The sequence below is a fragment of the Allokutzneria sp. A3M-2-11 16 genome (assembly GCF_024213555.1).
Taxonomy (GTDB): domain Bacteria; phylum Actinomycetota; class Actinomycetes; order Mycobacteriales; family Pseudonocardiaceae; genus Allokutzneria.
The window spans coordinates 2,207,411-2,321,799 of record NZ_JANAVO010000001.1 but is presented as its reverse complement, the minus strand read 5'-3'; the positions used below and the strand labels follow the sequence as shown (position 1 = coordinate 2,321,799).

General features: G+C 70.6%; 107 protein-coding genes, 4 tRNA genes and 1 other RNA gene (1 of these 112 cut by a window edge). 50 read left to right on the top strand and 62 right to left on the bottom strand.

All coding sequences use genetic code 11. From position 1 onward, the window contains the following. Positions 1-28: 28 nt before the first annotated feature. Positions 29-102: transfer RNA gene (locus NLX83_RS11590), tRNA-Thr, on the bottom strand. Positions 103-277: 175 nt separating this feature from the next. Between NLX83_RS11590 and NLX83_RS11585 the strand changes: the two genes are divergently transcribed. After that, on the top strand, positions 278-1,717 hold the full coding sequence (locus NLX83_RS11585; protein ID WP_254234832.1) for a hypothetical protein: 1,440 nt from the start codon (positions 278-280) through the stop codon (positions 1,715-1,717). On the opposite strand, the gene NLX83_RS11580 is transcribed toward NLX83_RS11585, so the two are convergent. Further along, complete coding sequence (locus tag NLX83_RS11580; RefSeq protein WP_254234831.1) at positions 1,714-2,916, bottom strand: glycoside hydrolase family 88 protein; 1,203 nt, start codon at positions 2,914-2,916, stop codon at positions 1,714-1,716. The two genes, NLX83_RS11585 and NLX83_RS11580, sit on opposite strands and share 4 nt — an antisense overlap. A 286-nt stretch (positions 2,917-3,202) precedes the next feature. Between NLX83_RS11580 and NLX83_RS11575 the strand changes: the two genes are divergently transcribed. Then, on the top strand, positions 3,203-3,964 hold the full coding sequence (locus NLX83_RS11575; protein WP_254234830.1) for an SDR family oxidoreductase: 762 nt from the start codon (positions 3,203-3,205) through the stop codon (positions 3,962-3,964). A 1-nt stretch (position 3,965) separates the two neighbouring features. Here NLX83_RS11575 and NLX83_RS11570 read toward each other — a convergent pair whose 3' ends face one another. The 7 genes from NLX83_RS11570 to NLX83_RS11540 form a co-directional block, all read right to left on the bottom strand. Next, on the bottom strand, positions 3,966-5,174 hold the full coding sequence (locus tag NLX83_RS11570; RefSeq protein ID WP_254234829.1) for a DNA polymerase III subunit delta': 1,209 nt from the start codon (positions 5,172-5,174) through the stop codon (positions 3,966-3,968). A gap of 3 nt (positions 5,175-5,177) precedes the next feature. Next, complete coding sequence (locus tag NLX83_RS11565) at positions 5,178-7,142, bottom strand: bifunctional MFS transporter/dTMP kinase (protein WP_254234828.1); 1,965 nt, start codon at positions 7,140-7,142, stop codon at positions 5,178-5,180. A 206-nt stretch (positions 7,143-7,348) separates the two neighbouring features. Continuing rightward, positions 7,349-7,765 (bottom strand): hypothetical protein, encoded by a 417-nt coding sequence (locus NLX83_RS11560; RefSeq protein ID WP_254234827.1) that lies wholly within the window; start codon positions 7,763-7,765, stop codon positions 7,349-7,351. Between the two features lie 103 nt (positions 7,766-7,868). Continuing rightward, positions 7,869-10,682 carry a type I DNA topoisomerase gene (topA, locus tag NLX83_RS11555; protein WP_254234826.1) on the bottom strand — a complete coding sequence of 938 codons (2,814 nt, stop codon included), beginning with the start codon at positions 10,680-10,682 and terminating at the stop codon, positions 7,869-7,871. Between the two features lie 163 nt (positions 10,683-10,845). Beyond that, on the bottom strand, positions 10,846-11,436 hold the full coding sequence (locus tag NLX83_RS11550) for a hypothetical protein (protein WP_254234825.1): 591 nt from the start codon (positions 11,434-11,436) through the stop codon (positions 10,846-10,848). A 109-nt stretch (positions 11,437-11,545) separates the two neighbouring features. Beyond that, complete coding sequence (locus NLX83_RS11545) at positions 11,546-12,163, bottom strand: hypothetical protein (protein ID WP_254234824.1); 618 nt, start codon at positions 12,161-12,163, stop codon at positions 11,546-11,548. Positions 12,164-12,356: 193 nt separating this feature from the next. Next, positions 12,357-14,678: a sodium-translocating pyrophosphatase gene (locus NLX83_RS11540; protein ID WP_254234823.1), complete on the bottom strand. Its 2,322-nt coding sequence runs from the start codon at positions 14,676-14,678 to the stop codon at positions 12,357-12,359. A gap of 242 nt (positions 14,679-14,920) precedes the next feature. Between NLX83_RS11540 and NLX83_RS11535 the strand changes: the two genes are divergently transcribed. Then, positions 14,921-17,320: a DEAD/DEAH box helicase gene (locus NLX83_RS11535; RefSeq protein ID WP_254234822.1), complete on the top strand. Its 2,400-nt coding sequence runs from the start codon at positions 14,921-14,923 to the stop codon at positions 17,318-17,320. On the opposite strand, the gene NLX83_RS11530 is transcribed toward NLX83_RS11535, so the two are convergent. The 8 genes from NLX83_RS11530 to ssd all read right to left on the bottom strand — a co-directional run bounded on the left by NLX83_RS11530 (position 17,317) and on the right by ssd (position 22,953). After that, entirely contained in the window at positions 17,317-17,937 is a 621-nt protein-coding gene (locus NLX83_RS11530) for a bifunctional DNA primase/polymerase (RefSeq protein WP_254234821.1), read from the bottom strand. The genes NLX83_RS11535 and NLX83_RS11530 overlap by 4 nt on opposite strands. 252 nt (positions 17,938-18,189) lie before the next feature. Next, positions 18,190-18,513, bottom strand: a complete 324-nt coding sequence (locus NLX83_RS11525) for an Rv3654c family TadE-like protein (protein WP_254234820.1) — start codon at positions 18,511-18,513, stop codon at positions 18,190-18,192. A 29-nt stretch (positions 18,514-18,542) separates the two neighbouring features. Beyond that, positions 18,543-18,899, bottom strand: coding sequence for a TadE family type IV pilus minor pilin (locus NLX83_RS11520; RefSeq protein WP_254234819.1), 357 nt, complete (start codon positions 18,897-18,899; stop codon positions 18,543-18,545). Further along, positions 18,899-19,165, bottom strand: a complete 267-nt coding sequence (locus NLX83_RS11515; protein ID WP_254234818.1) for a DUF4244 domain-containing protein — start codon at positions 19,163-19,165, stop codon at positions 18,899-18,901. Before NLX83_RS11515 ends, NLX83_RS11520 begins: the two co-directional genes overlap by 1 nt. A gap of 14 nt (positions 19,166-19,179) precedes the next feature. After that, positions 19,180-19,806, bottom strand: a complete 627-nt coding sequence (locus NLX83_RS11510; protein ID WP_254234817.1) for a type II secretion system F family protein — start codon at positions 19,804-19,806, stop codon at positions 19,180-19,182. Positions 19,807-19,913: 107 nt separating this feature from the next. Further along, a complete protein-coding gene (locus tag NLX83_RS11505; RefSeq protein WP_254234816.1) occupies positions 19,914-20,684 on the bottom strand; it encodes a type II secretion system F family protein in 771 nt (256 codons plus the stop codon). Between the two features lie 5 nt (positions 20,685-20,689). Then, positions 20,690-21,883: a TadA family conjugal transfer-associated ATPase gene (locus NLX83_RS11500; protein WP_254234815.1), complete on the bottom strand. Its 1,194-nt coding sequence runs from the start codon at positions 21,881-21,883 to the stop codon at positions 20,690-20,692. Further along, positions 21,880-22,953, bottom strand: a complete 1,074-nt coding sequence (ssd, locus tag NLX83_RS11495; RefSeq protein WP_254234814.1) for a septum site-determining protein Ssd — start codon at positions 22,951-22,953, stop codon at positions 21,880-21,882. Before ssd ends, NLX83_RS11500 begins: the two co-directional genes overlap by 4 nt. Before the next feature lie 656 nt (positions 22,954-23,609). On the opposite strand from ssd, the gene NLX83_RS11490 reads away from it, so the two are divergent. The 6 genes from NLX83_RS11490 (at position 23,610) to NLX83_RS11465 (ending at position 32,289) form a co-directional block, all read left to right on the top strand. After that, positions 23,610-24,434 (top strand): HAD-IB family hydrolase, encoded by an 825-nt coding sequence (locus tag NLX83_RS11490; RefSeq protein WP_254236176.1) that lies wholly within the window; start codon positions 23,610-23,612, stop codon positions 24,432-24,434. Positions 24,435-25,193: 759 nt separating this feature from the next. Next, positions 25,194-26,888: a glycoside hydrolase family 3 protein gene (locus tag NLX83_RS11485; protein ID WP_254236175.1), complete on the top strand. Its 1,695-nt coding sequence runs from the start codon at positions 25,194-25,196 to the stop codon at positions 26,886-26,888. Positions 26,889-26,905: 17 nt separating this feature from the next. Then, a complete protein-coding gene (locus NLX83_RS11480; RefSeq protein ID WP_254234813.1) occupies positions 26,906-28,186 on the top strand; it encodes an exo-beta-N-acetylmuramidase NamZ family protein in 1,281 nt (426 codons plus the stop codon). A gap of 8 nt (positions 28,187-28,194) precedes the next feature. Further along, positions 28,195-29,934 carry a serine hydrolase gene (locus NLX83_RS11475; RefSeq protein WP_254234812.1) on the top strand — a complete coding sequence of 580 codons (1,740 nt, stop codon included), beginning with the start codon at positions 28,195-28,197 and terminating at the stop codon, positions 29,932-29,934. A 490-nt stretch (positions 29,935-30,424) separates the two neighbouring features. After that, positions 30,425-31,360: a MurR/RpiR family transcriptional regulator gene (locus NLX83_RS11470; RefSeq protein ID WP_374118727.1), complete on the top strand. Its 936-nt coding sequence runs from the start codon at positions 30,425-30,427 to the stop codon at positions 31,358-31,360. Continuing rightward, positions 31,357-32,289, top strand: a complete 933-nt coding sequence (locus NLX83_RS11465; RefSeq protein WP_254234811.1) for an N-acetylmuramic acid 6-phosphate etherase — start codon at positions 31,357-31,359, stop codon at positions 32,287-32,289. Before NLX83_RS11470 ends, NLX83_RS11465 begins: the two co-directional genes overlap by 4 nt. Before the next feature lie 51 nt (positions 32,290-32,340). On the opposite strand, the gene NLX83_RS11460 is transcribed toward NLX83_RS11465, so the two are convergent. Continuing rightward, positions 32,341-33,096 (bottom strand): oxidoreductase, encoded by a 756-nt coding sequence (locus tag NLX83_RS11460; protein WP_254234810.1) that lies wholly within the window; start codon positions 33,094-33,096, stop codon positions 32,341-32,343. A 91-nt stretch (positions 33,097-33,187) separates the two neighbouring features. Between NLX83_RS11460 and NLX83_RS11455 the strand changes: the two genes are divergently transcribed. Together NLX83_RS11455 and acs are read left to right on the top strand one after the other, a co-directional pair. Next, complete coding sequence (locus NLX83_RS11455; RefSeq protein ID WP_254234809.1) at positions 33,188-33,790, top strand: GNAT family N-acetyltransferase; 603 nt, start codon at positions 33,188-33,190, stop codon at positions 33,788-33,790. Between the two features lie 113 nt (positions 33,791-33,903). Beyond that, positions 33,904-35,892 (top strand): acetate--CoA ligase, encoded by a 1,989-nt coding sequence (gene acs / locus NLX83_RS11450; RefSeq protein ID WP_254234808.1) that lies wholly within the window; start codon positions 33,904-33,906, stop codon positions 35,890-35,892. Between the two features lie 63 nt (positions 35,893-35,955). On the opposite strand, the gene NLX83_RS11445 is transcribed toward acs, so the two are convergent. Then, complete coding sequence (locus NLX83_RS11445) at positions 35,956-36,606, bottom strand: hypothetical protein (RefSeq protein WP_254234807.1); 651 nt, start codon at positions 36,604-36,606, stop codon at positions 35,956-35,958. 70 nt (positions 36,607-36,676) lie between these two features. Next, positions 36,677-37,171: a sulfite exporter TauE/SafE family protein gene (locus tag NLX83_RS11440; protein WP_254234806.1), complete on the bottom strand. Its 495-nt coding sequence runs from the start codon at positions 37,169-37,171 to the stop codon at positions 36,677-36,679. Positions 37,172-37,232: 61 nt separating this feature from the next. Here NLX83_RS11440 and nhaA point away from each other — a divergent pair, with 61 nt between their 5' ends. The 3 genes from nhaA (at position 37,233) to NLX83_RS11425 (ending at position 40,338) form a co-directional block, all read left to right on the top strand. Continuing rightward, positions 37,233-38,423 (top strand): Na+/H+ antiporter NhaA, encoded by a 1,191-nt coding sequence (gene nhaA, locus NLX83_RS11435; protein WP_256563057.1) that lies wholly within the window; start codon positions 37,233-37,235, stop codon positions 38,421-38,423. 58 nt (positions 38,424-38,481) lie between these two features. After that, positions 38,482-38,967 (top strand): phage holin family protein, encoded by a 486-nt coding sequence (locus tag NLX83_RS11430; RefSeq protein WP_254234805.1) that lies wholly within the window; start codon positions 38,482-38,484, stop codon positions 38,965-38,967. 117 nt (positions 38,968-39,084) lie between these two features. Continuing rightward, positions 39,085-40,338 (top strand): ATP-binding protein, encoded by a 1,254-nt coding sequence (locus tag NLX83_RS11425; protein WP_254234804.1) that lies wholly within the window; start codon positions 39,085-39,087, stop codon positions 40,336-40,338. 5 nt (positions 40,339-40,343) lie between these two features. On the opposite strand, the gene NLX83_RS11420 is transcribed toward NLX83_RS11425, so the two are convergent. From NLX83_RS11420 to nth, 4 genes are read right to left on the bottom strand one after another with little or no spacing between them, the layout of a single operon-like run. Continuing rightward, positions 40,344-41,528, bottom strand: a complete 1,185-nt coding sequence (locus NLX83_RS11420) for a MarP family serine protease (RefSeq protein WP_254234803.1) — start codon at positions 41,526-41,528, stop codon at positions 40,344-40,346. Further along, the gene (locus NLX83_RS11415; RefSeq protein WP_254236172.1) at positions 41,525-42,184 is read right to left on the bottom strand and encodes an NUDIX hydrolase; all 660 of its coding nucleotides are present in this window, start codon (positions 42,182-42,184) and stop codon (positions 41,525-41,527) included. Before NLX83_RS11415 ends, NLX83_RS11420 begins: the two co-directional genes overlap by 4 nt. A 41-nt stretch (positions 42,185-42,225) precedes the next feature. Next, positions 42,226-42,846 carry a TlpA family protein disulfide reductase gene (locus NLX83_RS11410; protein WP_254234802.1) on the bottom strand — a complete coding sequence of 207 codons (621 nt, stop codon included), beginning with the start codon at positions 42,844-42,846 and terminating at the stop codon, positions 42,226-42,228. After that, the gene (gene nth, locus NLX83_RS11405; RefSeq protein ID WP_254236171.1) at positions 42,843-43,538 is read right to left on the bottom strand and encodes an endonuclease III; all 696 of its coding nucleotides are present in this window, start codon (positions 43,536-43,538) and stop codon (positions 42,843-42,845) included. Before nth ends, NLX83_RS11410 begins: the two co-directional genes overlap by 4 nt. 168 nt (positions 43,539-43,706) lie before the next feature. On the opposite strand from nth, the gene NLX83_RS11400 reads away from it, so the two are divergent. The 3 genes from NLX83_RS11400 (at position 43,707) to NLX83_RS11390 (ending at position 46,581) form a co-directional block, all read left to right on the top strand. Continuing rightward, complete coding sequence (locus NLX83_RS11400; protein WP_030428182.1) at positions 43,707-43,970, top strand: hypothetical protein; 264 nt, start codon at positions 43,707-43,709, stop codon at positions 43,968-43,970. 252 nt (positions 43,971-44,222) lie between these two features. Beyond that, positions 44,223-44,897, top strand: coding sequence for a Crp/Fnr family transcriptional regulator (locus NLX83_RS11395; protein ID WP_086823868.1), 675 nt, complete (start codon positions 44,223-44,225; stop codon positions 44,895-44,897). 388 nt (positions 44,898-45,285) lie between these two features. Further along, positions 45,286-46,581, top strand: coding sequence for an MFS transporter (locus tag NLX83_RS11390; RefSeq protein WP_254234801.1), 1,296 nt, complete (start codon positions 45,286-45,288; stop codon positions 46,579-46,581). 169 nt (positions 46,582-46,750) lie between these two features. Here NLX83_RS11390 and NLX83_RS11385 read toward each other — a convergent pair whose 3' ends face one another. Next, positions 46,751-48,142 carry a CehA/McbA family metallohydrolase gene (locus NLX83_RS11385; RefSeq protein WP_254234800.1) on the bottom strand — a complete coding sequence of 464 codons (1,392 nt, stop codon included), beginning with the start codon at positions 48,140-48,142 and terminating at the stop codon, positions 46,751-46,753. 168 nt (positions 48,143-48,310) lie between these two features. Between NLX83_RS11385 and dnaN the strand changes: the two genes are divergently transcribed. Further along, on the top strand, positions 48,311-49,420 hold the full coding sequence (gene dnaN, locus NLX83_RS11380; protein ID WP_254234799.1) for a DNA polymerase III subunit beta: 1,110 nt from the start codon (positions 48,311-48,313) through the stop codon (positions 49,418-49,420). Here the strand turns inward: dnaN and NLX83_RS11375 are convergent. Beyond that, complete coding sequence (locus NLX83_RS11375) at positions 49,384-50,574, bottom strand: hypothetical protein (protein WP_254234798.1); 1,191 nt, start codon at positions 50,572-50,574, stop codon at positions 49,384-49,386. The two genes, dnaN and NLX83_RS11375, sit on opposite strands and share 37 nt — an antisense overlap. 55 nt (positions 50,575-50,629) lie before the next feature. On the opposite strand from NLX83_RS11375, the gene NLX83_RS11370 reads away from it, so the two are divergent. After that, positions 50,630-51,163: a CGNR zinc finger domain-containing protein gene (locus tag NLX83_RS11370; RefSeq protein ID WP_254234797.1), complete on the top strand. Its 534-nt coding sequence runs from the start codon at positions 50,630-50,632 to the stop codon at positions 51,161-51,163. Here NLX83_RS11370 and NLX83_RS11365 read toward each other — a convergent pair. Next, a complete protein-coding gene (locus NLX83_RS11365) occupies positions 51,145-51,921 on the bottom strand; it encodes an MBL fold metallo-hydrolase (protein WP_254234796.1) in 777 nt (258 codons plus the stop codon). The two genes, NLX83_RS11370 and NLX83_RS11365, sit on opposite strands and share 19 nt — an antisense overlap. 46 nt (positions 51,922-51,967) lie before the next feature. Continuing rightward, the gene (locus tag NLX83_RS11360) at positions 51,968-52,837 is read right to left on the bottom strand and encodes an NUDIX hydrolase (protein ID WP_254234795.1); all 870 of its coding nucleotides are present in this window, start codon (positions 52,835-52,837) and stop codon (positions 51,968-51,970) included. Positions 52,838-52,860: 23 nt separating this feature from the next. Here NLX83_RS11360 and NLX83_RS11355 point away from each other — a divergent pair, with 23 nt between their 5' ends. The 3 genes from NLX83_RS11355 (at position 52,861) to NLX83_RS11345 (ending at position 55,507) form a co-directional block, all read left to right on the top strand. Continuing rightward, positions 52,861-53,313 (top strand): hypothetical protein, encoded by a 453-nt coding sequence (locus tag NLX83_RS11355; protein WP_254234794.1) that lies wholly within the window; start codon positions 52,861-52,863, stop codon positions 53,311-53,313. An 18-nt stretch (positions 53,314-53,331) separates the two neighbouring features. Continuing rightward, positions 53,332-54,222 carry a Gfo/Idh/MocA family protein gene (locus NLX83_RS11350; RefSeq protein WP_254234793.1) on the top strand — a complete coding sequence of 297 codons (891 nt, stop codon included), beginning with the start codon at positions 53,332-53,334 and terminating at the stop codon, positions 54,220-54,222. A 73-nt stretch (positions 54,223-54,295) separates the two neighbouring features. Further along, positions 54,296-55,507, top strand: coding sequence for a tetratricopeptide repeat protein (locus tag NLX83_RS11345; RefSeq protein WP_254234792.1), 1,212 nt, complete (start codon positions 54,296-54,298; stop codon positions 55,505-55,507). A 202-nt stretch (positions 55,508-55,709) separates the two neighbouring features. Here NLX83_RS11345 and NLX83_RS11340 read toward each other — a convergent pair whose 3' ends face one another. Together NLX83_RS11340 and NLX83_RS11335 are read right to left on the bottom strand one after the other, a co-directional pair. Then, the gene (locus NLX83_RS11340; protein ID WP_254234791.1) at positions 55,710-56,168 is read right to left on the bottom strand and encodes a RidA family protein; all 459 of its coding nucleotides are present in this window, start codon (positions 56,166-56,168) and stop codon (positions 55,710-55,712) included. Between the two features lie 4 nt (positions 56,169-56,172). After that, a complete protein-coding gene (locus NLX83_RS11335) occupies positions 56,173-56,331 on the bottom strand; it encodes a hypothetical protein (protein ID WP_086823907.1) in 159 nt (52 codons plus the stop codon). Between NLX83_RS11335 and NLX83_RS11330 the strand changes: the two genes are divergently transcribed. The 3 genes from NLX83_RS11330 to NLX83_RS11320 are packed head-to-tail and all read left to right on the top strand — an operon-like array spanning position 56,332 to position 58,814. After that, positions 56,332-56,637: a hypothetical protein gene (locus NLX83_RS11330; RefSeq protein WP_254234790.1), complete on the top strand. Its 306-nt coding sequence runs from the start codon at positions 56,332-56,334 to the stop codon at positions 56,635-56,637. Positions 56,638-56,676: 39 nt separating this feature from the next. Next, on the top strand, positions 56,677-57,678 hold the full coding sequence (locus NLX83_RS11325; protein WP_254234789.1) for an ArsA-related P-loop ATPase: 1,002 nt from the start codon (positions 56,677-56,679) through the stop codon (positions 57,676-57,678). Further along, positions 57,675-58,814, top strand: a complete 1,140-nt coding sequence (locus NLX83_RS11320; RefSeq protein WP_254234788.1) for an ArsA family ATPase — start codon at positions 57,675-57,677, stop codon at positions 58,812-58,814. The genes NLX83_RS11325 and NLX83_RS11320 overlap by 4 nt, the downstream gene beginning before the upstream one ends. Before the next feature lie 3 nt (positions 58,815-58,817). Here NLX83_RS11320 and NLX83_RS11315 read toward each other — a convergent pair whose 3' ends face one another. Beyond that, positions 58,818-59,099 carry a WhiB family transcriptional regulator gene (locus NLX83_RS11315; protein WP_254236170.1) on the bottom strand — a complete coding sequence of 94 codons (282 nt, stop codon included), beginning with the start codon at positions 59,097-59,099 and terminating at the stop codon, positions 58,818-58,820. 245 nt (positions 59,100-59,344) lie between these two features. Between NLX83_RS11315 and NLX83_RS11310 the strand changes: the two genes are divergently transcribed. Then, a complete protein-coding gene (locus NLX83_RS11310) occupies positions 59,345-61,735 on the top strand; it encodes a transglycosylase domain-containing protein (protein ID WP_254234787.1) in 2,391 nt (796 codons plus the stop codon). A 151-nt stretch (positions 61,736-61,886) separates the two neighbouring features. On the opposite strand, the gene NLX83_RS11305 is transcribed toward NLX83_RS11310, so the two are convergent. Next, entirely contained in the window at positions 61,887-62,357 is a 471-nt protein-coding gene (locus NLX83_RS11305; RefSeq protein ID WP_254234786.1) for a GatB/YqeY domain-containing protein, read from the bottom strand. Positions 62,358-62,431: 74 nt separating this feature from the next. Between NLX83_RS11305 and NLX83_RS11300 the strand changes: the two genes are divergently transcribed. Together NLX83_RS11300 and NLX83_RS11295 are read left to right on the top strand one after the other, a co-directional pair. Further along, the gene (locus tag NLX83_RS11300; protein ID WP_254234785.1) at positions 62,432-63,394 is read left to right on the top strand and encodes a metallophosphoesterase; all 963 of its coding nucleotides are present in this window, start codon (positions 62,432-62,434) and stop codon (positions 63,392-63,394) included. An 18-nt stretch (positions 63,395-63,412) separates the two neighbouring features. Next, positions 63,413-63,486, top strand: a tRNA-Pro gene (locus NLX83_RS11295). Positions 63,487-63,716: 230 nt separating this feature from the next. Here NLX83_RS11295 and NLX83_RS11290 read toward each other — a convergent pair. After that, positions 63,717-64,133 carry a MauE/DoxX family redox-associated membrane protein gene (locus tag NLX83_RS11290; RefSeq protein ID WP_254234784.1) on the bottom strand — a complete coding sequence of 139 codons (417 nt, stop codon included), beginning with the start codon at positions 64,131-64,133 and terminating at the stop codon, positions 63,717-63,719. Positions 64,134-64,175: 42 nt separating this feature from the next. Here NLX83_RS11290 and NLX83_RS11285 point away from each other — a divergent pair, with 42 nt between their 5' ends. Next, positions 64,176-66,011: a S9 family peptidase gene (locus NLX83_RS11285; RefSeq protein ID WP_254234783.1), complete on the top strand. Its 1,836-nt coding sequence runs from the start codon at positions 64,176-64,178 to the stop codon at positions 66,009-66,011. Positions 66,012-66,071: 60 nt separating this feature from the next. Here NLX83_RS11285 and NLX83_RS11280 read toward each other — a convergent pair whose 3' ends face one another. From NLX83_RS11280 to NLX83_RS11270, 3 genes are read right to left on the bottom strand one after another with little or no spacing between them, the layout of a single operon-like run. Next, positions 66,072-66,542 (bottom strand): Dps family protein, encoded by a 471-nt coding sequence (locus tag NLX83_RS11280; protein ID WP_254234782.1) that lies wholly within the window; start codon positions 66,540-66,542, stop codon positions 66,072-66,074. 49 nt (positions 66,543-66,591) lie between these two features. Then, complete coding sequence (locus NLX83_RS11275) at positions 66,592-67,122, bottom strand: DUF1707 SHOCT-like domain-containing protein (RefSeq protein ID WP_254234781.1); 531 nt, start codon at positions 67,120-67,122, stop codon at positions 66,592-66,594. Then, entirely contained in the window at positions 67,119-67,700 is a 582-nt protein-coding gene (locus NLX83_RS11270) for an NADPH-dependent FMN reductase (protein WP_254234780.1), read from the bottom strand. Before NLX83_RS11270 ends, NLX83_RS11275 begins: the two co-directional genes overlap by 4 nt. Before the next feature lie 147 nt (positions 67,701-67,847). On the opposite strand from NLX83_RS11270, the gene NLX83_RS11265 reads away from it, so the two are divergent. Next, positions 67,848-69,050, top strand: a complete 1,203-nt coding sequence (locus tag NLX83_RS11265) for an MFS transporter (protein ID WP_254234779.1) — start codon at positions 67,848-67,850, stop codon at positions 69,048-69,050. On the opposite strand, the gene NLX83_RS11260 is transcribed toward NLX83_RS11265, so the two are convergent. From NLX83_RS11260 to NLX83_RS11250, 3 genes are read right to left on the bottom strand one after another with little or no spacing between them, the layout of a single operon-like run. Further along, complete coding sequence (locus NLX83_RS11260) at positions 68,987-70,474, bottom strand: gluconokinase (RefSeq protein WP_254234778.1); 1,488 nt, start codon at positions 70,472-70,474, stop codon at positions 68,987-68,989. The two genes, NLX83_RS11265 and NLX83_RS11260, sit on opposite strands and share 64 nt — an antisense overlap. Before the next feature lie 19 nt (positions 70,475-70,493). Then, positions 70,494-71,552 carry an aspartate-semialdehyde dehydrogenase gene (locus NLX83_RS11255; RefSeq protein ID WP_254234777.1) on the bottom strand — a complete coding sequence of 353 codons (1,059 nt, stop codon included), beginning with the start codon at positions 71,550-71,552 and terminating at the stop codon, positions 70,494-70,496. 5 nt (positions 71,553-71,557) lie between these two features. Beyond that, positions 71,558-72,823, bottom strand: coding sequence for an aspartate kinase (locus tag NLX83_RS11250; protein WP_254234776.1), 1,266 nt, complete (start codon positions 72,821-72,823; stop codon positions 71,558-71,560). Between the two features lie 335 nt (positions 72,824-73,158). On the opposite strand from NLX83_RS11250, the gene NLX83_RS11245 reads away from it, so the two are divergent. Then, a complete protein-coding gene (locus NLX83_RS11245; RefSeq protein ID WP_254234775.1) occupies positions 73,159-73,764 on the top strand; it encodes a nitroreductase family protein in 606 nt (201 codons plus the stop codon). Positions 73,765-73,805: 41 nt separating this feature from the next. Here the strand turns inward: NLX83_RS11245 and NLX83_RS11240 are convergent, their stop codons facing one another. Further along, the gene (locus tag NLX83_RS11240; protein ID WP_254234774.1) at positions 73,806-74,108 is read right to left on the bottom strand and encodes a hypothetical protein; all 303 of its coding nucleotides are present in this window, start codon (positions 74,106-74,108) and stop codon (positions 73,806-73,808) included. 539 nt (positions 74,109-74,647) lie between these two features. Here NLX83_RS11240 and leuA point away from each other — a divergent pair. The 3 genes from leuA to NLX83_RS11225 are packed head-to-tail and all read left to right on the top strand — an operon-like array spanning position 74,648 to position 78,199. Then, positions 74,648-76,441 (top strand): 2-isopropylmalate synthase, encoded by a 1,794-nt coding sequence (leuA, locus tag NLX83_RS11235; protein ID WP_254234773.1) that lies wholly within the window; start codon positions 74,648-74,650, stop codon positions 76,439-76,441. Between the two features lie 56 nt (positions 76,442-76,497). After that, positions 76,498-77,535 carry a DNA topoisomerase IB gene (locus NLX83_RS11230; RefSeq protein WP_254234772.1) on the top strand — a complete coding sequence of 346 codons (1,038 nt, stop codon included), beginning with the start codon at positions 76,498-76,500 and terminating at the stop codon, positions 77,533-77,535. A gap of 52 nt (positions 77,536-77,587) precedes the next feature. Then, the gene (locus NLX83_RS11225; protein WP_254234771.1) at positions 77,588-78,199 is read left to right on the top strand and encodes a DedA family protein; all 612 of its coding nucleotides are present in this window, start codon (positions 77,588-77,590) and stop codon (positions 78,197-78,199) included. Here NLX83_RS11225 and NLX83_RS11220 read toward each other — a convergent pair. The 10 genes from NLX83_RS11220 to NLX83_RS11175 all read right to left on the bottom strand — a co-directional run bounded on the left by NLX83_RS11220 (position 78,172) and on the right by NLX83_RS11175 (position 87,325). Continuing rightward, positions 78,172-78,819 carry a class II aldolase/adducin family protein gene (locus NLX83_RS11220; RefSeq protein ID WP_254234770.1) on the bottom strand — a complete coding sequence of 216 codons (648 nt, stop codon included), beginning with the start codon at positions 78,817-78,819 and terminating at the stop codon, positions 78,172-78,174. The genes NLX83_RS11225 and NLX83_RS11220 overlap by 28 nt on opposite strands. 66 nt (positions 78,820-78,885) lie before the next feature. Then, positions 78,886-79,722, bottom strand: coding sequence for a lysozyme (locus NLX83_RS11215; protein ID WP_254234769.1), 837 nt, complete (start codon positions 79,720-79,722; stop codon positions 78,886-78,888). Positions 79,723-79,886: 164 nt separating this feature from the next. After that, entirely contained in the window at positions 79,887-80,978 is a 1,092-nt protein-coding gene (locus NLX83_RS11210; RefSeq protein WP_254234768.1) for an ABC transporter ATP-binding protein, read from the bottom strand. Further along, positions 80,975-81,961: an ABC transporter ATP-binding protein gene (locus NLX83_RS11205; protein ID WP_254234767.1), complete on the bottom strand. Its 987-nt coding sequence runs from the start codon at positions 81,959-81,961 to the stop codon at positions 80,975-80,977. Before NLX83_RS11205 ends, NLX83_RS11210 begins: the two co-directional genes overlap by 4 nt. Before the next feature lie 19 nt (positions 81,962-81,980). Beyond that, on the bottom strand, positions 81,981-82,919 hold the full coding sequence (locus NLX83_RS11200; protein ID WP_374118725.1) for an ABC transporter permease: 939 nt from the start codon (positions 82,917-82,919) through the stop codon (positions 81,981-81,983). A gap of 13 nt (positions 82,920-82,932) precedes the next feature. Continuing rightward, entirely contained in the window at positions 82,933-83,943 is a 1,011-nt protein-coding gene (locus tag NLX83_RS11195) for an ABC transporter permease (RefSeq protein WP_254234766.1), read from the bottom strand. A 36-nt stretch (positions 83,944-83,979) separates the two neighbouring features. Continuing rightward, on the bottom strand, positions 83,980-85,668 hold the full coding sequence (locus NLX83_RS11190; RefSeq protein ID WP_254234765.1) for an ABC transporter substrate-binding protein: 1,689 nt from the start codon (positions 85,666-85,668) through the stop codon (positions 83,980-83,982). A 192-nt stretch (positions 85,669-85,860) separates the two neighbouring features. After that, positions 85,861-86,388, bottom strand: coding sequence for a uridine kinase family protein (locus NLX83_RS11185; protein WP_254234764.1), 528 nt, complete (start codon positions 86,386-86,388; stop codon positions 85,861-85,863). Between the two features lie 5 nt (positions 86,389-86,393). After that, complete coding sequence (recR, locus tag NLX83_RS11180; RefSeq protein ID WP_030428141.1) at positions 86,394-87,002, bottom strand: recombination mediator RecR; 609 nt, start codon at positions 87,000-87,002, stop codon at positions 86,394-86,396. An 11-nt stretch (positions 87,003-87,013) separates the two neighbouring features. After that, a complete protein-coding gene (locus tag NLX83_RS11175) occupies positions 87,014-87,325 on the bottom strand; it encodes a YbaB/EbfC family nucleoid-associated protein (RefSeq protein ID WP_254234763.1) in 312 nt (103 codons plus the stop codon). A gap of 108 nt (positions 87,326-87,433) precedes the next feature. On the opposite strand from NLX83_RS11175, the gene NLX83_RS11170 reads away from it, so the two are divergent. Then, positions 87,434-88,261 (top strand): N-acetylmuramoyl-L-alanine amidase, encoded by an 828-nt coding sequence (locus NLX83_RS11170; RefSeq protein WP_254234762.1) that lies wholly within the window; start codon positions 87,434-87,436, stop codon positions 88,259-88,261. Between the two features lie 95 nt (positions 88,262-88,356). Next, positions 88,357-89,115 (top strand): DUF3592 domain-containing protein, encoded by a 759-nt coding sequence (locus tag NLX83_RS11165; RefSeq protein ID WP_254234761.1) that lies wholly within the window; start codon positions 88,357-88,359, stop codon positions 89,113-89,115. Between the two features lie 71 nt (positions 89,116-89,186). Here the strand turns inward: NLX83_RS11165 and NLX83_RS11160 are convergent, their stop codons facing one another. The 3 genes from NLX83_RS11160 to NLX83_RS11150 form a co-directional block, all read right to left on the bottom strand. Next, positions 89,187-91,250, bottom strand: coding sequence for a DNA polymerase III subunit gamma and tau (locus tag NLX83_RS11160; RefSeq protein WP_254234760.1), 2,064 nt, complete (start codon positions 91,248-91,250; stop codon positions 89,187-89,189). Positions 91,251-91,308: 58 nt separating this feature from the next. Next, an RNA gene (gene ffs / locus NLX83_RS11155) (signal recognition particle sRNA small type) lies at positions 91,309-91,403 on the bottom strand. Positions 91,404-91,421: 18 nt separating this feature from the next. Then, positions 91,422-92,717, bottom strand: coding sequence for a hypothetical protein (locus NLX83_RS11150; protein WP_254234759.1), 1,296 nt, complete (start codon positions 92,715-92,717; stop codon positions 91,422-91,424). Positions 92,718-92,857: 140 nt separating this feature from the next. On the opposite strand from NLX83_RS11150, the gene NLX83_RS11145 reads away from it, so the two are divergent. From NLX83_RS11145 to NLX83_RS11135, 3 genes are all read left to right on the top strand, one after another. Beyond that, positions 92,858-94,096 carry an ATP-grasp domain-containing protein gene (locus NLX83_RS11145; RefSeq protein WP_254234758.1) on the top strand — a complete coding sequence of 413 codons (1,239 nt, stop codon included), beginning with the start codon at positions 92,858-92,860 and terminating at the stop codon, positions 94,094-94,096. 7 nt (positions 94,097-94,103) lie between these two features. Beyond that, on the top strand, positions 94,104-94,679 hold the full coding sequence (locus tag NLX83_RS11140) for a zeta toxin family protein (RefSeq protein ID WP_254234757.1): 576 nt from the start codon (positions 94,104-94,106) through the stop codon (positions 94,677-94,679). Between the two features lie 10 nt (positions 94,680-94,689). Then, positions 94,690-94,774: transfer RNA gene (locus NLX83_RS11135), tRNA-Ser, on the top strand. 138 nt (positions 94,775-94,912) lie between these two features. Here the strand turns inward: NLX83_RS11135 and NLX83_RS11130 are convergent. The 3 genes from NLX83_RS11130 to NLX83_RS11120 form a co-directional block, all read right to left on the bottom strand. Continuing rightward, positions 94,913-95,131, bottom strand: coding sequence for a type II toxin-antitoxin system HicB family antitoxin (locus NLX83_RS11130; protein WP_254234756.1), 219 nt, complete (start codon positions 95,129-95,131; stop codon positions 94,913-94,915). 25 nt (positions 95,132-95,156) lie between these two features. After that, positions 95,157-95,333, bottom strand: a complete 177-nt coding sequence (locus tag NLX83_RS11125; RefSeq protein WP_254234755.1) for a hypothetical protein — start codon at positions 95,331-95,333, stop codon at positions 95,157-95,159. Positions 95,334-95,447: 114 nt separating this feature from the next. After that, positions 95,448-97,910: an endonuclease/exonuclease/phosphatase family protein gene (locus tag NLX83_RS11120; protein WP_254234754.1), complete on the bottom strand. Its 2,463-nt coding sequence runs from the start codon at positions 97,908-97,910 to the stop codon at positions 95,448-95,450. Positions 97,911-98,037: 127 nt separating this feature from the next. Between NLX83_RS11120 and NLX83_RS11115 the strand changes: the two genes are divergently transcribed. Both NLX83_RS11115 and NLX83_RS41825 read left to right on the top strand, forming a co-directional pair. Further along, entirely contained in the window at positions 98,038-98,790 is a 753-nt protein-coding gene (locus NLX83_RS11115; RefSeq protein WP_254234753.1) for an APH(3') family aminoglycoside O-phosphotransferase, read from the top strand. Positions 98,791-98,937: 147 nt separating this feature from the next. Next, positions 98,938-100,209, top strand: a complete 1,272-nt coding sequence (locus tag NLX83_RS41825) for a cytochrome P450 (protein ID WP_254234752.1) — start codon at positions 98,938-98,940, stop codon at positions 100,207-100,209. Between the two features lie 58 nt (positions 100,210-100,267). On the opposite strand, the gene NLX83_RS11105 is transcribed toward NLX83_RS41825, so the two are convergent. From NLX83_RS11105 to NLX83_RS11095, 3 genes are all read right to left on the bottom strand, one after another. Further along, positions 100,268-100,354, bottom strand: a tRNA-Ser gene (locus NLX83_RS11105). Positions 100,355-100,388: 34 nt separating this feature from the next. Further along, positions 100,389-100,877, bottom strand: a complete 489-nt coding sequence (locus tag NLX83_RS11100) for a nucleoside deaminase (protein WP_254234751.1) — start codon at positions 100,875-100,877, stop codon at positions 100,389-100,391. A gap of 4 nt (positions 100,878-100,881) precedes the next feature. Then, positions 100,882-101,370 carry a tRNA adenosine deaminase-associated protein gene (locus NLX83_RS11095; protein ID WP_254234750.1) on the bottom strand — a complete coding sequence of 163 codons (489 nt, stop codon included), beginning with the start codon at positions 101,368-101,370 and terminating at the stop codon, positions 100,882-100,884. 187 nt (positions 101,371-101,557) lie between these two features. Between NLX83_RS11095 and NLX83_RS11090 the strand changes: the two genes are divergently transcribed. The 4 genes from NLX83_RS11090 (at position 101,558) to NLX83_RS11075 (ending at position 106,258) form a co-directional block, all read left to right on the top strand. Next, positions 101,558-102,541: a prephenate dehydrogenase gene (locus tag NLX83_RS11090; protein WP_254234749.1), complete on the top strand. Its 984-nt coding sequence runs from the start codon at positions 101,558-101,560 to the stop codon at positions 102,539-102,541. A 69-nt stretch (positions 102,542-102,610) separates the two neighbouring features. Then, the gene (locus NLX83_RS11085) at positions 102,611-104,572 is read left to right on the top strand and encodes a hypothetical protein (protein ID WP_254234748.1); all 1,962 of its coding nucleotides are present in this window, start codon (positions 102,611-102,613) and stop codon (positions 104,570-104,572) included. Between the two features lie 27 nt (positions 104,573-104,599). Then, positions 104,600-105,784, top strand: coding sequence for a thiolase family protein (locus NLX83_RS11080; protein WP_254234747.1), 1,185 nt, complete (start codon positions 104,600-104,602; stop codon positions 105,782-105,784). Positions 105,785-105,838: 54 nt separating this feature from the next. Next, positions 105,839-106,258, top strand: coding sequence for a nuclear transport factor 2 family protein (locus NLX83_RS11075; protein ID WP_254234746.1), 420 nt, complete (start codon positions 105,839-105,841; stop codon positions 106,256-106,258). Positions 106,259-106,403: 145 nt separating this feature from the next. Here NLX83_RS11075 and NLX83_RS11070 read toward each other — a convergent pair whose 3' ends face one another. Further along, positions 106,404-107,012 (bottom strand): putative glycolipid-binding domain-containing protein, encoded by a 609-nt coding sequence (locus tag NLX83_RS11070; RefSeq protein WP_254234745.1) that lies wholly within the window; start codon positions 107,010-107,012, stop codon positions 106,404-106,406. 262 nt (positions 107,013-107,274) lie between these two features. Here NLX83_RS11070 and NLX83_RS11065 point away from each other — a divergent pair, with 262 nt between their 5' ends. Continuing rightward, entirely contained in the window at positions 107,275-108,660 is a 1,386-nt protein-coding gene (locus NLX83_RS11065) for a BNR-4 repeat-containing protein (protein ID WP_254234744.1), read from the top strand. Positions 108,661-108,722: 62 nt separating this feature from the next. Here the strand turns inward: NLX83_RS11065 and NLX83_RS11060 are convergent, their stop codons facing one another. Continuing rightward, entirely contained in the window at positions 108,723-109,853 is a 1,131-nt protein-coding gene (locus NLX83_RS11060; RefSeq protein ID WP_254234743.1) for a thioester domain-containing protein, read from the bottom strand. Positions 109,854-110,262: 409 nt separating this feature from the next. Between NLX83_RS11060 and NLX83_RS11055 the strand changes: the two genes are divergently transcribed. Then, positions 110,263-111,033, top strand: coding sequence for a glucose 1-dehydrogenase (locus tag NLX83_RS11055; RefSeq protein WP_254234742.1), 771 nt, complete (start codon positions 110,263-110,265; stop codon positions 111,031-111,033). A gap of 45 nt (positions 111,034-111,078) precedes the next feature. Here the strand turns inward: NLX83_RS11055 and NLX83_RS11050 are convergent, their stop codons facing one another. Beyond that, positions 111,079-111,870, bottom strand: a complete 792-nt coding sequence (locus NLX83_RS11050; RefSeq protein ID WP_254234741.1) for a S1 family peptidase — start codon at positions 111,868-111,870, stop codon at positions 111,079-111,081. A gap of 166 nt (positions 111,871-112,036) precedes the next feature. On the opposite strand from NLX83_RS11050, the gene NLX83_RS11045 reads away from it, so the two are divergent. The 3 genes in view from NLX83_RS11045 to NLX83_RS11035 are tightly spaced (each overlapping or abutting the next) and all read left to right on the top strand, a layout consistent with a single transcriptional unit that may run on beyond the window. Next, positions 112,037-113,338, top strand: a complete 1,302-nt coding sequence (locus NLX83_RS11045; protein WP_254234740.1) for a sensor histidine kinase — start codon at positions 112,037-112,039, stop codon at positions 113,336-113,338. Continuing rightward, positions 113,326-113,970 carry a response regulator gene (locus tag NLX83_RS11040; RefSeq protein WP_254234739.1) on the top strand — a complete coding sequence of 215 codons (645 nt, stop codon included), beginning with the start codon at positions 113,326-113,328 and terminating at the stop codon, positions 113,968-113,970. Before NLX83_RS11045 ends, NLX83_RS11040 begins: the two co-directional genes overlap by 13 nt. Beyond that, positions 113,970-114,389, top strand: the 5' portion of a protein-coding gene (locus tag NLX83_RS11035; RefSeq protein WP_254234738.1) for an SAM-dependent methyltransferase. Its footprint extends 384 nt past the window's final position; the window shows 420 of its 804 coding nt (coding positions 1-420); it begins with the start codon at positions 113,970-113,972; the stop codon falls past the right edge of the window. The genes NLX83_RS11040 and NLX83_RS11035 overlap by 1 nt, the downstream gene beginning before the upstream one ends.

The following is a 114,389-nucleotide window of genomic DNA, read 5'->3' as shown; positions in this document are numbered from 1 at the left end:
CACTGGGGAAGCGCCCTGGTCCTCGCTGAGCCGCCTAAGGGAATCGAACCCTTGACCTACGCATTACGAGTGCGTCGCTCTGGCCGACTGAGCTAAGGCGGCGAGGCGAGATCAGTGTAGCGGGCGAGCGGGCGACCTCCGAACAGGTATCCCACATGCCGATCTAGCTGCGGCGATCAGGAACGGCGGCATGACGCGTCACCCTTCCGATACCTCGGTCGTTGAGCAGAGCGTGGTGCCCTGCGTCACACCATGTCCGCGAGGAGGACGCCCGCCGATGCCTGCCCGCCGATTACCCGTCGCCATCGCTCTGCTGCTCACCGCGCTCAGCGCCGCACCAGCGCTCGCCGTCCCGACGACGCCGGTACCCACCCCGGTCGACCCCAACCAGCCGCCGTTCACCAATCCCAACCCGACGCCGCAGCCGGGACCGATCATCGGTGACGCGGGCGCGGGGCTCGGCCTGATCAGGGTGCTGCCGGGCTCGGTGCAGACGAGCGCGCCCGGGCTGACCGACGAGCAGGAGAAGAAGCTGCCCAAGCAGGCGGCGGGCGAGTTCGGGGTGGGCCTGGCCATCGCGCAGGGCAACTCGCACGCGGTCTACGCGCACGACCGGGCCATCGCGGAGTCCTCGCCGTTCGGGTTCGCGCTCGGCGGGCGGGCGCCCAGGACGCCCGGAGCGCTGGCGCAGACGGCGAGTCCGGACAACGCGAAGCCGACGGTCGGCGGGCTGACGCCGCCCGCGAACCCGGTGCTCAACGTCGGCCTGGTTGAAGGTTCGGTGCACGCGCGGTGGGACGAGCGGCTCGGCCCCTGCGTCGAGCCGATCGCCGACGCGAAGACCTCGGTGGCGAGCCTGTCCGCGATCAACACGATCCCTTCGCTGCCAAGGGTTTTGGACCTCAGCTCGATTGCGGCGGGCAAGGCCGACTTGATCGACGCGGCCAAGCGGCTGGGCGCTCCGCTGAGCCAGCTCGGCGGGCTGCTCTCGGCCAACGGCTCGCTGGTGCGGCTGCCGGAAACGATGAGCGCGCACTCCACCGTGCGACTGGTGGACGTTCCCGGCCAAACCGGAAAAGCGGTCAGCTCGGTCTCGACGGTGCAGCTCGCGAGCATCCAGGTGCTCGCGGGGACACCGCAGGAGATCCGGGTCGACGTGGTCAGCAAACCGACGCTGACGGCGTTGTCCACCGGCGACGCCAAGACGTCCAAGGTCAGCTACACCGCGCCCGTGCTGCGGGTGTCGCAGAGCGGCAAGACGCTCGGCACCCTTGACGCGGCCAACCCCAAGCTGGATGTTCCGGTGGGGATTCCCTTGCCGGGCTTGGGTGATCTGCGCAAGCTCGACATCGGTGTGCTGCGGTTGCAGGTGGGCCAGCTCAAGGAGAAGCGCGACGGCAGCTCGGTCGGAGCGGTCGCGAGGCTGATGGACCTGCAACTGCTGCCGACCGACGCGCTGCCGTTGCCGGGGCTCCCGGCCGCGCTCGCTCAGGTCTCCTTCGGCGAACAGGTCGCCCGCGCGTCCGCGCCGCCAGGTGGAGTGGTGTGCAAGGCGATCACGCCGACCAACAGCTCGCCAGAGCCCCAAGGCTCACCGCCCGGCCCCGCGCTGGCGTACACCAACGCGGCCTACCAGACAGTGCCCCTGTTCTGGACAGGAACGTTCTTGCTGCTGATCGGCGTGATCATCGTGGCGGCCCTGCCGAACCGGACTTAGAGACCGATCGCCGCGGCGAGTTCAGTGGGACGGAACAGCCTCAGCAACGCCTCCACGTAGTAGTAGTCGCCGTAGGGCAACGAAACCTCGATGCCGCCTTCGGCTCCGCGGTGGCGGGTTCCGCGCGCGACGATCGCTTCGGCTCGTGTCGATTTCGTGGTGAGGCACGTATCCGTGATCGCGTTGAGCACCGACACCGCCGTGTCGCGGTAGCGGTTGTTGCCGGTGATCTTGGCGAGGTCCAGCAGGGCGCACGCGGTGATCGCGCCCGCCGACGAGTCCCGGATGTCGTGGGGTGAGTACGGCGAGCGGTAGTCCCAGATCGGCACCGGGTCGGTGCGCAGGTACGGCAGCACGTGGTCGGCCAGCTTCGTCGCCACGTCGAGGAACTCGCGCTGCCCCGTCCGCCGGTAGACCGTGGTGAACCCGTACATCCCCCAAGCCTGACCGCGCGACCAGCAGGAGGTCGGGCTGTAGCCCTGCACGGTGTTCGGGCCGATCGGGGCTCCGGTGGCCGGGTCGAAGTCGTAGACGTGCGGGGTCGAACCGTCCGGGCGGAGGAAGTGCTTCGCGGTCGTCCTGGCGTGCTCGACGGCGATGGCGGAGTACTTGGCGTCCCCGGTTTCCTTGCTGGCGAAGAACAACAGGTCCAGGTTCATCATCGTGTCGATGATGACGCGGCCCGCGTTGCCGGGGTCGTTGATGTGCCCCCACGCGCGGATGAACCGGCCCTTGGTGTTGTACCGCCGGATCAGCGAGTCCGACGCCTGGATCGCGCCGTCGCGCCACTCGCGCTCACCGGTGAGCCGGTAGGCGGTCACCCACGACGGGTAGAACAGGAAACCCAGGTCGTGCGTGCCCAGGTCGGTGCGGCGCGGGGCCAGGCGCCGGGCCGACTCCTCCGCGAGCCGCCGGAACAGCGGGTCCTTGCTCTCCAGGTGCGCCAGCCAGAGCAGGCCGGGCCAGAAACCGCCCACCCAGCCGCCGCTGTCGGTGTAGATCCACTTCTCGAACTTCGTCTCCTCAGGGAACCGGCTGATCCCGGGCGCCACCGCGCGCAGCTTGCGCACGGCGTAGTCGAGCCCGTCACGCAGGGCCCTCGGCCCGGCCTGGGCGGTCCCACCGGCCAGCGGTAGGCCGCCGATGGCCGCCGCCGCGGCCGCTCCGCCGAGGACCAGCCTCCTGGAAAGCGCTGTCATCACTGCCCTTTCGTCGCGGCGGCGGCTTTGGGGCGGAAATGGGGGAGTCGCGAGACGGCTTCGCAAGCCTTGTTCCGCCGGGCGGAACGTAGTTCCATGTGCTGCGGAGGACATCGTGGCACCGACCGCCGGGTGTGCGGAATAGGCCACCGGGCGGAACCCAGGCTTGACCGGAGGCAGCGCATGGCGGTACGGCACGGCCGGATCAGCTTTCCTTTCACACTGGTGAAATCCCCCGCTCCCTGCTCCACAGTGGACCAGGTCGCGGCGCCGGTGGGAGTCCACAGTGGACGTTGCTGAGCTGTTCTCGCTCCGCGGCCGCACCGCGCTGGTGACCGGGGCCCGCACCGGCATCGGCAGGGCCGTGGCCATCGGGCTCGGCGCCGCGGGGGCGGACGTGGTCCTGCTCGGCCGGACCGACGACCTGGACGAGGTGGAGACCGAGGTCAGGGCCACCGGGGCGGACACGACCCGGCTGGTGCTGGACCTGAGCGACCCCGACGCGGTCCGCCCGGCCATCACCTCGCTGCTCGCCAAGCGGCAGATCGACGTGCTGGTGAACAACGCCGGGATGATCCACCGCGAGCCCGCGGCCGAACTGGGCCTCGACCAGTGGCGGCGGGTGCTGTCGGTGAACCTGGACTCGGCGTTCGCGCTGGCCCAGGCGGTCGGCAGGCCGATGCTGGCGCGGGGTCGCGGGAAGATCATCAACATCGCGTCGCTGCTGAGCTTCCAGGGCGGCATCCTGGTCTCCGGCTACACCGCGAGCAAGCACGCGCTGGCCGGCCTGACCAAGGCGCTGTCCAACGAGTGGGCCGAGCGCGGCGTCCAGGTCAACGCCATCGCTCCCGGCTACATCCGGACGAACAACACCGCTCCGCTGCTGGTGGACCCGGTGCGCGAGCCCGCGATCCGCTCCCGCATCCCGGCGGGCCGCTGGGGCGAGCCGGGCGACGTCGTCGGCGCCGCGGTGTTCCTGGCGTCCTCGGCCTCGGACTACGTCAACGGGCACACCCTGGTCGTGGACGGCGGCTGGCTCGGCCGCTAGATCAACCCCGGTGCAGCGAGGTGAGCATCGCCTCGATCGCGATGCGGGGTTTGACGTTCTGCCCCAACGCTTCCCGGCACTGCAGGACCGCCTCGAGCCGCCGGAGCGCCGAGTCGGCGCTCCACTCCGCCGCGGCCGTCCGCACATCGGCGGCCCGGTCGGGGTGGTTCAGCGTGACCTCGGCGCGCATCGAGGCGGTCAGCACGTCGCGGTAGAACCCGATGAGGTCGATCAACGCCAGGTCCAGCGCGTCCCGCTGGGTCCGCGTCGCCCGCGACTTCTGCCGCTTCTCCAGGTCCCGCAGCGCCGCCTTGGCCCCGCGCTCCGCCGCGGCGACACCGCGCCCGGTGCCACCGAAGCCCATCGCGGTCTTCAGCGCTTCCTTCTCCGCCTCGTCCCGCGTCTCGCTGACCGCGCTCGCCTCGGCCTCCGCGGACTTCACCAGGTCGTCCGCCTTGGTGAAGACGTCGCCGAGCCTGCGCAGGCCCAACGGGATGCTCAGCACCGACTCCCGCCGCGACCGCGCCTCGGGGTCCGTCGCGAGCCGCTGCGCGCGGCCGATGTGACCGGCGCTGACCGAAGCCGCCCACGAGGCCATGTCCTCCGGCACGCCGTGGTGCTCCTGGAGGACCTGCGCGATCGCCCAGGCTGGCGGCGTGCGCAGGCTCAACGCCCGGCACCGCGAACGGATCGTCACCGAGATGTCCTCGGGGTGGTCCGACGGCGCGCACAACAGGAACACCGTGCGCTCCGGCGGCTCCTCGATCACCTTGAGCAGCGCGTTCGACGCGCCTTCGGTGAGCCGGTCCGCATCGGAGATGATCACCACCTGCCAGCGGCCCGCGGTCGGCCTGCGCGCGGAGATCTGCACCAGCGCGCGCATCTCCGCCACCGCGATGGACAGCCCTTCCGGCGCCACCACGCGCACGTCCGGGTGGGTACCGGCGAGCACCGTGCGGCACGCCTGGCACTCGCCGCAGCCCGGGACATCGCCCCACCCCGCCGACGAGCACTGGAGCGCCGCCGCGAACGCCCTGGCCGCCGTGGTCCGCCCCGAACCGGGCGGGCCGGTGAACAGCCAAGCGTGGGTCATCGCACCGGGGGTGACGGGCCGTCCGGACACCAGCTCGTCGGCCGCGCGCGCCGCCGCACCGAGCACGGCCACCGCCTCCGGCTGGCCGACCACCTCGGCCCACACTCCGGTGCTCACGTATTACCCCGCTTCGGAACTCGCCAGGGAGCCATCGGTCGGTGGCACCGTAACGCGCCGCGCCGACAGCGCGGGAAGCACCGCCTCCCGCACCCGTAGTGCCACCTCCTCCCCATCTCCGTCCGCGTCGACGACCACGTACCGCTCCGGGTCCGCCGCCGCGAGCTCGGTCAGCACGTGCCGCCAGGTGTGCTCGATCCGCCCGGCAGGCCCGGCCGGGGCGCGGTCGAGCAGCACGGTGACCTCCGGGCGCAACCGCCCGGTCGCCCAGTCCACGAGCCCTTCCGGCGCTCCCGCCGCGAACGACACCGTCGGCTCGCACACCAGGACCACGACCGAACCGGCTTCGAGCGCGGGCAGCACCTGCCGCTCCACCACGTCCGCGCGGACCGCGGCGGCCAGCAACGCGTGCGCCCGGTGACCGGTCAGGCCACCGTGTTCCGCCAGGTCGCGCAGGCGTTCGCCCTCCAGCGCCGGGTCACCCGCCAGCAGCACCTCGCGTCCACCCTCGCGAAGCCAGTCCACCAGCAGGCGTGCCTGCGCGGCCGTCTCGGCGACCGTATCCCCCTCCACCGACAACAACAGGCCGCTGCCCGTGCGCGGGGTCCTGACCAGCGCGGACAGCAGGGCACGGACGCCTCCGGAGCGCCGGTCGTCCATCTGCCGGTAGGCGATCCACCCGGCAACGGCGGCGACGAGACCCGCGGCGAACAGCACCGGCCTGGTCGGATCGACCCGCACCACCCGGCCCAGGGCCTCGAAGGTGATCGGCGGGACCACCGCGACCAGCAGCGGCACCACGGCCATCGCGCCCATCAGCACCAGCCGGACCAGCGACTGCATGAACGCCACGGTCCGTCCCCGGACTGCGTCCTCCACCTGCGCGCCGATGATCGTCATCCCGGTCAGGAAGGCGATCCCGGCCGAGGTGCCGACCAGGGCGACGGTCACCAGCGCCACCCACAGGTGCGGCGCGAGCGCGGCCGGGACCATCGCGAACCCGGCGGCGATGATCGCGGCGCCGAAGAGCCGGTTGTGCGGCATCCGCGCGGCCAGCTTCGGCGCGAACACCATGCCGACGCCGAGCCCGGAGAACACGGAGACGAACAGCAGGCCGTAGCTGCCGTCGCCGCCGGAAAGGCTCAGCGCGTAGAGCTTGGCGCAGGCGATCACCGCGCCGCCCGCGGCGAAGGCGCCGCCGATGCCGATCACCAGACCGCGCACCAGCGGCGTCCGGCCCACGAACGTCAAACCGTCCCGGACCAGCGCGAACAGGCTCTCCCCCGCCAGCTTCCCGGCGTCGTGGGCGCGGCCGGAGATCTCCGGGATGCGGATCGCGACGGTGATCGCGTTGCCCAGGTAGAGCACCGCGTTGAGCAGCAGCGCGACCGCCATCGTGCCGGTCGGGCTGAGCTGGAGGGCCAGTGTCGGGCCGATCACGGTCAGCGCGGTGAACAGGCCGGACGCGGCCACCACGGAGACGCCGTAGGTCATCACCATGTTCAGCTGGTTGGCCGTCTCCACCTGGTCCGGCCTGCGCAGCAGGTTCGGCACGGCGGCGTCCTTGGCGGGCGCCCAGAAGAGCGTGACCAGCTCGATCAGGAAGGTCGCGACGAACAGCCACCACAGCGAACCCACCAGCGGCACGCTCACCAGCAGCAGGCAGCGCAGCACGTCGCAGATGGCCATGAGCGCGCGCCGGTCGAACTTGTCCGCGAGGGCGCCCGCGACCGGGGCGAACAGCAGCGCGGGCAGCAGCTTGGTCACCACGACCCCGCCGAGCGCGAAGCTCTGCGCCTGATAACCGCTGGTCATGTTGGTGGCCAGGGCCGAGAGCGCCAGCAGCGACAGCCAGTCACCCACGCTGCTCAGCGCGTTGACGGCCCACAGCCTGCGGAACGGCTGGATGGCCAGCACGCTGCGGACCCGGTGAGCGGTCGAGACCGGCGGCGTTCCCGCGTCACCCACGTGGATATCACCCGTTCGCGTTAGGCGGAGCGGTCTTCAGCCTAGGGCCTGTTCGCGGGGCCTCGTTCGATGAGAGGTGGGATCGGGGTCGTTCCTGGCAAGACTCGGGGGAGGACGCGTACCGGTGTTGTACGTGGCCTTCGCCGAGGCGCGGCCAGGGGCGGGCTCGGCCCACCTGTCGCGAACACGGGCTCCTCGAACAGGTCCTAGGGGAACAGGTTCTCGGCGACGTTCATGATGAAGCCCAGCAGCAGAATGCCGACGAAGATCAGCACGCCGAGCCCGCAGCCGGAGTTCCTCGCGGCCTGTTGCAGGGGCTGGGCTTGCGGGGGCGGCGGCATGGGTGGCAGCGGCGGACGGACCGGCGGGTGCTGCGGGTGCTGCGGATGTCCCTGCCGTTTCTGCCTCGGCCGCTGCCTCGGCGTCGGAGCGCGTTCGGCGGCCAGCGCCTCCTCGAGGGCGCGCTGGACGGCCTCGGCGTCGGGCGGGCCCGGTGGCCGCACGGGGATCCGGGGCTGCTCGGCGAACTCGACCTCGGCGGGCGCGCTCAACGCGTCCGGGAAGTGGCGAGGCGGCGGAGGGGCCTGGGTGCCGTCCGGGCCGAACAACGCATCGGAACTCACAGGCCCTCACCTCCTCTGGCGAGTGTCCTACCCCCGTCGCCGCGCCCTCAAGCCCGCAAACCCGAGCAGAGGGGCCGCAACGGGCCCCTCCGCCTGGGTCGGGTCAGGACTTCGAGGCCGAGGCCTTCTTCGCGGCCGGTTTCTTGGCGGCGGGCTTCTTCTCAGTGCTCTTCTTCTCGGTGCTCTTCTTCGCCGCGGGCTTCTTGGCCGCCGCCTTCTTCTTCGGCGCCGGTCCCTTCGCCCGCTTCTCCGCGAGCAGTTCGGCCGCGCGCTCGTCGGTCAGCGTCTCGACGTCGTCGCCCTTGCGCAGCGACGCGTTGTACTCGCCGTCGGTCACGTACGGGCCGAAGCGGCCCTCCTTGACGATCATCGGCTTGCCGGAGACCGGGTCGTTGCCCATCTCCTTCAGCGGCGGGGCCGCCGAAGCCTGCCTGCCCCGCTTCTTCGGCTCGGCGTAGATCTTCAGCGCCTCTTCGAGGGTGACGGTGAACATCTCGTCCTCGGAGGCGAGCGACCGCGAGTCCGTGCCCTTCTTCAGGTACGGGCCGTAGCGGCCGTTCTGCGCGGTGATCTCGTCGCCGCTCTCCGGGTCCTTGCCGACCACCCTGGGCAGCGAGAGCAGCTTGAGCGCGTCCGCCAGCGTCACCGTGTCCAGCGACATGGACTTCAGCAGCGAGCCGGTGCGCGGCTTCGCCTTGCCCGCGTCCTCCGGCAGGACCTCGGTGACGTAGGGCCCGAACCGGCCCTCCTTGGCCACGATCTCGTTGCCGCTGACCGGGTCGTTGCCCAGCGTCCGGCCCTCCATCGGGGTCGCGAACAGCTTCTCCGCGATCTCCGAGGTCAGCTCGTCCGGCGGCAGGTCGTCGGGCAGGTTGGCCCGCTGCACGTCGCCCTCGGCCCCGCTGTCGCCGTCGCGCTCCAGGTACGGGCCGTAGCGCCCGACGCGGACCATCACCGTGCGGCCCTTGTCGTCGGAGAACATCGGGATCGAGTTCACCTCGCGGGCGTCGATCTGCTCCACCGACGAGCCGACCAGCTTCTTCAGCCCACCGGCGCGGCCGATCGAGCCGTCCGGGCCGATGTCACCGCCGAAGTAGAACCCGGCCAGCCAGATGGTCCGCTCCTGACGACCGGCGGCGATGCCGTCCAGCTCGTCCTCGAGCGCGGCGGTGAAGTCGTAGTCGACCAGCCGCCCGAAGTGCCGCTCCAGCAGCCCGACCACCGCGAACGCCACCCAGGAGGGCACCAGCGCGGAGCCCTTCTTCCACACGTAGCCGCGGTCCTGGACGGTGCTGATGATCGAGGCGTAGGTGGAGGGGCGGCCGATGCCCATCTCCTCCATCGTCTTGACCAGGCTCGCCTCGGTCAGACGCGGCGGCGGGTTGGTGGTGTGCCCGTCCGGGTCCAGCCGCGTGGTGGAGATCGGCTCGTCCTTGGTCAGCCGCGGCAGGCGCGTCTCGGCGTCGTCCGCCTCGCCGCCCGCCTCGGAGTCCACGGTCTCGACGTAGGCCTTGAGGAAGCCGGGGAAGGTGATCGTGCGACCGGAGGCGGAGAACGTGCACTCCTCACCGCTGTCAGCGGTTCCGGTGATGCGCACGGTCATCGTGGTGCCCTTGGCGTCGGCCATCTGCGAGGCGATGGTCCGCTGCCAGATCAGCTCGTAGAGCTTGAACTCGTCGGTCTCCAGCTCGCGCGCGACCTGGCCGGGGGTGCGGAAGACCTCACCCGCGGGGCGGATGGCCTCGTGCGCCTCCTGGGCGTTCTTGACCTTGCGCGTGTACTGCCTCGGCTTGTCCGAGACGAACTGCGCGCCGTAGAGCTCGGTGGCCTGCGAGCGGGCCGCGGCGATCGCGGTCTCCGACAGCGTGGTGCTGTCGGTACGCATGTAGGTGATGTAGCCGTTCTCGTAGAGCCGTTGCGCGGTGCGCATGGCCCGGTCGGCGGTGAACCGCAGCTTGCGCCCGGCCTCCTGCTGAAGCGTCGAGGTCATGAAGGGCGCGTACGGCTTCCGCGTGTACGGCTTCTCCTCGACACTGCTGACCGCCATTGCCGCGTTGGCAAGACCGGTGGCCAGGCGGCGCGCCTCGGCCTCGTCCAGCGTGCGCACCTCGGAGGTGGCGCGGAGGTTGCCGTCCGGCCCGAAGTCGCGTCCGGTGGCCAGGCGGGTGCCGTCGACGGAGACCAGGCGGGTGCCGAAGGAGCGCGGGTTGGCCGCGTCGCCGTCGGACTTCATGGTCTCCATGACCGCGGAGATGTCCCAGTACGAGGCGGGCACGAAGCGGATCCGCTCGCGCTCGCGCTCCACCACGATCCTGGTCGCCACCGACTGGACGCGGCCCGCCGAGAGCTTCGGCATGACCTTCTTCCACAGCACGGGGCTGACCTCGTAGCCGTAGAGCCGGTCCAGGATGCGGCGGGTCTCCTGGGCGTCAACGAGGTGCTGGTCCAGGTCGCGCGGGTTGGCGGCGGCGGCGCGGATGGCGGGCTCGGTGATCTCGTGGAAGACCATCCGCCGCACCGGGACCTTGGGCTTGAGGGTCTGCATCAGGTGCCACGCGATGGCCTCGCCCTCGCGGTCACCGTCTGTCGCGAGGTAGAGCTCGTCGACGCTCTTGAGCGCCTCCTTGAGCTCGGACACGGTGGACTTCTTGTCCGGGGTGACGACGTAGAGCGGCTCGAAGTCGTTCTCCACGTCGACGCCGAGCCGTGCCCACGCCTCGCCCTTGTACTTGGCCGGTACGTCGGCCGCACCCCTCGGCAGATCGCGGATGTGCCCTCGTGAGGACTCCACCACGAAGTTCCTGCCCAGGTAGGAGGCGATTTTGCGCGCCTTCGCCGGTGACTCGACGATCACCAGGCGACGGTTGCCCGAGCCGCCGTCACCGCCGTCCTTCTTCGCCCGTGTCGACCCTGCCACGCTTATACCGCTCTCTCGTCCCTGTAGTACGTCCCGGTTCGCAAGTGTGCACCGAGCGCAGTCACCCTCGGTGTTGCGGGTGAGCTGACAGAGTGGCACACCGGGCAACCGGCCCCGTGGTACTCACCCTGTGAACACGCTCGCCGGACGCCGGATTCCCAGGTCAGGCGCCCAGTCGAACAGGCCATTCCGCCGGGGCGGCCCCCGAGGGGACCGGCCCGACGAGCTCGGCGAGCCGCGCGAGTCGCCTCCGCCCGGTGATCCGCAGCGCAGGCTCACCGTCACCGGCGGCGATCACCGTCGCCGTCAGACCGGCCGCGGTCAAGACCCGCAGGAGTGGATCATGGGTCTCCGGCGCGGCCGGATCCAGCCCCAGCAGGTAGGCCGGGCCCTCCCAGCGCCCGGCGGCCAGCGCCCACATCCGCAGCGCCCGCCCGTCGAGGGTGAAACCGGCCGGGACCCGCTTGGTCCCGCCATGCGACCAGGCCGCGGCCAGCCCGGTGAGATCGGCCCGAAACGGACTGCCCAGCTCCGGCAGTCCGCGCTCTGACCAGCCAAGACGGGCCAGCACGCCGAGCTCGGCGCACACGGTGGCCAACGCGCCCGCCCGCCACCGGTCGGCCAGTTCCACCGAGACCCGCGCCGCGGTGCCCCGCCCGAACCCGATCACCCGGCCCCGGGCGCAGAGCAGCCCGGCCAGGTCGCCCAGGGCGGGCGGCGCGGCCTCGGCCGAGTAGAAGGACAGCTGCCCCACGCGGGCAGCGTAGAACAGGTGTTCGAATCCAGGCAGTCGTGGTCACGCACAGCGAGGAGTCGAATTCGCCCGTCCGGATGACGCCGTGCGAGCTACGCCGGTTGAGCCCCTACAGCGTGCTCTGACCGGTCAGCGCGCCCCGGAGGTCGCGGCAGGAGGCGTGCGCGGCCATCGCCTGCTTGATCTCCGGGTTGTTCTCCAGCTCGGCGAGCACCTTCGGCTCGCCCTGCGCGGCCGGGTTGCCCTCGCCGCTGAGCGCCCGCATGACCGACTCGGTGAAGTGCGCCGCCGCCGGGTCGATCGCCTCGGTGTCCTTGCGCGAGGTCTCGAACACGCCGATCTGCCCGGAGAAGTCGGTGAGCAGCAGCTGCTGGATCCGCTCGCCGTCCAGCACGTCCGGCGCGCCGCCGTCCGCCAGCTTCTTCTTGATCTCCGAAGTCCGCTTGATGGCCGCGTTGAGCAGGTCCAACGCCGCGCGCTTGGCCCGGTCGGTTGAGCCGTGGGCGGTGGGGTCGTAGTCGATGAAGGTCGCGATGGTCTTGAGCGTGTCGACGAATCCGGTGCAGGTGGAGGCGGCCCAGCTGCTCACCGGCGCCTTGTGCGCGCCGATCGTGGTGGCATCCGCGGGCCGGTCCCCCGCTGCGACGTCGGCGCCTCCGCGTGCACAGCCCACCACCGCTGCGAGCACGCCCGCCGCGACTGTCACCACCAGAAGCTTGCGATCCACCTGACTACCCCCAGCGCTTCAGTGCCTCAGACAGCATTGATCTTCAGCAACCGATCCGGAAGTTACCGGCACCCACTGACACTCTCATGGCGGGGTACCCCCGGACGAGTTACTAAATTCAGGTCCGCACCCGAGAACAACTCGGCCCACCCCGGGAGTGTTCCCAGGATGGGCCGAGTGATGCCGACGAGAATCAGGCGGTGGTGCTCGCCGCGTCCTCGGGGGCCTTGTCGTCCGCGATGGCCGTCGGACGGCGCTTGGAGACCAGCACCGCGCCGACGATCACCAGGACCGCCACGATGGCGATCGCGGCGCGCACGCCGGGCGAGGCGCTCTCGCCGACGCTCAGGGTCACGATGGCCGGTGCGATCAGCACCGACACCAGGTTCATGACCTTGATCAGCGGGTTGATCGCCGGGCCCGCGGTGTCCTTGAACGGGTCACCGACGGTGTCACCGATGACGGTGGCGGCGTGGGCGTCGGAGCCCTTGCCACCGTGGTTGCCGTCCTCGACCAGCTTCTTCGCGTTGTCCCACGCACCACCGGCGTTGGCGAGGAAGACCGCCATCAGGGTGCCGGTGGCGATGGCACCCGCCAGGTAACCCGCCAGCGGACCGACGCCGAGGCCGAAGCCGACCGCGATCGGGGCCAGCACCGCCAGCAGGCCGGGGGTGGCCAGCTCGCGCAGCGAGTCCTTGGTGCAGATGTCCACGACCTTGCCGTACTCCGGCTTGGTGGTGCCGTCCATGATCCCGGGGTTCTCCCGGAACTGGCGCCGGACCTCGAACACGATCGCGCCCGCGGCCCTGGTCACCGCGTTGACCGCGAGACCGGAGAACATGAACACCACGGCCGCGCCGATGATCAACCCGACCAGCAGGTTCGGCTGGACGATGTTGTACCCGAACGACAGGCCCAGGTCCTGTGCGACGCCACCGAGCGCCTTGGTGATCGCGTCCGTGTAGGAGCCGAACAGCGCGGTCGCCGCGAGCACGGCGGTCGCGATCGCGATGCCCTTGGTGATCGCCTTGGTGGTGTTGCCGACCGCGTCGAGCTCGGTGAGGACCTTCGCGCCCTCGCCCTCCACGTCGCCGGACATCTCCGCGATGCCCTGCGCGTTGTCGCTGACCGGGCCGAAGGTGTCCATGGCCACGATGACGCCGACCGTGGTCAGCAGGCCGCAGCCGGCGAGCGCGATGGCGAACAGCGAGATGATGACCGAACCGGAGAGCAGGAACGCCCCGTACACCGCGGCGCCGATGACCAGCGCCGTGTAGACGGCGGACTCGAAACCGACCGAGATACCGGAGAGCACGACGGTGGCCGCGCCGGTCAGCGAGGTCTTGCCGACGTCCTTGACCGGGCGGTAGTCGGTGCCGGTGAAGTAGCCGGTCAGCCACAGGATCACACCGGCGAGCACGATGCCGATGATCACCGCGACCGCCGCGATCATGGCCGGGCTGCCCTCTTCGGCCGCCACCTCAGGAGCCAGGCCGGTCAGGCCCGCGAAGGTGCTCGGCAGGTAGACGAACGCCGCGATGGTGCACAGGACCGCGGAGATGATCGCCGAGATGTAGAACGACCGGTTGATCGCGGTCAGACCGCTCTCTCCGGGCTTGGTCCTGGTGATGTAGACGCCGAGGACCGCAGTCACCACGCCGATCGCGGGCACGATCAGTGGGAACAGCAGGCCCTGGGTGCCGAACGCGGCGGTGCCGAGGATCAGGGCGGCGACCAGCGTGACGGCGTAGGACTCGAAGAGGTCGGCGGCCATGCCCGCGCAGTCACCCACGTTGTCACCGACGTTGTCGGCGATCGTCGCGGCGTTGCGGGGGTCGTCCTCCGGGATGTTCTGCTCGACCTTGCCGACCAGGTCGGCGCCGACGTCGGCGGCCTTGGTGAAGATGCCGCCGCCGACACGCATGAACATGGCGAGCAGCGCGGCACCGAAGCCGAAGCCCTCCAGCACCTTCGGCGCGGCACCGGCGTAGGCCAGCACCACGACCGCGGCACCGAACAGGCCGAGGCCGACGGTCATCATGCCGACGACGCCACCGGTGCGGAAGGCGACCCTCGCCGCCTTCTCCCGGCCGCCCTCACCCTCGTTGGCCGCGGCCGCGACCCGGACGTTCGCCCTGGTCGAGAGCCACATGCCGAGGTAGCCGATGGCCGCGGAGAACACCGCGCCCACGATGAAGAACAGGGAGCGGCCGATCCTCTCGGACCAGTCGTCCGCGGGCAGCGCGAACAGCAGCACGAACACGATCACGACGAAGATGCCGAGCGTGCGGAACTGGCGGTTCAGGTACGCGGCCGCACCCTCCTGCACCGCCTTGGCGATCTCCTGCATCTTCTGGGTGCCCTGGCCGGCCGCCAGGACCTCCCTGAGCAGGACATACCCAATGCCGAGCGCGGCAAGAGCCACCACGGCGACGATCACGACGAGGCCGCGATCACCTCCGCTGAGCTCGATGCCCTGCGCCCACATGCTTTGGGCGAGGTTGAGGCGGGACATCCGTCCTCCTGGTCTGTCGCGGTTATGCCACGCCAGGAGCCACCAGCTGCGTCAGCTCCGACGCGGAAAAGGCACGTGCATCGCCGGGACGGCGCGGTCCCGGCGATGCAACGGAGGCGGAGTCTATTGCCAACGTCACAGGCGCCTTCACCGCGTCCCTACACAGACACCCTCCGTGATCATCTCGGCCGCCCTGATCTTGGGTTTCGAGGCTGTCGGTCCCTGCTGTCAGACTCCGGGGCGTGCGTGGGCGGACGGACGGACGACAGGACATCCCCGGCGGCGCGTCGTACCGGCGCTCGCGCGGGCGCGACCTGCTGGATCAGGTGATCGCGGGCACCGGCCCGGACGAGCACCCGATCACCCACGTCGCCTCCGTCCCACCCCGGCCCGCGGAGTTCGCGGACTGGCCGGACTGGGCTCCCGGCGCGCTGGTCGAGGCGCTGGACGGGGACGGAGTGCGACGACCCTGGCGGCACCAGGTCGAGGCCGCCGAGTTGGCGCGCGCGGGGCGCGACGTGGTGGTCGCGACCGGCACGGCATCGGGCAAATCGCTCGCCTACCAGCTGCCGGTGCTCGCGGCGCTGACCGAGGACGAGCGGGCGCGGGCGCTCTACCTCGCACCGACCAAGGCGCTCGGCGCCGACCAGCTGCGCTCGGTCAACGGCTTCGGGCTGCCCGGGATCAGGGCCGCGTCCTTCGACGGCGACACCCCGAGGGTGGAACGGGACTGGGTGCGGGCGCACTCCCGGTGGATCTTCACCAACCCGGACATGCTGCACCGCGGCATCCTGCCCGCCCACGCCCGCTGGTCGGGCTTGTTCCGCAGGCTCACCCACGTGGTGATCGACGAGTGCCACGCCTACCGCGGGGTCTTCGGCTCCCACGTCGCGCTGCTGCTGCGGCGGCTGCGGCGGGTGGCCCGCAGGTACGGCTCCGACCCGGTGTTCGTGCTGGCCTCGGCCACCGCGGCGCGTCCGGCCGAGTCCGCATCGCTGCTGACCGGGACCGAGTGCCATGCGGTCACCGCGGACGGTTCGCCGAGCGGCGGGCGCACGGTCGCGCTGTGGGAACCACCGCTGCTGGAGGACCTGACCGGGGAGAACGGCGCGCCGATCCGGCGGTCCGCCGGTGCCGAGGCCGCCCGGCTCCTGGCCGACCTGGTGCTCCAGGGCGCGCGCACGCTGGCCTTCGTCCGCTCGCGGCGCGGGGTGGAGCTGGCCTCGCTGGGCGCCCGCCGCATCCTCGCCGACGTCGACCCCGAACTCGCGCGGTTTGTGGACTCCTACCGCGGCGGCTACCTGCCGGAGGAGCGGCGCGCGCTGGAGCGGGCCCTGCTCGACGGGCGGCTGCTCGGCCTCGCGTCCACCAGCGCGCTGGAGCTGGGCGTCGACATCTCCGGGCTGGACGCGGTGCTCGTGGCGGGCTGGCCGGGAACGCTGTCCTCGTTCTGGCAGCAGGCGGGCCGCGCCGGGCGGGACGGGGACGAGGCCCTGGTGGTCTTCATCGCCAGGGACGATCCGCTGGACACCTACCTGGTGCACCACCCGGCCGCGCTGCTGAGCCGCCCCGTCGAGGCGACGGTGCTGGACCCGGCCAACCCGTACGTCCTGGCGCCGCAACTGGCCTGCGCCGCGGCGGAGCTGCCGCTGACCGAGGACTGCGTCGCCGCGTTCGGTCCCGCCGCGCGACCGGTGCTGGACGGGCTGGTCGCCGACGGGGTGCTGCGGCGGCGGCCGGCGGGCTGGTTCTGGACCGACCGGGAAGGTCCGCACGGGACGGTCGACATCCGGGGCTCCGGCGGCGAGCAGATCGCGGTCGTCGAGGGCGAGTCCGGCAGGCTGCTCGGCACGGTCGACCCGGATTCCGCTTGCGCCACAGTGCATCCGGGCGCGGTGTACCTGCACCGGGGCGAGTCCTACGTGGTCGACGAGCTCGACCTGGACGCCGGTCTCGCGCTCGTGCACGCGGAGGACCCGGAGTGGACGACCGCGCCGAGGACGGTCGTGGATATCTCCGTGGTGCGCACCGTGGAGGAACGTCGCTATTCAGGTGGGGTGTCGGTCTGCCTCGGCGAGGTGGAGGTGACCTCCGAGGTGGTGGGCTTCCTGCGGAAGCTGCCCTCCGGCCGGATTCTGGACCAGGTCCCTCTCGACCTGCCCGCGCAGACCCTGACCACGCGGGCGGTCTGGTACACGCTGTCGGAGGAGTTGTTGCGCGGTAGCGCGCCGGGGGGCGCCGGTATCGAACCGGCGCGCACCCCCGGCGCGCTACACGCTGCCGAGCACGCGGCGATCGGCCTGCTACCGCTGTTTGCGACCTGCGACCGTTGGGACATCGGCGGGGTGTCCACCGCTTCGCACGCTGACACCGGGGAGGCGACGGTGTTCGTGCACGATGGGCATCCGGGGGGAGCCGGCTTTGCCGATCGCGGCCATGCCGCGATTGTCCCTTGGCTAGCAGCTACGCGGGAGGCGATCGTTTCCTGCGAGTGCCCGGCGGGGTGCCCGTCCTGCGTTCAGTCGCCAAAGTGCGGGAATGGCAACGAACCGCTGGACAAGGCGGGAGCGGTCGCCGTACTCGATGCGGTACTCGCCGTTGTGGGGTCGAGTCGCGTCGAGCAGGCGAGCCGTTCCCTCTAGCGCTCCGCGGTAACCAGCCGCGCAGCGTTGTCGAGGACGTCGGAGCGCAGAGCCAGGGACAGAGCGTCCTGGACGATCTCCGAGCTCGGCAGGTTCCAGCCGCAGATCTGCGGCTTGACCCGCCAGTGGCCGACGCCGTGCTGGAAGGGTGAAGGCGGAAGCGGGATGTAGCTGTCCTTGCCGTGCAGGACGATGCCGTCCTGTTCGGCCAGCTCCGCGCGGAGCTGGGTACCGGTGTCGGTGAGGAACAGCCAGCGCCCCGAGGGGGTGGCCGCGATGGGGACGACGACGCCGGCCGCGCGCAGCTCGATGGCGGCGCGGCGACCCAGCTCCGCGTCCACCTCGATCGCGTCGAGGACGATGCCGGTGGCCACGAGCAGCGAGTAGGGGCGGCCGCTCCACCAGGTGGCGACCTGGTCGGGCTGGGTGCCGACGCGCTCGGCCCAGTCCTGGTGCACGGGAACGGGACCGTCGGTCTGGATGCCGTCCCGGCCCGCCCAGCCGGCGGCGGTCGGGTAGGTACCCGGCAGGACCGGCCAGCCGCGCCACGCGAGGCCGATGGCCTCAGCGCGCAGCTCGATCCGGAATGCTCCGCGCCAGCTATCCGACCAATCCATTTTCTGCCTCCAACGACTGCTTCTCGCTTCTACTAAAACCAAACGGCACAACGGCCACCTTGCGTAACCCCGCGTCGACAACCGGTAGCTACGGCACGGCGAATGAGACCTAGATCGCAGACGGAACGAACTTCGCGGACCATTCGACTGCGACGACCGGCACCCCCTCTCCGGGGGTAATGCCGATCACAGTGGATCTTTCTGCCGCTCGCCGTGGCTCACCGACCGCTCATCGCAGTAGGCGCATGTCGATCACTCAGCCGGACCGGCCCTGGCCCGTGCGACGACCGGTACGACGAACGGCAGCGCACCGTTCGCCGTCATCCGAACCTCGACGAGCGCGTCCCATCCGTCGAGCCGGCAGGAGGTCACCGCGACGCCCATCCGGGCGCCGACGCGCTCCGCCGCACGGCACGACGCAGCGGTCCCGGCGGTCGCCTGCCCGGCCGCCGCGAGCGCCGCGAGGTCGGCCGCCGCCTCGGCCCGGTGCCGGTTGACCAGTGCCGAACCGAGCCCGATCAGCAGCGCCAGCACGGAGAGCAGACCGGCGACACTCATCGCCGCCGGTACGGTCACCGAACCTCGGTCGACCTCATACGAGCTGGTCAAAGGCCCGATACAGGCTCGCCAACGCCGGGCTCCAGCACCGCGAAGGCACTGCCGCGCAGCCGCAGCCCCGGCAGCAGGCGCCCGAGCGCGGCCGCCTCCACCGCGACCGAAACGCTGTCGCCGTCCCGCCGAACGGTCAGCACGGCACCGGCCGGAGCGATCTTGCCGAGCACCTCGGCCGAACCCCCGTGATCGCCGCGGGAGATCAACCGCGCGATCTCGCGGGCGGCGTCGACGCACCGGATCTGGTCGGCGACGGCCCGCAGACCGGTGAGCGCAAGGCCGAGCACGAGCAGCAGCGCGGCCACCGCGATGGCGGCCTCCACGGTCGCCGCGCCCCGGTCGTTCGCCACTAGAAGGTGACATCGAGCGCACGCCGGACCAACCCCTCCAGGGCCGCCGTCACCGACTCGCCGGTGACCACCGCGTAGAGGATGCCGGCCAATGCGGCGGCGGCAATGGTGACGATCGCGTATTCCGAGCTGGCCATCCCGGCGTCGGAGTCGACGAGTCCGACAAGGCGGGACCGCGACCTCGAAAAGACCTTCCATTGCACTTTCAACAACCCCTTCCTGGGGCTCGGGTAGTTCTCCATGTATTTCTCGTCCACTTCGGACATTCCGCACGTCGCGGTTACCAGGCGGCCATCAGTCCGTTCGCCAACCCGGCGACCACGGGGGCGACGCCGAGGCAGAGGAAGGCGGGCAGGAAGCACGCGCCCAGTGGCGCGGACATCAGCACCGCCGCACGCTGCGCGAGCGATTCGGCCTGGTCAGCGGCCGTGGCTCGCTGTGCGGTGGCGAGTTCGCGGGCGAGCTGGGCGAGCGCGGCTCCCGACCTGGCGGTCCCCCGCGCCGCCCTGGCTAATCGTGTGGTTTCCGGGAGGGCGGACGCGGCCTGCCACGCGACGGTTGGATCTGCGCCCAGCGCAAGGAGGTCAGCGGCTTCCGCCAATGCGGCGCGAGCCCGGCCCGACAGCCGGTCGGCGGCGATGCGCACGGCGGCAGGCACCGGCATCCCGGCTTTCAGGCACGCGGCGAAGATGTCCCACGCCGCGGCGAGCACCAACGGGTCGGCTTCCGGCGCGGCCACCGGCCTGTTGAGCAACCAGCGGGCTCCGTACCAGGCCAAGACCGCGAGAACAGGGCTCACCAGAGCGGAATTCGGCTCTATGGCAACGAAACAGCCACCCACGCTGAGCCCGGCGACAACGGCCAGCACCCGCCGTCGAGGACCGGCTCGGGAATCCGCGTCGTGCACTACGCGAGGCTGTCCGCCGAGCGCACGAAGTCTTGGTCGAGCGCCTGGCGGGCTGGGCGCTACGACCGATGCGACCGCCAACACGAGTGCCGCCAGGGCTTGCGCGGTCATGCGGTCACCACCCGCGTGATCAAGCGCGCGCTCCAGGCGAGGCCCGCGCACATCAACGCGGCACCGATCACCAACAGCCCTTGTCCGAACCCGGTCCGCGCGAGCACCGCGAACGGCGCCGCTCCCATCGCCTCACCCAGGAGCAGACCAACGATCGGCAAAGCCGCCAGCACCGCAGCGGTGGCACGTGGACCGGCCATCCGCGCGTCGACCTGACTCTCGAAGCGAATCCGCTGGCTGAGGTCTCGGTGCAGGGCCTCCAACAGCTCCGCCAAGGGCACGCCGTAGTTCTCCGCCGTGCTCCACGCCTCGCCGAACTGGCGCAGGACCGGACCACGCAGGCGATCCGCGGCGGCGAAGTGCTCGATTGCCGCACGCACATCTCCACCGAGCCGTGCCGTGGAAGCTATGGCCCGCAACACTTTCCCTGTCTCGGAGGCCGAATCCGCAGCCACGTTCGCGACCGCGCTCGCGGGGTGCGCTCCCGATCGCAGCTCACCGACGACGAGTTCGAGCGCTTCCGCCAGGTCACGCGCGGCGGCACGGCGGCGGAGGTCGAAGCGCCGACGTCGCGACTGCCGCCCGACGGTCCAGGCCAGAACAGCGAGCGCGATCGCGCCGCCCGCATCGGCGAAGAGGAACCCGCACGCTCCGGCGGCCACGATGAGGAACGCCGCGTTCGGCCGGAACCGCGTCCATTCGGCACGCTTCGGCGCTCCGGACAGCGCTGCGAGCCTTGACCGCGCGGAAACGTTGGGCCACAACATGATCCCTAGCGTGAGCAGGATGAGGGCGGCGACCACGGCGGCTTCACCTCCCTCGCCTTGAGCAGATCGGCGAGGAGGGACTGGCCGGGCTTCCACCCGCTGCCGTGCTGCCAGACGGGAACGAACCTGGCGCGCTCGTCGACGCGGACGAGGGTGCCGATCCCGGCCAGCCGACGCCGTCCACCGGGCTCGCGCTTCATGTGGAGCACCACCTGGACCGCCGCGCTGAGCTGGCTGTGCAGGGCGTCGCGGGACAGCCCGCCCAGCGCCGCCAACGCCTCCATGCGAGCCGGGACCTCGGCCGGGGAGTTCGCGTGCACGGTGCCCGCGCCGCCGTCGTGGCCCGTGTTCAGCGCCGCGAGCAGCTCGCACACCTCCGCACCGCGAACCTCTCCCACCACCAGGCGGTCGGGGCGCATGCGCAGGGCCTGCCGGACGAGCTGGCGCAGCGTGATCTCTCCGGCGCCCTCGACGTTGGGCGGGCGCGCCACGAGCCGGACCACGTGCGGGTGCCCGGGACGCAGTTCCGCGGCCTCCTCGACGCTGACGATCCGTTCGTCGTCCGGAACGCAGCCGAGCATCGCGGCCAACAGGGTCGTCTTGCCGGAGCCGGTGTTGCCGACGACGAGGAACGCCAGCCGCGCGGTGACCAACGACCTGAGCACCGCCGTCATCGCGCTGTCAAAGGTCCCGAGCTCGCACAACGCGTCCAGGTCATGGGTTGCGGGGCGCAGCACGCGAAGCGATACGCAGGTGCCGTCCGCGGCGATCGGCGCGAGCACCGCGTGCAGCCGGACACTGCCTCCGGCACCGGAGTCGGGCAGCCAACCGTCCACATAGGGCTGCGCGTCGTCGAGCCTTCGCCCGGCCGCGAGAGCGAGCCGCTGCGCCAAGCGCCGCACGGATTCCTCGTCCGGCAGGTCGATCCGCGCCTGACGCAGTCCGCGCCCCTGATCGACCCACACCCGGCCCGCACCGGCCACGAGCACGTCGGTGGTCGCGGGATCGCGCAGCAACGGCTCCAAGGGCCCCGCGCCGACGAATTCCTGGTGCAGCAGGCGAATCGTCTGCAGAAGGGTGGCGTCTCCGATGACTCCACCGGCTTCCGCGCGGACGGCCTCGGCGACCGCGCCCGCCGTCACGGGTGCGTTGGTCGCCGCGATCCGGTGCCGGACCCGGTCGGCGAGGTCCTCGCTCATCGCGTTCGGCCCCCGCGCAACGCGTCGAGCACGCACCCGGCGGCCTCGGCGAGCGGGCCCCTGGCCTGGGCCGGGGCGTGCCCGTTGTCGAGAGCGCGGTCGATTCCGGGCTCCGGGCGCATCGCCGCGAGCAGGGGCAGCGCGAGGGAGCGCTCCACGTCCTCGGCCTGGAGGCCGCCCGGCGCAGGCCCTCGAACCACGACGCGGAGCTGAACCCCCCGGTTCAAGGCCCGTTCCGCGACACGGGACGCCGCCGCGCAGGCGCGGACCTCCGCGGGCACGACGAGCACCGCCAGGTCGGCGAGATCGAGTGCGGTGAGCGCGGCCGCGGGCAGGTGCCGAGGCAGGTCGCACACGACGATCCCGCCGCTGCGGCGCCCTGCGGACACCACCGCTTCCACCGCGGCCGGCTCCGGTCCGCTGCCGTCGCGGTCGCAGGACAGCACGGTGAGGCCACCGCCCCGCACGTCCGCCGCGGGCAGGGCGGATCGCAGCGAGGAGGACGACATCCGGCCGCGCGTCGGCGTCAGGCCGGGCCAGCGCAGGCCCTCCGTGTGCTCGGCGCCGAGCATCAGGTCGAGGCCGCCGCCCAGCGGATCGCAGTCGACCAGCAGCACCTGTTCACCCCGGCGGAGCGCGACCACGGAGGCCGCGCAGGCCAGCACGGACGCCCCCGCCCCACCCCGGCCGCCGATCACCGCGAGCACGCGGCCCGCATCCGATCCCGGCCCTTCCGCTACGTCGGCAAGCGTGGTGGTCAGCCAGTCCTCGGCTTCGGGAAGGGCGAGGACCTTCTGCACGCCCAGCTCGACGGCCTGCCGCCACAGGGCCGGATCGGGCTCGGTCCTCGTCAGCACCACGATGTCCGCCCGGCGCGGCAGATCCGCTTCGGCGCAGTGCCGCAGGCCCGTGTCGTCGAGGAGCACCAGCGGCGCGGACGCCCAGTGCTGCCGCGCGGCGGCCGGGTCGGGCACCCGCTGAACGTCGCAGCCCGCCGCCGCGGCCAGCCGCAGTGCCTCGTCGAGCAGTTCGGTGTCCTCCATCAACACCAGAGGCCGTGCCTCGTCCACTGTCTCCCCCTGCCGTTCGCGTCACGCCGGTGTGAGTTCCGGCGGCCGTTCCACAGTCGCTCGGGATCGGGCGGGCTGCCACGGGGTCGGGGCGATCTGTGGACAACGGGGTGCGTTGTGGACAACTCGGCCGCACCTGGTGGTCGCGGCGGGGGAAATGTCGGTGTGGTGCGGGAGAATTGAAAGCGGGGGTCCCCCTCGCGCGCGCGTGAACCCGCGCGAGAACCGGCGGATGAACCGGCGCTGGCCGAATCGAGGTCGTCGAACCGCCCGGTCGGCCACTGCGACGCGGCGGTGCGTGAGTTCGGCGTGAAACCGCTTTGTGGCACAAGGCATCTGCTTCGCCACGGTGCGCGACGGCGCGCATAACGTTGGTATAGAACGTTTCAGGCGCGTGAAGGACGTTCGGAAAGGCCGGCCAAAACGGGTCCGGACATGGGACGACCCCCGCCAGGGGGGAGGGACGGGGGTCGTCATAGGTTCAGTCCCGGGGGGTCGGACTGAACCCGTCCGGCACAGCCGGACGCCACTACTGTATCCCCCCGCCGCCAGAAGTTGCCTCTCGTCCGTTCGAGCGACAGGTGACGATTCGGCAGCGGTGCCGCAACGAGACCTATGCTGAGCGCGTGATCGTTCCTGGTGAGAGCGGGCGGAAGATGCCAAATACCCGGGTGGCGGCGTTCTTCGACCTCGACAAGACCGTCATCGCCAAATCGAGCACGCTGGCCTTCAGCAGGCCGTTCTTCCAGGAGGGGCTGATCAACCGGCGGGCGGTGCTGAAGAGCGCCTACGCCCAGTTCATGTTCATGCTCGCCGGGGCGGACGCGGACCAGACGGAGCGCATGCGCGAGCACCTGACCTCGCTGTGCACCGGCTGGGACGTCGAACAGGTTCGCGCGATCGTGGACGAGACGCTGCACGACATCGTCAACCCTTTGGTCTACGCCGAAGCCGCCGAACTGATCGCCGACCACAAGACCGAGGGCCACGATGTGATCGTCGTCTCTGCCTCCGGCGCGGAGATCGTCCAGCCGATCGCCGAGATGGTCGGAGCCACCCGCAGCGTCGGCACGCGGATGGTGGCGGCGGAGGGCCGCTACACCGGCGAGGTCGACTTCTACTGCTACGGCGAGAACAAGGTCGTCGCCGCGCGGGAGCTCGCCGAGGCGGGCGGCTACGACCTGGCCGACTGCTACGCCTACTCGGACTCCATCACCGACCTGCCGCTGCTGGAGGCGGTCGGCCACCCCACCGCGGTCAACCCGGACCGGTCGCTGCGCAAGGTCGCCGCGCAGCGCGGGTGGCCGGTGCTCACCTTCTCCGACCCGGTTTCGCTGCGTTCGCGCATCCCGAGCCCCTCCGGCACGGCGGTGGCCGCGACGGCGATCGGACTCGGTGTCGTCGCGGCCGCCGGGGTCGCCTTCTACGGCATCCGCAGGCACCAGCGGCGGAGCAAAGGGCAAGAGGAACAGGGCGACTGAACCTGTTAGGGCTAGCGGTTTCCAGCCGAAGGCGCAGCCCTACTCACGGGTTGCCGCAGGGCGTGTCGACCTTGCTGAACCGGTGCACCCGGAAGTGCCCTTGCTGTGACGGCAGTCACGGACTACAAAGGGAAGTGCGGACCGGTAGAGGCCAGGAACGTTACGAAGAGAAGTACCGTTCACCCCCTATCGCTCCGTGCGAGGAGATTGGGAACCCACGCGCAGCACGCCGCGGGAGGCATGTCGTCGAAGGGCTGCGTATCAGGACGCTGGACGCCGAGCCCTCACCAGGTACGACACGAGATGCACGCTTGGTACCCCGATCCTCCTCGCTGATGGGGCGGCGCCCTCGACGAAAGTCGACGGGCGCCGTCCCCTTTTTCGTGCCGCTTTCGCTCCCTGCCACAGAGGGTGTGCACGCCTGGACCGTTCGTGAAAGCCTGCACCGACTGCGCCAGATGAACCAGTGATGGGATCGGATTGTTCGGCAAGCGGGTGACCTGGGCTCTTGAGTTCATTGCAGCCCCGTCACACGCGTTGACCCCCGCGATCCCCGTGGGTAACTTGCCGTGCTTACCGGGCATTCAGTTGAGAATTGACCGCCAGCGACGTCGGGAGGCTCCGTTGCGTCACGTCAAGTCCATCCCCCGCAGGCAGGTCGCGGTGCTGCTGTCAGCAGCCATCGCCGCCGCCACGGTGGGCGCCCCTCCGGTGGCCGCGGCCCCGGAGGCGCCCGCGCAGAACGCGGAGGCGGCCTCCATGAGCGCGGCTGCCACCACGCTCCGCGGCATGACGCTCGAACAAAAGGTCGGTCAGCTCTTCGTCGCCAACGTCTACGGCAAGACCGCCGACACCCCGCACCCGAAGAACCGCGAGGAGTTCGGCGTCGACACGGCCTCCGAGGTCGTCAAGCGCTACCACCTCGGCGGCGTCATCTACTTCGCGTGGACCGACAGCTTCCACAACGCCCGCCAGGTCGCCGAGCTCTCCAACGGCCTGCAGCGCGCGGCGCTGGGCTCCGGGAACCTGCCCCTGCTCGTCAGCACCGACCAGGAACAGGGCGTCGTGACGCGGTTCGGGCCGCCCGCCACCCAGTTCCCCGGCAGCATGGCGCTGGGCGCGGCCCGTTCCACCGAGGACGCCAAGAAGGCCGCCGAGATCACCGGCCAGGAGCTGCGCGCGGTCGGCATCAACCAGGACTTCGCGCCGGACGCGGACGTGAACGTGAACCCGGCGAACCCGGTGATCGGCGTGCGGTCGTTCTCCTCGGACCCCAAGCTCGTCTCCGACATGGTCGCCGCGCAGGTCAAGGGCTACCAGGGCGGACTGCCCACGCAGGGCGTCTCCGCCAACGTCAAGCACTTCCCCGGCCACGGCGACACCGACGTGGACAGCCACTACGGCCTCCCGGTCATCAACCACACCCCCGAGCAGTGGGCGCAGCTGGACGCACCGCCGTTCCGCGCGGCCATCGCCAAGGGCGTGGACTCGATCATGACCGCGCACATCGTGGTGCCGAAGCTGGACGACTCCGGTGAGCCGTCGACGTTGTCCCCCAAGGTGATCACCGGGATGCTGCGTGGCGAGCTCGGCTTCCGCGGGGTCGTCTACACCGACTCGCTGCGGATGGAGGGCGCGCGCAAGAAGCACCCGGACGCCCGGCTGCCGGTGCTCGCGCTGAAGGCGGGCGTGGACGTGCTGCTGATGCCGCAGTACCTGGAGCTGGCGATCAACAGCGTGATCAACGCGGTGCGCACCGGTGAGCTGACCGAGCAGCGCATCGACGAGAGCGTGCTGCGCATCCTGATGATGAAGTTCAAGCGCGGCATCCTCACCAAGCCGTTCGTCGACCCGGCCGCCGCGGAGAAGTTCGTCGGCAACAAGCGCAACCAGGCCGTGGCGCAGAAGGTCACCGACGGCACCGTGACCGCGATCCGCAACGACGACAAGCTGCTGCCGCTGCGCACCAAGCCGGGCAAGGTCCTGGTGACCGGCTGGAGCGACCCCGCGGCCACGTGGGGCACCGCCAGCACGCAGACGCTGGCCAAGCAGCTCAGCGCGCGGGGCGTCGCCACGACCGCGCTGACGACGGGCCTCCGGCCGACGCCGCAGGCGATCGAGTCGGCGGTGACCGCGGCGGGCCAGAACGACGCCGTGATCGTGCTGACCAACCGCGCGGCCAAGGAACCGTTGCAGCGCCAGCTGTTGGACAAGCTCGCGGCCACCGGCAAGCCGGTCATCGCCGTCGCCGTGCGCGATCCTTACGACGCGGCGCACGCGGACGCCGTGAAGACGTGGCTGAACACCTACTCGTTCAGCGCGGGCTCGATGGAGTCCGTCGCCAAGGTCGTGCTCGGCGAGCTGTCCCCCAAGGGCAAGCTCCCGGTCAGCGTGCCCAGCGCCGCCGACCCGACCGTCGTCCGGTTCCCCTTCGGCCACGGCCTGACCTGGTAAACGGAGGAATGTCCACAATGGATGGTCTGAACAGGCGGAGGTTCCTCGCCGCCAGTGCCCTCGCCGCGCCCGCGATCGGTGTCGGCACCGGTGTCGCCGCTGCCCAGCCGGAGGCCGAGAGCTTCTGGCGGCCGCCGGTCCGCACCGGCGCCGACCAGCTCGCCGCGAGCGACTGGAAGGCGTTGGCGGGCAGGAAGGTCGGCATCGTCACCAACCCGACCGGCGTGCTCTCCGACATGCGGCACATCGTCGACGCGATGGCCGACAGCAAGAAGGTCAACGTCGTCGGCATCTTCGGCCCGGAGCACGGATTCCGCGGCACCGCGCAGGCCGGTGGCTCCGAAGGCGAGTTCATCGACCCGCGCACGAAGCTGCGGGTGTTCGACGCCTACGGCATCAACGCGACCAAACTCGCCGAGCTGTACAAGAAGGCCGGCGTGGACACCGTCGTGTTCGACATCGGCGACGCGGGTGTGCGCTTCTACACCTACATCTGGATGCTCTACACCGCGATGCACGCCGCGGTGCTGGCGGGCAATCTCCCGGTGATCGTGCTCGACCGGCCGAATCCCATTGGCGGGCAAGCGTTCGGGCCGCAGCTGGACCCGAAGCACGCCTCCGGTGTCGGCCGCAAGCCCATCGCGTTGCGGCACGGCATGACCATGGGCGAGCTGGCTCGGCTGTACAACGACACGTTCCTGCCGCAGGAAACCGGCTCGAAGGTCGCGAAGCTCGACGTCGTCGAGGTGCGCGGCTGGCGGCGGGATTCGCTGTTCTCCGACACCGGGTTGCTGTGGGTTCCGCCCAGCCCCAACGTGCCGACGCCGGACACCGTGCTCGCCTACCCCGGGACCTGCCTGTTCGAGGGCACCCTGTGGTCGGAGGGGCGGGGCACCACCAGGCCGTTCGAGATCATCGGCGCGCCCAAGGTGGACTGGCGGTGGGCCGAGGCGCTCAACGGCTACCGGATGCCCGGCGTGCTCTTCCGCGAGATGTACTTCCAGCCCACGTTCAACAAGCACGTCGGCGTGAACTGCGGCGGCGTGCAGCTGATGATCACCGACCGGCGGCGCTTCGAGCCGATCCGGGCCGGTGTGGCGATGCTCGTCGAGGCCAAGAAGCTCTACCCGACCCTGTTCGCGTGGCGCACCGACAACTTCATCGCGAAGCTGTGGGGCACCGACCGGCTCAAGGACATGGTGGAGCGCGGCGCGAGCGTCGACGAGATCGTCGGCACCTACCAGGCCGAAGAGGCCGAGTTCCGCAAGCACCGCGCCAAGTACCTGCTCTACCGGTGAGAGGTGACATGCGTTCCCCCGCACTGACCTGTGCGGCGTTGCTGACCGGTCTCGCCGTGCTCGGCGGGACCGCGTCGGCGGCGCCTGAGACCTTCGGTGGCGCCGGGCGGTTCGACCGCCCGCACTCCGGTTTCGCTCCACAGTGGACGAAGTTGCGCGACGGCAGCCCGGAGCAGGTCGGCCTCGACCGCGCGCCGATCGACGCCGCGTGGAACCAGCTGCGCTCGTGGACGGAGAAGCAGGGCACGACCAATCCGCTCTACGCGGGCGCGGTCGGCCTGCTGGTGCACGACGGCGTCGTGGTCAGCAAGGGCGCGTTGGGACACGCGCTGCGCTACGCCGACGACAAGGGCACCGAGCTGCCGAAGGACAAGTGGGTGCCGATGGGCACCGACACGATCTTCGACATGGCCTCGATCTCCAAGCTGTTCACCTCGGTCGTGGTGATGCAGCAGGTGGAGCGCGGCAAGATCGACCTGGACCGCACGGTCGCCAGCTACCTGCCCGCCTACGCCGCCAACGGCAAGGAGGGCATCAAGGTCCGCCAGCTGCTCACCCACACCACGGGCATGCAGCCGTTCATCCCGCTGTGGCGGGACTGGCCGGACAAGCCGTCGCGGATCAAGGCCGCCCTGGAGTCCAAGCTCCAGCAGCCGCCGGGCACCGCCTACATCTACTCCGACCTCAACCTGATCACCCTCGCCGTGCTGGCCGAGCAGGTGGCGGGCGCGCCGCTGGACGCATTGGTGCGCAACGGGGTCACCGATCCGCTCGGCATGGTCGACACCGGCTACAACCCGCCGAAGGAGAAGCTGCACCGCGTCGCGGCCACGGAGTTCGCCGTGGTTCCGCCGCGCGGCATGGTCCGCGGCGAGGTGCACGACGAGAACGCGTGGTCGCTCGGCGGCGTCGCCGGGCACGCGGGGATCTTCTCGACCGCGCGGGACATGGCCGTGTTCGGGCAGATGGTGCTCAACGGCGGCAGCTACGGCGGGAAGCGGGTCCTCCGGCCGGACACGTTGCGCGACATGATGGTCAACTACATCCCGCAGTTCGCGCCGAACCAGCGCGGGCTGGGCTTCGAGATGAACCAGCACTGGTACATGGACGGGCTCTCGGGCCAGCGCACGGTCGGGCACACCGGTTTCACCGGCACCTCGCTGGTGATCGACCCGACCTCGCGGTCCGTCGCGGTGCTGCTGACCAACCGGGTGCACCCGACCCGCACCTGGGGCTCGAACAACCCGGCGCGGCGGGCGTTCGCCAGGGGGCTCGCCCAGTCGATGGGCGTGCGGCCGGTGCAGGGCCCGGACGCCTGGTTCTCCGGGGCGCCCGACGCGCGCAACGCCACGCTGACCACCCCGGCGCTGTCCGGGGCGAAGGTCGCCACGTTCGACGCGTTCGTGGACACCGAGCCGAAGCTGGACAAGCTGACCGTCGAGTCCAGTGTGGACGGTGGCGCGACGTGGCAGCCGGTCTCACTCCGGGTCGGTGGCCGCGGTGCCCCCGAAGGCGCTCAGGAGGCGCTCAGCGGCAGCGGGCACCGCTCGTGGTGGGCGATCCGGGCCGACCTGCCGGAGGCGAAGGACGTGACGCTGCGGTGGCGCTACAGCACCGACGCGCAGGCTTCCGGCCGCGGTGTGTACCTCGACCGCGTCCGGGTCTGGGGCGCGGGTGGTCTGGTGCTCGACGGTGAGCGGCAGCCGCAACGCCTGACCGCGGACGGGTGGACGACCGCTCGGCACTGACGGTCGGTGGGGCTTTCGCCACACCTCGACGTGCCGAAAGCTCCACCGACGCGTGATCACGAAGCCCCACCTCCACCAGCGCGGGAGGTGGGGCTTCGTCACGTTCGTCACATCCGCGTGGACCCCGGCCGAGGTGCGGGGTAACGATTCGGCCTCGCAGAAGGCGCGGACAGATGAATCTTTTACGTATTTCGCCGGAGCTGAACCGATTTGGAACAAACGTTGTCAACTGCCGTTCCGGCCGTGAGAGGGCTCTCATCGGCCGTCGCGCACATGCCCCCTACCAGCCGGATGTCTGGCCGTCATGAAGTTGAACGTGCTACAACCTGTCGTCCATTTGAACGACATCGGAAAGCACTTTGCGTTTCCGGATCGGGGCAAGTTCTTCATCAACAGCCCCGCTCAGCTGAGTTATGGTGGCGAAGCAGCCTCCGAGACAAGCACTTCGCCTGGGGTTGATCCGCAACCTACTTGTTAGTAAGTTTCCGACATGGCCTCAAAGAACGGCGCAACTATGGACACCGGCGAAGCAAGCCCCCTCGTTCGGATCCGTTCACTGTTCCCGGGCCTCGCCCGTGCGGAGCAGCGGGTCGCCCAGGTCGTGCTCGCGGATCCGGGCACGGTGGCGCACCGGAGCATCACCGAGGTGGCCGAGCAGGCCGGTACCAGTGAAACGACGGTCACCCGGTTCTGCAAGGCGATCGGCGTAGGCGGTTACCCGGATCTCCGCATCGCGCTCGCCGCCGACACCGCCCGCACCGCCGCGCGCGCGGACCGCGACGTCGGCAGCGACATCGGGCCCGGCGACGACCTGCGCGCCGTCGTCAACAAGGTCGCCTTCTCCGACGCCCGCGCGGTCGAGGAGACCGCGGACCAGCTCGACGTCACCGAACTGGAGCGCGTCGTCGAGGCCATGGCCATCGCCCGCCGGGTCGACGTCTACGGCGTCGGCGCGAGCGCCTTCGTCGCCATGGACCTCCAGCAGAAGCTGCACCGCATCGGCCGCACCTCCTTCGCGTGGAGCGACACCCACATCGCACTGACCTCCGCCGCCGTCCTGACCGAGGGCGACGTCGCGGTCGGCATCACCCACAGCGGCGCGACCGCGGACACCGTCGAGGCGCTGCGGGTCGCCCGCAGCCGCGGCGCGATCACCGTGGCGCTGACCAACTTCCCGCGCTCGCCGGTCACCGAGGTCGCCGACTACGTGCTGACCACGGCCGCGCGCGAGACCACGTTCCGCTCCGGCGCCACCGCGAGCCGGATCGCCCAGTTGACCGTGATCGACTGCCTGTTCGTCGGTATCGCCCAGCGGCACCACGACTCGGCGACCGCGGCCCTGGAGGCCACCTATGAAGCGGTGAGCGGGCACCGCCTCGGACCGCGGCCGGACGGCCGCCGCCGCCAACGGGAGTCAGGAAAATGACCGTGCCAAGCCCTCGCCCGGCCGTCCGGGTCAACGCGCCGACCGAGCGCCGCAACCCGCGCACGATGGACATCGACCTGCTGCCGACGCAGGAGATCCTGAGCCTGATCAACAACGAGGACCGCACGGTCCCCGACGCGGTCGCGGCCACGCTGCCTGAGCTCGCGCGCGCCGTGGACTTCGCCGTCGCCGCGCTGCGCGGCGGGGGCAAGGTGCACTACGTCGGCGCGGGCACCTCCGGCCGCCTGGCCACGCTGGACGCCGCGGAGCTCTCGCCCACGTTCAACGCGCCAGACGACTGGTTCCTGGCCCACCACGCCGGCGGGCCCGCCGCGCTGATCAAGGCCGTGGAGAACGCCGAGGACGACGACGAGGCGGGCGCGCGGGCCATCCGCGAGCACGCCGTCGCCGGCGACTTCGTGCTCGGCCTCGCCGCGTCCGGGCGCACGCCGTTCGTGCTCGGCGCGCTGGCCGAGGCGAAGCGGATCGGCGCGCACACCGGCTTCGTCTCCTCCAACCCGGCGACCGCGTCGCTGGTGGACGTGGACGTGGTCGTCGCGCTGGAGACCGGCCCGGAGGCGATCGCGGGCTCCACCAGGATGAAGGCGGGCACCGCGCAGAAGCTGGTGCTGACGTCCTTCTCCACCGCCGTGATGATCAAGCTCGGCCGCACGTACTCGAACCTGATGATCAGCATGCGCGCCACCAACGCGAAGCTGCGCGGGCGCAACGTGACGATCCTGCGCGAGGCGACCGGGCTCGGCGAGCAGGAGTGCTCCGACGCCCTGCTGGCCGCCGACGGCGACGTGAAGGTCGCGCTGGTCTGCCTCCTGTCCGGTGTGGACAGCGCACAGGCGGCGCTGGCGCTCAACGAGACCGACGGACACGTGCGCGACGCCCTGGTGACCCTGGGCGCGGCCACCCGCTGAGCACACCCCCTTGGTGATGCCCCCGGACTCTCCCCCGGGGGCATCTCCACGTCAGGACTCCAGCGCGGCGTCCGCGATGCTCTTGCCCTCGCGGGCACCGGCTTCCATCGAGGCGCAGCAGAACAGGATCCACTCGCCGACGCCGTCCGGATCACCGGTCGCGAAGGTCTCGGCGGCCTCGCGGTACTCGTCCGGCTTGCGCATCCACTGCACCTCCGGCACCGCGAGCCCCTTGGGGTCGAGGCCGGTGGCGATGGCGGTCAGCCGGGCCGCCGCGCGCGCGACCACGCCGTCCGCCGCGCCGAAGGCGTCCAGCGCGAGCAGTTCCCCGTGCACCACGGCGACCAGCACCGGCCCGGGAACCTCGGTGCCGCCCGCGACGAGCTGCGCGAGGAGGTCGAGCCGGGTCGAGGTCTCCGAGTCACCCCTGGGCCTGCCGAGCGCGTCGGACTGGGCGATCGGCACCAGGTCGGCCGCGGCCAGCACGTGCAGCCGGGCGAGGGCCTGCAACGGCGCGCGCTGCCAGGTGGTGAGCAGTAAACCGACGGACTCGGCCACCCGCAGGGATCCGGCGAGCACGGGATCGCTCACCTCACCCCCGGCAGGGATCTCCGCGCTGCCGCCGTCGAGGACCGCCGAGGCCCGCGCGGCACGCACCGACGCCTCGGCGGCGGTGGTCGGCCAGCCCTTGCGGTTGGCCGGGTGCCGGTGCAGCTCGTCGATCGCCTCCCTGGCGGACTTCACGGCCTCGGACACCCGAGGCAGGTCGAGTAGCGGACGCAGTGGGTCAGCGACCAAGGAACTCACGAGCCGGGGACGTTACCGCCAGCAGTGGCCTAGCGCGATCGTCCCGATGTGGACGTTCCCCCTTCGGAGGCTTGATACCTACCTTCGGGTTGTGACTGTTGACAGCAGGTGGTGGGAGCAGCCGGACCTGATCGGCCGCCACGTCCGGCTCGAACCGCTGACCCAGGAGCACGCCGAAGGGCTGCACGCCGCGGGCAAGGACCCGGAGATCTGGCGCTGGCTGAGCTGGCGCCAGCCGGTCGAGCTCGCCGACACGCGGCGGATCATCGACGCGGGCATCGCCGACCGGGAACGCGGCGTCCGGCTGCCGTGGGCGCAGATCGACCAGCGCACCGGCGAGGTGGCCGGGACGACCTCCTACTACGAGATCATCCCCGAGCACCGGAACATCGCGATCGGCTACACCTGGATCGGCGCACCGTGGCAGCGGACCGCGCTCAACACCGAGGCGAAGCTGTTGTTGCTGGCCAGGGCGTTCGAAACGCTGGGGGCGAACCGGGTCACCTGGCACACCGACCTCAACAACGAGCGCTCGCAGCGGGCCATCGCCCGGCTCGGCGCGCAGCGCGAAGGCGTGCACCGGCACCACCGGGTCCGCCCGGACGGCACGCTGCGGGACACCGTGACCTTCTCGATGATCGCCGAGGAGTGGCCGGAAGCCAGGCAACGGCTCTCGTCGCGGCTGTTCGACTAGCGCGGGACGTGGTCTGGACCACACGGGCTCGGCTGTTTTCGTGAGCTGGATCGCACTACGGTCCAACGTGAACGTGAACGCGAAAACGCCCGACCACCTGGAGGTCCTCCCCCATGACCCCACCGAGCGGCAACGACGCCGGGCAGAGCGGGAACGCTCTGGACAACCTGCTCACCGAGAGTCGGACGTTCCCGCCGAGCGCGGAGTTCGCCGAGCAGGCCAACGCCAAGTCCGACCTGGCCGATCGGGCGTCCGCCGACCGCGAGGCGTTCTGGGCGGAGCAGGCCGGGCGGCTGAGCTGGACCTCCGGCTGGGACCGGGTCCTGGACTGGTCGGCGGCCCCGTTCGCGAAGTGGTTCGTCGGCGGCCAGCTCAACGTCGCCTACAACTGCGTCGACCGGCACGTCGACTCCGGCCACGGGGACCAGGTCGCGATCCACTGGGAGGGCGAGCCCGGGGACTCCCGCGCCATCACCTACGGCGACCTCAAGGACGAGGTGAGCAAGGCCGCCAACGCGCTGTCCTCGCTCGGCCTCACTGCGGGCGACCGCGTGGCGATCTACATGCCGATGATCCCCGAGGCGATCTACTCGATGCTCGCGTGCGCGCGGCTCGGCCTGACCCACAGCGTGGTCTTCGCCGGGTTCTCCGCGGAGGCGCTGCGCTCGCGCATCGACGACGCCGAGGCCAAGCTCGTGATCACCACCGACGGCCAGTACCGCCGCGGCAAGCCCGCACCGCTGAAGACCGCGGTGGACGAGGCCGTCGCGCAGACGCCGACGATCCAGAACGTGTTGGTGGTCAAGCGAACCGACACCGACGTCGAGTGGACCGAGGGCCGCGACCTCTGGTGGCACGACCTCGTCGACGGCCAGTCCACCGAGCACACCCCCGAGTCCTTCGACTCCGAGCACCCGCTGTTCATCCTCTACACCTCGGGCACCACGGGGAAGCCGAAGGGCATCCTGCACACCTCGGGCGGCTACCTGACCCAGGCGGCCTACACCCACCACTACGTCTTCGACCACAAGGCGGGCGAGGACGTCTACTGGTGCACCGCCGACATCGGCTGGGTCACCGGGCACTCCTACATCGTCTACGGGCCGCTGGCCAACCGCGCCACGCAGGTGGTCTACGAGGGCACGCCGAACACCCCGCACGAGGGCCGCCACTGGGAGATCGTGCAGAAGTACAAGGTCTCCATCTACTACACGGCGCCGACGCTGATCCGGACGTTCATGAAGTGGGGCGCGGACATCCCCGCCAGGCACGACCTGTCCTCGCTGCGGGTGCTCGGCAGCGTCGGTGAGCCGATCAACCCCGAGGCGTGGATGTGGTACCGCGAGCACGTCGGCGGAAACCGCTGCCCCATCGTGGACACCTGGTGGCAGACGGAAACCGGCGCCATCATGATCGCCCCGCTGCCCGGGGTGACCGAGTGCAAGCCGGGCTCGGCCATGGGTCCGCTGCCGGGCATCGGCGCGAAGGTGGTCGACGAGTCGGGCGTCGCGGTCGGCAAGGGCGGCGGCGGGTACCTGGTGCTGGACCAGCCGTGGCCGTCGATGCTGCGCGGCATCTGGGGCGACGAGGAGCGCTTCCGCGACACCTACTGGTCGCGCTTCGCCGAGCAGGGTTTCTACTTCGCCGGTGACGGCGCCAAGTACGACAGCGACGGCGCCGTCTGGTTGCTCGGCCGGGTGGACGACGTGATGAACGTGTCCGGGCACCGCATCTCCACCACCGAGGTGGAGTCGGCCCTGGTCTCGCACGCCAAGGTGGCCGAGGCGGCGGTGGTCGGCGCGACCGATCCGACGACGGGCCAGGGCATCGTGGCGTTCGTGATCCTGCGCGGCGGCGTCGAGCAGGGCGAGGGCATCGTGAAGGAGCTGCGCGACCACGTGGCCAAGGAGATCGGCCCGATCGCCAAGCCCCGGCAGATCATGGTCGTCCCCGAGCTGCCGAAGACCCGCTCCGGCAAGATCATGCGGCGGCTGCTGCGCGATGTCGCGGAGAACCGGAAGGTCGGCGACGTCACCACGCTGGCCGACTCGACGGTGATGGACCTGATCAGTTCCGGCCTGCACAAGGGAACCAAAGACTAGCACTGTGGATTAGTCCACTGTGGACAAACGGGGCCCACCGGTTCGGTGGGCCCCGTTTCCTTGTCAGCGCCTGGGAAGGTGCTTGCGGAAGTGCTCCTGCACCTCGTCCGCGATACCGCCGGCGCCGAGCTGACCGTCCACTGTGATCACTCGGAATCCGCACAGCCGCGCGGAACGCACCGCGTCCTCGGCCAGCAGACGATCCCGCGCGACGCGATTCGCCTGCGCCAGAACGGGATCACTCACCTCGACGGCGAGGTGACCGATCGCCAGGTTCCGCGCCCGGTCCAGCTCGCGCAGCTGGTGCTGCCGGAACTCCTCGGTCGGCACGAGGAACACCGCCTGGTCCGGCGCGGTGACCCTGGTGGCGACCAGTTCCGGCCGCAGGCCCCATCCCTCCGCGATCAACGCTCGCGTGGTGGACAACGCGCGCAGGTCGTCGAGCACCATGTCGAAGCGCTCGACGAAGCCCCGCAGGCAGTCCGCCGCCATCCTCTCCGGTGACCGCTGCACCCACTGCTGGTCGGGACTGTCGTTGACGGCCGCGTTCCGGTGCGGGTACCGGAACGCGTTGGCCAGGGCCCGGTCGTAGTGACCCCGGGCGTCGTGGAAGTCGTAGTGGTAGGCGGTCAGTCCAAATCGTTCGGCGAGTATCCGGGCGACAGTGGTCTTCCCAGCCCACTGCGCGCCACCAATCCACAGCACGGTCCCCATGGTGCAAGAGTGTGCGAGCAAGAAAAGCGAAGAACAAGTCTTGTTCTCGGCGAAAATAGGTGGTTAATTATTAGTACGGCCGCTTGAACAGTGCGCGAAGATCACCCCATACCGCGCTAATACCCGCCGCTACCAGCGCAAATGCTAGCAGGACGTCGGAAAGCGCGTGGTCCACGAACACGGCGAACTGGCTCGCCGCCATCGTGGCGAGGACGCCGGTGAAGCCCACCCAGAGTGAATCCTTCAGGCAGCCGTTTCCTTTTTTCGAATTCTGGTAGCCGCCGAGCGCCGAGGCCGGTAGAATAACGAGAAGTGAGGTTCCCTTCGCCTTTGAGAGCGCGAACCCCAGCTGCATGATCGGCACCAGCACGGTTCCCGCACCGATCCCGGTGAGTCCCGACAGCAGCCGCACCGCCGTGCCCACGGCGATCAGCGCGTACAGCCAGCGCAGCGCCGCGAGCGGAGCCCGGGTGAGCAGGGCGGCGCCCAGCCAGGCACCGATCACCGAGCCGACGAACCGCGCTGACCAGGCCGGGGTTCCCGGCGCGCCGTTAGGATTGCGCACAGGTGAGCCGGGAAGTCTGGTCGGCAGGCTGTGTGCCGTACCCAGAGCAAGGAGCACGATCTTGTCGCGAGCCCGCCGAGCCGCCGCCGTCCTGCCGGACCTGGCCAGGTACCTCCGCACCGAAACCGTGGGCGGCATGGTCCTGCTCGCCGCCACCGCCGTCGCGCTGCTGTGGGCGAACTCCCCGCTGGACGAGTCCTACCGGTGGCTGCGCGATCTTCAGGTCGGACCGGAGCCGCTGCACCTGAACCTCACCGTCGGCGAGTGGGCCAAGGACGGCCTGCTGGCGCTGTTCTTCTTCGTGGCGGGCCTGGAACTCAAACGCGAGCTCGTCGTCGGCGAGCTGTCCGACCGCAAGGCCGCCACGCTGCCCGTGATCGCCGCGCTCGGCGGGATGGTGGTGCCCGCGGGCATCGCGCTCGCGGTGAGCTGGGGCGCCCCCGGATCGGCGCAGGCGTGGGCGATCCCCGTCGCCACCGACATCGCCTTCGCGCTCGGCGTGCTGGCGATCACCGGCTCCGGTCTGCCAAACAGCGCGCGGATCTTCCTGCTCAGCCTGGCCGTGGTGGACGACCTCGGCGCCATCCTGGTGATCGCGGTGTTGTTCACCAGCACCTTCGACCTGCTGGCCGTCGCCGCGGCGGTCGTGCTGCTCGCGCTGTACTGGTACCTCCAGCGACGCCGGGTGACCTCGTCGTGGATCTACGTCCCGCTCGCCGTGGCGGTGTGGATCGCGGTCCACTCCACCGGTGTGCACGCCACGATCGCCGGGGTCGCGCTCGGCCTGCTCACCCGGGTGAGGCGGGACCGGTACGAGCCCGAAGCGCCCGCGGTCCGACTGGAGCACCGGCTCCAGCCCTGGTCAGCCGGGCTCGCCGTACCGGTGTTCGCGCTGTTCGCCGCCGGGGTCCCGGTCGGCGCCGACGCGCTGGCCGCGCTGACCACAGACCGGATCGCGCTCGCGGTGATCGTCGGCCTGGTGGTGGGCAAGCTGCTCGGGATCTTCGGCTTCTCCCTGCTGTCCGTGCGCTTCGGCCTGGCCAGCAAACCGAAGGACCTGGCGTGGCGGGACATGGCCGCCGTCTCGATGCTCGGCGGCGTCGGCTTCACGGTGAGCCTGCTGATCGCCGAACTGGCGCTGCCGAAGGAGACCGCCGAGCTGGCGAAGGCCGCGGTGCTGGTCGCGTCCGCCGCGGCGGCACTGCTGGCCGCGGTGATGCTGATCAAGAGGAGCCGGGCGCGCGACACGTGACATGCCGGGGTTGAGGAGCCGACACGCCGGTGTCCGGGGCGCATGGCACGATGACCGCGTGACCAGCGCCCAGCACAAAGGCAACGGCAGCGGAGCCGAGCTGCCGCCCGTCGCGTCCATCCCGCTGACCGACGACAACGCCAGCACAGCGGCGGAGCAGTCGATCGGCGGGCTCGTCCGCGAGGCGACCACCCACGTCTCCACCCTGATCAGGGCCGAGCTCGAACTCGCCAAGATCGAGCTCAAGGGTGAGGTGCGCAAGGGCCTCAAGGGCAGCGTGTACTTCATCCTCGCGCTCGCCGTGCTGGGTTTCAGCATGTTCTTCCTGTTCTTCTTCCTCGGCGAGCTGCTGTCGGTGTGGCTCTACCGCTGGGCCGCGTTCGGCATCGTCTTCCTGCTGATGCTGGCGGCGGCCGGGCTGTTCGGGTTCATGGGCTACCGCAAGGTGCGCAAGATCCGCGCGCCGGAGCGGACCATCCGCACGATGCGCGAGAACGCCTCGATCGCCCGCCGCTCCCACGAGGACGAGCCCGAGCGGTACTGACGACCGTCCAGATGACCACGAACCCAGCGGCCAGATGACCACGGACCTACCGTCCAGATGACCACGCGTTCAGCGGCCAGATGACCGTTGATCTTGATTTTGCGGCACAATCAGCTGGTGAGCACGTTTCCGAGCCTTGTGCCCCGCCATGCCGAATCCCTGGTGACCGAAGCCCTGCTGGACACCAGGGTGGTTCTGGTCAACGGAGCTCGTCAGGCTGGGAAGAGCACGCTCACCAGGCTTGCCGCCGGGCAGCGGCCCACGAGCGTGGTCCGGCTGCTGGACGATCCGGCGACCCTGCAGGCGGCGAAGGACGATCCCACCGGATTCGTCGAGCACGACGCGCTCATGGTCATCGACGAGATCCAGCTCGTGCCGGAACTGCTCCAGCCGATCAAGGTCGTCGTCGATCTGGACCCGACGCCGGGCCGCTACCTGCTGACCGGTTCCTCACGGATTCTGGCACTGCGGACATTGCCGGACGCGTTGCCGGGGCGCATGGAGATCATCGAGCTCTGGCCCTTCTCGCAGGGTGAGTTGGACGGCAGGCCGGACCGATTCGTGGACGCGGCCTTCCGGCACGGTCACCACCTCGACCATTCGTCGACCTTGCGCCGCCGGGACTACCTCGACCGCCTCGTCGTCGGGGGATACCCCGAAGCCACCCGGCGAGCTCCCCGCCGTCGAGCGGCCTTCTTCGACGCGTACCTCTCCACGCTGATCGAGCGGGACGTCCTGGAACTGGCGAGCATCGAGCGCCGCGGTGAACTGTTCAAGCTCCTCGCGCTGCTCGCCGGTCGTGCCGGGAGCCTCCTGGTCCCGGCGACGCTCGCCAGCCAGTCCGGTATCCCGAGAACGACCCTCGTGCGCTACCTGGAACTGCTGTCCTCGGTCTTCCTGATCAAGAGCATCCCCGCCTGGTCCTCCGGGCAGACGCACCGAGCCGTCGGCACACCGAAGCTGGCGTTCGTGGACACCGGGGTCGCCTGCCACCTCATCGGTCAGGACGCGGTCCGGCTGGGCGACCCGGGAGGCGCGGTCGGGCCGATGATGGAGAACTTCGTCCTCATGGAACTCGCCCGGCAGCTGACCTGGTCCGAGGAGCGCGGCAAGCTCTACCACTACCGGACCAAGGACAAGGTCGAGGTCGACGCGGTCATCGAGACCCCGGATGGCCGGGTCATCGGGGTCGAGGTGAAGTCCGGCGCAACGGTGCGCACCGAAGACCTCACCGGACTGCGGAACCTCGCGAACCAACTGGGAGACCGGTTCGTCGCCGGTTATGTGCTCTACACGGGTCAGCAGACCTTGCCGTTCGGCGAGAAGATCCGAGCGGTACCGCTGGACGCGCTCTGGTGTCTCGCGCCCTGATCAGCTCAGTTCGTGCAGGTGCCGGTGGAGACCCGGCTGAACAGCTTCGGGGCCGCGGCGAGTTCGTCGGCGACCTCCTTGGCGGTCAGCACGAAGCCGGTCTCGTGGTCGTCGACCGCGGCGCCGAAGACCACGCCGAGGACGCGGCCGTCCGGGTCGATCAGCGGACCGCCGGAGTTGCCGCTGCGGACCTTCGCCCGGATCGTGTAGACGTCGCGGAACACGGTCCGGGCCTCGTAGATGTCCGGACCGCGCAGGTTGATCCGGTCGCGGACCCTGGCCGCTGACGGGGTGTAGGGCCCGTCGAGCGGATAGCCGACGACAACGCCGTCCTCGCCGGGCTTGGCGTCCATCGACGCCCACGGCAGCACGGGTGCCTTGAGGTCCGGAACGTCCAGGACCGCCACATCGGTCTGCGGGTCGTAGAGCACCACGGTGGCGTCGAAGTCACCGCGGCCGACCTCGATGGTGACCTTGTCGGTGCCCGCGACCACGTGGGCGTTGGTCATCACGCGCTGCGGGGCGACCACGAAGCCGGTGCCCTCCAACGCCCGCGCGCACGATGAAGCGCGACCGCGGACCTTGAGCACGCTCGCCCGCACCCGCTGGACCACAGGATCGGTCTGCAGCGCCAGGTTCGGCGGATCGGCGTCGGCGCGCGGGGTCGAAGCGAACGGATCGAGCGCGGCGGGGAAACCGGAGGAGTCGAGCAGCTGGCGCAGCGAACCGGGCAGGCTCTGCGCGGCGGGCGGCATCACGTCGTCGACGACGCCGAGCACGGTGGAGCGCTTGACCGCGGACGACAGCGCGGGCAGCCCGGCGGCGGAGGTCAGTGGCACCGCGAGCAGCCATGCGACAACGAACACCACCGCGCTCATCGTGACCGCGCCGAGGGAGTTGTCCACGGCGGTGAGCCTGGTGGCGTTGAGCTTCTCCTTGATCGGCCTGCCGACCCAGACGCCGAGCATCTCGCCGAGAGCGATCATGAGCACCACCAGCGCGACACCGATGGCCACCCGGGTCGTCACGTCGGCGAAGTTGGCCACCAGCAGCGGCGCCAGCCACAGGCCGAGCATCGCGCCGGCGAGCACGCCCGCGACCGAGCACAGGGACACCACCATGCCCTGCCGCGCCCCGGACAGGGCGGCGAGCACGGCGAGCGCCACTATCAGCAGGTCGACCCAGTTCACGTCTGCTCCTTCGCGTTCGCGGGCAGCTCGGGCTCCGAGACCGCCAGCCACGCCTCGTCGAGGTCGCGAACGTCCTTGCGGTTCCACGGCCGTTCCCAGCCGCCCAGCGTCAGCAAGCCCGACAGCAGCCAGGCGGTGAAACCCCACACCAGCATCCCCGGAACCAGGAAACCGGGTCCGCGGTAGCCCCGGTAGGCGATGGTGCAGCGGTTTGCCGGGTCGGCGAGGTGGGCCAGCGGGACCCGCGCGACCGCGGCGGTCTCGTTGGGGTCGACCGCGACGACCGGGCTCGGTTCCGCCCAGTGCGCGAGGACCGGGCTGACCAGGAAGCCGGTCGGCGTGAGGTACAGCTCCGGCAGCAGCGCCACCGGGCGCACGCCCAGCGGCAGCACGCCGGTCTCCTCGACCGCCTCCCGGAGCGCGGCCGCGACCGGGCCCTCGTCCTCCGGGTCGATCGTGCCGCCGGGAAAAGCGACCTGGCCCGCGTGCGAGTTCAGCGTGTCCGCCCGGCGCAGCAGCAGCACGTCAGGCCCGTCCGCGCCCTCACCGAGCAGGATCAGCACGGCGGCGGGCCGTCCGGAGCCGTCCGCGGGCGGCTTCGCGCGCTCGAAGTGCTTCTGCTCCAGGTTGGCGACGGAGTGCATCAGAGGCCGCATCCACTCGGGCACGTCGTCCTCGCCGACCAGAGGTCCCGGGTTCACCCGAGCCGCCTCAGGTACTCGTCGACGGTCGCGCGCACTTGATCGGCGGTCTTGAAGACGACCGGCGGGTTCACCCGCTCCATCCGACCGGACGCGCTCACCACGTACGAGGTCGGCATCACCGGCGGCTTCAACACTCCGGCGACCCGCTCGTCGAGGTCGATCACGGAAGGGATGCGCGCGTTCAGCCCGGAAAGCATCTCCAGGCCGTCCGCCTCGCCACTCCGGATCTGAAGGCCCAGCACCCCGACCGCCCCGGGGGACGCCGCGTAGGCGGTCAGCGCGGGCAGCTCCTCACGGCACGGCGTGCACCACGTCGCCCACACGTTGACCAGTGCGGCCTTGCCCGCGAGCGCCTGCGCGAGGTCGATGCGCGAGCCGTCTGCCATGCAGGTCACCGACAGCCCGGCCAACCCGCTCACCGGTGCGCTCCCCTCCTTCGCGACCGGGCACGCGGGCAGCGCCGCCTTGGCCCGTGCCGCGACGAGGTCCGCGGGTGGCCTGGACGCGCCCGGGGTGTGCTCGTCAGCGCCGCGTGGCCAGATCGCCACGATCCCGGCCACGCCGAGCACCACGACCACGAGCAGCCAGCGCAGTGCGTGTCCGCGGTCGGTCATCGAGCGCCCTCGCCCTCGGCGACCAGCGATAACAGGTGGTCGGTCTCGGGGCCGCGGACGAGCTTCGCCGCCTCCGCGAGCGTCGTCGGGCCCGCGCCGAAGGACGGGCAGTCCCTGGCCAACGCGCACGCACCGCACGCGGGCTTCCTGGCGTGGCAGACGCGACGGCCGTGGAAGATCACCCGGTGCGAGAGCATGGTCCAGTCCTTGCGCGGGATCAGCTCGCCGATCGCGTGCTCGACCTTGACCGGGTCCTCCAGCTCAGTCCAGCCCCACCGCCGGACCAGGCGGCCGAAGTGGGTGTCCACGGTGATCCCGGGGACGCCGAACGCCTCGCCGAGGATCACGTTGGCGGTCTTGCGCCCCACCCCGGGCAGCGTCACCAGGTCCTTGAGCTTGCCGGGCACCTCGCCGCCGTGCCGCTGCACCAGCGCAGCGCCCAAGCCCATGATCGAGGTGGCCTTGTTCCGGAAGAAGCCGGTCGGCCGGATCAGCTCCTCCAGCTCGGTCCGGTCGGCCCCGGCGTAGTCGGCGGCCGTGCGGTAGCGGGCGAACAGCGCCGGGGTGACCTCGTTGACCCGCTTGTCGGTGCACTGGGCGGAGAGGATCACCGCGACCGCGAGGTCCAGCGGGGTGGTGAAGTCCAGCTCGCAGTGCGCGTCCGGGAAAGCGACCTCCAGCCCGCGCAGCATGCGCCGCGCCCGCCGCACGAGGCCGAGCCTGGTTTCCACTGCTGTAGACGGTTTGCCGGGCTTCTGGCGGGTCTGCGCTGGCACCCCTCCAGCGTACGTGTGGGTCCGACAGTGGAACGGACCCCGGATGCGCGCGCGGAACCGGAGTGGTGGAGGATCGGCGCCACTATGACTGCATGGCTCGTAGTAGTGGTCCCACTCATCGTGATGCTCTTCGCGCTCTTCATGGAGCGCGTGGAAGCTCGTCTGCGGCACGTGGCGGTGCAGGAGGACGAGGTCGAGGAGTTCCTGGAGAAGGCGCGGCCCGACGAGGTGCGCGCGCTCTACGGCCACGGGATCGGCCGCGCCCTCGAACTGTTCCGGCGCAGGCGCCGCGTCGGCGGGACCGCGCGTCCCCCGCGCAAGCCTCGTCGCACCCGCAGCCGGGCCTGACCGGGCGACGCGCCGGGCCGAAGTAATCCTCCTCGGCCCGACCGTGGCGCTCATGCGCTGATCGCCGCTGCTCAGGAGGACTTTTAACAGAGCGGTCGACCGACTGATCGGTTTCAACCGGCGAGCCGAGCGGCACCACGCCGAAGACGGCCTAGACTGCTCGCCAGTGATCGGCGGCACGTGGCCGAAGACCGCATTCCTGCGGTACTGGCCGCTCACGTGAACCGTCGCGTCTCAACATGGAGGGACGAGGTGGACGAGACCCTGGCCCGGGCGGGCATCTTCCAGGGCGTTGAACCGGCAGCCGCTGAGGCGCTCGTGTCCACGCTGGAGCAGGTGGACTTCCCGCGCGGACACGTCATCTTCGCGGAGGGCGAGCCCGGTGACCGGCTGTACATCATCCAGTCGGGCAAGGTGAAGGTCGGCCGGAAGTCCCCTGATGGCCGGGAGAACCTGCTGTCCATCATGGGTCCTTCGGACATGTTCGGTGAGCTGTCGATCTTCGATCCCGGCCCCAGGACCTCCACCGCGACCACGGTGACCGAGGTGCGGGCGCTCACGATGGACCGGCCCAGCCTGCGCGAGTGGATCGGCAAGCGGCCGGAGATCGCCGAGCAGCTGCTGCGCGTGCTAGCGCGGCGACTGCGGCGCACGAACAACATGCTGGCCGACCTGATCTTCACCGACGTCCCGGGCCGGGTGGCGCGCGCGCTGCTCCAGTTCGCCCAGCGCTTCGGTTCGCAGGAGGCCGGTCTGCTGCGGGTCACCCACGACCTGACCCAGGAGGAGATCGCCCAGTACGTCGGCGCCTCCCGGGAGACCGTGAACAAGGCGCTCGCCGACTTCGCGCACCGCGGCTGGCTGCGGCTGGAGGGCAAGAGCGTGCTGATCCTGGACCCGGAGCGGCTGGCCCGCCGGGCCCGCTGAGGGTCTTAAGAAGACAGAAGACAAGGAGGCCGGTGCGCCGCCCCCGACGCGGCGCACCGGCCTCCTTGTGTGTGTGCGCGACCCGTCCCCCGACCGGCCACGCTTTCCCGACCTCCGACGCCCGGCCCCGACCCGTTAGCGCCGAAGGAGGTCCTGAGCTTCCTCAAGGCGAAGCACGTGTGAGCAATTGTGGTCCATGGGTGTAACGGGACTGATACCAGCCCGACGTTGGTGCCCACCATGGCCCCGAAGTGCTCGTTTACTCAATTGCTTTCACCCTCAAGGACGCTGTCGGCGGCGAATTCGTTGTGCAGTTTCACCCATACATCCGAACGTTGTTATCAAATCGTAACGCGGTGAGCAAGGCCACCGCGAATTAGTGGTACTCATGTACCAGTTCTCCGGCATACTGGTACGCGTGTCCCAGAATGCCTCCCTCGCCGACTACCGCGCGGCGCTCACCGCCCCCGGTGCGCGCGGTCCCGTCCTGACCTCCCTGCTCGCTCGACTGCCGGTCGCCATGGTCGGCATCGCGCTGCTGTTCTACGTGCAGCGGGTCAGCGGTTCCTTCGCGGCGGCCAGCCTCGTCTCCGCGGGCGCGCTCGTCGGCGTCGCGGCGGGCTCGGTCGCGCAGGGCAGGCTGGTCGACAAGATCGGCCCCACCCGGGTGCTCCTGGTGGCCTCCGCGCTGTTCAGCGCGATGGTGACGGCCGAGATCATCGCGATCGAGTCGGGCGCCCCCGCCTGGCTGATGGCGGTGCTCGCGCTGGCGCTGGGCACCAGCCAGCCGATGGTCGGCTCCTCCTCCAGGTCGCTGTGGACCAGGCTGCTGCCGCCCGGACCGGCGCGGCAGGCGGCCTACTCCTACGAGGCCATCAGCATGGAGGTCTTCTTCATCCTCGGCCCCGGCCTCGCCGGGTTGTTCACCGCGCTGCCGTGGGCCGGGACGGGCGTGCTGGTCGGCGCGGTCTGCGAGGTCGTCGGCGCCACCGGCTTCGCGCTGACCCGGACCGTGCGGGCCTGGCGTCCGCGCCGCGACGAGCGGGCGAGCGTCGGCGTGCTCGGCGCGCTGAGCACCCCCGGCATGCGCACCGTCGCCATCGCCGCGCTCGGCTTCGGCGTGACCATCGGCTTCGTCGAGGTCGCGGTGCCCGCGGCGGCGACGCACGCGGGCTACGAGGCGCTGGGCGGCGTGCTGCTCAGCATCTGGTCGGTCAGCTCGGTGCTGTTCGGCGTGCTGTACGGCTCGCGCCCCTGGCCGCGGCCGATGTACCTGCGGTTGCCGGTGCTGCTCGGCGGGTTCTCCGTGCTGGTGACGCTGCTGGCGATCCCGACGACGCTCGCCGGGCTGGCGGTCGCGCTGTTCGTGGTCGGCACCCTGATCACCCCGCAGGCGATGACGCACTCCGCGGCGATCGAGGAGGTCGCGCTCCCGGGCACGGCGACCGAGGCGTTCGGTTGGGTGATCACCGCGGTGACCATCGGCCTCGCCTTCGGCCAGCTGGTGAGCGGCCAGCTGGTGGAGCTCTTCGGCCCGCCCGCCGCCTTCCTCGCGTCGGCGGCCTCCGGCCTGGTCCTGGCGAGCGTGGTCTGGCTGCGCAGGCACAGCGTGCGCGACGGCAGGCAGTGGATGGAGAACGCGGCCAGCTGCACTCGCGACGAGGTCGAACTCGCGGGCCGCTGAGCCTGCACGCTGACCGGGTTCGCCGGTCTTCAAGTACCCCCGACCCCCGCTCCGGAGGTCTCAAACGGCGGCAAACCCCCTACCGGTGGCGAAGGGGGTTTGTGGCGGTTAAAGACGCTCTGGGTGGGGGTCCGGGGTACTTGAAGACGTACCAACCACGTGCGGTGTTCTAGCGGTGGCCCAGGAAGATGGGGTTTGTCAGGGCCACCATCGTGTCCGGGGTCGTCGGGGTCCGTAGTGGCCTGCGCACCTCCGCTCGCACCCACTCGGCGTCGTTCGCCGTCCAGCGCACCTGGGCGCGACCGGTCGCCGGGACCCACTCGCTGTGCGCGATCCGCGTGGGCGTGATCAGCCGGACCTCGCAGCCCGGCGCGCCCGCGATGTCGAGCTCGATCCGCGCCTCCGCCGCGTTCAGCCGATCACCGATCTCCGCGACGCGACGACCCGCGACGGCCTTCATGGTCAGCTCGACGCGGGAGGACTCGGCGAGCCAGGACCGGCCCGCCTCGATCCCCGCCAGGATCGAGCGCGTCTCAAGGTCCTCGGCCAGCACCACGGTCTGCGGCAGCCCGACCGGCTGAGGCTCGCGGTGCGCGTCGCTGGAGCCGATCGCGGGCACCCATTTGCCCTCGCGCAGGAGGCCGTCCCAGCGACGCACAGCGAGCTCGTCGTCGAAGGACCAATCTCCGTTCCACACCTCGACCGCGTCGACGTGGTCGTAGCCGAACTCCCACGAGCAGCCGAGGCACGACGCGTACGGGTGCGCCGCGACGACCAGGCCACCGACCGCGTGGACGCGCCGGGCGAAGCGCTCGAACGCGGCCTGCTCGGAGCCCCGGTAGCGCCAGTCGATCCAGTAGCCCGGCGGCAGGCCGAGCGCTGGCCAGTGCCCGGACCGCGTCGTGACCTCCTCGCCGTTGACGATCAACAGGTCGGGGCGCGCGTGGTCGCCCCACCGCAGGCTCGCGGAGCAGGTGTTGTGCTCGGTGGAGACGAAGAAGTCCAGCCCGGCGGTCTTGGCCGCCGCGATCAGTTCCTCGGGCGTGCGCTTGCCGTCGGAGTGCACGGTGTGCAGGTGGCAGTCACCGCGGTACCAGGCCCGGCCCCGGCCGGTCGCCCGGCGCGGCGCCGGGTTCGGCCGGACCGGCTCACCGGGCGGGCCGAACCGCAGGGTGACGTCGACCTCGTAGTTCATCCCCAGCGGCGAGACCGTGTACGGGCCGAGGATGACGTGCCAGGTGCCCGCGACGATCGGGCCGGGCAGGTAGCCGGGGGTCGCCCCGGAGGCGCTGATGGTGAACCGGTCCCGGGCCCCGCCGGACCAGCCGCGGAAACCGCGGTGGTTGCCCAGCTCGTGCCCCTCCGGCCCGAACATCCCGATGTCCAGCGCGTTGCCCGGCAGGCCCGGCGGCTTGTCGTAGCGGTAGACGATCTCGATCTCCCGCACCCCGCGCGGCACCACGATCGGCAGGTAGGCCCAGTCCGGTGCGCCCGGCTCGAACCGGCCGGTGATCGTCCTGGTCTGCTCGGGCTCCTGCCCCGCGAACGCGACCGCTGGCAAGAGGACGCTTGCCGCTCCAGCGAACAGAACCGACCTTCTGGACACCCGCTTCGCGCATTCGCACATTGGACGAACGCTATGGGGCACAACAGGATGCGGACACCGCAGACGGAGTGAAGTTCCTTCGGGTGGGTCTGGTTGTCGGGGGTGTGTCGTAGCGTCCGCCGCATGAGCCTTGATGTCACCGCCGACAGCGCTGTCCTCGCCGCCGCCGTGGCCGACGCCGCCCGGTTGCTGCCGGTCAAGGGCATCGACCCGCTGCTGACCGGCCTGTTGCTGAGCGGGCGGGACGACGAGCTGGTGCTCTCCGGCACCGACCGCTCGAACACCGTCCGGCTGCGGCGCACCGCGTTCGTGCACACCGATGGCGAGGTGCTGGTCCCGGCGAAGCCGCTCGCCGACACCCTCGGCGCGCTGGAGGAGCCGGAGGTCCGGCTCGTGGTGGAGGGCAGCAGGCTGGCGATCCGCACACCCGGCGGTCGCTTCGCGCTGCCGTTGATGGACGGGGAGCTGCACCCCGGCGTCGGCCCGTTGCCCGCGGCGGTCGGCCAGGTGGACGCGGGCGAGCTGATCGCGCTCGTGGGCAAGGTGGCGTCGGCGGCGTCGAAGGACGACGCGCTGCCGCTGTTCACCGGCGTGCACGTGCAGGGGCGTGGCGACCGGCTCGCGCTGGTCGCCACCGACCGGTACCGGATGGCCATCGGCGACCTGCCGTGGCGCCCGGCGGGCGAACTGGACGTCCTGGTCCCCGCGCCGCTGCTGAGCGAGGTCGCCAAGCAGGCGCGGACGGCCGAGGTGATCACGATCCACGCCGATGGCAGCCGCTTCGGGCTGAGCTGGCCGGGGACGCAGCTCGGCACGGTGCTGCTGGCCTCGCCGTTCCCGGACGAGTCGCGGCACACCGACGCCCAGGTGGACGCGGTGGTGGAGGTGGACGGCGACGCGCTCGCGGGTGCGGTGCGGCGGGTGGCGCCGTACTCGGGGCCGCGCGCGGTGATCGCGGTCGAGCTCGGCGACTCCGACCTGCGGATCAGGGCGGCCGACCCGCAGAACGGCGAGGCCGAGGAGACGGTGAAGGCGACCGTGGACGGCCACCGGTTCACCCACGGCTACCAGGCGCGCTACCTGTCCGACGCGCTGCGCGTGTTCGGCTCGGCCAGGCTGCGGCTGAGCATGCGGCACGGCATGCGCTCCACGGTCATCGCGCTGGCCGACGTCGACCCGGGGGAGGCGAACCTGCGCTATGTCGTGATGCCGATCCGCATGCCCTCCGACTGAGCTGTGCGGACCAGCATGGTGGCCGCCGTGATCACCATGGCTGACAGTCCACAAAGGACGATCGCGGTGGACGGGCCGAGCAGGGTGCTCGCGCCAGCCGTGACCAGACCCGCCGCGCCGTAGCCGACCCCGGCCGCGGTGTAGAGGGCGGAGAAGGCTTCGCCCCACCGCTGCTCGGGCACCGCGCGTTGCAGGGCCAGGCTGCGCGCGGCGTAGATCGGTGTCTCCATGACTCCGACGGCCACCAGGAAGCAGAGCGCCAGGACCGGCGTGCCCGCGAGGCCCACCACCGTCGTGAGTGCGGCCACGACGAGCAACAGCCAGGTGGCCTGCGTCTCGGGTCGGGCGCGCCACGCGACGGCGCCGAAAGACAGGCCGGAGACGACGCCCGCCAGCGCCATACCGGTGAGCCAGCCACCGGCCCAGTCGGCGGACACGCCCAGCGTCGGCAACAGCGCGGGCAGGGCCAGGCTCGCCCCGCCCATCGCGAGCATCAGCGCCGCGGCCTGTGCGCACGCCGGGACGAGCACGCGCCACGAGATGGTGACCTTGCCCGCCACGCGCGCCGAAGGCCGCTCTGGCTCACGCAGGAACCGGGCAGCCAACGCACCGAGTGCGGCGATCGCGGCGATCACCAAGGTCGGCGCGGTCGGTCCCGCCAGCAGGGCGACCGCGGCCACCAGGGCGGGCGCGGCCGTCCACACCGTCGCGCTCACCGCGGACTCCAGGCCGAGCACCGGCCGCACGGCTTCGGGAGCGAGCCGGACGGCGAGTGAGCGCAGCCCACCCTGCGCACCCGCGGCGATACCGCCACCGAGCGCCGCGACGGCGCCGACCACCATCGGCGGCAGCACGTGCGCGCACAGGCCTGCTACCAGGAACAACAGCGCTTCCGCTGCCAGGACCAGGCATGCCTCCGATCGAGCCGGCCTGCGGTCGAAGCGCCTGCCGAGCGCGGTGGCGAGCACTGCCTCCGCCGCCGCGTGCACGCCGGCGAGCAGGGCGCCGAAGGCGGGCGAGCCGGTGATCGCGATCCCCAGGTAGATCAGGCCCAAGGGCGCCATGGCCACAGGAAAGCGTTGGCAGGCAACGACAATCAGCCACGCGCCGATGCCGGGGACCCGGGCGAGCCGCCGATAGCCGTTACTGGTCATGCTGATTGACGGTAACGATGCGAGCCGCTACCAGTCAACGCCTAAGCTGGTAACCATGGGCGCGCGCAGTGAGGCTCCGAACTCGTTGGAACAGGTCAGGACGTTTCTGAACACCTGGCGGATTCCCAACGACACCCGCGTGGCCACCGACCTGCTGGCGGAGCTGATCGAGGACGACGCGCGGTGGTCGGCCGAGCTGCCGGGCATGACCGGCTCGCGGTCGCTGCCGGAACTCACCTCGCTCCGGGAGGAGCTGCGCGGAGCGCTCGGCCAGGCTCGGCCGGACCTCGGCGCGGCGCTGCGGCGGCACCCGCTGATCGCGTTGGTCGGCTCGGAAGCCGAGGGCGAACCGCCGATCGCGCACCTGCCGGTGGACGACAACGCGGCGGGACGGATTCTCGGGATCGTCGTCGACGCGCTCGCGCTCGGGCGGTGGGACCGGCTGAAGGCGTGCCCGGACTGCCAGTGGGTCTTCTACGACCACAGCCGCAACGGCAGCCGGACGTGGTGCGCCATGTACGCCGAGAGCCCGCAGGGACGGGCGTGCGGGAGCATCGCGAAGATGCGCGCCTACCGCGCTCGCAAGTAGTCGAGCTGGGCGTGCACCGACATCTCGGCGGCCCACCACAGCGACTGGTCGACATCGGCGTAGACCAGCTCGACGACCTGACGGGCCGTCGCTTCGGCGCCGAGCGTTTCCAGGGCACCGCGGACCTGCTCAAGGCGTTGGACCCGGTGGGCGAGGTAGTGCTCGGCGACCGGGACGACGTCGGCGATCTCCGGTCCGTGGCCGGGGAAGGCCGGAGTGCCCTTCGGCAGGGAGGCCAGCCACCGCAGCGAGTCGAGGTACGGCGCGAGGCTGCCGTCCGGGTGCGCGACCACCGTGGTGCCGCGCCCCAGGATCGTGTCGCCGGTGAACACCGCGTCGGCCACCAGCAGGCACAGCGAGTCCGCCGTGTGGCCCGGCGTCGCGACGATCTTGATGTCGAGCCCGCCCGCGTGCACGGTCTCGCCGTCCGCCAGCGGTTCCGCGCGCAGGCACAGCTCGGGGTCGATGGCCCGGATCGGCGCGCCGACCAGCTCCGCCAGCCGGGTGGCTCCGTCGCTGTGGTCGCCGTGGAAGTGGGTGAGCAGGATCAGCTCGACCGGCCCGTGCGCGGCGATGCGGCCCAGGTGCGCCTCGTCCGCGGGGCCGGGGTCGACCACGACGCACGACTCCGCCCCCGGGACGCGCAGCAACCAGGTGTTGGTGCCGTCCAGGGTCATGCCCGAGGGGTTCTCGGCCAGCAGCACGGCCGCGTACGGGGTGACCGCACGCAGCTCGCCGTACGCGGGATGGCTGATCATCGCCTCAGCGTAAGCCGGTCGGGGGCGAGCCGGGATGTGACGAACATCAGCGCTCGATCCGGTCGCCCGGCTCCGCGTCCACGTGGGCGGGCGCGGCGTCGTAGCGCGGATCGCCCGGCAGCACCGCGCGGATCACCGCGCCCTCCCGCACCACCCTCGGGATGATCTTGTTGATCGTCCGGTCCGTGGCGAGGGCGGACCCCACGCTCGAGTGTTCGGCCAGCTCGGCGAGGGTCATCCAGGTCGGGGGCAGCAGGCCGCGGCGCCCTTCGCGCCACGCGTTCAGCGCCTCGGCCGGGGTGCACCACTCCACGTCCTCCGCCTCGGTGGTGACACCGTCCGCCCGCTGCCCCTCCGGCAGCGCGGCGACGAAGAAGCGGGTGTCGTAGCGGCGCGGCTCGTCGATCGGGGTCACCCAGTTCGCCCACGGCCGCAACAGGTCCGCGCGCAGCACCAGGCCCTCCTCGGCGAGGAACTGGGCGAGTGAGACCTGCCTGCCGACCAGCGCCGCGCGGTGCTCCGCGTACCGGCTCGTGTCTCCGACCACGCTGTCGCCGTCGGGCCCGGCGAGCAGGACGCCCGCCTCCTCGAACGTCTCCCGCACGGCCGCGCACACCAGTGCGCGCGCCTTCTCCGGGGTGCAGCCGAACCGGCGCGCCCACCAGGCGGGCTCCGGCCCGGCCCACGCCACCGAGGTGTCCGCGTCCCGGCCGTCCAGCCCACCGCCGGGGAAGGCCGTCATACCGCCCGCGAAGGCCATCCCGAGCACGCGGCGGAGCAGGAAGACCTCGACGCCTCCCGGGGCGTCCCGCAGCAGCATCACGGTCGCGGAGTCCTTCGCCGGGGCGGGCACCTCGGGCGGCGTGTCGGTGACGTAGCCCTTCGGCAGGGTCAGTTCCTCGGGAAGTTCGGGCATCCCAGCAGCCTAGGCTGTGCTCCATGGCCGACCAGCCCGAACCCGAACAGGTTTCCGTCGCGCGTCCGGGGAGGCCCGCCGCGTTCGGCTGCCTGGCGAACGTCGTCTCGGTGATCCTCGGCGCGCTCGTCGGCACCGTGATGACCGTGGTGGCGGGGCTGCTGCTGTTCCTGCCCACCACGAGCACGGTCGCGGTGCACGCCGCGCCCGCGGAGATCGCGTCGGCGGGCGGCTACCCGGGCTACGCGGCCGCGGTGAAGCGGACTTCGCGTTTCTTCGGCGGCGACTCGGATGCGGTGTGGCTCGGCCACGCCAACGCCGGAGATGTCACGCGCGGTCACGTCGTGGAGGTCTCGCCGGGCTGGGGCCCGACCACCGATCTGCGGGTGGAATGGTTGGCGGACAAGGCAGTTCTGCGTTTCTCGCGCGGTGCCGAGGTGAGTGTTCCGGTCAGCGTGTTTAGGGACACCCGGTGACCGGGCAGGATTAGCCGGATGGAAGAACAACTCCGGACCGGCCTGGTCGGCGCCGGCCCCTGGGCCCGCGCGATACACGCGCCGTTGCTCGCCGACCATCCCGGAATCCGGTTCACGTCGGTGCACACCCGCCGCGTCGAGGCCGGGCGGGAGCTGGCGAGCCCCTACTGCGCCGAGGCCTACGACGACTTCGACCAGTTCCTGTCCACTGTGGACGCCGTGGCGTTCGCGGTTCCCCCGGAGATCCAAGGGGAACTGGCGCGGCGCGCCGCCGCCGCGGGCAAGCACGTGATCCTGGAGAAGCCGATCGCGGAATCGCTCGACCAGGCCGAGCGCCTCGCCGACGCCGTCGAGGGCGCCGGGGTGGCCTCGCTCGTCGTGCTCACCCGGCGCTTCGCCGCCGAGACGCAGGAATGGCTGGCGGGGATCGGCCGCGCGGGCGACTGGACCGGCGGCTCGGCCAAGTGGTTCTCCGGCGCGCTGCTCGGCGGCGACTACTCGCAGTCCGCGTGGCGGCACAGCGGCGGCGCCCTCGCCGACATCGGCCCGCACATGTTCGACCTGCTCGACGCCGCGCTCGGCGAGATCACCGAAGTGCTCGCGGCCCGGCACGAACCCGCGAACGACCTGTGGCACGTGATGTTCGGCCACTCGGGCGGAGCGACCAGCACGGCGAGCATGTCGCTGCGGATGCCCGTGCGGCCGACGCTGTGGCAGATCTCGGTCTACGGCGAGAACGGATATCGCGAGCTGTCCAACAACAACACCTCGGGCGCGGACTGCTACACGGCCCTGCTCGACGACTTCCTCGCGATGATCCACAGTGGAACGTCGGAGCACCCGTGCGACGTCCGCAGGGGGTTGCACCTGCAACGGTTGCTGCACGAGGTGCGTCACCGAGCTGGGTGACCGGCGTAACACCACGGGCCGTGCTGCGATCTACAGCACGAAGAGGCACCTGCACCGTCCACAAGGGAGCATCGTGACTCCGCCCCACATCGAGTTCTACACGCTCGCGTTCAGCATGGACGACGAGACGTTGCAGGACTCGTTCGACGATCCGGCCGCGGCCACCGACTGGCTGCGCCGGGCGCTCGCCGAGGCGTTACCCGCCGAACCCGGTGAGGCGCGCCAGCACCACACGCGCGTCGGCACCGCCGCCCGGATGCTGCGCAGGCTCGACATCGCCGAGCAGCACCTGGCGAGCGCGCTGGAGCTGGCGGAGCGGCACGGCCGGGACGAGGACGCGGTGTTCGCGCGCATCCGGCTCGCGCACGTGCTCCAGTGGCAGGGGCGGTTCGACGAGGCGCTCGTGGAGTTCGACCGCTGCATAGAGGAGAGCGGTCGCATCGGAAGCCTGAACGCCCGCAAGTACTTCGCGTTCCAGCACGCGGGGAAATGCCACTACGACATGGGGAACTGGGAGATCGCGCGGACGCACTTCGCGATGGCGCTGCGGTTGCGGCTGGCCTCCGACGCGGACCCCGAGCTGATCGCCTCCTCCAGCCAGGCGCTCAACGCCGCCGACGCGTGCTTCACCGGCAGCCTCGCCGCGCAGGAGCTCGACCGCCTCATCCCGGCCGTGCACGATCGGGTCGACGATCTCCCGTGCCACACCGAGCTGTTGGTCGACCTCCGCCGCCCGCTGCTCGACGGCGTGGTGCAGATGTCGTTGGTGCGCGCGGTGCACCGCTACGTGCCCAAGCTCGACCTGGCGCTGGAGTCGCTCGTCGGCGACGGCTGGTTGCTGCGGCGCGGCGACGGCGTCGCGCTCACCGAGCGGTCCCGCGACCTGCTCACCGATGTCTCCCAACGGCTCGACGCGGCCGCGAGCGAACTGTGGGGTGAACCGGCCGAGCAACTGGCGATGGTGGAACGGGTGGTCGACCGTGCCGCGGGCACGTCGGCCGGACTGGTTTTCGACGCGCTCGCGGCGCGCCGCCCGGCGGGTCCGGCAGCTGGCAGGCTGCTCGACCGGCTCAGCGCGCTGCTGTACCACCGGGCGGACTCCCACGCGGCCGCCTGGCAGGCGGAGGGCCTGACCGCCGAGGGCGTGCGCGCGTTGCGCGGCAGTGATCCGGTGCGCAGGCGGATCGAGGCCGCGACCGGCCGTGTGGCAGCACGGCCGTACCGCAGGATCGAGCCGGAGCAGCGGGTGCGGTTGATCGCCGCGCTGCACGCGCTCCCGTCCTGAGTACGACAGAGGCGGCGCCGGAGGACCCCGGCGCCGCCTTCGTCGTGTCCTGACGCCGTCGCTGACCGGGGTTTGCCATCGTTAGCGACCGCTGCAACGGGGGTTTGTGGTACTTGAAGACTGGCGAACCCGGCGAGCGGTAGGGGTCACCGCATGAGCAGGGGCCCCGCTGAGCGAGGCCCCTGTGGTCGTGCGGTTCGGGTCAGGCGATCTCGACGATCAGGTCCACCTCGACCGGGGCGCCCAGCGGCAGCTCGGCGACGCCGACCGCGGCGCGCGCGTGCGCGCCCGCCTCGCCGAAGATCTCGCCGAACAGCTCGGAGGCGCCGTTGATCACGGCGGGCTGACCGGTGAAGCCCTCCGCGGAGGCCACGTAGCCGGTGACCTTGACGATCTTCACGACGGAGTCGATGCCGACGAGCGCGTCCACTGCGGCCAGCGCGTTGAGCGCGCACAGCCGGGCGTGCTCCTTGGCCTCCTCCGGGCCCACCTCGGCGCCGACCTTGCCGGTCGCGGCGAGCGAGCCGTCGACGAACGGCAGCTGGCCGGAGGTGAACACGTGCGAGCCGGTGCGCACCGCGGGTACGTACGCGGCCACGGGGGCCGCCACCACCGGCAGTTTCAGGCCCAGGTCGGCCAGGCGCTGCTTCCAGTCAGCCACTTCTCTACTCGCCCTTCGGTCGCTTCAGGTAGGCGACGTGCTGCTCGCCGCTCGGGTTCGGCAGGACCGTCACCAGCTCCCAGCCGTCCACACCCCACTGATCCAGGATCTGCTTCGTGGCGTGGATCAGCAGCGGGACGGTCGCGTACTCCCACTTCGTCATGTGTCGCAGCCTAACCGCCACCTGGTCGGGATCTTGGAGCGCTACGGTTGGCGGGTGGAGACCTGGCGGATGATCGCCACCGGCGTGTTCGCGCTCGGTGGGTTGGTGCTGGTACTGGTCGCGATGGCGCAGGTGCGGGATCGCAAGCACAGCACCCGCGCGCAGGTGACGCAGACCGGCCTGATCTCCCTCGCCATCCTGTCCGTGGTCACCGCGCTGGTCGCCACCGTCCTGCCGGAGACGATCGCGTGGGCGCTGGTCGCATTCGTGGTGCTGATCGTGTTGACGCTCACCATGGTCGGCTGAGCACGCGCAGTCCGTGCTCGGCGCGCATACGCTGATCGTGTGACGAGCCCCGACCGGTGGACAGACGAACTGAGCCGCGCGCGCCTGCACGTGGTCACCGGCAAGGGTGGTACCGGCAAGACGACCGTGGCGGCCGCGCTCGCCCTGGCCCTGGCCTCCGGCGGGCGCCGGGTGCTGCTGGTGGAGGTCGAGGGCAGGCAGGGCATCGCCCAGGTCTTCGACACCGCGCCGCTGCCCTACTCCGAGGAGCGCATCGCCGCGGCGCCCGGCGGCGGTGAGGTCCGCGCGCTGGCGGTCGACGCCGAGGCGGCGCTGCTGGAGTACTTGTCGATGTTCTACAACCTGGGCTTCGCCGGGCGCACGCTGCGCAAGATGGGCGCCATCGAGTTCGCCACCACGCTCGCGCCCGGTCTCCGCGACGTGCTGCTGACCGGCAAGGTCAAGGAATGCGTGCGGCGCACGGACTCCGGCGGCAGGCACGTCTACGACGCGGTGGTGCTCGACGCCCCGCCGACCGGCCGCGTGGTCAAGTTCCTCGACGTCACCAAGGCCATGGCGGACCTGGCGAAGGTCGGACCGATCCGCTCGCAGAGCGACGGCGTCGTCCGGCTGCTGCACTCCGGGGACACGGCCGTGCACCTGGTCACGCTGCTGGAGGAGATGCCGGTCCGGGAGACCCTCGACGCGGTCACCGAGCTGGACGCGGCGGACCTGCGGCCGGGCGCGGTGATCACCAACCGCGTGCGCCCGCCCCGGCTGCCCGCGCGGTCGATGACCGCGGCGGCGGGCGGCCGGGTCGACGCGAGCCGCGTGCGCACCGGCCTGGCGGAGGCGGGGTTGGAGTTGGACTCCGACATCTTGGAGGGGCTGGTGGAGGAGACGGTGGAGCACGCGATCCGGGTGCAGGCGGAGCAGCGCGCCCGCGCCGACCTGGACGCCGTCGACCTGCCCGCGCTGGAGCTGCCGGAGCTCACCGACGGGGCGGACACCGGGGCGCTCTACGAACTGGCCGAGCTGCTCGGCGAGCAGGGCGTGCGGTGAGTGCGCGCGCCCGTCCACCGCTGCTGGACATCGACAAGCTGATCGACGATCCGGACACCCGCATCCTGGTGTGCTGCGGCTCCGGCGGCGTCGGCAAGACCACCACCGCCGCGGCGCTCGCCCTGCGCGCGGCGAACCGGGGTAGGCGGGTGGTCGTGCTGACCATCGACCCGGCCCGGAGGCTGGCGCAGTCGCTCGGGCTCAGCGAGTTGAGCAACCACCCGCGCGCGGTCGACCTCGTCGCGGACGACGGCGGCGGCGAGCTGCACGCGATGATGCTGGACATGCGGCGCACCTTCGACGACATGGTGCTGGCGCACGCGGGACGCCAACGGGCGCAACAGATTCTGAGCAATCCCTTCTACCAGACCATTTCCTCGTCGTTCTCCGGAACGCAGGAGTACATGGCGATGGAGAAGCTGGGCCAGCTCGTGCACGACGACCAGTGGGACCTCGTCGTGGTGGACACCCCGCCGAGCCGGTCCGCGCTGGACTTCCTGGACGCGCCGCAGCGGCTGTCCACGGTGCTCGACGGCAAGATCATCCGCATGCTCTCGGCGCCGGCGCGCGCGGGCGGCCTGGGGCTGAAACGCTTGGTGGGCGCGGGTTTCGGGCTCTTCACCAAGGCCGTTTCGACGATCATCGGCGGCCAGTTGCTCGCCGACGCCTCAGCGTTCGTGCAGGCGTTCGACAGCATGTTCGGCGGGTTCCGCGAACGGGCGCGGGCGACCTACGAACTGCTGCGCTCGCCGGGAACGGCGTTCCTGGTGATCGCCGCGCCGGAGCCGGACGCGCTGCGCGAGGCGTCCTACTTCGTCGACCGGCTCAGCGGTGACGAGATGCCGTTGGCGGGCCTCGTGGTCAACCGCACGCACCCGGTGCTCGCCGACCTGCCCGCCACGCGGGCGCTGGCCGCGGCCGAGGACCTGGAGCGCGCCGGATCGGCACCGCTGGCGAGCGCCGTGCTGCGCCTGCACGCGGACCGAGTGGCCGTGGCGGACCGGGAGAAACGCATGCTCTCCCGGTTCACCAGGGCCCACCCGGCCGTCGCGCTGATCGGCGTTCCCGCGCTGCCCTCCGACGTGCACGACCTCGACGGACTACGCGAGATCGGCCACCGGCTGGCGGGCGAGTGAGCACTAGCTGACCTGGCGCTCCTTGCGCGCCTCGTCGAGCAGTTCCACCCACGAGTCGACGTCCGGGCGACGGCGCAGCAACGCACGCCTCTCCCGTTCCGTCATCCCGCCCCAGACACCGAACTCGATGCGGTTGTCGAGCGCTTCCGCGAGGCATTCCGTGCGCACCGGACAGCCCATGCAGACCGTCTTGACCTTGCGCTGCTCCGCGCCTCGAACGAACAGTTGGTCAGGGTCCTCGTCACGACACGACGCGTAGACCCGCCAGTCCCCCTGGCTGAACATCATGTTCCCCCAGCTCCTCAGTACCGTCGCCGCGACCTGACCCGGCACCCCCCGGCGCCGAGCTGCGAGAACCGACGTGTCACAGAGACATAACACGTTGACCGGTTTCGCAGTCGTGAGACGTTGACGGACTGTAGAGGTTCGCGGTTCCCGCTTCCAAGTGGCGTTTGCCCACCCGTTATCTGCGGTCACCGGAACGTGTTCGCGGTCACTACTCCGTCCGGGGCACGCGTACATTGGCGTACGTGCGTGTTCGCCGTGCGGTATTCAAGCTCGTCGGCCTGTGCGTCCTCGCGGGTGTGCTGCTGGCCGGGGTGTTGTTCCCTGCGGTCGGCGCCATGGGCGTGGTGTCCAACCGCGCCAGCGACACCGTCGACAGCACCTCCGCGGACCTGGTCCAGAAGGACCCGCCGCTGCTGACCACGATCCTGGACACCAACGGTAACCCGCTCGCGCACCTGTTCGACCAGTACCGGGTCCTGGTGGCACCGGACAAGATCGCCACCACCATGAAGGCCGCCATCGTGGCCATCGAGGACCAGCGCTTCTACGACCACCAGGGCGTCGACTGGCGGGCCGCGATGCGCGCGCTGATCACGAACACCATCCAGGGCAAGGTGGCGCAGGGCGGCTCGACGCTGACCCAGCAGTACGTGAAGAACTACCTCATGCACGTGGTCGCCACCTCCAAGTCGGAGCAGGCCAAGGCCCAGGAGCAGTCCCCCGCGCGCAAGCTCCGCGAACTGCGGATCGCGCTGCAGCTGGAGAACAAGCTCAGCAAGGACGAGATCCTGGCGCGCTACCTGAACACCGTGCCCTTCGGCAACGGCTCGTACGGCATCGCGGCGGCGGCCAAGACGTACTTCGACACCACCGCGGACAAGCTGACCGTGGCGCAGGCGGCGTTGCTCGCGGGCATCGTCAACGAACCGAGCGGGCTGAACCCGGAGCGGCACCCGGAGCGCGCGCTCATCCGGCGCAACGTAGTGATCGACGAGATGGCGAAGCAGAACCGCATCCCCAAGGAGGTCGCCGAGGCGGAGAAGAAGACCCCGCTCGGCACCCGCCCGGACATCGGCGCGCCGCCCAACGGCTGCATCGGCACGGGCGACGCGGGCTACTTCTGCGACTACGTGATCAAGTACCTGGAGGGGGCGGGATTCTCCAGGGAGAACCTGCGCAAGGGCGGCTACACGATCAAGACCACGCTCGACCGCGACGCGCTGACCAAGGCCAAGAAGGCGGTCGACGCCGAGGTCCCCCCGGACACCGACCACGTCGCGAACGCGATGGCGATCGTCAAGCCGGGCAAGGACAAACACCGCGTCGTCGCGCTCGCGGCGAACCGCACGTACGGCCTGAAGCGGGACGAGCACGAGACCACGCTCGGACTCCCCTACGCGATGCAGAACCTGGGCGCGGGCTCGATCTACAAGCTCTTCACCGCCGCCGCGGCGCTGGAGAAAGGCATGGGGATCAACAACTCCATCGCGGTGGCCGACACCTACGTCTCCGAGGTGTTCAAGGGCGGCGCGGCGAGCTGTCCCGGGCCCGCGGGCGCGAAGAAGTACTGCGTGCGCAACGCCGGTGACTACCCGGGCCGGATGACCTTGCAGGACGCGCTGGCGCAGTCGCCGAACACCGGCTTCGTCCAGCTCCTGGAGCGCACCACGGTGTCCTCCGCGGTGGACATGGCCGTGCGACTGGGATTGCGGTCGCTGGCCACCGTGCCCGCGGGCGAGGACCCGAAGAAGCGGCCGATCGGCAAGTTCTTCGCCGAGCAGAACCTCGGCTCGTTCACCCTCGGCCCGACACCGACCAGCACGATGGAGCTGGCGAACGTGGGCGCGACGCTGGCCAGCGAGGGCATGTGGTGCCCGCCGAGCCCGATCGAGCAGGTGCTCGACCGCAACGGCCGCCCGGTGGCGCTGCGCGAGGACGCGTGCGAGCAGGTCGTGCCCGCCGGGCTGGCCAACGCGCTGACCGTGGGCATGAGCAAGGACTCGATCTCCGGCACCGCCAAGGACGCGGCGCGGGCTTTCGGCTGGAACCGCCCGATGGCGGGCAAGACCGGGACCACGCAGGAACACAAGTCCTCGGGCTTCCTCGGCTACACCCCGCAGCTGGCCGGGGCGGTGTTCACCTTCGACGACACCCCCACGCCGAAGACCCTGTGCGACCCGGCGGGCAACGCGCCGCCGCGGCCGTGCAACGGGGGAACCTACATCTACGGCGGCAAGTCGCCCGCCCGCACCTGGTTCGCCGCGATGAACGGGATCGGGCAGGCGCCGGGGATCATGACCGACATGGAGACGGCGCGGCTGCCGGGCGTCGAGGACCGCTACGCCGAGGGCGGCAGCGAGGCCAAGGTGCCGAACGTGGTCGGGCTGAGCGAGGCGTTCGCCCGCACCAAGCTGAAGAACGCGGGCTACGAGGTCAGCGTGTCCAGCGCGGACAGCCTCAAACCGAAGGGCACCGTGATCAGCCAGAGCCCGCGCGGCGCCGCGCTGCCGGGAGAAACGATCTCGCTCGTGGTGAGCAACGGTGTCGCGCCGACCACCACGCCCGAGGCTCCGCCGTCGAGTGGACCGCCCGGTCCAGGGGGCGAAACCGGAGGCCCCGCGCCACCTGGCTGACCGTGGTCGGAACGTCTTCAAGTACGACGAACCCCCGTCCTGAGCATCGCCAACCGCCACAAACCCGGGACTGGCACCGGGGTTTGCCGTGGTTTGCGACGTCGGGAGCGGGGGTTCGCGGTACTTGAAGACCGGTGCACCCGGCTGGGGCCTACTGGCTGAGCATGGCCTTGACGAGGGTGGCGACCCGGCCGCCGTCCGCGCGCCCGGCCACCTTGGCGTTGGCGGCCTTCATGACCTGGCCCATCTGCTTCGGGCTGGGCTTGCCGCCGACCTGCTCGGTGACCTCCGCGAGCGCCTCGCGCACCACGTCCGTCAGCTCCTCGTCGGAGAGCTGCTTGGGCAGGTAGGCGGAGAGCACCTCGCCCTCGGCGCGCTCCTTGTCGGCGAGCTCGGCCCGCCCGGCCGCGGCGAACGCGTCGACCGCCTCCTTGCGCTTCTTCGCCTCGCGGGCCAGGACCTTGAGCACCTCGTCGTCGGACAGCTCGCGGGCCTGCTTGCCGGAGACCTCCTCGGCGCCCACCGCGGTCAGCGCCATCCGGAGGGTGTCCAGCACCACCTTGTCCTTCGCCTTGAGCGCGGTGGTCATATCGGACTTCAACCGTGCCTTGAGCTCTGCCATGGCGGGGAGGTTACCCGCGGTGAACAGCCTCACCCGTTCCGGCAACGCGGGCCGGGTTCCGTAGGCTCGGGGAGGTGAACACGTTCGGTCGGATTCTGCTCGGAACGACGGCGCTGGGCGCCGCCACGGTCGGCTACGCGGCGGGCGTCGAGCGCCTGCGCTTCACCCTGCGGCACGCCACGCTGCCGGTGCTGCCGGAGAACGCGCGGCCACTGCGCATCCTGCACATCTCCGACCTGCACATGACGCCGAACCAGCTGAAGAAGCAGCGCTGGGTGGCCGACCTGGCCCGGCTCGAACCCGACCTGGTGATCAACACCGGCGACAACCTGGCGCACGCCAAGGCGGTCCCGACGGTGATGCGCGCGCTCGGGCCGCTGCTGGACTTCCCCGGCATGTTCGTCTTCGGCAGCAACGACTACTTCGCGCCGAAGCCCAAGAACCCGTTCCGCTACCTGATCCCCGCGCACAAGGCCAAGCGCGTCCACGGCACCTCGCTGCCGTGGCGCGACCTGCGCGCGGCCATGACCGAGCGCGGCTGGCAGGACCTGACCCACCTGCGGCACACGGCGACCGTGGCGGGAGTCACCGTCACGGCGGCGGGCGTGGACGACCCGCACCTCAAGCGCGACCGCTACGAGAAGATCGCGGGCAAGCCGGGGCCGCAGACGCAGCTGAGCATCGGCGTCACCCACTCCCCCGAACCCCGCATCCTCGACGCGTTCGCGCAGGACGACTACGACCTGGTGCTCGCCGGGCACACCCACGGCGGCCAGCTCTGCGTCCCGTTCTACGGCGCCCTGGTGACCAACTGCGGCCTCGACCGCAAGCGCGTCAAGGGCCCGTCGCGGTGGGGCGACCGGACGTGGCTGCACGTCTCCGCCGGCCTCGGCACGTCGCCGTACGCCCCCGTACGGTTCGCCTGCCTGCCGGAAGCGAGCCTGTTGACGCTGGTCCCGCGCTCGGAAGAGGCCGCGGCCAAGGACTCCGACGCCCAAGCCCCCACCCGATTCGGAGCTGGCGTCGACATGAGATAGGCTTTCCCTCGTTCCACTCGGGGTGTGGCGCAGCTTGGTAGCGCGCTTCGTTCGGGACGAAGAGGTCGCAGGTTCAAATCCTGTCACCCCGACTCGACCGGGCCGGTCAGTGTCTGCAGAAAGCGCAGACTGCTGACCGGCCTCGTTGTTTTTTCTGGGGGCGCAGCCCCCAGGCCCCGCCCGAGGGGCTGCGCCCCCGGACCCCCATCTTGGTGCCAGCGCTGCTGCGTTCCAGCCTTGTAGCGGGTTCCAGCTTTGTAGCGGGTTCCAGCTTTGTGTTGTGGGCTTAGGGCTGTGTGTGTCTCACGGCTGTGTGTGTTGCTTAGGGGTATAGGGCGAAGTGGGTTATTAGGCCGGTCATTGCTACGGCTATTAGGGCGATGTTGCGTAGTACGTGACCTGGGCCTATTGGTTTGAGGGAGCCGAAGCAGCGGCAGGGGGTGGTGTTGCCGCGGAGTAGGGCGTGGAACAGGGTCATGGTGAAGCAGAGCAGCAATGCGGCCGCCATGACGAGACCGAAACGTGCGAAGGGGTCGGTGGCCAGGGTGCACGTGACGGTGAATTCGGCGGCGATGGTCAGGGGGGCTAGCTGACGCGCCCTGGTGACCGTGGTGGGGAGGAGGGTGGCGGTGGAGGCGACGAAAGCGCGGTACGCGGTGCGGGTGCGGAGTTTTCCGAACAGGGACACCAGGAACACGCCGATGAGGACGCCTCGGCACGCGAGGACCAGGTAGGTCATGGTGTGCCGAGTGTAGTCAGCGCGAAATGGCAGGATCGGGGTGTGACGGAGCACCCGAGTACGGACATCCCCGAGCGGCTCTTCGACGATCCCGAGGCCGAGACGCGGTGGAAGGAGCGGTTCACCGCCCGCCGCACGTCGTTGCCCGGCTGGGCCGAGGACGCGCCGGACCGCAACCTCTACGTCTCCAACGTCAGCGGCGTGTGGGAGGTCTACGCCTGGGACCGGGCGACGGACACCCACCGGCAGGTGACGGACCGGCCGAACGGGACCTACCACGGCACCCTCACCCCGGACGGCGAGCGGATCTGGTGGTTCGCCGACACCGACGGCGACGAGTTCGGCACGTGGGTGGTCGAGCCGTTCGCCGGGCGAGCGCACGGCACGGAGCCCGCCCCGGGCGTTCCCGGCACGCATCCCGGGTACCCGGCGGGCCTGCAGGTGGGCTCGAAGACCGTCGCGCTGGGCATGTCCACCGACGACGGCACGACGATCTGGACGGCGCCGATCGGCGGCGAGGCGACGGTGCTCTACCAGCACAAGAACGACGCGGGCGCCGGATCGTTGTCGAAGGACGAGCGGCTGCTGTCGATCGGGCACTCGGAGCACGGCGACTCGCGGCACCCGGCACTGCGGGTGCTCCGCGTGTCGGACGGCTCGGTCGTCGCGGAGAAGTGGGACGGCGAGGGCAAGGGCCTGGACTCCATCGGGTTCGCGCCGATCGTCGGCGACCCGAGGCTGCTGGTGCTGCACGAGCGGCGCGGACGCGAAGAGCTGCTGATCTGGGATGTCGAGGCGGACACCGAGACGCTGCTTGAGTTCGACCTGCCGGGCGAGATCGTCGCCGACTGGTATCCGGACGGTTCCGGGTTGCTCGTCGTGCACACGCACCAGAGCCGAAACACCTTGTACCGCTACGACTTCACCACTAAGACACTGTCCCCTTTGGACATTCCCAAGGGGACGGTCGGCAGTGCGTCCGCGCGGCCGGACGGGACGATCGAGTACTCGTGGTCCTCGGCGGGGCAGCCACCGGTCGTGCGCGCGATGTTCTCGGACGGCTCGGACCGGGTGCTGTTGGAGCCCGCCGGGCACAAGCCCGCGCCCTCGCAGAACCTCGAAGACGCCTTCGTGCCGGGCAAGGGCGGCGCGGTGCACGCGTTGATCGCGCGGCCCGAGGGCACGGAAGGCCCGCTGCCGACCGTGTTCCTGTTGCACGGCGGACCGCATGCGGCGGATGAAGACCGCTTCTCCGCTTATCGTGCGGTGTGGTTGGACGCGGGCTTCGCGGTGGTGCACGTGAACTACCGCGGCTCGACGGGTTACGGCTCGGCCTGGCGCGACGCGATCGAGGGTCGACCGGGTCTCACGGAGCTGGAAGACGTTGCGGTGGTTCAGGATTGGGCCGTCGAGTCCGGTCTCGCCGATCCGGAGCGGTGCGTGGTCAACGGCGCGTCGTGGGGCGGATACCTGACGCTGCTCGCGTTGGGGACGCAGCCGGAGCGCTGGGCGGCCGGGGTCGCCGGAGTGCCGGTGGCGGACTACGTCGCGGCCTACGAGGACGAGATGGAGCCGCTACGCGCCTACGACCGCGCGCTGTTCGGTGGCTCGCCGGAGGACCTTCCCGCGCTGTACAAGGAATGTTCGCCACTGACCTATGTGGACGCGGTGCGGGCTCCGGTGCTCGTGCTCGCCGGTGAGAACGACCCGCGCTGCCCGATCCGGCAGATCGAGAACTACCTGGAGCGGCTGGCGGAACGCGGGGCCAGGTACGAGGTCTACCGCTACGACGCGGGCCACGGCTCGCTGGTGGTCGCCGAGACCATCAAGCAGACCGCGGCGGAGGTGGCGTTCACCCGGCGAGTGCTCGGGCTCTGAGGAAAAGGGACGGCCCCTCGCCTGGGGGAACACGAGGGGCCGTCGCTGGAGGTGGACCGGTCAGGCGAGCTGCGCCTGCCACATCCACCTGGCTTCTTCGAGCTTCGCGGTGACCGCGATGAGCAGGTCCTGGGTGACGGGATCGGATTTCTCGGTCTCGTCCACCCGGGCCCGCATCCGCTGGACCACGGTGTCCAGGGTGGTGACGATCGCGTTCACCACGGCGTCCGCCTGCTGCCAGCCTTCTGGGAAGCGCGGCACACCCGAGGTCTCGGTCACCGTGCCCGCCCTGCCGTCCGGCGAGACACCGAGGGCCGACGCGCGCTCGGCGACCTGGTCGGAGAACCCACGGGCCGCTGCCACCAGCTCGTCCAGCTGGAGGTGGACGTCGCGGAAGCGCTTGCCGACGACGTTCCAGTGGGCCTGCTTGGCCACCAGGGACAGGTCCACCAGGTCGACAAGGGCACCCTGGAGCGCGGCGCCGGTCGTGTGCGTCGCGGCGTCGCCCAACGGGCTCGTGATCGGGCTCATCGTCTCCTCCTCAACTCCGCAGGAGACGGATACCCGCGCCGCCGAGCGGCTAACGCCTAGTGCTCACCTTCACATCGCCAAAGAAGGTCCTCGCGCGCAGCCGGATGAGCGGGGAGCCGGGGATGCGCGGCACCTCGGCGACGCGGATCTTCTCGGTGCCGAAGAACAGCGAGGAGCTGACCTCGACCTGGACGCCCTCGGGCACGATGACCTTCACGTCGCCGAACACCGTGCTGCCGGTGATGTCGACGACGTGCTCAGTGATCACCGCGTCGCGCAGGTCCAGCCGCACGTCGCCGAACACCGAGGAGACCGAGGTGCCGGAGCGCAGCGCGAACCGGCCCTTGCGCTTGACGTCGTCGAAAACGGAGCGCCGCACGCTCCCGACGACGACCACGGCGGAGTCCTCCAGCGGCTCCGGCAACCCGGCCGTGCTCTTCTCCAGGTCAGCGGGGGTGTCGGCCTGCCACACGAGGTCGACGCGCTCGGTGAACTGGTCGAGGGTCAGCCTGCCCTGGCCGACCGCGCGTTCCAGGCTCAGCTGCGCGGCCTCCTTGGCGGGCTGGAGTTCGTCGGTCACGGGTTCGAGCTTAGGACCTGCTCACGGCGGGAGAGGGCGAACTCCACCACCTGGCGCCCGACGGTTCGAAGATTCCCGGAGGTCTTCTCGTCGGAGCAGCTGCCCTCGCCGTCGAAGATCACTTCGGTGGAGTTGAGCGCGACGCCGAGCGGGGTCGGCCAGCCGCGCAGGGCGTGCACGATCGACCGCAGCGCCGTGAGCGTGGTCACCGACGCCTGCCAGCCGTAGGCGGTGGCCACGCAGCCGACAGCGCGCCCGTCCAGGTACGGGTACGGCTCCTCGCGGAGGTCCTCGATGTAGTCGAGGGCGTTCTTGAGCAGGCCGGACACGGTGCCGTGGTAGCCGGGCGAGACCAGCACGATCCCGTCGGCGCCGCGCACCTCGTCGACCAGCCTGCGGGCGGCGTCGGTCCGATCGGTGAGGGCCGGGTCGTAGAACGGCAGCACCAGGTCGGAGCCGGAGATCGCGACCGTGCGCGCTCCCGCCTCCTCCGCGCCCGCCAGGGCCACCCGCAGCGCGCGCTCGGACTGCGAGTCCGCGCGGATCGAGCCGCCGATGCCCACCACCGTGACCGTCATGCACCCGATCCTTCCACCGTGGCAGGGCCACGCGCCGCCGTCATCAACTCCTCCACGCTAGGACCTCCACCTACGTTGAGGTCAAGGTCGACCAGAGAAAACGGAAAAGCTGTTGATAACAAACGATGTCAGGAGTGTCATGACAGCGTGGCCCTTTCTCGGTACCGGCAGGTGTTCGGCCTGCCGGGCGTGCGGCGTCTGCTGCTGATCGCCCTGTTCGCGCGCATCCCCGGCAGCGCGGTCGGCGTCGCGATGACGCTGCACGTGGTGCTCACGCTGAAGGAGGGCTACGGCGCTGCCGGGCTGGTCACCGCGTGCGCCACGATCGGCATGGCGCTCAGCGGTCCCCTGTTCGGGCGACTGGTCGACCGGCGCGGGCTGCGGCTGATGCTGGCGATCACCACGATCGGCGAGGCCACGTTCTGGTTCATCGCGCCGTCGCTGCCCTACCCGGCGCTGCTGGGCACCGCGCTGCTCGGCGGCTTCCTGACCCTGCCGGTCGGCGCGACCTCGCGGCAGGCGCTGGCCGCGATCGTGCCGCCGGAGCACCGCAAGGCCGCGTTCTCGCTGGACACGATCTTCGTGGAGACCAGCTACATGCTCGGTCCGGCGCTCGGCGTGCTGCTGGCCACGCAGGTCTCCACCACGGTCACGCTGGTGGCCATCGGCGGCGGTCTCGTGTTCTCCGGCAGCGTGCTCTACCTGGTCAACCCGCCGATCCGGTCGGCGGAGACCTCCGGCCCGGTCCGGCCGGTGCCGCGCAAGGAGTGGCTGACCAGGGAACTCGTCGGCGCACTGGTGATCTCCGCGGGTGCGGTCCTGGTGCTCGCCGGGACCGATGTGGCGATCGTGGCCACGCTCGAACGCCACGGCCAGGTCTCGTGGACCGGCCTGGTCATCGTGGTCTGGTGCCTGGTCTCGCTGAGCGGCGGCTTCGTCTACGGGGCGATGACCAGGACGGTCTCGCCGTTGGTGCTGATGACGACGATGGGGCTGCTGACCATCCCGATCGGCTTCGCGGCCGACTGGTGGTGGCTGTGCCTGGCCATCCTGCCCGCGGGCGTGCTGTGCGCCCCGCTGCTGGCCGCGACCACGGAGTGGATCAGCAGGCTCGCGCCGGAGTCGGTGCGCGGTGAGGTGATGGGGCTCCAGCAGTCCGCGCTCACCCTCGGCAGCGCGATGGGCGCCCCGTTCGTCGGAGCGGTGATGGACGCGACGTCGCCCGCCATGGGCTTCGTCGCGGCAGGTGCTCTCGTGACCATGGTCGCCGCCGGAGTGCTGCTCCTTCAGCGCCCGCGCACCTCACCCGCTTCCGTCAGCTCCGAGGAGAGCGTGCGCAGCGCCTCGTAGGCCCGTTCGACCACCGCTCGCGCCGCAGCCGAACGCGCCGCGTTGACCGGGTCGAGGGGGACGACGCCGACCGGCTCGATCAGGGCGGCCGCCGCGCGCAGCGAGGACAGCTCGCCCAGCGCGCGCCAACCGAGCAATGCCGCGCCGAGGCCCGATCCCTCGCTGTCCTCGGCCAGTTCCAGCTCGATGCCCAGGCAGGCGGAGATCACCTCCGCCCACACCGGTGACCGGAAGGCCCCGCCGGTTGCGCGGACGCGGTCGATCGGAGCTCCCGTCGCGGCGACGGCGTCCCGAACCAGGGCGAGCTGCTGGCCGACGCCCTCGATCAGGGCGCGCATGATCTGCGCCCGGCCGTGTTCCCGGCGCAGTCCGATGATCATCGCGCGCGGGTCCGGGTCCCACCACGGGGCGCGCTCGCCGAGGAGGTAGGGCAGCGCGAGCAGGCCCCCCGCACCGGGTGGCACGCTCTCCGCCTCGACCAGCAGCGAGCCGATGTCGTTGGTGCCGAAGGTTTCCGCGGCCCACGTGGCCACGCTGCCGCCGTTGCTGATCGCGCCGCCGAGCACCCACAGGCCGTCGCCGATCGCATAGCAGAACACGCGGCAGTGCTCGTCGATACCGGGCTGGTCGCGGACCACGCGCAGCGCGCCGCTGGTGCCCAGCGACAGCGCGGCCATGCCCGGCACCACCGCGCCGACGCCGAGGTTGGCCAGCGGACCGTCTCCCCCGCCCGCGACAACGGGCAGACCCGTTGGCAGACCGTCGATCTGCGCCGTCAGCGGCAGGACATCGGTGGGCGCCAACAGCTCCGGCAGCTGGTCGGCGGTGATCCCGGCCAGCCGCAACGATTCCGGGTGCCAGTCGAGGGTATGCATGTTCATCAGGCCGGAGCCCGACGAGTAGGAGTGCTCGGTGGCAAGGCGCCCGGTGAGGTGCAGGAGCACGAAGTCCTTGAGGCTGCACCATTTCACGGCCCGCACGTCGGTCTTCTCGTGGAACCACACGAGCTTCGACAACGGGGCGAACGGGTGCACCGGCGTACCCGTCGCACGATGCAGGTCAGGCCCGGCCGGGCTGGCCTTGATGCGCGCGGCCTGTTCGGCGGCCCGGTTGTCCGCCCAGCTCAGCGCATGGGTGAGCGGGTTGTTGTCGGCGTCCAGCGCCATCAGGGTGTGCATGGCGCCGGTGAGCGAGAGCCCGGCGATGCCGAGCCCTCTCTGTCCACAGTGGACAACGCACTCGGTCAACGCCTCCAGCGCGGCGGTGAGCACCTGCCGCGGGTCGTGCACGGCCTCGCCGGGGTGCTCGCCGAGCATCGGATAACCGCGCTCGGCGAGCACGTGGACCACGGCCGAGGCATCGGCGGCGACCACCTTCGTCGCCGTGCTGCCCAGGTCGACTCCGAGCACTACCCGTGTCGTCACGGGTTCTTCATACCAGGGCTCAGGCCAGCGACTCAGCGATCTCGTAGGTGTTCAGCGCCGCGCCCTTGCGCAGGTTGTCCCCGCACACGAAGAAGTCCAGCGTGTTCGGGAAGTCCAGCGCCTGGCGGATGCGGCCGACGTAGGTCGGGTCGCCGCCGACCACGTCCACGGGCGTGGGGAACACGCCGTTGGCCGCGTCGTCGACCAGCCGGATGCTGGGCTGAGCCGCGAAGATCTCCCGGGCGCGCTCGACGGTGACCTCCTCGGCGAAGACCGCGTGCACGGCGAGGGAGTGCGTGGTGACGACGGGAACGCGCACGCAGGTGGCGGAGACCTTCAGGTCCGGGATGCCCAGGATCTTGCGGGACTCGTTGCGCACCTTCAGTTCCTCGCTGGACCAGCCGCCGTCGCGCAGCGAACCCGCCCACGGGACCACGTTGAACGCCAGCGGGGCCGGGAACGGCGAGTCCGAAGGGGACAGTCCTGCCGCTTCGAGGGCCTCGCGCACGTCGCCGGCGCGGTTGCCGACGCCCTTGCCCGCCACCGCGGCGGCCTCGGCGTAGAGGCGGTCGATGCCGTCCTGACCGGCTCCGGAAGCGGCCTGGTAGGACGAGACGACCAGTTCGCGCAGGCCGAAGGTGTGGTGCAGCGCGCCGAGCGCGGCCATCATCGACAGCGTCGTGCAGTTGGGGTTGGCGATGATGCCGCGCGGCCGGTTGGCGACCTGGGCGGCGTTCACCTCCGGCACCACCAGCGGCACGTCGTCGTCCATCCGGAACGCGCCGGAGTTGTCCACGGCGACCGCACCGCGCGCGGCGGCGATCGGCGCCCACTCGGCGGAAACCGCGTCCGGCACGTCGAACATGGCCACGTCGACGCCGTCGAAGGCCTCCGCGGACAGGGCGATGACCTCAAGGGACTCACCGCGGACGGTGATCCGCTTGCCCGCCGAGCGCGGGGAGGCGATCAGCCGGATCTCCCCCCACGGCACGGACTCGCGGCCGTTGATGATGTCGATCATGACGGTGCCGACGGCGCCGGTCGCGCCGACGAGGGCGAGGGTGGGACGCGAGGTCATCGCGCTCACCTCCCGGTTCCGGCGTAGACGACGGCTTCCTCGGAGCTGCCCAGGTCGAACGCCTCGTGCAGCGCGCGCACGGCGTCGTCGAGCTGGGTGTCGCGGCAGACCACCGAGATGCGGATCTCCGAGGTGGAGATGATCTCGATGTTCACCCCTGCCTCGGCCAGCGCCTCGCAGAAGACCGCGGTGACACCGGGGTGCGAGCGCATGCCCGCGCCGATCAGCGAGACCTTGCCGACGTGCTCGTCGAAGAGGACCTGCTCGAAGCCGATCTCCTCGCGCACCTTCCCCAGCGCGGCGACCGCGGTCGCGGCGTCGGTCTTGGGCAGGGTGAAGGTCAGGTCCGTGCGGCCGGTGGCGACCTGGGAGATGTTCTGCACCACCATGTCGATGTTCAGCTCGGACTCGGCGATCACCCGGAAGATCCGGGCGGCCACGCCGGGGTGGTCCGGCACGCCGGTGACGGTAATCTTGGCTTCCGACCGGTCGTGCGCGACGCCGGTGATCATGGCCTGTTCCACGGGAAGGTCCTCCATGGACCCGGACACGATGGTTCCGGGCTTGTTGTTGAACGACGAGCGGACATGGATGGCGACGTTGTTGCGGCGCCCGTACTCGACGCAGCGCAGCATCAGCACCTTCGCGCCGCACGCGGCCATCTCCAACATCTCCTCGTAGGTGATGTTGTCGAGCTTCTTGGCGTTGGGCACGATGCGCGGGTCGGCGCTGTAGACGCCGTCCACGTCGGTGTAGATCTCGCAGACGTCGGCGCCCAGCGCTGCGGCCAGCGCCACCGCGGTGGTGTCGGTGCCGCCGCGGCCGAGCGTGGTGATGTCCTTGGTGTCCTGGCTGACGCCCTGGAAACCGGCGACGATGGTGATCGCGCCCGCGTCCAGCGACTCCTGGATGCGGCTCGGCGTGACGTCGATGATCCGCGCCTTGCCGTGCACCGAGGTGGTGATCACCCCGGCCTGCGAGCCGGTGTAGGAGCGGGCCTCGGCCCCCAGCGAGTGGATCGCCATGGCCAGCAGCGACATCGAGATGCGCTCGCCTGCGGTGAGCAGCATGTCCATCTCGCGGTCCGGCGGGATCGGGGACACCTGGCTGGCGAGGTCGAGCAGGTCGTCGGTGGTGTCACCCATCGCGGAGACCGCGACGACCACGTCGTTGCCCGCTTTGCGCGTCTCGACGATCCGTTCGGCCACTCGTTTGATTCGTTCAGCGTTTTCCAGCGAGGATCCGCCGTACTTCTGGACGACGAGCGCCACCGAACCTCCTCCGGACGACGGCCCGGCCGTACCCGCACTCTTGGCGCGGGCGCGACGGACGGGCCTTCTCACAGGCTGTACCTGGACCGCGCCATCGCAGTCTGCGGGCCAGGGTACTCACCTCGGCCGCCCCGTCCACCAGTGTGTTTTCGCACCTCGGAACGCCGCGCGCGGTCCGCCCCGGCGCGTCGTGTGGCAGACCACACCGCAACGGGCCAGGGTGGGCGGAGATCCGTTCGCCCGCCTGCGATCGCGGTGGAGGATCTTCGGCGTCCCCGGTGACGGCTGTTCCCGGCGACCGTGACGCTATTCACAAACTTTGTGAGGGAGTACACGTGGCGGAACTGAGTGCGCACCGGCCCGCGGAGTCGAGCGCGCCCCTGCACGAGCTGATCCGCGACCGGTGGAGCCCCCGCGTGCTCGACCCGAAGGCGGAGATCACCGAGGACCAGCTGCGCGCGCTGTTCGAGGCCGCGCGGTGGGCCGCGTCCTGGGGCAACAGCCAGCCCGCGCGGTACCTCGTCGGCAGGCGCGGCGACGACACGTTCGAGCGGATCTACGCGACCCTGACGCGCGGCAACAAGAACTGGGCGGGAGCAGCGGGCGCGCTGGTGCTCGGGATCGCGGTGACCCGCGACGACGAGGGCGAGCCGATGCCCTACGCCGAGTACGGCTTCGGCCTCGCGACGCAGAACCTCGTGCTGCAAGCGGTCGCCGAAGGGCTTGTCGCACACCAGATGGCGGGCTTCAGCCCCGATGCCGCCAAGGCGGTCTTCGAGCTTCCCGAGGGCATGGAACCGTTGGTGGCCATAGCGATCGGGCACTTCGGCGACGGTTCCGGCGTGGACCAGTCACTGATCGACCGCGACACCAAACCGCGGCAGCGCAAGCCGTTGTCGTCGCTCGTGTTCGGCTCGGGCTGGGGAGCTCCAGCGTTCTAGCGTGCCCGCCCAGCAGAGAATCTGGGCGAGCACGCTCGCCATCAGGCCGTCCGGCGCAACAAACGGACCACGATTCCCGTCACCACCAGCCAGAACACGATGGCCAAGCCGTAGTTCAGCAGCAGGTCCATCGTGGCGTTGCCGGTGGCGAAGAGGTTCACGAACCACAACGCCAGCGCGCTCGCCGCACTCGCGACGAACTGGACGAGCGCGTTGGCCTCGTTCACCGAGACCAGAACGAAGATCACATGCGCCAGCAGGATGAGCGCGATCACCGTGCCGATCGCCCGGACGACCGACGCGACGACGGAGCCACCACTGCGAACGCGATCACTGGCAACCATGGAAGACATCCCTTCCTCAGCAGCTGTCACCCACGCGGGTACCCCTGTCACCCCGCCCCCAAGCCCACCACCTCCTCCCCCACCCACGCCCCAACCGCCCTGAACGAGTCATTGAGGGAACTGAGCGCCCTGAACGAGTCATTCGGGGAACTGAGCGCACCGAATGAGTCATTGAGGGCACTAACGGCGGCCGCCCCGAACGGACCGTTTGGGGCGTTGGGCTCCCTGAACGGGTCGTTGGGGGCGTTGAGGTCCCTGAACGGGTCGTTCAGGGCACTCAAGTACCTGAACGAGTCATTGGGGGAGTTGAAGTACCCCAATGACTCATTCAGGGCACAAAGGGCGGGGTGGGGTGTCCAGGATGTGGGAGGCGGGTTTCAGTCAGCGGCCTGGGCATGGTTAGTCTGGCCGCGTGGCGCGTGCCCTGCTCCTTCTTCGCCGCGACGGGGTCTGACCAGACCGGCCCCCCGTCGCGGGATTCGGCTGCGGCCCCACGCCCGCCGGTCGACGCTTCCCCGGCAGCAGGAGCCCCCTCAGCTATGACGATCGACCCCGCCACCTTCTCCGCCGCGACGAGCAGGCTGAACACCCCTTCCCGCCCCGCCCCCGCGGATCAGCCCGGGTGGAACACGCAGCGCGGCAGCTCGATGCCCTACCACCGCTACCGGCCCTTCGCCGAGCTGGTGGAGCCCGTGGCGCTGGCCGACCGCGGCTGGCCGGACAAGGTCATCGACCGGGCGCCGCAGTGGTGCGCGGTGGATCTGCGCGACGGCAACCAGGCGCTGATCGACCCGATGTCCCCGGCTCGCAAGCGGCGGATGTTCGACCTGCTCGTGCGCATGGGCTACAAGGAGATCGAGGTCGGTTTCCCGGCGGCCAGCCAGACCGACTACGACTTCGTCCGCGAGATCATCAGCGACGAGGCCATCCCGGCCGACGTCACGATCCAGGTGCTGACCCAGTGCCGCCCGGAGCTGATCGAGCGCACCTTCCAGGCGTTGGAGGGCGCGCACAGCGCGATCGTGCACATCTACAACTCGACCTCGGTGCTGCAGCGCCGCGTCGTGTTCAACTCCGACCGCGCGGGCATCATGAAGATCGCCACCGAAGCCGCGCACCTGGTGCAGGACCTGGCTGGCAAGCACGCGGAGACGAACTTCCGCTTCGAGTACTCCCCGGAGTCCTACACGGGCACCGAGCTGAGCTACGCCGCCGAGGTGTGCAACGCGGTCACCGGGATCTGGCAGCCGACCCCGCAGCGCCCGGCGATCATCAACCTCCCCGCCACGGTGGAGATGGCCACGCCCAACGTCTACGCGGACTCCATCGAGTGGATGCACCGCAACCTGGAGCGCCGCGACGCGGTGGTGCTCAGCCTGCACCCGCACAACGACCGCGGCACCGGTGTCGCCGCCGCCGAACTGGGCTACCAGGCCGGGGCGGACCGCATCGAGGGCTGCCTGTTCGGCAACGGCGAGCGCACCGGCAACGTCTGCCTGGTGACGCTGGCGATGAACCTGTTCAGCCAGGGCATCGACCCGCAGGTCGACCTCTCCGACATCGACGAGGTCCGCCGCACGGTCGAGTACTGCAACCAGCTGGCCGTGCCCGAGCGGCACCCCTACGGCGGCGACCTGGTCTACACGGCGTTCTCCGGCAGCCACCAGGACGCGATCAAGAAGGGCTTCGAGGCCCTGGAGCGCGAGGCCAAGGCCGCGGGCGAGCACGTGGACGACTTCCCGTGGGAGGTCCCCTACCTGCCGATCGACCCCAAGGACGTCGGCCGCAGCTACGAGGCCGTGATCCGGGTGAACTCGCAGTCCGGCAAGGGCGGCGTCGCCTACGTGATGAAGGCGGAGCACCAGCTGGACCTGCCGCGGCGGCTGCAGATCGAGTTCTCCAAGCTCGTCCAGGAGGTCACGGACAACGAGGGCGGCGAGATCGACGCGAAGGGCATCTGGGACGTCTTCGCCACGGAGTACCTGGACCGCGTCAGCCCGGTGCGCCTCGTCCGGCACCGCCTGTCCGACGACGGCGAGGGCCACGACGAGATCGAGGCGGTCGTCCGCGTCGAGGACGAGGACCACGAGGTCTCCGGTCGCGGCAACGGCCCGATCGCGGCGTTCGTGGACGCGCTGGCCACCGTGGGCTACGACGTGCGAGTACTGGACTACGCCGAGCACGCCATGTCCGCGGGTGACGACGCCCGGGCCGCGGCCTACGTGGAGACGACGATCGGCGACCGCGTCCTCTGGGGCGTGGGCGTCGACGGCTCGATCGTCACCGCTTCGCTGCGCGCGGTCCTCTCGGCCGTGAACCGCGCCTACCGCTGAGCCGGTACCCACCGTTCGCGGGCATTGAGTCCGCGAACGGTGGGTATTGCCCCGGAGTGCGGCTGCGGCGGAGTGATCCCAGTGGTCCTGGGCTGACCAGGCGGCGATGCGGGCGTGGCTTCCGGTACTTCGACCCCCGCGGCCCCGTTGACGACCCGGAGGTCCTGGAGCGGATCAAGCAGCTCGTGATCCCGCCCGCGTGGCAGGACGTGTGGATCTGCACGGCGCCGAACGGGCACATCCAAGCCGTCGGGGTCGACGAGGCCGGGCGCAAGCAGTACCTCTACCACCCGTCGTGGACCGAGCGCCGTGACGCCGAGAAGTTCGACCGCGTGCTCAAGCTCGGCGCGTGCATGCCCAAGGTGCGCGAGGAGATCGCGAAGCGCCTCGACGGCAAGGGGCTCGGGCGGGACCGCGTGCTCTCGGCGTCGCTGAGGCTGTTGGAGCTGGGCGCGTTCCGCTCCGGCGGGCACGCGTACGCGAAGGAGAACGGCAGTTTCGGGTTGTCGACGCTGCTGCGCGAGCACGTGACGCTGCGCCGGGGCCGGGTGCTGGTGCGCTACGTCGCCAAGGGCGGCCTCGACCGCGAGGTGACCATTGAAGATCCACAGGTGCGCGAGGTCGTTCGCGGACTGCTCCGGCGCCGTGATCGAAATCCGGAACTGCTGTCCTATTGGGACGGTCGGCGATGGCACAACCTGCGCTCCCCGGATATCAACGACTACGTCCGGGAAATCACCGGAGGCCCATTCACGGCGAAAGATGTAAGAACCTGGAATGGCACTGTTCTCGCGGCGATCGCGCTGGCAGCGACGCTGCGACCGGAATCGAAGCGCGGTCGGCGACGCGCTGTGACCGCGGCGATGCGGGAAGTGTCGGAAGAGCTCGGAAACACGCCCGCCGTGTGTCGTAAATCCTATGTGGACCCGTATGTGATCGATGCCTTCGAGCACGGAATCACGACGGGCAGTAGAGTGCTTCGAGTCGGGTCGGCGGAACTCGCCGCGACCGGCACCAGGAACAGAGTGGAACGCGCGGTGCTGACCCTGCTGCGCCGGGCTCGCAAGGAGCTGGATCCACCGAGCAAGAGCTGAAGATGTCCGCGTGGCAGGTGCCCCGCGGCCGACGTGAGGCGTTACCGGACTCGTGACCTTCGCCCAGGCCCCTGAGCTGGCGCTGCTGCTGCTGTTCGTCATCGCCGCGGTGCCGCTGCTGCCGACCGAGGCCGCCGTCGTCGGCTGCGCGGTCCTCGCGGCGAACGGCGAGGTGCACCTGGTCACGGTCATCCTGGTGGCGACGGCGGGCTGCCTCGCCTCCGACCTGTTCAACTACACGATCGGCAGCCGGCTGGGCATGCGCGCGCTCCAGCGCTTCGAGACCAAGCCGCGCACCGCGGCCGCGCTCGCCTGGCTGCGCAGGCAGCTGGACAACCGCGGCGAGCCGATGATGGTCGCCGGGCGGTTCATCCCCGGCGGCGGCATCGTCGGCGCCGTGCTCGCGGGCGCGTTCCGGATGGGCATGCCGAGGTTCCTGCCGGTGGCCACGATCGGCTCCGCGCTCTGGTCCACCTACGCCACGCTGATCGGCTACACCGGCGGCCAGCTGATCTCCGAGCCGTTCGTCGCGATCGCGCTGTCGATCGGGATGACGGTGCTGGTCAGCCTGCCGATCGGGTACGCGGTGAAGCGTGCGCAGGCGAAGGACGCCGCGCGCGAGCAGCGGGCGGCGGACTACCGCTCCGGCGCCTTCTGGCCGTAGGTCGCGAGCCGGTCGACCGCCTCGGCCATCCGCTCCTCCCCCAGCTCACGCGGTAGCAGGCCCACCGACTGCACGCGCAACGCCACCTCGCACAGCCATTCCAGGTACTTCGCGCGCTCGTAGGTCTCGTCGAGGGTGTTGCCGAGGACCACGGCGCCGTGGTTGGCCAGCAGGCACGCGGTGCGGTCGGTCATCGCCACGCACATGTTCTCCGCGAGCTCCGGGCTGCCGTAGAGCGCGTAAGGCGCCACGCGCACGCTCCCGCCGAACAGACCGAGGTAGTAGTGCACCGGCGGCACCTCGTCGACCAGGCACGACAACGCGGTCGCGGCGACGGAGTGGGTGTGCACGACCGCGCCGGGCATGGACTGGAGGTAGGCGGCCGAGTGCATCGGCAGCTCGCTGGTGGGCTTGAGCGGCGAGTCCACCGGTGTGCCGTCCAGTTCGCACACGGACACCAGCTCGGGCGTGAGCGCGTCGTAGGACAACCCGCTGGGCGTGATCGCGATCAGCTCGCCCTTGCGGACGCTGACGTTGCCCGCGGTGCCCACCACGAGCCCTTCCGCCGACATGAGGCGGCAGATGCGGACGACGGCTTCGCGTTCCTCTTGGAGCAGCACGTTCCCAGTATGCGAAAAGAACGGCCGCCGATGGTCTCGGCGGCCGTTCCGATACCGAACTGGAGATCAGCCGTTGGCCATCGCGACCAGGCGGTCGTACGCACCGTTGAAGGTGTTCTGGTCGATCGGGGTCTCCGAGTACTGCCAGATCGTGTAGAAGCCCCACCGGTGCGGCAGGGCGCCGACGGAGGACGCGTAGCGCGCGACCCACAGCGGGTTGGTGCCGCTGAAGTCGCCCCGGTTACCGGTGCACGTCGACCACCAGCTGGTGCTGGTGTAGATCATCGGGTAGCGGCCGGTGCGGGCCCGGTAGGTGTTGCTGAAGTCCGCGATCCAGTTGACCATCGCCTGCTGGCCGAGGCCGTAACAGGTCGCGCCGTACGGGTTGTACTCGATGTCCAGCGCTCCGGGCAGGGTCTTGCCGTCCCGGGACCAGCCACCGCCGTTGTTCACGAAGTAGTTGGCCTGGGCGGCTCCGCTTGAGCGGTCCGGCAGCGCGAAGTGGTACGAGCCGCGGATCATGCCGATGTTGTAGGAACCGTTGTACTGCTGGGCGAAGTACGGGTTCTTGAACCCGGTGCCCTCGGTGGCCTTGACGTAGGCGAACCGCTTGCCCGCGTTCCACTGGGCCTGCCAGTTCACGTTGCCCTGGTGGCCGCTCACGTCGATACCGGCCACCGAAGCCATGATCTGCGGATCGGTGGGAACGGGGTCGGTGAGGTTGCGGGCGCGGTCGGGGGCGAGCCCTTCGTGCTTGGCGATCTGCGAGCCCATCGCGGTGTCGCCGATGGGCGCGTCGGGGTTCCCGACGATCGGGTCGGCCCCGGCGGGGGCCAGCGCGCCGAAGCCGAGCACCGCGACCAGCGCGGCGACAGCGACGGCAGAACGCTTGGTGACAGACATGTTTCAGCCCTCTTTCGTCCGTTGCAGGGGTGTGGGTGGAGGCAGGGCCACCCACCGGACTGGGGCGATGGTCACAAACCGGGCTAAAAAAGCGCTGAAGTTCTCGTAGGAATGGAACGGAGGGGCGCCCTTTCGGACGCCCCTCCGACTCCGTTCAGATCAGCTCAGATCACTTCCGTGACCGAAGCGGGCCCGCCGATGTCCGGCGAGATCGTGTCGGTCACCTCGACCAGTTCCGGCTCCACCGCGTGCGGCTGGATCTTGCCGTCGCGGATGTCCTCCGCCCAGTGGCACGCCACCCTGTGCCCGGGGACGAGTTCGCGCAGCGCGGGGCGTTCGGTGTCGCACTTGCCCGGCTGCCGCCAGGGGCAGCGGGTGTGGAACCGGCAGCCCGCGGGCGGCGCGGCGGGCGAGGGCAGGTCACCGGTGAGCAGGATGCGCTCGCGGCGGTCCTCCAGCTCCGGGTCGGGCACCGGCACCGCCGACAGCAGCGCGCGGGTGTACGGGTGCAGCGGCTCGGCGTAGAGGCCGTCGGAGGTGGCCTCCTCGACCAGCCCGCCCAGGTACATCACGCCGACCCGGTCGGCGATGTGCCGCACCACCGCGAGGTCGTGCGCGATCACCAGGTAGGTCAGCCCGAACTCGACCTGCAGGTCCTCCAGCAGGTTCACCACCTGGGCCTGCACCGAGACGTCGAGCGCGGAGACCGGCTCGTCGGCGACGATGAGGTCCGGGTTGACCGACAGCGAGCGGGCGATGCCGATGCGCTGCCGCTGACCGCCGGAGAACTCGTGCGGGTACTTGCGCAGCGCCGTCGACGGCAGGCCCACCGCGGAGAGCAGTTCGCGCAGCCGCTTGCCCGTCGCCTCCTTGTCCTTGTCGAGGTCGTGCGCGCGCAGCCCCTCGACGAGGATGGACTCCACCGACTGGCGTGGGTCCAAAGAGGACAGTGGGTCCTGGAACACCATCTGCATGCGGCGCCGCATCTTCCGCAGCGGCTCGCCCTTCATGGTGGACAGGTCGGAGCCGTCGAAGACCACCTTGCCGCCGGTGGGCTCGGTCAGCCGGAGCATCGCGCGGCCCAGCGTGGACTTGCCGCAGCCGGACTCGCCGACCAGGCCGTAGGTCTCGCCCTTGCGGATCTCCAGGTCGACCCCGTCCACCGCGTAGACGTAGCCGACTGTCCGGTCGAGCACGACGCCGCGCTTGATCGGGAAGTGCACCTTCATGTCCTGGACGCTGACCAGGGTGCTCATGCGGACACCTCCTGCTCCTGCTCGACGGGGTTGTGGCAGCGCAGCAAGCGGCCGTTGTCGGCCTCCATCGCCGGGGTCTGCTGAACGCAGACGTCCAGGGCGTTGGGGCAGCGCGGAGCGAAGGCGCACCCGTTGGTCCACGGGATGTTGTCGGCGACGGAGCCCTTGATCGGGACCAGTCGCTCCCCGCGCGGCGCGTCCAGCCTGGGGATCGAGGCCAGCAGGCCGTGGGTGTAGGGGTGCCGCGGCCGCTTGAACAGCTCGTGCCGCTGCGCCCGCTCCACCACGCGCCCGCCGTAGAGCACGTTCACCTCGTCGCACAGCCCCGCGACCACACCGAGGTCGTGGGTGATCATCACCAACGCGGTCTCGGTGTCCTTCACCAGTTCCGCCAGCAGCGCCAGGATCTGCGCCTGGATGGTGACGTCGAGCGCGGTGGTCGGCTCGTCGGCGATGAGCAGCCTCGGCTTGCACGCCAGCGCCATCGCGATCAGCGCGCGCTGCCGCATCCCGCCGGAGAGCTGGTGCGGGTACTCGGTGAGCCGCCGCGTCGGGTCGGGGATGCCGACCTTGTCCAGCAGATCGACGGCGTGCGGCTGGGCGGCCTTGCGGCTCATCCCGCGGTGCCGCTCCAGGACCTCGGTGACCTGGAGCCCGATCGGGATGACCGGGTTCAGCGAGGACAGCGGGTCCTGGAAGACCATGCCGAGGTCGCGGCCACGGCGGTCGCGCATCTGCCTGTCGGACAAGGAAAGCAGCTCGGCGCCCTCGAAGCGCACGGAGCCGGAGATCTTCGGGCCGCGCCGCGGCAGCAGGCCCATGATCGCCAGTGAGGTGACCGACTTGCCGCAGCCGGACTCACCGACCAGCCCGACCGTCTGGCCGGGCTCCACGTCGAAGCTGACGCCGTCCACAGCGGTGAAGGGCTCCTCGCCCTTGCGCTGGAACACGACGCTGAGATCGCGAACCTCAAGCAGTGCCATGTTTCTCCAAGGACGCCGGTCAGCGACGATTTTTGGGGTCGAGTGCCTCGCGCAGAGCCTCGCCCATGAGGGTGAAGCCGAGCGCGACCACGATGATGCAGCCCGCGGGCCAGAACGCCAGGTTGGGGTGGCTGTCGAAGACCTGCTGCGAGGTGCCGAGCATCTGACCCCACTCCGGGATGGAGTCGTCCGGATTTCCCAGTCCCAGGAAGGAGAGCGCGGCCGCGTCGATGATCGCGACGGCCAGCACCAGGGTCGACTGCACGATCACCGGGCCGAGCGAGTTCGGCAGCATGTGCCGGAACACGATCGCCGCGGGCTTCACCCCGAGCGAGCGCGCGGCCAGCACGTGGTCGCTGTGCCGTTGCGCCAGCATCGATCCGCGCAACAACCGGGCGAAGATCGGTACCTGCACGATCGCCACCGCGACGATCACCGTGTAGACGTTCGGCGGCGAGAACAGCACACCCACCGAGACCGCGAGCAGCAGGCTCGGGATGGACAGCATCACGTCGACCGCGCGCATCACCAGCGAGTCGACCCAGCCGCCGAGCGCGCCGGCGAGCGTGCCGAGCACCAGGCCGCCGATCAGGCCGAGGAACGTGGCGAGCACGCCGACCATCAGCGTCTGCTGCGAGCCGATCAGCAAGCGGGACAACAGGTCCCGGCCCTGGAGGTCACCGCCGAGCGGGTGTCCGGCCTGGGCGGGCGGGATCTCGTTGCGCGCCTTGACGACCTGGTCGGCGAGCATCCGCTCGCCCGGATCGTGCTGGGCCAGCAGCGGCGCGAAGAGCGCGACGAGCACGAACAGCGCGACGAGCACCGCGCCCAGCATGAACACCGGGTTCCGGCGGAGCCTGCGCCAGGCGCTCGCGGCGAGGCTGACACCGCTGTCGTCGGCCTTGTTCGCGGAGGTGGAGGCGAGCGCGTCCACCCGGTCCTTCTTCGTTGTGGTCACTGGTTTCCTCCCCTCACCTGGTCCGGATGCGCGGATCGATCAACGCGTAGGACAGGTCGACAACCAGGTTGATCACCACGTACACCAGCGCGGCCATCAGGATCACCATCTGCAGCACGGGGTAGTCCCTGCGCTCGAAGCTGATCGCCAGCGCCTCGCCGAGGCCGGGGTAGGCGAAGACCTTCTCGGTCAGCACCGCCCCCGCCAGCAGGGCACCGGTCTGCAGGCCGATCGTGGTGACCACCGGCAGCATCGCGTTGCGCACGACGTGCCTGGTCCGGATGGTCTGGAGGGTCAGGCCCTTGGACTCCGCGGTCCGCACGTAGTCCTCGTCCAGCACGTCCAGCACCGCGGCCCGGGTGATCCGGAAGATCACCGCGAACGGGATGGTCGCGAGCGCGACGCCGGGCAGGAGGAGGTGGACGAAGGCGTCCCAGGCGGCGTCCCACTCCTGCGTCAGGAGCCCGTCGAGCACGAAGAACCCGGTGACCCGCGTGGCCTCCAGCGCGTCGGCCTGGCGGCCGTAGGAGGGCAGCCACTGCAGGTTCACCGCGAAGACGTACTTGAGCAGGAACGCGAGGAAGAAGACGGGGACGGCGACGCCGACCAGGGAGCCGACCACGCCGACGTTGTCCAGCCAGCCGCCGCGGCGCTTGGCCGCGAGGTAGCCGAGCGGGATGCCGAACGCCACCGCGAGGACGATCGCGAAGATGCTCAGCTCCAGCGTCGCCGGGAAGCGCTCCAGGAAGATGTCCATGGCGGGCGTTCCCGGCTGCACCCCCGTCGACGTCCCGAAGTCGCCGGAGAGGGCACGGCCGATGAACTTGAAGTACTGCGTGATGACCGGCTGATCGAGGCCGAGCTCGGCGGTGAGTCGCGCGCGCGACTCCTCGGTGCCGCGCTCACCCAGGAGGGCCGAGACCGGCCCTCCCGGGAGCGAACGCAGCCACGCGAAGAGCAGCAGCGACAACACCGCGACGACCCCGACTAGCTGGATCAGCCGCCGCACGGTGAAGCGGAGCACTGGCTATCCCGTTGTTCTCGTGGTGGGAGGAGGAGATCAGCCCTTGCTGACGGGGCCGAACTCCTCAGCGGTCAGCGGGCTGGGAACCAGGCCCTTGATGTCCTTCTTCAGCACCAGCGCGGGCGGCGAGTGCGAGAGCGGGACGCCGGGCAGGTACTCCTCCATGATCTGCTTGTTCAGGCCCTTGTAGAGCTGGTCGCGGGCGGCCTTGTTGGGCTCGGCGTCGGCCTTCTTCAGGTCCGCCGCGAGCTTCTCACCCCACGGCGCGCCCGCGGTGTAGAAGCGGTTGCCGGGGGTGCCGAAGAAGGTGCCCACGAAGTTGTCGACGGTGTTGTAGTCACCGGTCCAGCCGAGCAGGAAGAGGTCGGCCTTGGCCTGGTCGACATCGGTCAGGTAGCCGCCGTTCCACGGCTTCGTGGTGACGTTGATCTTGATGCCCGCCGCCTGGAGGTCCGCGGCGATCGCGCCGTAGATGTCCTTCGGGTTCGGCATGTACGGCCGGGTGACCTCGCTGGGCCAGTAGAAGTTGACCGTCAGGTCGGACGCGCCCGCCTCGGCCAGCAGCTGCTTCGCCTTCGCGGTGCTGTACTCGATCTTCTTGACGTCCGGGTTGTAGCCGTCGACGGTGTCCGGGATGAACTGCGTCGCCACCACGGCGCCCTCGGGCAGCTGCGACTTGACCAGCTGCTCGCGGTTGATCGCGTGCGCGATGGCCTGGCGGACCCGGACGTCCTTGATCTTGGCGTTGGTCTTCTGGGTGAAGCCCAGGTACATGATGTTGAACGCCGGGCGGATCGCCACGTTGAAGCCCTGGCTCTTCAGCTGCGCCCAGTCCGCGGGGGCCGGGTAGTCGTAGCCGTCGATGTCCCCGGTCTGCAGCGCCTGCTTGCGCGCGGTCTCATCGGGGATGATCTTGAAGATCAGCTTGTCCAGCTTGGCCTTGTCAGCGCGGTACCCGTCGAAGCGGGCCAGTTCGATCGAGTTGTTCGCCGTGTCGTAGTTGACGAACTTGAACGGGCCGGTGCCGGTCGGGTTCTTCAGCGCGTACTCGTTGTAGACGAAGCTGTCGCCCTGCGCCTTGACGTCGTCGGCGTTGAACTTCCGCATCGCGGTTGGGCTCTGCATCGAGAACGACGGCAGGCCGAGCACGTCGGGGAACTTCGACGTGGTCGCGGTCAGCTCGACGACGGCGGTCTTGGGGTCCTTGGCCGTGCAGGACTTGAACAGCGACGGGTCCTTGCCGTCGGAGAAGCCGCCGAAGTTGTTCACCCAGTACTGGGAGACCGCCTCGCTCTGCCCGGCGCCCTTCTGGTTGTACCAGCGGTTGAAGTTGAAGCAGACCGCCTCGGCGTTGAAGTCGGTGTTGTCGTGGAACTTCACGCCCTCCCGCAGGGTGAAGGTCCAGACCTTGCCGTCCGGGGAGGAGGACCACTTCTCGGCCAGCTCGGGCGTGGCCTTCGCGGTGCCCGGCTCGAAGCCGACCAGGCCCTCCATGATCTGCCGCGAGATCCGGAAGGTGGCGCCGTCGGTGGCGTAGAACGGGTCGAACAGCTTCGGTGCGCCCTCGGCGCCGAAGGTCATCGTTCCGCCGACCTTGCCCTGACCCGCGTCGTTCCCGCGCTGCGACTGGGCGCAGGAGGCGAGGGACAGCGCGGTCACGCCGGCGACGCCGACCACCGCCAGCCTGCGCATGGGGGTTCTGAGCGCAGTGAGTTTCTTGGGCATCGCGCACACCTCATGGTCCGATGTCACTGTGTGTGGTGGCCGACCCTAACCCCTTACGAGCCCGTTGCCGAGTGCTCCAGGTCACGATCCGGCCACGCAGAACGCCGTAAGATCGGGTGAATTTTCGCCGGTGTTACCCGGGAGTCACACCGCTTTCTGGCGTCAACCGGCTGCTGCTCCCGGACGTGTTCGTCAGACCACGATGTCGGCGCTTCCCGCCGTGGAGTCCACGGCGAACCAGCCCTGTTCGAACTCCTGCCAACGGAGCAGCTGCTCGCGGCACGTTTCGCCGTCTCTGGCAACTGCCCTCTTCAGGCGAAGCTCCCGATCACCGGAACAGACCCACACCAACACGGACAGCGACGACCGGATCGAGCGACGGCCACTGGAGACGCCTTCCACGACCAGGATCTCGGGCGTGTCGATCCGGACTTCCGCGCCCATCCGGGGCAAGCCATCCGACCATTCGGTCCGCCGGTAAACGGCTGGCTCACCGCGCCGGAAAGGATCGAGAACGCCCTCGACGAGCCTCGGCCACCACGACACCGGCTCGTCCCAGGTCGCGAAGTCATCGGTCGGCACCAGCGCCGTCCGCTCCACCCCCAGCGCCCGGACCAGGGCGCGGGCGAACGTGGACTTCCCGCCGCCGGAGGGGCCGTCGACGGCGACGAGCTTCACCGGACCGAGGCGGGCCGGAGCCGCCTCGACCGCGGTGATCACGTCCTTCACATGGCGCGACGGCCCGAGAGGGCGCGCCCCAGGGTCAGTTCGTCGGCGAACTCCAGGTCACCGCCCATGGGCAGGCCGGAGGCGAGGCGGGTCACCGTCAGGCCGGGGAAGTCCTTGAGCATGCGCATCAGGTAGGTCGCCGTCGCCTCGCCCTCGGTGTTCGGGTCGGTGGCGATGATGATCTCCGTGATGTCCACGCCGTCCAGGGTGGTGCCGATCCTGGACAGCAGCTCACGGATGCGCAGCTGGTCGGGGCCGACCCCGGACAACGGGTCCAGCGCGCCGCCGAGCACGTGGTAGCGCCCCTTGAACTCCCTGGTGCGCTCGATGGCGAGCACGTCCTTGGGCTCCTCGACCACGCACACCACCGACAGGTCGCGGCGCGGGTCCCGGCAGATGCGGCAGGTGGTCTCCTCGGAGACGTTGCCGCACACGTCGCAGAACTGGATGCCCTCCTTGACCTTCTGCAGCACCTCCTGCAGCCGGGTCACGTCCGCGGGCTCGGCCGCGAGCAGGTGGAAGGCGATGCGCTGAGCGCTCTTCGGCCCGACGCCGGGCAACCGGCCGAGCTCGTCGATCAGGTCCTGGACCGGTCCCTCGTACACGTGTCCCTTGCCTACATCCCGGGGAGCTGGAACCCGCCGCCGAGACCACCGGCCAGCGGGCCCATGGCGCGCTGGGCCAGCTCCTGCGCGTTGGTGTTGGCGTCGCGGACCGCGGCGACCACCAGGTCGGCCAGCGTGTCCGGGTCCTCGGGGTCGATGACCTTGGGGTCGATCGTCAGCGCCTTGAGCTCGCCCGCGCCCGAGACGGTCGCGGTGACCAGGCCGCCACCGGCGTTGCCGGTCACCTCGGCGTCGGCCAGCTCCTGCTGGGCGACCATGAGCTGCTGCTGCATCTGCTGGGCCTGCTGCAGGATCTGCTGCATGTCAGGCATGCCACCGGGCTGCAAAACGGCTCCTCTCGGCGAGCTGTGCACCGGAAAGGCACAGCATGTCGTCAGGGTAGTCGCGGTCGGTCTGGCACCGTGTATCGCGTGCGACGCCGTGACTTGAGCTTCCTCGTGGCCGGATCCGCCGCCGTGGTGTTCACCGCCTGCGGTGGCCCATCGCCCACCCCGCCGTCCAGTGCTGCCACACCGCCGCCCTCCTCGGAGGCCGCGGCCGAGCCAGCGCCCGCAACCTCCTCCGGCTCGTCCGTCGAGGCGGGCGGGCTCGCGGGCAAGACCGTGGTGATCGACCCCGGTCACAACGGCCGCAACGCCGCCAACCCGTCCATCATCAACAAGCCGGTCCCGGACGGCCGCGGTGGCACGAAGGCGTGCAACACCACGGGCACCGCGACCAACGCCGGCTACAACGAGCACGAGTTCACCTGGGACGTCGCCACCCGCGTGCGGCAGGCGCTGACCGCGCGCGGCGTCAAGGTGATCATGACGCGGGAGAACAACACCGGCGTCGGCCCGTGCGTCGACGAGCGCGCGAAGATCGGCAACCGGGCGAGCGCGGACGCCGTGGTCTCCATCCACGCGGACGGCGCGAACTCCCCCACCGCGCGCGGTTTCCACATCATCTACTCGGCCCCGCCGCTGAACGCCGCGCAGCGCGAGCCCGCGGCGAAGCTGGCCGGGACGGTGCGGGACTCCTTGCGCGCCAAGGGTTTCCCGGCGTCCAACTACGTCGGCAAGGACGGTCTGCACGGCAGGCCGGACATCGCCGGGATGAACCACTCCACCGTTCCGGCCGTGCTGGTCGAATGCGGCAACATGCGCCACCCGGAGGACGCCGCCCAGCTCTCCAGCGCGGCGGGCCGGGCCCGGTACGCGAGCGCGATCCTCGACGGCGTGCTGCGCTACCTGGGGTAACGCACTGGTCCAAGCGGTCTCCGGCGGGCGCCGAGTTGGTATCGATCGCCCGCCCGGCTGCGGCACCGGGCAGTCGGAGAGTTATCACTTCAGCCATGAGCAGCGCCCTCGCCGACATCGTGGTTGCGAAGGACACCACGCGCATCGCCCTGTCCGTGATCAGCGGGCTGGTGCTCTCCGGTGGCGTCTACTGGTCGCTGCGACGGCGGAACACGCAGCGGTCACTGCTGCGGGCCCGGGTCGAGGAGGTCGCGGACGCGGCCGGCGGCAAGCGGACCGCGACGCTGCGCCTGGTGGCCGGGCCCCGCGACGGGGAGCTGGTCGAGCTGGCGCCCACCCGCCTGGCCGTCGAGGCAGGCGACGAGCTCCAGGTCCACCCCTGCCTCGAACACCCCGCGGCGCTGCGGCTGACCGGCACTCCGCGCACGGTGATGCCGGGAGCGCTGATCGGCTACGGGGTGCTGCTGCTGGCCGCGGCCTGGCTGGCCCCGCTCCAGGCGCAACTGGTGTTCCCGCTGTTCTCCGGCCTGCTCGTGGTGGCTGGGATCGGCGTCCTGGTTGGCGCGCTCCGCTTCGCCAGGGCCTCGCGCAAGGTCGGCGGCATGATCGTCGCGCAGCGCTCGCGCTCCGGGGACACCACCTACGAGCCGCAGGTGGAGTACGAGATCGACGGCCGCGTGCGGCGCAGCTGGACCGGAGCGCGCAGGCAGAGCTCGTTCGGCGTGGGCAAGCGCGTCTGCGTCTACGTGGACCCGCGCGCCCCCGCCGTCGGCACGCTCTACACCGTGTGGACGTGGATCTTCCCGATCACCCTGCTCATCCTCGGCCTCATCGGCCTCACCACCCGGTGGTGACCCGTTTCGTACTCTTGCCGGGAAAGAGAGCGCTCCCAAATCCCGCTATGAGTACGAAACGGGGACAGGGCTCAGTCGATGCGGCGAGCGCCCAGGGGGCTGAAGAGTTTGATGATCTCCTCGTCCGGGTCGTGCTGCTTCACGTCCGGGCTGCCCATGGGGGCCGCGGCGACCTCGTCGAGCATCGCCTCCTCGTCCGCGCGTTCGCTCGCGGGGTCGGGCGGCGGCAGCTCGTCGAAGTCGGCGGGCGGCTCCGGCGGTGGCGGCTCGTCGGCCGCGGGCCTGCGGACCGGCTCCGGGCGGCGGCTCGGGGCCGGGGCGGCCGCGGTGTCGACCGAGGACTGCTGTTGCTGGGGCTGTTGGCTGCGGCGCTGCACCACGGGGCGCTCGGCCGCGGGCTTGGCGGCGGGGGCCTGCTGCACGGGCGCGGCGGCCGCGTTGCCCGCCACGCAGCGGACCTGCCACTTCCCGCCGAGCACGCTCTCGACGGCGGCGGCGATGGCGTCGCTGTTCCTCGGATCGGACAGCCGCTTGGCCAGCGGTTCCGCGGTGTGGCTCAGCGTGATCGTGTTGCCCTCCACCGACTGCACGGCGGCGTTGGTCAGCATCGCCTCGGTGCTGCGGCTCTGGGCGCGGACCGCGGCGAGCAACGCGGGCCACGACTGCCGCAGCATCGCCGCGTCCACCGTGCCGGGCGCTGCCGCGACCGGTTCGGGTTCCGGCGCGGGCTCGGGAGTGGCCGGGCGCTGCGGGGGCTTCGCTGCCTCGGGTTCGGGAGCGGGTTCGGGAGCTGCCGGGGCCTGCGAACGGCGCTGGAAGACCGGGCGATCACCGGGCGGCGGCGCGGCGGTCGGCGCCGGAGCCGTGGCGGCGGGCGCGGGTGTGGGAGCAGCTGTGACCGGGGCGGCGGCAGCGGTCGGGACGGTAGCGGCGACTGGGGCGGCGGCGACTGGGGCGGCGGCGACCGGCGCCACGGCCGGAGCGCGCCGTTCCAGGCGGTCGAGGCGGTCGAGCAGCGCGGCCTCGCTGTCGGCGGCCCCGGGGAGCAGCATCCGCGAGCACAGCAGTTCCAGCACCAGCCGGGGGGCGGTCGCGCCCCGCATGTCGATCAGTCCATTGTGGACGATCTCGGCGTAGCGGGTCAGCGTGCCCGCGCCGATCTTGTCCACTTGGCCGAGCATCGTGGTGAGCTGTTCGGCGGGAGCGTCGACCAGCCCGCGCTCCCCCGCGTCCGGCACCGCGTGCAGCAGCACCAGGTCGCGCAGCCGGTCGAGCAGGTCGGTGGCGAAGCGGCGCGGGTCGTGGCCCGCCTCCACCAGGCGGTGCACCGTGCCGAAGACCCCGGAGCCGTCGTGCGCGCCGAGCGCGTCGACCATCTCGTCGATCAGCGCCACGTCGGTGACGCCCAGCAGTGAGACGGCGCGCGCGTAGGTCACTCCCTCCGGCCCGGCACCGGCGAGCAGCTGGTCCATCACCGAGAGCGTGTCCCGCGCCGATCCCCCACCCGCGCGGATGACCAGCGGGAACACCGCGGGCTCGACCTGGACGCCCTCGTCGGCGCAGATCCGCTCGACCAGCTCGCGCATCACCCCGGGCGGCATCAGCCGGAACGGGTAGTGGTGGGTCCGCGAGCGGATGGTGCCGAGCACCTTCTCCGGCTCGGTGGTGGCGAAGATGAAGATCAGGTGGTCCGGCGGCTCTTCGACGATCTTCAGCAGGGCGTTGAAGCCCTGCGTGGTGACCATGTGCGCCTCGTCGATGATGAAGACGCGGTAGCGCGACTCGGCCGGGGCGTAGAACGCGCGGTCGCGCAGCTCCCTGGTGTCGTCGACGCCGCCGTGGCTGGCCGCGTCGAGCTCGACCACGTCGACGTTGCCGCTGCCCTCGGGGGCCAGCGCGACGCAGGAGTTGCACTCGCCGCACGGGTCCGGCGTCGGGCCCTGCGCGCAGTTCAGCGAGCGGGCGAGGATGCGCGCGCTGGAGGTCTTGCCGCAGCCGCGTGGGCCGGAGAAGAGGTAGGCGTGGTTGATCCGACCGGCCCGCAACGCCATGCGCAGCGGCTCGGTGACGTGCTCCTGCCCGACGACCTCAGAGAAGCTCGCCGGGCGGTACTTGCGATACAGGGCCAGCGCCACGGTTCCGCACCTTACTGGCGGGCACCGACAACGGAGGAATCCGGGCCGATGGAGACATAAAAGGGGACCCCACGCACCTGCCAGAGCCCGCTTATCCTTGCTGCCTTCCGGCCCTGGGGAGGTTCACGAGATGCGCACCGCATGGGGTCCTCGATCAGTGTAGCGCGCCGCTCATCCCAACGTGTACAGGGTCGCTGCCAGGGAGAACCCGAACAGCACCGGCCAGTAGGCGATCCTCGGCAGCAGGTTGTCCCGCCAGCGCACCACCATCGTCGGGTTGCGCGCGGTGACCAGGAGGGCGTTGATCGCGCTCAGCAGCACGACCAGGTACAGCACGAACGAGTAGTACTCCAGGTACACGATGCCGGGCGCGGCCGTCGCCTCCCTGATCGCGTTCTGCCGCACGGCGACCACGAGCACCATGCTCACCGCGAAGCTGATCACCCCGAACGAGGTGAAGCCGACGAAGGTCCTGCGCAGCTCGTCGCCGCGGGTGGTGACGAACAGCGCCGCGAACACCAGCACCGCGATGAACCCCGTCGGCACCAGCGTCTCGAACAGCGGCCCGTGGAACTGGCGGCTCACCAGCAGGTTGAAGTACAGCTCCGGGAACGGCGGCCGGTCCGCGTAGCGCCCCTGCCCGAAGTTCGTCGTGTAGTCGTGCCGCGAGTAGCTGAACAGGGTGGACTGCGGCTGCCAGCGCGCGGTGACGAACTGGGGGTCCAGCCCGTGCATCGCGTTCGCCTCCCACGGCCGCGGGTACGCGCCGAAGTCCGGTGTGAGCACGACGCGGCGGTCCAGGTCGGGGTGCCACATCCGGATCCACACGTCCTGCCTGTCCAACGGGTAGCGCGTGTAGTCGAACTTCTGCACGAACGCGGTCTTGAAGTACCAGCCGATCACCTCCGCGCCGGGCTCGCGGTGGCGGTACGCCTGCTTCGCGGGGTAGGAGTCGTCGGCCTCCGGCAGCACGACGCCGCGCGCGACCGACGCGGGGATCTCGTCGCTGTAGCGCTGCCAGACGTAGCCGCTGACCTTGACCTCGTTGCTGTTGGCGAACTGGATGGACTCCAGGTAGACACCGGTCGGCACGCGCCACGGGTTGCTGCCCCGCGGCAGTTCCTGTGCGAGGTAGGCGTCCGTCGTCTCCGTCGAGGTGACCTCGGCGCCGATCACCACGTGGTGGTCGTCCTCGTGCACGAGGTGCCACGTGCCGACGAGCCCCGCCAGGCACAACGCGCTGACGGCCGCCGAGCAGATCCAGTAGTGCCGGGGCTCGCGCCCGAAAGGATGGACGACGAACACCACGAGCGCGGACAGGAACACCACCGCGCAACCGACCAGGGCGGCCAGCCGCGGCCGGTCCGCGAGCGACAACGCCGCCAGCAGACCCGCGCCCGACAGCACGCACAGCGCAGCGGTCGCTCGCATCAACCAGCGATGCAGACCGGCCCTGTCCCGCTCCATGGGCGAAACAGTGACTCGATCATGTCCGCGCCGCCCGGTGTGACCGGTGAAATCAGCCGGTCGGAGGTCTCCGTCACATCCGTCCGGCCAGCGCCGAACAGAAGGTGAATTCTTCACGGCAGTATCGCTAACCTGCACCGATGCACAACGTGGTACTCGTCGACCCCTACTCCGCGGGCAGCGCGCTCGCACCCGTGTTCGCCGAACGGGGAGTTCCCGCGGTCGCGGTGCTCACGACGCCGGAGCCCATCGCGTCGTTCCTGACGACCTGGCACCCGGAGCACTTCTCCGAGGTCTTCGTGCTCGACGACGAGGACAAGCTCACCCGGCGGCTGCGGGAGCTGGACCCGCTGTGCGTGCTGCCGGGCGCGGAGAGCGGGGTCGAGGCCGCCGAACGCCTCTCCGAGCGGCTGCTGCCCGGCCGGAGCAACGTGCCGGAGCTGTCCGCGGCGCGGCGCGACAAGTGGCAGATGGCCCTCGCACTGGCGGACGCGGGTGTCCCGCACCTGAGACAGCTGAGCTCCTCCGATGCCGACGAGGTCGCGGAGTGGTTGCGCGCCAACGATCTCAGCGATTCCGCGATCGTGCTGAAGCCGCAGAACAGCGCGGGCGCCGACGATGTGTTCGTCGCGCGGGCCGGCGATGACTGGCGCGCGCTCTTCGACCGGATTCTGGGCAGCGTCAACAGGTTGGAGCTGACCAACACAGAGGTGCTGGTGCAGGAACTGGCCGAGGGCGTGGAGTACGAGGTCGACACCTACTCCGTCGACGGCACGCACGGGCTCGTGTCGGTGTGGCGCTACGCCAAGCAGAGCCTGGGGAACCGGCTCGGGCTCTATCTCTCCACCACGGTGATCCCGCCCGGCGAGGAGGTCATCGCGCCGCTGTTCGGCTACGTGCGGCAGGTGCTCGACGCGGTCGGCCTGCGCAACGGCCCCGCGCACGTCGAGGTGATGATGACCCCGGCCGGTCCCCGGCTGATCGAGGTCGGCGCCCGCCTGGCCGGTTCCGACCAGCAGGACGTCACCCGGCTCGCGGTGGGTGACTCGCAGGTGGACCGCACCGTCCGGCACTGGGTCGAGCGCAAGCACGCCGTGAGCGGCTACGAGCTCCTGCGGCACGTGCGCTCGGTGTACCTGTCGGCGCCCGGCTCCGGCGTCCTGCGTTCCGCCGAACGGCTCGGCCGCCTCGCGGAGCTGCTGCCGACCCTGCACAACGCGGTGCTGCCGCACCTGGACGGCTCGGTGGTCGCTCGAACGGTGGACCTGTGGACCAGCCTGGGGCACGTCGTGCTGGCCTCGGACGATCCCGACGCGATCGACCGCGATGAGGCGCTCCTGCGGGAAATCGAAGCGGAACTGCGCGTCGAGCCGTCATGATCAGGGGATGAGCGGACAGGTCATCCTCCTCAGCGGACCGCCCGGGGCGGGCAAGAGCACCGTGGCCCGCCTCCTCGCCGACGAGTTCTCGTCGAGCGTGCACCTGCACACCGACGACTTCTACGGCTACATCCGGCGCGGTTCCGTGCTGCCGTACCTGCCGGAGGCCCAGCACCAGAACGACGTCGTCACCAAGGTCATCGCCACCGCCGCCTTCGGCTACGCCGCCGGTGGCTACGACGTGGTCTGCGACGGCGTGCTCGGCCCGTGGTTCCTCGACGCGTTCCGCCACTCGGGCAACGAGATCGCCGTGCACTACGTGGTGCTGCGGCCGGACGAGGAGACCACCGTCGCCCGCGCGGTGGACCGGGGCGAGGACGCGCTCACCGAGGAGGACCCGGTGCGGGAGATGCACCGCCAGTTCGCCGACCTCGGTCAGTGGGAGAACCACGCCGTCGACTCCGGCGAACTCGACGCCGACGCCACCGCCACGGTCGTGCTCGCCGGGATCGCCCGCGGCGCCTACCGGCTGCCGAACCCCGCCTGCCCCCCCGTTTTGGGCGGCAACACCCTCCTCCGGTAAAGTCTGCGACGGAGGATTCGCATAGTGGCCTAGTGCGCACGATTGGAAATCGTGTTGGGGTAAAACCCTCGCGGGTTCAAATCCCGCATCCTCCGCTCGCCGAAGGCGACGTGTGTCCGCGAACTGCGCGGACCGCGTCGCCTCGCCTGTTTTCTGGGGGTGCGACCCCCAGACCCCGCCCGGCGGGCTCCGCCCCCGGACCCCCGGCCAGCGTGGTTGAGTTGGTCCTGCGATCAGGCCGCGTCGACGGTCACCACACCGGCCACCGTTGGTTCCGGCACGGACTCTCCGTTCTCGCGCATGCCCTCAAGGTGGAAGGGAACGGCGTCTCGCATGAGCGCCACGCACTCGTCGTAGGTGCCAGCTGCCGCCACGACGCCCAGCAGGTCGGGTACCCATGCACTGAGCCCTCCCCCGTCGTCGCGCTCGATGATGACGATGTACCCCCTCACCGCAGCCTCCGGATGAGTCCAGCCATCACGGTTCCTCCTTGCTCGTATCGCGCTTGGCGTGGAGCAGCAGGAGCAGGGCCTCGGACAGGTTGATCAGGACGTCCAGCGCGGCCTCCTCGTCGAGGCGGGGTACGCCCGCGTCCACGTCACGCAGGATCTGAGCGGCCGCGAAGAGGGGTTTGCGGATTCCGTCGTCGCACACGCCCCGCACGATCTCAACGAAGGCGTATTTGCCGCGCTGGCAAAGCATCCCCCGATGTGCTGATACGCCTCCGGCCCGCCCCAGAAGACGGGAGCGGGCCGGAGAGCGCGGAACTCAGGGGAGCAGGTTGTGGAGCAGCTCCTCCAGATCGTCGAACCAGTCGACGCCGGTGCGCGGGAGGAACCGCACGACCTGCGGGTCGTGGTCGCTGGCCTGGTCGTGGAACTCGGCGTTGATGTGCACGACGTCCAGGTTGGCCCGCTTGAGCAGGCGGCTGCCGACCAGGATGTGGTCCAGCGTCTGCGAATTGCCCTCGTAGACGTAGCTGTAGCGCTCACCGGTGGGCAGCCGGTCCATCGGCGCGGCGAGCGCCCTGGGGTCGAGCAGGGTCTGCACGGCCGGGGAGAACACGTAGTCGTTGAGGTCACCGAGGACCACGACGTTGGCGTTGCGCTCGGCCTTCAGCAGGCTGTCGACGAAGCCGCGGACGAGCTTGGCCTGGGCGAGCCGCTGGGTCTCGCTGGAGCGCACCGGCGGCTGGATGCGGCCGTGCAGCGGCTGGTCGCCGCCCTTGGAGTTGAAGTGGTTGGCGACCACGAACACGTTGCGCTGCAACGGTCCCTGGGCCGGGAAGCGGAACTCGCCGACCAGGGGCTTGCGGCTGGCCTGCCACGCGGGATCGGCCGGGGCGATGCGGGCGGGCGAGGCACTGAGCTTCGCGCGGCCCCACTCCCGCTGCACGGTCACCGGGGTCACCGCGTCGCCACCCGGACGGTCCACAAAGGACACTCGCTTCGGGTTGAACAGGAAGGCCACCCGGATGTTGCCGCCGGGCTGGCCGCCGTCGGCGTCGTCGACCGGGTTGATCTGGCGCCACTCGTAGCGCGGGCCACCGGCGGCCACGATCGCGTCGGTGAAGCGGCGCAGCGTCTCGTCGGCGGAGACCACGGAGTCGTTGGTGGAGCCGTTGTTGTCCTGGATCTCTTCCAGCGCAACGATGTCCGGTGCTGCGAGGTTGCGGACGACCGCCCCGGCGAGCCGGTCGAACTTCGCCTGAGCGTCCTTTGTGGACAGGTTCTCCACGTTGTAGGTCGCGGTGGCCAGCTCGTGCTCGCGCTGCTTGCGGGTCGACTCCGGCGCGAGGGGCCCGGCGACGTGCTTGCCGAGCGCACCGGCCTGGAGCACGTACCCGCCGAACCGGCTGTAGTCCAGCGGCCCCTCGGTCGTGCCGGTCAGCCTGTCGCCGACGTTGGCGACCGGGAACGGCCGCTCCGCGAACGGGATCAGCGACTCGATCTTGATGCGGCCGGTGTTGGCGTCGGCGTAGGACTGGTAGTTCGAGCCGCCGCGCACGGTGGGGTTCTGACCGGGCTTGCTGGTCACCCACAGCGCGTTGAAGTCGTCCGTCGCGCCGACCACGCGCGCGTCGTCGACCCGCAGCCGCATGCCTTCGCGGGACTCGTAGAAGTCGAGCGCGAACTTCGCGGGCTCCAGGGCGAGCGCCTCGATGTTGCCGCCGGGGCTCGGCGCGATCGGCACCGGCACGGTGTCGGGCTTGAGCAGCTCCGCGGCGGGAACGGCGTTGCCGCCGGACTGCACGGTCCACTGCGCGTCGGTGAGCTGGGTGACCGACTGGTTCGCGGTGTTGGCGACGGTCTCTCCGCTGGCCAGCGGGTAGAACTCGGCGACCTTGCCCGCCACCAGGACCGCGTCGCCGACCTTGACGTTCGGCGTCGTGGTGCCGGTGAAGACGAACAGGCCCTCGCTGCTGCGCGGGTCGGAGTCGGGCTGCGCGTCCTGGAACCAGAAGCCGCGCGAAGAGCCGAACGCGCGGACCCCCGTCACCACGCCGGGCACGTCGATGACCTGCGTGCCCACCAGCGGGGACAGCCGCGTGGTGCCCTGGATCTGGTGGATGCGGGCCTTCTGCGGAGCCGGGCCGGGCTCGCCACCGCCGGGGCGCTCGCCCTTGCTGTTCTCCGGGCTCGGCTCACCCGCGGTGAAGTCGGCGGAGTTGTCGTCGGTGTCGGCCTTGCGCGCGACCGAGGTGGTGTTGCTCGGGGTCGGGGCGGCAGCGCCCTCGCGGACCGCGGCGGCGCCAAAGCCGACCAGGTCGCGGATCGCGGGCACGGCGGCGCAGTCCGCGGCGCTGAGGCAGGTCAGCGGCTGATCGTTGGTGACCAGCGCGACCGTGCCCCCGGTGCCGGACATGTTGGTCGTCCCGGTCGCGTCCGGGGTCGGCAGCGCGACCATGCCGCCGCCGCCCTTGCCCTGTGCGACCAGGTAGCGCTTGCCCGCGGGGACGCTCCCGGAGAGCTTGGTGACCTGCCAGCGGCTGGTCGGCGACGGAGCCGCGGGCAGGTACTGCACGCTCCAGCCGTCGAGGGAGACCGCGGACGGGCTGCTCAGCTCGATGAAGTCCGTGGTCAGCGTGGCCCCGGCGTTGCCGCCACCGCCGTAGACCTCGGCGATGACCGCGTCCGGGGACGGAGCCGCGGCGGCGGCGGGGGCGAGTGCGACGAGCAGGGTTGTGCTTGCCAGTGCCGACAGGGTGGTGCGGCGGCGGTGCGGGGTCACGCGTCCTCCCGTACGGGTATTCGGGAGGTGGAATCTTTCCCCGACGGAGTGAACTTGGATAGGCGCTCATGCAACAACTTGCCACCAGTTCGAAACCGATTGCGTGGTCAGCGATGCTGGATGGGTGATGGAGCAGTTGCACTCCCGCTACCACCGGCACGCCTGGGAGCAGGTGACAATCGGTTGCTCCGGGGCCGGGGTCTGGCGCCTGTCGGGCTCGCCCGCCTACTTCCTGAAGACCGTCGAGGGCGGCACGGACCTGCTCGAAGAGGCGGGGTGCCTGCGCTGGTTGCGGGCACAGGGGCTGCCCGCGCCGGAGGTCGTTGAGCTCGGCGGCGACGCGGAGGCGAGCTGGATGGTGACCGCGGCGGTGCCCGGACGATCCCTCGCCGAGCTGGGCGGCGACGAGCGGGCGTGGACCGCCGGGCAGGTCACCGCGCTGGCGGAGATCACGCGGGCGCTGCACGCGCTACCGGTGGCGGACTGCCCCTTCGACCGCACCCTCGACGTGGTCATCCCGAAGGCCCGCGCCAACGCCGAAGCCGGTCTCGTCGACGAGACCGACTTCGACGAGCACCGGCTGGGCAGCACCGCGCTGGAGGTGGTCAAGGAAGTCGAGGCGACTCGCCCGGCGCGCGAGGACCTCGTGGTCTGCCACGGCGATCTCTGCACGCCGAACGTGCTGCTCGACCCGGAAACGCTCACCGTGACCGGGCTGATCGACGTGGGACGGCTCGGGGTCGCGGACCGCTACAACGACCTCGCGCTGGCCGCGCGCAGCCTCGGCCCGGCCCACGCCGGGCGGTTCTTCGCGGCCTACGGCGAGGTACCCGATCCGGAGCGGCTGGAGTTCTACCAACTGCTGGACGAGTTCTTCTGAGCACTCGGTAAATCGCGCTCGTATTCCCTTCGGGTTGCCACAAAATCCCGCAAACGACTGCAAAAAGGCCGGCCATTGACAGGGCGCAGTTCCCCCGCCCACGATGTGCACCCAGCAGATGGCCCCGCCGACCTCTGGAAATGCGACGTGAACAAAACCCACGTGCCGTTCACCGAGCCGGGGGCGTATGAGCCCTCGGCACTCGCCGACTACTACGACAGCCTGCATTCCTCGAACCTCTCGACCTTCCTCGACCAGAAGACCGGAATGCAGGCGGTGTGGCGCTACGACGATGTCGAGAAGATCGCCAAAGGCGCCGGTCCGGCCGTGTCCACCCGGAACACCCTGGATCCACTGACCCCGTTCCCGAAATTCGCGACCCACCTGACGGCGATCCCGCACATCGCCCACCTGGCCACGGTGCCCAGGGCCACCAACAACGCCGACAAGGCCACTCACAGCACGGTCATGAAAGCCATGTTCGCCCGCCCTCGCGGGCTCTCCATGCGTCCGGACGCGACGCGCACGAACTTCGGCGCGATCGTCGCCCGGCGGGTCGAGGTCGCGGCCGATGCCCTGGCAGCCGCGGCCGCCGAGAGCGGCGGGCCGGTCGACTACGAGGGCATCTTCGCCAGGCCGCTGGCCTCGGGCGTGATCAGCGAACTGCTCGGGTTCCCCGCGGAGGAGGAAGGCCAGATCAAGGCGTGGAGCGACGCCCAGATCGCCCTGCTGGCCCGCATCATCGACCGTCCTGACCGCGTCGCCACCCTGCGAGGGCTCAGCGACCTGTCCCGCGCCTGCCGCAGGCTCGTGACCGCACGCTCCAAGGCTCCCGCCCAGGACCTCGCCAGCCACCTGTTGGCCCAGGGCCTCGCACCCAAGCTGGCCGCGGCCGCGCTGATGAACATCATGGTGGCGGGCTATTCGTCGAGCTACGGGGCACTGCTCAACAGCACCCGGTACCTGCTCTCCGACGAGGGGCGCGAGCACTGGGACGTGCTCCGCGAACCCGAACGGGTCCCGGCCATGTTGGAAGACATCCTCCGCAAGGAAACCGGCGTGGTCGCTTGGCGGCGCTACGCCGAACAGGACGTCGTGCTCGCCGATGGCTCGGTGGTCCCGAAGGGGAGCTCGATCTTCATCATGATCGGTGCGGCCAACCGCGACCCGCGACGGTTCCCAGACCCGCACGCGGTGCTTCCCGGACGCGGGGAGAACGACGGCGCCAAGGCGGTCACCTTCGGCTCCGGACCGCACATGTGCGCCGGGCGGGAGGTCGCCAAGCTGGAGATCACCACCGCGCTGACGACACTGCGCGAACGGTTCCCCGATATGCGTTTGGCCTTACCGGACAACGGAATCAGCTACGACCCCGACTACATGCTGCGCACTCCGCAGACCCTGCCGGTCCTGCTCTGACAAAAAACGAATGCCGGTTCCCGCGAGATCGGGGAACCGGCATTCGTCCTGTTCAGAGCGGTAGCGGTGGGATTTGAACCCACGGAGGGCGTGAACCCTCACACGCTTTCGAGGCGTGCTCCTTCGGCCGCTCGGACACGCTACCGTGGGACAGCCTACCCGAGCTCCGCACAGGGTTTTCACGGCCCCCCGGCGCGATGCGAGGGGTCTGCGAAGTAGTCGTTCATCAGCTCCGCGCACTCGGCTTCGAGGACGCCGCCGACCACTTCGGGCCGGTGATTGGACCTGCGGTCCCTGAGCACGTCCCACAGCGAACCCGCGGCCCCGGTCTTCGGTTCCCACGCGCCGAAGACCACGCGACCGATCCGGGAGAGCACGAGCGCGCCCGCGCACATGGTGCAGGGCTCGACGGTCACCGCCAGCGTGCAGTTCTCCAGCCGCCAGCCGTCGCCGTTGCGGGCCGCCGCCGCGCGCAGCGCCAGGATCTCGGCGTGCGCCGTGGGATCGCCCAGCTCTTCGCGGGCGTTGCGGGCGCGCGCCAGCTCGGTCCCGTCCGGGGCCACGACGACGGCGCCGATCGGCACATCGCCCGAGGCGGACGCGGTGCGGGCGACCTCGATCGCGGCGCGGACCAGCGCCCGGTCGGCCGGGGTGGCGAACGGTGTCATGCGCTCAGGCCAGCAGGGGTTCCGCGACCTTGTCGAACTCGTCGACGAAGCCGCAGCGCTGGGCGATCATGCGCAGCTGCTCGTCGGGGTAGAGCTCGTCCTCGCCGACCACGAGGCGCAGCTCGGGTTCGGGCATGCCGAGGTCGGCGAGCAGCCCGAGGTCGCCCTCCGGCCAGATCTCGTCGTCGTCCGGATCGGGTGGATCGACGCGCAGCAGGTCGAGCACGTCCGCGGCCACGTCGTAGTCCAGCGCCGCGCCCGCGTCGGAGAGCAGCAGGTCCACTCCGCCCGGGGTCGGGCGGACAACAACGAAGAACTCGTCGTCGACATCGAGGAGGCCGAACACCGCGCCGGTGGACCGCAGCCCGCGCAGCTCGGTGATCGCCTTGTCGAGGTCGGTGAGCACCGAGCTGTCCATAGGGCTGCATCGCCACCGGCCGTCCTCGCGGACGACGGCGACGGCAATTCCCCCGATCGGTTCTTGCACCGCCATATCCATACGCTAGGCGCATTCGCGCCCTCCCGAAAGCCGGGGGTGGCTTTGGGGACCTGCGAATTCCCGATACGGCGCGGCCCGGGAGGGTTTGCGGCGCGCTGAGGGCCGCAGCTCACGTGATCGGGTGAAGGTTCGACCCACCCGCCTACTGCCGCCGGGGCCTGGCTACCGGCAGGATGGCCGAGTGCGTTCGGTGTGTGTGATCGGGTTGGGGCTCATCGGTGGGTCGGTGCTGCGCGCTGCGGCCGCCGCCGGCTACCAGGTGTTCGGCACGGCGGCCTCCGCCGGTGACCGGGCCGCCGCGGAAGCCGACGGCTTCACCGTGGTGTCGACGGTGGACGAGGCGGTGATCCACGCCGCCGAACGGGACTCGCTGATCGTGCTCGCGGTCCCGCTGACCGCGGCGCCGGACGTGTTGACCGTGGTCAACCGCTTCGCCGCGAAGACCCGGCTGACCGACGTGGTGAGCGTCAAGGGCCCGATCGCGGAGGCGGTCCGCCGCTACACGCCCGAGGCCCGTTACGTCGGCGGGCACCCGATGGCGGGCAAGGCCGACTCGGGCTGGGCCGCTGGCGACGCCAAACTCTTCGAAGGCGCGGCCTGGGTGGTGGCCGCGGACGAGGGCACGGACCCGATCGTCTGGGCCGAGGTGGCCACGCTGGCGCTGGAGTGCGGCGCCTACGTGGTGCCCGCGGGCGAGGGCGACCACGACGCCGCCGTCGCGCGGATCTCCCACCTGCCGCACGTGCTGGCGGCGGTGCTCGCGGCGGTCGGGACGGACGGCGGGCCGATGGCCATGGCGCTGGCCGCGGGGTCCTTCGCGGACGGGACGCGCGTGGCGGGCAGCGATCCCGCGTTGGTCAAGGCCATGTGCGAGGGCAACCGGGATGCGCTGTTGGACGCCGTCGACGACGCACTCGGACGGCTCGGCGCGGCCCGCGGTTCGCTGGCCTCGACCGGCGCGCTCGGCGCGACGCTGGAGTCCGGCTACCGGGCGCGGCGGGCCTGGGAGGCGGGCCGGGAACAGGCTCCGGAACCGCTGACCAGCGTGGACCTGACCGCGCCGGAGGCGATGGAGTTGTTGCGCAGCCTGGGCATCCTCGGCGGCCGGGTCACCTCGCTGGACGGGATGACCGCGGTGGGCGAGTACGCCGACTGGCCCATCTGAAGATCGCCGAGCGTTGCGGCTCGGCAACCATGTGGTGACCGGGGTCACCGTCGCGGCTAGCGTGGCCGGGTGGAACGTCGGCGTCTCGTTGTGTTGCTCGGAGCGGCGGTGCTCCTCATCGGCGCGGTCACGGTGCTGCGCTCCACCAGTGAGAGCGCGGACCCGGTGCGCAACGGGCCCCGGCAGACCGCACCCCGGCAGCTGGAGCGCTTCGCCACGGCGGGCGCGATCCTGCCGATCCCGCAGGCGCCCCCCGCCGCCGTGTCAGTGCTCTCCGTCGAGCCCGGCCCGCGCCAGCTGCTGCTGCGGTGGGGCGACTCGCTCTCAGACGGCGTCGTGCCCGCGGGGGCGGCCGGGTACGAGGTGCGGTGGGGCAAGGGCAAGGCGTTGGAGCACTCGCGCCTGGTGTCCCGGTCGCTCGTCCAGATCGGCGGCTTGGAGAACGGGCTCGAGTACCGGGTCGAGGTGCGCTCGGTCGACTCCTTCGGGCAGCGCTCGACGCCTACGGGCGGTTCCGGTCGGCCGGAGCCGTATCCGCTGCGCGAACCCTGGAGCTACGTCGACGCGTTCGACGATCCCAAGACCGTCGCGGAGAACTGGCGGCTGAACCAGCGCGGTTCCTGCGGGACGGCGCTGCCCGGCGAGGGCGAGGAGGCCGGGCAGCTGGTGATCACCAGCAACTGCGGCAACGAGCCCGCGACGTTGCGCCCGCGCACCCCGTTCCGGTTGGCGCAGAGCCCGCAGGCGAAGGGCGAGCTCGGCCGCGCCGTGGTGGAGACGGACGGTTCGGGTACCGCGCAGCAGTTCACCATCGACCTGGTGCCCGGCCCGGCTGACCTCGTGCTGGGCACGGTGAAGGAGGTCGAGGGCACGACGCGGCCGACCGACGCGGTCGAGGACCAGTCGCTGCCGCCGGGGACCGTGCGGATGCGGGCGAGCACGTTCGGGGACAGCGGCGCCGTGCAGCTGCTGGTGCCGCCTGGCGCACCGCGCTCGGCCACGGTGATCGACCCGCGTTCGGTACCCGCGAAGCTGCCGCCGATGCCGATCTCGGTGCGGCAGCGCTGGGAGGTCGTCGTCTACGCCGACCGCGTGGAAGTGTTGCGGGACAAGCAACCCGTGGCCGCCGCGAACATCGTGGTGAACTGGCGGGAGGCCACCGTGCTGCTCGGGTTCGCCGGTCGCGGCTCCGGTCAGACGCGGAGCACCGTCGACCTGGTGGGCTTCCTCGGCGCGCCGACCTCGCCCCCGGCGCCCGCGCCGCCGCCGCGGCTCAACTGGGGGCAGGGCAACCAGCGGGAGCCGCTGGAGCGCCCGCTCGACGGGCGCCAGATGACCCAGTACTCCGGCGGCCAGCTCCGGTTCACCCTGCTGTCGCGGGGCACGGTGCGGCTGGACCAGATGACGGTGCGGGCGGCCGCGGTCCGCGTGCCCGTGCGGCTGGCGGTGCCCGGGACCGAGATCGTTCCCGGGGTGGGCTTCCCGGTGGTGGCGGACCTGCCGAAGGACGCCCTCGTCGTCAGCGGCGACCTGAACACGCTGAGCGTGGTGGTGGAGTACGAGGCGCCGCTGGAGATCATGCAGGCCGGGATCGAGGTGTTCCCCGAGCCCGGTGCGCGCATCGACCCGCCCGCGACGCAGTCGAGCCGCCCGCTGGTCCGCAGGACCCCGCCGCTGCTCGCGGAACCCCAGGCCGAGCTGCTGGACGCCTCGGCGCGGCCGCTGGTCCCCGGCAAGACCCTGACCCCCGGCCGGGTGGTGCTGGCCGTGGAGCTGGACGGCCCGGCCGCGCAGGTCGCCGCCGGGGAGCTGGCGCCGCTGGCCGGGATCGAGGTGTTCGTGGACAACGAGCGGGTCGCCCGGCTGCCCACCGCCGAACAGGGGCCGGGCATCGCGGGGCGGTGGCGGTTCGGGCTGGGCACAACCGAGCTGCCGTTCGGCCCGCACACCGTCGAGGTGCGGGCCATCGGGGTGAATCCGTCGACCCCACCAGCGCAGGCGTTCGTCTCCTTCCTGCTCGGACCCGCGTAACCGGCCGGGAGGCGGCAGCATGGGGGCATGCCCGCGCTCATCCTGGACGCAGCACGCACGCCGTTCGGCCGGTACCGGGGCGGTCTTTCCGGGGTCCGGGTGGACGACCTGGCCGCCCTGCCGATCTCGGAGCTGATGCGGCGGCACTCCGCCACCCTGGACCCGGCGCGCGTCGACGACGTGGTCTACGGCAACACCAACGGGGCCGGTGAGGAGAACCGCAACATCGGCAGGATGGCGGCGTTGCTGGCGGGTCTGCCGGTGACGGTGCCGGGGACCACGGTCAACCGGCTGTGCGCCTCCGGCGGCGAGGCCGTCGTGCAGGCGGGGCGCGCCATCGCCGCGGGGGACGCGGAGGTGGTGATCGCGGGCGGGGTCGAGGGGATGAGCCGCGCGCCGTTCGTGGTGCCCCGGCCCGACCGGGCCATGCCGGACCGGATGGAGCTGGTGCCGACGCTGGGCTGGCGCCTGGTGAACCGGCGGATGCGTCCTGAGTGGACAGTGCCGATGGGGCTCGCCGCCGAGCGCGCCGCGGTGGCGCTGGGCATCGACCGGACGGAGATGGACCAGTTCGCCCTGCGCTCGCACCGCAGGGCCGCCGCGGCCTGGGACGCGGGTGTGCACGACGGCTTCGTGTTCCCCGTGCTGGCCCCGGATTCGTCGCACCCGGTGCGGCGCGACGAGTCGGTGCGCCCGGAGACGAGTGCGGCGAAGTTGGCGTCACTGCGCTCGGCGTTCTCCACGGACGGGCCGGTGACGGCGGGCAATTCCTCTCCGTTCAACGATGGCGCGGTCGCGCTGTTGCTGGGCACATCGCGGACCGCGGCTTCGCTTGAGGTCCAGCCGCTCGGCGAGCTGGCGGGCAGCGCGGTGGTCGCGTGCGAGCCGCAGAACTTCCTCGACGCGGCGGCCTCGGCAGTGCGGAAACTGTTGGCGCGCTTGGGAATCACGGCCGAGGACGTGGCGCTCTGGGAGATCAACGAGGCGTTCGCGGCCGTGGTGCTCGCCGTGCTGCGGCACCTGCCGGAGATCACGGCGGAGCGGGTGAACGTGCACGGCGGGGCGATCGCCTACGGGCATCCGCTCGGTGCCTCGACGCTGCGCGTGCTCGCCGACCTGTGCAGGCATCTCCGTGCGCGCGACGGGGGCATCGGTATCGCGGTCAGCTGCGTCGCGGTCGGTCAGGCCCAGGCCATCGCCGTGCGCGTCTGAAGCGACGGCGGTTTTCCGCCAGAACCGCGACGCCGCGCGGGCGAGGGTGGAGGCATGTTGAACGTGCTGAAGGAGATGTACGCGGCGGAGTCCCGGTACTTGGCCGCTGGTGGGCCGGGTGAGGCGGATTTCGCCGAGCTGGCGCCGTTCTTCGCCGAGGATGTCGTGCTGTACCAAGCCGCCGCGCTCCCCTACGCGGGCGAATGGCGTGGCCACGATGGGATGGAGCGGTTCTTCCTGGCGATGAGCGCGGCGTGGGAGTCCTTCGACATGGTGCGCCAGCGCTTCCTGTCCTCCGAGGAGCCGATCGTGGTGCTCACCGAGGTGCGCGCGCGGGCCCGTGCGACAGGGCGCGAGCTGGAGTTCCCGATCCTGCAGACGATCTCGTTCCGGGACGGCCGGATCAGCGAGGTGCGCCCGTTCTACTGGGACACCGCCGCGATCGCCGAGGCCACGAGAAGCAACGTCCGCTGAAGTTCGCCGGTCTTCAAGTACACCGAACCCCCCTCCACACCGTCTCAAACCGCCTCATACCTCAGCATGAGGCGCGGGTTTGATGCTGTTTGAGACCGCTGGGGGTGGGGTGCGGGGTACTTGAAGACGCCCCGACCACCTGGCGCTAGATCTGGCGAGCGATCTCGGGGTAGTCGATCACGATGCCGTCGCGGTCCACGGTGATGTCCGAGCTGAAGCCCTCGGAGGAGTAGTTGACCACCGAGGAGCCGTCGCCGACCGAGACCGTGCGGTAGGTCTGCCTTTTGATCTCCACCGTGAGGTCCGGCAGGCTCACGTAGGCGATCGGCAGGTCGTGCTCGCCCGCTTCGTGGTGCAGCTGGAGCCTGCGCACGGGCAGCGTGTTGAACAGCACGCAGTGCTGCACGTCGACCTCGGCGGCCCCGTCGAACTGGGTGCGCTGCGCGCCCTGGCCGCGGTCCATCAGCCAGAAGCCGTCCTCGGAGCGGCTGAAGGACAGCTGGCGCTCGACCTCTGCGGTGATGCTGTGCAGGAAGACCCGCTTCACCACGCCGTTCTCGCCGACCGTGACGTCGTAGGTGGCGTTGAACGCCTCGGCCTCCCGGGTCCGCGGGGCGATCATCCGCCCGGCGGCGCGCAGCCTGCGGTTGTCGGAGAGCAGCAGCCGGGCCGACTCCAGGCGGGGGGCGCCAACGCCCTGCCAGGTCAGCAGCAGCGGACGGCGCTGGCCGGGAGTGGTGTTCGACACGCTCATCGCTCCTCGTGCGTAACCGCGTTCCGGCCCGGCCGGATCACGAACAGTGTGCGCCGAGCACCAGCAACGCAGCGTACTCGACTTCACCCGGGCGTTCCCATCGCCGACCCGACCGGCCCCGCCCGGCGGTGGCGGTGAGTCACCACGACGGGGCCAAGATCACGCTACCTCCGTGCTGGCCCACGCCGATACCGACGTGCGACGATGACTCGCCGCCGCCTGGAGCGCGCCCCACGGGGTCGCAACCAGGAGGTCCCCGCCAATGTCGCGATTGCTTCGCGTCCTCGTACCGTTGTCGCTGCTCGCGGCGACGGTCACCGCAACACCGGCCGCCGCTGCCGCCGTCGCCGCGCGGCCCGCCCCGGAGTTCACCGTGACCACCACGGCTACCACCGTCGCCTCGCGCACCGACCGCAGGCCGATGGCGGGCGCCGTGCACGACCCGGTCGCCGGCGCTACGTACATCACGTGGTCCGGTCAGCACGCCGACAACTACGTGCAGGCGTTCGATCACCGCGTCGGCACGTGGAGCCCGCCGCAGAAGATCGCCGCGGGTGAGTCCGACCCGCACAACTACCCCACTGTGCTGCTCACCGACGACGGCCATGTGCTGGTCTTCCAAGGCATGCACAACAAGGCGTTGGTGATGACCCGTTCCAACCGCGCGCACTCGGTGGCGGACGGCTGGACGCAGACGGAGATCACGCAGGGCAAGGCGGCGAGCTACCCGATGCCGTTCAAGACCGCCAACGGCGACATCTACGTGTTCTTCCGCGAGACCACGCAGGAGCTGGACCCGTCGGTGCCCACCGACACGCGGCCGATACGCTACGTGGTCTCCACCGACGACGGCCGCACGTGGCGCAACTCCGAGCAGCTGACCGGGAAGCCGTTCGCGATCGGTTCGACGTCCCGCGCGGACAACATGAACGAGATCTACATCGGCCAGATGCGCTACGACCGGATCGGCGGCCGGGAGCGGGTGCACATCGTCTACACGCTGGCCGGTGGGGGTCCGGAAGGCCACAAACACGACCGCTACCACCGCAACATCTATTACGCGTGGTTCGACCCGGCGACCCGCACGTTCCATTCCGCGGGCGGTCGCGACCTGGGCACCCAGATCGACGACGCCGACCAGGAACGGCACCTGAAGGTCGCCGAGACCCCATTGGTGCTGCCGGGTGGAATGAAGTCGCCGGACTACATCCAGCTCGTCGGCGCGAACGGCAACCGGCCGTTCCTGCTGTGGTTCACCGGCGACGACAACAAGGTGCTGCACGACTTCGCGTCCGTCTGGACCGGGAACCGCTGGGAGACCTCGGAAATCGCCACCGGGCTGCGGGTGCGCGAGGCGGAGCGCGTCGACGGATCGACCTGGCGGGTCTACGCGACTCGCGAGGGCAAGCCGGGCATCGAGACCTTCCTGCTCTCCGAAGGACGGCGCTGGCAGGCGGAAACGGTGATCCCGACCGCGAAGCCGGTGCAGCGGGTCGAGGTCGTCACCGGTTTCCGGGACCCCGCGCGGATCATCGCCACCGGCGCGTCCAGCGACCGCGACGTGAAGGTGGCCGACGGCGACATCACCGTCGCCGGGATCAGGGCCTGCCGCGTCCAGCTCCCCGTGCTCGGCTGCGTCCTGCGCTGACGGAAAAGCGGGGCCGTGTCCACAGTGGACACGGCCCCGCTCTTGGCTAGCTCAGCCCGCTATCAGGCCTTCTTGCGCCTGCGCTGGAGCACCAGCGCGGTGGCACCACCGGCGACGAGGACGCCGCCGAGGATCGCCGGGAACAGGATCGACGCACCGGTGTTGGCCAGGTCGTCGTCCTTCGCGGGGGTGGTGGTGGTCGGCGCCGTGGTCGGGCCGGTGGTCGGGACCACGGTGGAGGTCGGGGTCGGCTGGGTGGTGACGACCGGGGCCGCCTTCCAGTCCGCCTTGGCCTTCGCCTTGACCTTGGTGTTCTCCGCCTGCGCCAGGATCAGCGTCTGGGTGCGGGCACCGTCGCCGACGAACAGGCGGCCCTTCTGCAGGGTGGCCGTGGCGTTGAAGTCGATCGCGGCCTTGCCCGCCTTGGCGTCGGCCGGGACCGACACGAAGACCTCGCCGCCGTTGGCGACGGAGCTGACCGCGGTGCCCTTGGCGTCAACGAGCTTGGCGCCCGCGTCACCCTTGACGTCGACGTTGACCTTGTCGGCGGTGGTGTTGACCTTGAACGGGCCGATCGGCTTGCCCGCGACGCCGGACTTCTCGGCCGGCTCCACGTTCAGCGCGGGCGCGGGCTGGTTCTTCATGCCCACGTTCTTCGGACCGGTCAGGTACTTGTACAGCGCGACGACGTCGGCCGGGTTGTCGCCCGCCTTGTCGCTGAGCGCGATCTTGTTGCTGAAGTGCCAGATCGCGGCCTGCGTGCCGGAGATCGCCTCGCGCACGTCCAGGGGGCCGCTGCCGGCGGCCTTGGCCAGCGCGGCGAGGTCCGACACCGCCGGGTAGGAGTGGTGCAGGATCCAGTTGACCTTCTCCGGCTGCGTCTTGAAGCCCTTGGAGCTGTCGGGGTACTTCTCCCAGGGCGACTCGACGAGCGGGGCGCCGTTGACGTTGGTGACCGTCAGCTCGACGCAGTAGGTCTTGACCTTGGTGCCGTCCTCCAGCTCGACGCCCAGCAGCTTGGCGTGCCAGGAGTTGCCGTCGGTCAGCTTGACGTGCAGGCCGTCGACGTTGGCGGAGTGGTTGACCTTGGCCTTGGCGGCTTCGGCGAACGCCGGCCCCGCGACGGCCAGGGTGATCGCCGCGGTGCTGAGCAGCACTGCGCCGAGACGCGCGGAACGCAACCCGGATGCCATAACTCTCCTTCCCGCTCGGGATCTCTCCCGGAAACGGGGCTTAAAGGGTTTGGAATTGTTGAAACGGACGCGCCAGTCGCTCGACGTCGAGCCAGTTAGCCCGTTCGGGCTAGTTCCTCAGCGAGAAATAGCAGGTTCGCGGAACGACCGGGCGAACAATACTCGTTCGTGTCAAACCCGTGTGAGCGGGGTGCCCCATAGCAGGAAAATGATCTTCACTCTGGGTAACGAATGCCGGGCGGCCGACACAAGCCCAGGACAACCTCGCCGCAATGGGGCTGATCGGACGAAAACACGCATTACCTGTAACGCGGCGAAAACGTCTCGCGATCGATTCCGAATCACCTTCGGACACGTGTCCGGCGACACCTTGACCTTGACGCCGGTGTCAAACTTTACCGTCGTCCTCATGACGACTTCAGTGGAACCCTTGGCCCGCAACGGAAAGCTCGCCGGGAAGATCGCCGTGGTGACCGCGGCCTCGCGCGGGATCGGCCGCGCCATCGCGCTGCGCCTCGCCGCGGACGGGGCGAGCGTGGTGGTGAACTGGCACAGCAACTCCGCCGCCGCCGAGGAGGTCGTGGCCGCGATCACCGAGGCGGGCGGCACCGCCATCGGCGTCCAGGCCGACATCGGCGTGCCCGCCGACGTGGACCGGTTGTTCGCGGTGACGCTCCAGGAGTTCGGCGCGCTGGACATCCTGGTCAACAACGCCGGGGTGGTCGCGGTGACCAAGCCGACCGCGGAGGTGTCCGACGAGGACATCGAGCGCACCGTCGCGGTCAACTTCACGGGCACGTTCCTGGCGATGCGGCACGCGGCGAGGGAACTGCGCGACGGCGGGCGCATCATCAACATCTCCACGGGCTACACCCGCTACCCGAGCCCGAAGGTGGGCATCTACGCGGGCACCAAGGCCGCGGTCGAGCAGTTCGCCGTCTCCGCGGCCAAGGAGCTGGGGTCGCGCGGGATCACCGTGAACACGGTGCTGCCCGGGATCACCGACACGGACGGGATCTCCCAGGACGTCAGGGAGAACCTGGACGGGTTCATCGCGATGACGCCGCTCGGCAGGCTCGGGCAGCCGCGGGACATCGCCGACATCGTCGCCTTCCTGGCGGGCGACGACTCGCGGTGGGTGACCGGCCAGTCCATCGTCGCGGCCGGTGGCCTCGTCTGAACCCCGGTGCGGGGCCGCAGTACGGGAGCGGCCCCACGCGGGTACCTAGCCGACGTGCCTGGCGATCCAGTCGCGGTGCGCGCTGACGTCTGCGTAGATGCTGTACGGCTCGTCGCAGTTCGTACTGCCCGTGACGATGCCGGGCCTGCTGGCCGGACCGAGCAGCGTCCACCGACCGTTGATCTTCGTGATCTGCGGGCTGCCGGAGTCGGCGGAGCAGATCGCTCCCCCTTCCTCGTTGGCGCGCAAGCACAACTCGTGCGGGTCACTGCTGATGCGAGTGCACTTCTTCGTCTCGACCACCGTGGTGTCCAGCTGCTTCAGCTCTCGTGGCGGTACGATGCAGTTCGTCTCGGTGTCCTTCGCGCACGTCCGGCCCCACCCGATCGCACGGGCGGGAGTCCCCGCCTTCGGCGAGCTCACCGGGAGCGCGACGGGCTGCACGGAGACGGGCTTGGACAGCTCCACCAAGGCGATGTCCGTGCGCTCACCCGGACCGGGCGGGCCGTAGTCGGGGTGCACCACAACGCTCTTCACCCCGACCAGCTCGCCGCCGACGTCGTTGCGGTTGGAGCCGACCCGCACGGTCAGCTTGTCCATCGGGAACTGTTCGTCGGGTTCGGCGCAGTGGGCGGCGGTGATCAACCAGGTCGGCGCGATCACGGCTCCGCCGCAGAAGTGCTTGGGCTCCCACGGCATCACGGGATGCGCCAGCGAAGCCATGAAGGGGTACTGCTGATCGGCCTTGGCGCCCCCGACGATCGCTCCGGCCGGGGTCACGCCGACGACCGCGGTCACGGCGGCCAGCAGTCCGGCCAGGAGGAACTTCTTCTGCATTCGCAGCTCCTTGGTGAGATGGCGGGTGATCTCCGTTCAGAGTGGCGAGGGGAAGCGCGGCCGTCTGCGGGGCCAACACCGGAACCGGCCGGGGTGCTAGCCGGTGTGCGCACTGACGGGTTCACGGGTTGGCGCTGGTCATCGCCATCTCGAAAGAATGCGTTCCGTGAGTAGTGACATGGCCGCTCCGGGCGTGACCCACCGGGCGGGCGCCGTGCTCGGGTTCCTGTTCGGCAGGAGGACCTGGCTGAGCGCGGGCCACCTGGTGCTCGCCCCGTGGTGGGCGCTGCTGACCGCGTTCACGGCCGTGGCCGGGCTGGCGGCCTCACTGGTGACGCTCCCGCTCCTGCTGCTGGGCGTGCCGGTGTTCGTGATCACCGGCGACCTGCTGATCACCGCGGCCCGGACCGAGGCCACGTGGCTCCGCAGGCTCTTCGGCGTCGACATCCGGATCTCGCCGCGCACGGCGCCCTCCGGCGCCTCGATGCTCGGCGACGCGCGGACCCTGCTCACCGACTCCGGCTTCTGGCAGCTCGTGGCGTACAACGTCGTGCGGCTGCCGCTGGCCTGGCTGACCCTGGTGGTGCCGCTGTTCTCCATCGGCTTCGGGTACCTGCTTGTCCACGAGTCGCTGCGGATGATGTTCACCGAGAACCCCCGGCCCGAACTCGCCTTCCTGGTCACCGCGGACCAGATCAGGATCAACGGTCCCCTGTGCCTCGTGCTGGGCTCGACCCTGGTCCTCGCCGCACCGGTGCTCTGGCGCGCGTTCTCCAAAGTCCACATCGGACTCGCGCAGTTGTTGTTGCGCGGCAGCAAGGTCCACGAGCTGACCGAGCGCGTCGGCGAGCTGGAGGTCAGCAGGGCCGCGACGGTGGACTCGGTCGAGGCGGAGCGCAGGCGGATCGAACGCGACCTGCACGACGGCGCCCAGCAGCGGCTGGTGTCGCTGGCCATGACGCTCGGGCGGGCGCGCAGCAAGAAGGACAACGACCCGGACGGCGCGAGCGAGCTGCTGGAGCAGGCGCACAACGAGGCCAAGGAAGCCATCACCGAACTGCGCGACCTGGTTCGCGGCCTGCATCCCCCGGTGCTCGCCGACCGCGGCCTGGACGCGGCGCTGTCCGGCCTGGCCGCGCGCTCCCCCGTCCCGGTGACCGTGCGCTACGACGTGCCGGACCGGCCGCCGAAGACGATCGAGGCCATCGCCTACTTCATGGTCGCCGAAGCGCTGACCAACATCGCCAGGCACGCCGACGCCAGCCGGGTCACGGTGGGCGTGGAGCGCTCCGGCGTGGTCCTGCGGATCACCGTGCGGGACAACGGATCCGGCGGCGCCGTCGTCCGGCCGGGCCACGGGCTCGCGGGGCTGGCCGACCGCGCGAGCGGAGTGGACGGAACCCTGGCGGTCGACAGCCCGAACGGTGGGCCGACCACCCTGACCATGGAGCTGCCATGCGAATCGTGATCGCCGAGGACTCCGCGCTGCTGCGCACCGGGCTGACCCTGTTGCTCGCGGAGAACGGGCACGAGGTCGTCGAGGCCGTTGGCGACGCCGAGCAGCTGCTGCGGGCGGTCCACACGCACCAGCCCGACGTGGCGGTGGTCGACGTGCGGATGCCGCCGACCTTCACCGACGAGGGACTGCGCGCGGCGCTGCTGCTCAGGCAGTCCGAGCCGGGGACCGCCGTGCTCGTGCTGTCGCAGTGGGTCGAGGAGCGCTACGCGGCCGATCTGATCGGCGGCGATCTCAACGGCGTCGGTTACCTGCTGAAAGACCGCGTCGCCGACGTGGCCGACTTCCTGGACGCGTTGAACCGGGTCGCGGCGGGCGGTGCGGTGTTCGACCCTGATGTGATCGCGCAGATCCTCGCGCGCAACCGGCGCAACGACCCCCTCGCCCCGCTCACCCCGCGCGAGCGCGAGGTGCTCCAACTGATGGCGGAGGGCCGGTCGAACGCGGGAATCGCGTCGGCGCTGACCATCACCGAGCGCGCGGTGGAGAAGTACGTCGGCAGCATCCTCGGCAAGCTCGACCTCCCGCCCGCGGGCTCCGACCACCGGCGCGTGCTCGCCGTTCTCCGCTATCTTGAGAGCTGATGACAGCTCTGGAGCGATGGCGAGATTCCCTTGCCGCGTGGGAGATTCCGGCCGACGTGCGGCCGGAGGAGTCGCCGTGGGTGCTGCCGCGCGAGGTCTTCGTGCGGCGCTGCGACCGGCAGGTGGAGCGGCGCGAGGGCGCGTCGCTGCGGCTGACCGAGGAGGCGCTCGGCCCGGACGGTGGCAGCGTCCTCGACATCGGCGCGGCGGCGGGCGCGGCCAGCGTCCCGCTGCGCGGTGTCACCGAACTCGTCGCCGTGGACGGTGACGCGGAACTGCTCGCGGAGTTCGCGCGGCGGGCTGAGGCGCGGACCGTGCTCGGTCACTGGCCGGAGGTCACGGAGAGCTGCCCGGTGGTGGACGTGGTGGTGTGCGGCCACGTCGTCTACAACGTGGCCGATCTCGCGCCCTTCGTGGCC

Excerpts from the sequence above, each read along its gene's own strand:
- NLX83_RS11585 (WP_254234832.1), top strand. The coding sequence starts at position 278 with ATGCCTGCCCGCCGATTACCCGTCGCCATCGCTCTGCTGCTCACCGCG.
- NLX83_RS11580 (WP_254234831.1), bottom strand. The coding sequence starts at position 2,916 with ATGACAGCGCTTTCCAGGAGGCTGGTCCTCGGCGGAGCGGCCGCGGCG.
- NLX83_RS11540 (WP_254234823.1), bottom strand. The coding sequence starts at position 14,678 with ATGTCCCGCCTCAACCTCGCCCAAAGCATGTGGGCGCAGGGCATCGAG.
- NLX83_RS11530 (WP_254234821.1), bottom strand. The coding sequence starts at position 17,937 with ATGGATTGGTCGGATAGCTGGCGCGGAGCATTCCGGATCGAGCTGCGC.
- NLX83_RS11515 (WP_254234818.1), bottom strand. The coding sequence starts at position 19,165 with ATGTCCGAAGTGGACGAGAAATACATGGAGAACTACCCGAGCCCCAGG.
- NLX83_RS11505 (WP_254234816.1), bottom strand. The coding sequence starts at position 20,684 with ATGTTGTGGCCCAACGTTTCCGCGCGGTCAAGGCTCGCAGCGCTGTCC.
- NLX83_RS11500 (WP_254234815.1), bottom strand. The coding sequence starts at position 21,883 with ATGAGCGAGGACCTCGCCGACCGGGTCCGGCACCGGATCGCGGCGACC.
- NLX83_RS11490 (WP_254236176.1), top strand. The coding sequence starts at position 23,610 with ATGCCAAATACCCGGGTGGCGGCGTTCTTCGACCTCGACAAGACCGTC.
- NLX83_RS11485 (WP_254236175.1), top strand. The coding sequence starts at position 25,194 with ATGAGCGCGGCTGCCACCACGCTCCGCGGCATGACGCTCGAACAAAAG.
- NLX83_RS11480 (WP_254234813.1), top strand. The coding sequence starts at position 26,906 with ATGGATGGTCTGAACAGGCGGAGGTTCCTCGCCGCCAGTGCCCTCGCC.
- NLX83_RS11475 (WP_254234812.1), top strand. The coding sequence starts at position 28,195 with ATGCGTTCCCCCGCACTGACCTGTGCGGCGTTGCTGACCGGTCTCGCC.
- NLX83_RS11470 (WP_374118727.1), top strand. The coding sequence starts at position 30,425 with ATGGCCTCAAAGAACGGCGCAACTATGGACACCGGCGAAGCAAGCCCC.
- NLX83_RS11465 (WP_254234811.1), top strand. The coding sequence starts at position 31,357 with ATGACCGTGCCAAGCCCTCGCCCGGCCGTCCGGGTCAACGCGCCGACC.
- acs (WP_254234808.1), top strand. The coding sequence starts at position 33,904 with ATGACCCCACCGAGCGGCAACGACGCCGGGCAGAGCGGGAACGCTCTG.
- NLX83_RS11445 (WP_254234807.1), bottom strand. The coding sequence starts at position 36,606 with ATGGGGACCGTGCTGTGGATTGGTGGCGCGCAGTGGGCTGGGAAGACC.
- NLX83_RS11415 (WP_254236172.1), bottom strand. The coding sequence starts at position 42,184 with ATGCGGCCTCTGATGCACTCCGTCGCCAACCTGGAGCAGAAGCACTTC.
- NLX83_RS11410 (WP_254234802.1), bottom strand. The coding sequence starts at position 42,846 with ATGACCGACCGCGGACACGCACTGCGCTGGCTGCTCGTGGTCGTGGTG.
- nth (WP_254236171.1), bottom strand. The coding sequence starts at position 43,538 with ATGCTGCGCGGGCTGGAGGTCGCTTTCCCGGACGCGCACTGCGAGCTG.
- NLX83_RS11400 (WP_030428182.1), top strand. The coding sequence starts at position 43,707 with ATGACTGCATGGCTCGTAGTAGTGGTCCCACTCATCGTGATGCTCTTC.
- NLX83_RS11390 (WP_254234801.1), top strand. The coding sequence starts at position 45,286 with ATGTACCAGTTCTCCGGCATACTGGTACGCGTGTCCCAGAATGCCTCC.
- dnaN (WP_254234799.1), top strand. The coding sequence starts at position 48,311 with ATGAGCCTTGATGTCACCGCCGACAGCGCTGTCCTCGCCGCCGCCGTG.
- NLX83_RS11375 (WP_254234798.1), bottom strand. The coding sequence starts at position 50,574 with ATGACCAGTAACGGCTATCGGCGGCTCGCCCGGGTCCCCGGCATCGGC.
- NLX83_RS11370 (WP_254234797.1), top strand. The coding sequence starts at position 50,630 with ATGGGCGCGCGCAGTGAGGCTCCGAACTCGTTGGAACAGGTCAGGACG.
- NLX83_RS11365 (WP_254234796.1), bottom strand. The coding sequence starts at position 51,921 with ATGATCAGCCATCCCGCGTACGGCGAGCTGCGTGCGGTCACCCCGTAC.
- NLX83_RS11360 (WP_254234795.1), bottom strand. The coding sequence starts at position 52,837 with ATGCCCGAACTTCCCGAGGAACTGACCCTGCCGAAGGGCTACGTCACC.
- NLX83_RS11355 (WP_254234794.1), top strand. The coding sequence starts at position 52,861 with ATGGCCGACCAGCCCGAACCCGAACAGGTTTCCGTCGCGCGTCCGGGG.
- NLX83_RS11350 (WP_254234793.1), top strand. The coding sequence starts at position 53,332 with ATGGAAGAACAACTCCGGACCGGCCTGGTCGGCGCCGGCCCCTGGGCC.
- NLX83_RS11335 (WP_086823907.1), bottom strand. The coding sequence starts at position 56,331 with ATGACGAAGTGGGAGTACGCGACCGTCCCGCTGCTGATCCACGCCACG.
- NLX83_RS11315 (WP_254236170.1), bottom strand. The coding sequence starts at position 59,099 with ATGTTCAGCCAGGGGGACTGGCGGGTCTACGCGTCGTGTCGTGACGAG.
- NLX83_RS11305 (WP_254234786.1), bottom strand. The coding sequence starts at position 62,357 with ATGGCAGAGCTCAAGGCACGGTTGAAGTCCGATATGACCACCGCGCTC.
- NLX83_RS11290 (WP_254234784.1), bottom strand. The coding sequence starts at position 64,133 with ATGACCTACCTGGTCCTCGCGTGCCGAGGCGTCCTCATCGGCGTGTTC.
- NLX83_RS11280 (WP_254234782.1), bottom strand. The coding sequence starts at position 66,542 with ATGAGCCCGATCACGAGCCCGTTGGGCGACGCCGCGACGCACACGACC.
- NLX83_RS11270 (WP_254234780.1), bottom strand. The coding sequence starts at position 67,700 with ATGACGGTCACGGTGGTGGGCATCGGCGGCTCGATCCGCGCGGACTCG.
- NLX83_RS11255 (WP_254234777.1), bottom strand. The coding sequence starts at position 71,552 with ATGACCTCGCGTCCCACCCTCGCCCTCGTCGGCGCGACCGGCGCCGTC.
- NLX83_RS11240 (WP_254234774.1), bottom strand. The coding sequence starts at position 74,108 with ATGGTTGCCAGTGATCGCGTTCGCAGTGGTGGCTCCGTCGTCGCGTCG.
- leuA (WP_254234773.1), top strand. The coding sequence starts at position 74,648 with ATGACGATCGACCCCGCCACCTTCTCCGCCGCGACGAGCAGGCTGAAC.
- NLX83_RS11215 (WP_254234769.1), bottom strand. The coding sequence starts at position 79,722 with ATGTCTGTCACCAAGCGTTCTGCCGTCGCTGTCGCCGCGCTGGTCGCG.
- NLX83_RS11210 (WP_254234768.1), bottom strand. The coding sequence starts at position 80,978 with ATGAGCACCCTGGTCAGCGTCCAGGACATGAAGGTGCACTTCCCGATC.
- NLX83_RS11205 (WP_254234767.1), bottom strand. The coding sequence starts at position 81,961 with ATGGCACTGCTTGAGGTTCGCGATCTCAGCGTCGTGTTCCAGCGCAAG.
- NLX83_RS11190 (WP_254234765.1), bottom strand. The coding sequence starts at position 85,668 with ATGCCCAAGAAACTCACTGCGCTCAGAACCCCCATGCGCAGGCTGGCG.
- NLX83_RS11175 (WP_254234763.1), bottom strand. The coding sequence starts at position 87,325 with ATGCAGCAGATCCTGCAGCAGGCCCAGCAGATGCAGCAGCAGCTCATG.
- NLX83_RS11165 (WP_254234761.1), top strand. The coding sequence starts at position 88,357 with ATGAGCAGCGCCCTCGCCGACATCGTGGTTGCGAAGGACACCACGCGC.
- NLX83_RS11150 (WP_254234759.1), bottom strand. The coding sequence starts at position 92,717 with ATGGAGCGGGACAGGGCCGGTCTGCATCGCTGGTTGATGCGAGCGACC.
- NLX83_RS11145 (WP_254234758.1), top strand. The coding sequence starts at position 92,858 with ATGCACAACGTGGTACTCGTCGACCCCTACTCCGCGGGCAGCGCGCTC.
- NLX83_RS11140 (WP_254234757.1), top strand. The coding sequence starts at position 94,104 with ATGAGCGGACAGGTCATCCTCCTCAGCGGACCGCCCGGGGCGGGCAAG.
- NLX83_RS11115 (WP_254234753.1), top strand. The coding sequence starts at position 98,038 with ATGGAGCAGTTGCACTCCCGCTACCACCGGCACGCCTGGGAGCAGGTG.
- NLX83_RS11100 (WP_254234751.1), bottom strand. The coding sequence starts at position 100,877 with ATGACACCGTTCGCCACCCCGGCCGACCGGGCGCTGGTCCGCGCCGCG.
- NLX83_RS11095 (WP_254234750.1), bottom strand. The coding sequence starts at position 101,370 with ATGGCGGTGCAAGAACCGATCGGGGGAATTGCCGTCGCCGTCGTCCGC.
- NLX83_RS11080 (WP_254234747.1), top strand. The coding sequence starts at position 104,600 with ATGCCCGCGCTCATCCTGGACGCAGCACGCACGCCGTTCGGCCGGTAC.
- NLX83_RS11075 (WP_254234746.1), top strand. The coding sequence starts at position 105,839 with ATGTTGAACGTGCTGAAGGAGATGTACGCGGCGGAGTCCCGGTACTTG.
- NLX83_RS11070 (WP_254234745.1), bottom strand. The coding sequence starts at position 107,012 with ATGAGCGTGTCGAACACCACTCCCGGCCAGCGCCGTCCGCTGCTGCTG.
- NLX83_RS11065 (WP_254234744.1), top strand. The coding sequence starts at position 107,275 with ATGTCGCGATTGCTTCGCGTCCTCGTACCGTTGTCGCTGCTCGCGGCG.
- NLX83_RS11060 (WP_254234743.1), bottom strand. The coding sequence starts at position 109,853 with ATGGCATCCGGGTTGCGTTCCGCGCGTCTCGGCGCAGTGCTGCTCAGC.
- NLX83_RS11055 (WP_254234742.1), top strand. The coding sequence starts at position 110,263 with ATGACGACTTCAGTGGAACCCTTGGCCCGCAACGGAAAGCTCGCCGGG.
- NLX83_RS11050 (WP_254234741.1), bottom strand. The coding sequence starts at position 111,870 with ATGCAGAAGAAGTTCCTCCTGGCCGGACTGCTGGCCGCCGTGACCGCG.
- NLX83_RS11040 (WP_254234739.1), top strand. The coding sequence starts at position 113,326 with ATGCGAATCGTGATCGCCGAGGACTCCGCGCTGCTGCGCACCGGGCTG.